Genomic DNA, 101,114 nt, shown 5'->3' with positions numbered 1-101,114 from the left:
ATGGTTTGGCACCTCGATGTCGGCTCGTCGCATCCTGGGGCTGGAGTAGGTCCCAAGGGTTGGGCTGTTCGCCCATTAAAGCGGTACGCGAGCTGGGTTTAGAACGTCGTGAGACAGTTCGGTCCCTATCCGCTGTGCGCGCAGGAGACTTGAGAAGGGCTGTCCCTAGTACGAGAGGACCGGGACGGACGAACCTCTGGTGTGCCAGTTGTTCCGCCAGGAGCACGGCTGGTTGGCTACGTTCGGAAGGGATAACCGCTGAAAGCATCTAAGCGGGAAGCTCGCTTCAAGATGAGGTCTCCCACAGGGTTAACCTGGTAAGGCCCCCAGCTAGACGACTGGGTTGATAGGCCGGATGTGGAAACGCGGTAACGCGTGGAGCTGACCGGTACTAATAGGCCGAGGACTTGACCACTCACTCTTCTTCTGGAGAGAAGTATTGCTACGCGTCCACTGTGCGGTTCCCGAGATACGGTCGGGGCGCGGTCGAAAGACCGCGAGGCTATATCTCAATAGAGTTTCGGCGGTCATGGCGAAGGGGAAACGCCCGGCTCCATTCCGAACCCGGAAGCTAAGCCCTTCAGCGCCGATGGTACTGCACTGGTTACGGTGTGGGAGAGTAGGACGCCGCCGGACATTCTTTCAATAAGGGCCACCCTCGGGTGGCCTTTATTGCGTTTGTGTCCTTCTCGTGGAGGTTCGGAATGGCTGATCCGCAGGGTCGTCGAGACGACCGGGGTGGAGACTCCCGCCGCTCCGAACAGAAATCGAATGGTGCGCGCGGCAACAACTCCGGGCGTCGCGATTCGACCCGTCGTACGGAAAAGCGTGCTGAGCGCCCTCGGTCGGATCGCGCGAATTCCGCGACGGCGCCGCGAAGCGGGGGCGAGCGGCGCTCTGTCCGGTCCGCGGATTTCGTGCCCCGCCCCGTGGGGCCGGCCATCGCGGTCGGCGTGACCGGTGCCGAATTGGACAAGTCGGTGTCCCGCGAACTCACCACATTGCGGGCCGAGGCCGCGGAGCAGGCGGCGAAACACCTGGTGATGGCCGCGCGACTGTTGGACGAGGACCCGGAGTTGGCCCACGCGCACGCCTTGGCCGCCCGTAAGTGTGGTCCGCGGGTCGCGGTCATCCGAGAGGCGGTCGGCCTGGCGGCCTACGCGGCCGGGCGTTGGGCAGAGGCGCTCGCGGAGTTGCGCGCCGCCCGTCGTATCTCCGGGGACGACGAACACTGGCCGGTGATGGCCGACTGCGAGCGGGCGCTCGGTCGCCCGGAGCGCACGCTGCAGATGGCGGCTGCGCCGGAGGTCGCCAAACTGAGCCGAGCCGCGGCCATCGAGATGCGTATGGTGGTTGCGGGCGCGCGCGCCGACCTCGATCAACTGGACGCCGCCGTAGTGACGTTGCAGACGCCGGATCTGCAGAACGCCGCCGCGCCGTGGGCGCCCCGACTTCGCTTCGCCTACGCCGCGGCGCTGCAAGCTGCGGGCCGCCACGACGAGGCCCGGCAGTGGTACGAGAGGGCAGCCGAGGTGGACCCGGAGGGCGAGACCGGCGCAGCGGAGCGACTGCTGGAACTCGACGGGGTGCGGTTCCTGGACGAGGACGAGGAGGCATGACCCCGCTCGCGGGCGGCTCGCCGCGACTGGCGGAGGCCTACGATGCCGCGCTGCTGGACCTGGACGGGGTGGTGTACCTCGGACCGACGGCCATCCCGCACGCGTCGGAGACGCTGGCGCAGGCGCGTCGGGCGGGCATGCGGCTGGCCTTCGTCACCAACAACGCCGCGCGCACCCCGGAGACGGTGGCCGCGCAGCTGACCGAACTCGGCGTGCCCGCGGACGTGGACGAGGTGGCCACCTCCGCGCAGGCTGCGGCCCGGGTGCTCACCGAGCTCGTCCCGGCCGGCTCCGCGGTGCTGGTGGTCGGCGGGGAGGGATTGGAGGCAGCGTTGCGCGCCCGCGGGCTACGTCCGGTGCGCTCGCTGGACGACGACCCGGCTGCCGTGGTGCAGGGCTTCCACCCCTCGGTCGGCTGGGAGCAGTTGGCCGAGGGCACCTTCGCGGTGCGTCGTGGACTGCCCTGGGTGGCCAGCAACACCGACCTGACCATCCCGACGCAGCGCGGCATCGGCCCCGGCAACGGCACCCTGGTCGAAGTGATTCGGTTGGCCACCGGGGCCACCCCGATCGTCGCGGGCAAGCCGGAACTGGCCCTGCACCGGGAGTCCGCCGAGCGCGTCGGCGCGCAACGCCCACTGGTGGTGGGCGACCGGTTGGACACCGACATCCTGGGCGCCACTCGTGCCGATACCGACAGCCTGCTGGTACTGACCGGTGTCACCGACCCCGCCCAGCTACTGTCCGCGCCGGCGCAGCGGCGGCCCACCTACCTGGCCGAGGACCTACGCGGGTTGCTTGTCGCCCATGAGCCCGTGCAGCTGGACGGGGAGATCGTGCGGTTGCGCGAATGGCGGGCCACGGTACGGGATCAGCGGCTGGAGCTGTCCGGCAGCGGCAGCCGGGTGGACGGACTGCGCGCGGCCTGCGTGGCCGCGTGGGGCGCAGCCGATGACGTCGACACCGGCGAGGCCGCACACCGGTTGGCGGTCATCGACTGAGCCGTCGCGCCGTGGGAGGGCCGGGGGACCGTTCAGAGCTTGAGGAAATTTAGCGCCGCCGCGTGCAGCAATCCGTTGGACGCCAGCGCACTACCCCCGGCCGGGCCCGCCCTGCCGGTCAGATCGGTGAACTGCCCGCCCGCCTCGGCGACGATCAGCGCCGGCGCGGCCAGGTCGTGCAACGCCACCGCGGGCTCGGCGGCCACGTCCACGGCGCCCTCGGCGAGCAGCATGTAGGACCAGAAGTCGCCGTAGGCGCGGGTGCGCCAGCAGGCCCGGGTCAAATCGAGGAAGCCGTCCAGCTTCCCGCGCTCCTCCCAGCCGGACAGGCTGGAGTAGGAGAACGAGGCGTCGGCCAACGAGCCCACCGCGGAGACCCGGCAGACGGTGTCCGCGGATCGTCCGGTGCCGGCATACGTCCCGCCGCCGACCCGGGCCCACCAGCGTCGGCCCAGCGCAGGCGCGGACACCACAGCGGCCACCGGGGCGTCGCCGTCCAGCAACGCGATCAGGCTGGCCCAGACCGGCACCCCACGGACGAAGTTCTTGGTGCCGTCGATCGGATCGATCACCCACCGACGGGGCCCGGCGCCGGTGTCCGCGAACTCCTCCCCGTGCACCGCGTCGCCGGGCCGACGGTCCGTCAGCATCCCGCGCAGGACCCGCTCGGCCTCCCGGTCCGCGTCGGTCACCGGGGTCAGGTCCGGCTTCGCCTCGACCCGCAGATCCGACGCGCGGAAGCGGGCCAGGGTGACCGCGTCGGCGGCGTCGGCCAGGTCATGGGCCAGGGTCAGATCCTCGTGCACGGCGGCGAGCCTAGCGGCGCAGCCACTGGGTAGGGCCGAGTAACCGGCTGGCATACTTGCCCGCGGCCGTAACCCTGCCCGGGGGCACAGCCAGCCGGTCCACGTCCCGAGATCGCTGACCTCTAGGGAGCCGACGTTGTTCGACACCTTCATGGGCCTGCCCGTGCACATTCTCATCCTGCACGCCACGGTGGTGCTGGTGCCGCTTGTCTCGGTCATCACGATAGCGGTGTTCCTGTGGCCGGCCTGGCGCACGAAGTTCGCCGGGCCGGTGGCGATCCTCAACGTGGTGATCCTCGCGACCACTTTCGCCACCGTGCGCTCCGGTCTGAAGTTCAAGGACCGGTTCCGGATCATGGGCGACCAGTCGACGCCGGAGTACTCACACGAGCGGTGGGGCAAGGATCTGCTCTGGTGGGTGCTGGCGCTGGCCATCGTGGCCGTGCTGGTCTACGCGGTGGGCCGGGTGCCGAACCTGCCGCCGTTCGTCGGCATGGGGCTGGGCGGCGTGGTCGCGGTTCTCGCGGTGGTCTCGATTGTGTTCACCGCGGTGGCCGGTCACACCGGCGCTGAGGCGAGCTACAAGGGAATCATCAAGAGCAGCGACAAGAAGATCGAAAAGCTGAAGGCGAGCGCGAAGCCGACGCCGCCGGCGGCACCGGCCGCACCGAAGTAACGTCAGCCGGTCGCGTCCTCCGCCGCGGTGCGGGCGCGCAGCAGTCGGCGTAGCGAGTCGAGCCGGGCCGCGGGAGCGTGGCCCGCGGCCACCCACGCGTCCAGCGCACATTCCGGTTCGTCGTGGCTGCATCCGCGCGGGCACTGCGCGGTGCCCGCGGCGAGGTCGGAGAAGGCGGCCACCACCGCGTCCGGGCTGACATGGGCCAGACCGAAGCTGCGCACGCCCGGGGTGTCGATGACCCAGCCGCCCTCGGGCAGTTCCAACGCCAGCGCCGAGCTCGAGGTGTGCCGACCGCGGCCGGTCACCGCGTTCACCGAGCCGATGGCCCGGTCGGTGCCCGGCACCAGGGCGTTCACCAATGTCGACTTGCCCACCCCGGAGTGCCCGACCAGCACGCTGGTCCGGCCGATCAGATAGGTCCTCAGGTCGGCCGGGTCCAGATCCCGACGCGACGTCACATAGGCCAATCCCAAGGGGATGTACCCCGCCAACAGGGTGGCCGGGTCGGCCAGGTCGGTCTTGGTCAGGCACAGCAACGGATCCAGGCCCGCGTCATAGGCAGCGACCAGGCAGCGGTCGATCAGCCCGGTGCGCGGCTCCGGGTCGGCCACCGCGGTGACGATCACCAGTTGATCGGCGTTGGCCACCAGCACCCGTTCCACCGGGTCGTCGTCATCCGCGGTGCGCCGCAGTACCGAGCGGCGTTCGGCGACTCGCACCACCCGGGCCAGGGTGTCCGGCGCCCCGCTGACATCACCCACCACGCCGACCCGGTCGCCGACCACCAGCCCGCGGCGGCCGAGTTCGCGGGCCTTCACCGCGATCACGTCATGCCCCGCCACCCGCACGGTGATCCGACCGCGGTCCACGGTGACCACGTGCCCGTCCACGGCGGCCTCGTGCGCCGGACGCAACCGGCTGCGCGGCCGCGTGCCACGCCCGGGTCTGACCCGCACGTCGTCCTCGTCGAGGTGCGCGGTCGGTCGGCGGCGGGGCCCGGTCAGTCGGCCCTCCCGAGAATGTCTCTGTCCAGCATGCGCAGCCAACTGCCGACGAAGTCCGGCAGCGTTTTGGCGGTGGTCGCCACGTTCTCCACCTCGATGCCCGGCACCACCAGGCCGAGCAACGCGGCGGTGGTGGCCATCCGGTGGTCGTCGTAGGTGTGGAACACCCCACCGTGCAACGGGCGCGGGCGGATGATCAACCCGTCCTCGGTCTCGGTGACGTCGCCGCCCAACGCGTTGAGTTCGGTGGCCAGCGCGGCGAGCCGGTCGGTCTCGTGTCCGCGCAGGTGTCCGATGCCGCGCAGGGTGCTCGGCGTCTCCGCGAACGCCGCCAGACCGGCGATGGTGGGGGTGAGCTCACCGACCGCGCCCAGATCCGCGTCCAGACCGAGCACCCGGCCGGTGCCGCGTACCTGCAGACCCTCCGCGGTCGCGGTGCACGCCCCACCCATCCCGGTCAGCAACCCACACACCCGGGCGACCGGCTGTACAGTGTCGCCGCCGGAAAGCCCCGGTACGGTCACCGCCCCGCCGGTGAGCAGTGCCGCGGCCAGGAACGGTGCGGCGTTGGACAGATCCGGTTCGACCCGCAGATCCCGCGCCCCGATCTGACCCGGGGTCAGCTGCCAACGGGCGGCGGTCCGGTCATCCACCTCGACGCCGGCCGACCGCAGCATCGCGATCGTCATCCCGATGTGCGGCAGTGAGGGCACCGGCGGGCCGACGTGCACCACGTCCACGCCCTTGTCGAAGCGAGCCGCCGCGAGCAGCAGCCCGCTGACGAACTGCGAGGACGACGACGCGTCCAACTGCACCCGGCCGCCGGGCAGGGCGCCGCGGCCGACCAGGGTGAACGGCAATCCGGTGATCGAGTCCAGGTCGGCGCCCAGATCACGCAGCGCGCCGAGCATCGGGCCCATCGGACGCTGCCGGGCCCGCGGGTCGCCGTCGAATCGCACCGGACCGTCGGCGAGCGCCGCGAGCGGGGGAACGAAGCGCATCACCGTGCCCGCCAGCCCACAATCGATCTCAGCCGGGCCCCGCAACGGCCGCGGGGTGACCCGCCAGTCGACACCATCGCGGCCGGGCACCTCGTCGATGCCGGTGCCCATCGCCCGCAGCGCGGACAGCATGAGCGCGGAGTCGCGCGAGCGCAGCGGCGCGGTGATCGTGCTCGGCCCATCGGCCAGGGCGGCGAGCAGCACCGCGCGATTGGTGATCGATTTGGAACCGGGCATCGCGACGAGCGCTCGCACCGCGCCGTCGGCCACCGGAGCGGCCCAACGCTCGCTCGCACTGTGCTTGTTGCTGAGCTCACTGCGTTCGCTCATCGTCACGACACACTACGCGGATGAGCACGCCGTACCGGTTCGAGTTCGCCACGCCCACCGGGCCCGCTCGGGCCGAGATCAACCCGGCGGGCGACAAGCCCACCGGGGTGCTGGTACTCGGCCATGGCGCCGGTGGCGGCATCGAGGCGCGCGATCTCCACGCGTTGGCGGTGGGCCTGCCCGACCGCGGCATCACGGTCATCCGGGTGGAACAGCCATGGCGGGCGGCCGGGCGCAAGGTGGCCGCGCCCCCCCGGCAACTGGACGTTGCCTGGATCGCGGTGCTCCAGGGGCTGCGCGCAGCGAACGAGCTCGAGGCGCCGTTGGTGGTCGGGGGACGCTCGGCCGGCGCCCGAGTGGCCTGCCGCACGGCGCGGGAACTCGGCGCCGTCGGTTGTTTGGCGCTGGCTTTTCCGTTGCACCCTCCGGGTCGGCCGGGGGCGAGCCGGGTCGAGGAATTGCTCGGCGCCGGGGTGGACACCCTGGTGGTCCAGGGCGAGCGGGACCCATTCGGGGGCCCGGCGGAGTTCCCCGCCGGTACGCAGCTGATCGCCGTTCCGGAGGCCGATCACGGCTTCAGGGTGCCCGCTCGGGCGGCGCTGGGACAGGCGCAGTCATTGACCCGGATGGTGGCCGCGGTGGGGGACTGGCTACCGGCGAATTAACCGCAAAGGGAATCGCCGCGGGTGTCAAACGGTTTAGTCCATCATGCTCACCCGTGCGGACGGATTCGACTTGGTGGCCCTGGCGGCGCCGCCGATACGTCCTGCATCCGTTCGTGGCCTAGGCTCTGCGACGATGGCCACCGCGGAGAGCACCGAGGCACGTGCGGCCCGGTTCGAGCAGGAAGCCCTGCCCTACCTGGATCAGTTGTACGCGGCTGCCATGCGCATGACGCGTAACCCGTCGGACGCCGAGGACCTGGTGCAGGAGACCTTCGCCAAGGCGTTCGGTGCGTTCCACCAGTTCCAGGAGGGCACCAACCTCAAGGCTTGGCTGTATCGCATCCTGACGAACACCTTCATCAACTCCTACCGCAAGAAGCAGCGCGAACCGCAGCAGAGCGGGTCGGAGGACATCGAGGATTGGCAGTTGGCCCGGGCGGAGTCCCACACCTCCACCGGGTTGAAGTCGGCCGAGGTCGAGGCGCTGGAGCACCTGCCGGACAGCGACGTGAAGTCCGCGCTGCAGGAACTGCCGGAGGACTTCCGAATTGCGGTGTACCTCGCCGATGTCGAGGGCTTCGCCTACAAGGAAATCGCGGAGATCATGGGCACCCCGCTGGGAACGGTCATGTCCCGGCTGCACCGCGGGCGGCGCCAGCTTCGCGACCTGTTGTCGGATTACGCGCGCGAACGCGGCCTGGTACGCACCGGTGCCGACAGCGCGGACATGAGGGACGAGGATTCATGACCTCCGGGTTGCCCTACTTCACCTCCTGCGCGGATGTACTTGCCCGTGTCTACGAGTTCATCGATCACGAACTCGCCGAGGCGGACTGCGCGCACATCCGGCAGCATCTCGATGAGTGCGGGCCGTGCCTGCGCGAGTTCGGCCTCGAGCAGATGGTGAAGGACGTGGTCAAGCGCGGCTGCGGTAGCGAAACCGTGCCCCAGGACCTTCGCTCCCGGGTTATGTACCGCATCCGTGAGGTCCAGGTGCAGGTGACGGTGGTGTCGGAGGACGGCCCGGCCACCATCTGAGTTCACCCGAATGCAGCAGGGCCCCGGGATCACTCCCGGGGCCCTGGCATGTTCTTAGAGCCGCGAGCGGTAGCGAGCGGCCCGTGTTGTTGTCAGGCGTTGGGACGCCGACCGTGATTCGCCTTCGAGTGCTTGCGTGCCTTGCGGCGACGCGCCCTGCGACCCATGAGACCTCCGTCTGTCCGATTCGACGCTCATCGTCCCACGCGGACGAGCCGGCCCTCAAATCGGCCACGACACGGTGTCACTGAGACGGAGTAGTTCTCTTGTGACTCATGTGGTCACAGGGATAACGTGACCCCAGCCATGGCACTCGCTGGGGGGTGATCGGCCATGCAGATCAACTCGAACTGGAAGTGGGCCTGAGTAAAGGTCCCCGACACGTCCGGTTCGGATCGCAGGTCCGAGCCGGACGCGTCGCTACTCTCGTCGGAGACGGTGTCGACGGGGGGTGACCGGGTGAACCCGTTGCCCCGGCCCGCCCGCGTCTATATCGCCGCAGTGCTCCTGGTCGCGGTAGCTGCCGCGGCCGGCGTGCTGCACACCCGCCCCGACCTCTCCACGCTGCTGCTGATCGGCGCGCTGTTCGCGGTGCTCGACCCGCTGTCCACGGTCTCGCTGGCTCGCGGGGTCACCCTGTCCGCCAGCTTCCCGGTCTCGTTGGCTTCGGCGATCCTGCTCGGTCCGTGCGGGGCGGCGCTGGTCGCCCTCGGCTCCCTGGCCTGGCAGCCGGCCCGCCCGCCGTGGCCCAAGCGGGTGTTCAACGCCGCCGAACTGGCCGTGGCCGCGGCCGCCGCCGGCGCGGTCTACCGCCTGTTGGGCGGGGACTCCGTGCTGACCGCCGACGACTTCCCCTGGGTGTTGCCGGTGGTGGCGCTGGCCGCGCTGGCGCACAGTGCGGTGAACGCCGGCCTGATGGCCGGCGTGCTGCGGCTCGCTGAGGGTGTGCCGCTGCGCCGCGGATTGCGCGCCACGTTGTCCAGTGGGTTGGCCGGGTACCTGCTCTACGGGTTGTTCGGGTTGCTGATGGCCGTGCTGTGGAGCTCCCCGGTCGGCGCGCTCGCCGCGCTGCTGGTGCTGCTGCCGCTGCTGGTGGCCCGCTGGGCGTTCGGCCAGTACGCCGCGGAGCGGGAGGCCTACGAACGCACGGTCCGCGCCCTGGTGGCCACGGTGGACGCCAAGGACCCCTACACCCGCGGCCACTCCGAGCGGGTCGCGCTGGGTGCGGAACTGATCGGTCGTCAGGTCGGCTTGCCCGAGCAGCGCACCGAACTGCTGCGCTTCGCGGGCATGCTGCACGACATGGGCAAGGTCGGGGTGCCCACGGCGCTGCTGCGCAAGGGTGGCGGACTGTCCGGCGCGGAGTTCGCGGAGATCGCCCGGCATCCCGCCCGTGGCGTGGAGATGGTACGCGACATCTCCTTCCTGCACGAGGCGCTGGCCGGTATCGCGCATCACCACGAGCGCCTGGACGGACAGGGTTATCCGGACGGCCTGGCCGGGGAGCGGATTCCGTACTTCGCCCGGGTGATCGCGGTGGCCGACGCGTTCGACGCGATGACCACCACGCGCGCCTACCGTCGGGCGCGCGGCACCTCCGACGCGATCGGCGAGTTGCGCCGCGGGGCCGGCACCCAGTTCGACCCGGCATTGGTCGAGGCCTTCGTGACGGCGGTCGAGACGCACGGCTGGGAGCCCGGCGAGGCCGTTGCGCAAATCCCGCTGGGGCCCGCGGTGTTCGACCACGACGACCCGGTGGGGGCGGGCGAGCGTGGTTGATCGACCCGCGGTGGCCGCGGCCTTTCTGGCGTTCATCGCGATCGGCGAACTCGTCCGCCTGCGGTTGCCCGGTGACCGGGAGGCGGCGCCGATCGGCGCCGCCGGGGCGCTGGCCTACTGTCTGCTGCCGCAGGTCGGCTCCGCACCGGCCCGACACAGCCCCGCCCAGGTCGTCGCGGTCACCGCGCTGGGCATGGTGCTGGGTGTGTTGCCGCACGTGTGGGTCGGCCGTGGGCCCGGCCTGCTCTACGTCGCGCGCCGGTTGGTGGTGATCGGGACCGCCGCTGTGGTGTTCCGACCGATGGCGGATTCGCACCTCGGCCCGTTGTTGGCCGCAGCCATGGTCGCGGTGGTCATCGGCGTTGCCGCGCTGGACGCGGCGCTCGCCGGATTGATGCGTGCCCGGCAGTTGCGCGCCCCGCTGCGGCCCGCGCTGCGCGACGAATTCGCGGGGGTGCTGGGCATCGGATCCGCGATCGGTGCCACCGGCATGCTGATTGCCCTCGCTGTCGGGGTGATGAATCTGTGGGCCATCCCGGTGTTCTGCGCCCCACTGCTGCTGACCCAGCTCTCCTTCCGTCGCATCACCGCGATCCGGGCCACCTACCGGCAAACCGTGCGCTCGCTGTCCCGGACCACGGAGCTGGGTGGCTATACCCCGGAGGGTCACGCCCGCCGGGTGAGCGATCTGGCCCTGGCGGTGGGCCGCGAACTGGGCCTGGGCGAGGCGGACCTGCTGGACCTGGAGTACGCCGCGCTCATGCATGACCTGGGCCAGCTCAGCCTGGACCTGCCCGTGCACGGCGGCGCGACCATCTATGTCGATCCCGGCGAGCAGCGCCGGTTGGCCGAGGAGGCCGCGAAGGTGGTGCGGGCCACCGGTGTGCCCGCCGAGGTCGCGGAGATCGTGGAGCGGCAGGCCGAGCCGTACCGGCGCCCACACGAGGCGATCGACCCGACGCTGCCGCTGGGTGCGCGCATCCTCAAGGTGGCCAATGCCTTCGACGACCTGGCCGGCGACGCGCCCGCCCGGGACACCGCGCTGTCCGCGCTGGAGCGGCTGCGGCACGGGATGGCCTACGACTACGACCCCCGAGTGGTCGAGGTGCTCTCCGGCGTGGTCGGGCGCGCGGGCTAACCTCGCGCGGGTGAGCGAGCCTCCACGTCCGCTGGGTACCGCCGGTCGGGTATGCCGACTCGGCGCGGTGGGCGCCGCGGCCGCGTTGCTGTTCTACGGCTCGGCGTGGGGGCAGGACGACAACTTCCCGTTCGGCCCGATGAACCAGTACTCGTTCCGCACCGACCCCAACGGCGAAATTCATGCCCTCTGGCTGGACGCGGACACCGCCGCGGGCACCCACGTCCGGCTGGACATCGCCTCCTCCGGCGACGTCGGCGTTGCCCGGGCGGAGATCGAGGGCCAACTTGACCGGATCATCGCCGACCCCTCGCGGCTGCAGGAGCTGGCCGAGGCCTGGGCCCGGCTGCACCCCGACCGGCCGGGCCTCACCCGTCTGACGGTGGGTCAGGACGTGACGTTGCTGCGTCATGGGCGGCCGAACGGACACCGCACCGACGTGTTCACGCACTGGGATGTGACGCCGTGAACCGGGTCACCGGCTGGTTCTTCCCGGCGCTACCGAAGGCGCGGATCGCGGTGCTGCGCGCGGCGATCTACTCCTTCGTCATCTTCGACATGCTCATGCTGGTCAACGACGTGGTGGACAAGTCCCGGTCACCTGCGGGCCTCTACCGGCCGCTGGCCCTGGAGCGAGCGTTCCATCTGCCCGCCCCGCAGGCCGGCTGGGTGCAGGCGTTGCGCGCCGTGGTGATCGTCGCCTGTCTGATCGCGGCCACCGGGCGGCTGCCGCGGTTGGCCGGTTGGATCGTCGCGGTGGGTTTTCTGGAGTGGGTCATGCTCGGCATGTCCTACGGCAAGGTCGACCACGACCACCTGGCGCTGCTCGCCGCGCTGTGCGTGCTACCCACCGCCGGTTCCGCCCGGCGCGACGACGAACGCCCGGACGAGCGCGCGGGCTGGGCGATTCGCTGCATCCAGCTCACCGTGGTGGCCACCTACGCGCTGTCGGTCTGGGCGAAGATCCGCCGCGGCGGCTGGGATTGGCCCACCGGGGCCACCTTCGTCTGGGCGGTTGAGCGGCGCGGCACCGTGTTCGGCCGCCCACTGCTGCATGTGCCGGAGGTGCTGATCCTCACTCAGTGGGTGGTGATGGCGTTGGAGGCACTGGCGCCGATCGTGTTCTTCCTGCGCGGGCGGGCGCTGGGCGCGGTGGCGTGCCTCTACCTCGGCTTCCACCTGGTCACCTACGCGACGATCTCCATCCACTTCGCGCCAGTGGTCATCTGTTGGCTCGCCTTCGCGCCGCTGGAGGTGGTGGCGCGGCGGGTTCAGTCGGGCGGTATTTTTTCGGTGCGGGGCGGGTCGGTGGCGCAGGTTGGCCCACCGCCGGGCATCCGGTCCCGGTTGTTCGCCACCAGGCGGTAGAGCCCGTGGGCGACCCAGCGCAGCGGCGGCACCCGGATCAGCCCGCCGAGCAGGGCCCAGATCCCACCGCAATCCAGCAGTAGCCGGGCGATGGCCTGCGCGCCGCCGTCCACCCGGCCGTCGGTGCCGACCCAGAGGACCTCGTGGCGGGCGCGGCTGCGCGGGATGCCGTAGGCGTCCAGATCCACCCGCTGCCAGGGCTTGAGCTCGGCGCGGCTGGGCATCCGGCGGGAGATGAACCGAACACAGCGGTTGCAGAACCCGCAGTCACCCTCGTAGATCAGCAGCGCGCGCCCACTCACCTCCTCATCATGCCCGCAGCAGGCGCAACGACAGGGTGGGGTCGAACATCCGGCGGCGGCGATAGGTCAGCTCGAAGGCGAACAACCCGGCACCGGCGGCCAGCGCCAGGTCACCCAGACTGTCGATCTCCCGGTGGCCGGGGATGGGCACCGCGATGCGGTCGCCGAGCATCCGCAGCTGCGTTTGGGCGCCCGCGACCTCATGCCGGGGCCCCCGCGCCAGGACCGGGTCGCTGAGACCGGCCCGGACGGCCGCGTGTTCCTCGACCGGCATGGCGCCGTTGCCGACCACGACCAGGGCGTTGAGCAGCAGGCCGAGGGCGGCCAGCGGGATGCCGGGCACCCGGCGGTTGCGCATGGTGAAGACGATGGCAAGGACCGCCGAGACCAGCATCGATATCGGGTAGGAGATCCGGTGGCCGGACAGCGGCTCGCCGAATTGGGCCGCGCAGGCCGCAACCAACAGCCGGCGAGACTCCAGCCGATGCCCGAGGAGGCGGCCACCGCGCCCCCCGAGCACAGCGCCGAGCAGCAGCGCCACAAGTACCACCAGCAACAACAGTCCCATGGGGCTAGTGTCGCAACAGATGTGCCGCGGTGGGGTTACGACGCGGCCGACCTACCGGGAGGCTCCGAAACCGTGACCTTGATGCGGGTATGCGCGGAGCTGGTCGGCACCGTGGCCGAGGTGCTGGTCGAGGAGGGCGAGGCGGTGCGGGTCGGCGCACCGTTGGTGGTGCTGGAGTCGATGAAGATGGAGATCCCGGTGCTGGCCCCGGTGGCCGGCACGGTGGCGTCCGTGGTGGTCGGAGTCGGCGATCTGGTGCAGGCCGAGGACCCGTTGGTGGTGCTTCAGCGGATCTCGCCGTGAACCGAGCACCGCGCGGTCCAGGTCCGCGGGGTGACCTGCACCTGCATGCGCCGGCGGCACTGCGGGCAATAGCGCGGCGGTTCGAGCTCGCGGGCCGCGCGGCACCCCGCGTGGTCGCCGTGCACGGTCTGCTCGCCGCAGCGATCGCAGTACAGCCGCGCGCCGTCGTTCACGGTCCGTAGGTTATGCGAGCGGCCCGGCCGCGGGCGCCGCGGCTACGGGACCTTGAGGGTCAGGGTGCCCGCGATCTTGCCGCCGGTCAGGCCGCACGCGAAGTAGGTGTAGCCGATCGTGTACTCGCCGGACTTCTTGTACTTCTTGTGCAGTTGGTAGCTGTCCTGCACCTGGTGCAGCACGTTCTGCTCGCCCGGGTTGGCGCACCGCTGCGGGCCGCCGGAGACCGTGTACTCGGTGCCATCGCCCCAGGTCAGCTGCTCGCCCATGCCGATGTTGCGGCCGGCCGGTGTCGGGTACGCGACCAGCGTGTTGTCGTTGAGCCCGTACGGGTTGTAGACGTAGCCGTCGAAGCTGATGGTGAGTAGCAGGTCCCGGTTTCGGCGCTGGTAGGCCAGCGCGATGCGCAACGTCGGGGTACCCGGGGTCGGTGCGGCGGACACGACCGGGGCTGCGCTGGGGTCGGCCGTCGGTCCGCTGCTGGGCACCGGTGTCGCGCCGTCCGGCCCCAACTCGTAGACCGCGTACGGGGCGCCGGGGTCGGCCGCGGCCATCGCACCGCCCGCACCCGTACCGGCCACACCGGCGGTCGCCAGCGCGGTCACCGCAACCACGGCCGCACCCAGCGCCATGGTGCGGCGCACATCACGGCGCTCGCTCTGCTTCGGTTTGGCGTGCTGACCCGACATGACGTCCCCCAGTGCGACGGTAGCTGGGCCGCCCCTCTAATGCCCGGCAGCCCCTTCTGTCACAGTTTTTCTAACATGCAACATGCTCACCACTGGGGATGCGCGCCGGGCGGCCGGCAATCAGATCCCAACCGGTGCCGGGCGATAGTCGGTGGCGGCCGTGGTGTCCGTGCCGGCCTTGGCGCGCAGCCCGCGCAGCACCGGGGTCAGCACGATCACCACCGCCAGGTTCACGGCGAGTGCGGCCAGGCCGGGGTAGACCGTGTCCTTGGTGTCGAAGCCGAGTTTGCTCAACTGGTAGAGCGAGCCGCCGAAGTGATGCTTGTGGTTCGCCGGGTTCGGCGTCACGTAGAGCATCGACAATCCGGCGATAAGGCCCGCGGCCCAGCCGATGAGCAACGCCCAACGGTGGAACCACCGCGTCCACAGGCCGAGCACCACCGCGGGCAGCGTCTGCAGGATGATCACCCCGCCGATCAGTTGCAGGTCAATGGAGAACTGCGGCTCCAACTGCAGGATCACCGCCACCGCGCCGGCCTTCACCGCGAGCGAGGCGATGCGGGCCACCCGCGCCTGCTCGGCGTGCGAGGCCCCCGGTCTGAGATAGGCCGTCCACACGTTGCGACTGAACAGGTTGGCCGCGGCGATCGACATGATCGCGGCGGGCACCAGGGCACCGATGGCGATCGCGGCGAAGGCCACTCCGGCGAACCATTGCGGGAACTGGGAGTCGTAGAGCAGCGGCACGATGGTGTTCGGGTCGGGCTTGCCGCCGGTCACGATCGGCTTCACCCCGGCCGCGATCGCCATGTAGCCGAGCAGCGCGAGCAGACCGAGCAGGAACGAGTACGCGGGCAGCGCGGTCATGTTGCGCTTGATCGTGCCGCGGCTGCGGGCGGCCAGCAGGCCGGTCACCGAGTGCGGATAGAGGAACAGCGCCATTGCTGAGCCGAGGGCCAATGTGGAGTAGCCGGTCAGATTGGCATGAGGCAACGTCAGACCATCGGTGGCGCTGGGCGTTGCCGCGAACTTGTCGTGCGCCGCGGCGAAGATGTGGCCGAAGCCGTGCAGCTTGATCGGGATCACGATGATCGCGGTGATGACCACGAGGTAGATCAGCAGATCCTTGACGATGGCTATCAATGCGGGCGCCCGCAGCCCGGCCCGGTAGGTGTACGCGGCCAGGATGGCGAAGGCGATGATCAGCGGCCAGTCGTCGGTGCCCAGGAAATGTTGGGTACCGATGCCCATGGTTTTGAGCACCGCCTCGATACCGATCAACTGCAATGCGATGTAGGGCATGGTGGCGACGATGCCGGTGAGCGCGATCGCCAGGCCGAGGCCCGGTGAGCCGTGCCGGGCGGTGACGAAGTCGGCCACGGTGACGTAGCCGTGGGCCTTGGCCACCGACCACAGGCGCAGCGCCACGAACAGCACCAACGGGTAGACCACGACGGTGTAGGGCACCGCAAAAAACCCCAGCGCCCCGGCGCCGTAGAGCAGCGCGGGCACCGCGACGAACGTATAAGCGGTGTAGAGGTCGCCGCCGATGAGGAACCAGGTGACCACCGGGCCGAAGTTGCGCCCGGCCAGGCCCCACTCGTCGAGGTGGTCGAGGGTGGCGGCGCGGCGCCACCGCGCGGCCAGAAAGCCCATGATGGTGACCGCACCGAAGATGATCAGGAACACCGTGAACTCGACGGTGTTGACGTCGCGGTGGGTGTTCATTCGTTCGAGCCCCCCACCACCAGCGCGGTGATCGTCACCCCGATGGGGACCCACATCAACTGGAACCAGTAGAAGAAGGGGATGTCGAACAACCGCGGATCGACGCGGTTATAGGTCCATGGCAGCAGGGCGCCCACGATGGGCACCAACAGCAGGAACTTCAGTGCACGACGCACAGTCACCCTCCGCCCGCTCGGCGAAATCTCCAGCCGCGTCAGATTGTGGCGGAGATGGCCTTGATCGGCATAGAGAGCTCGTCGAGCAACGCGAGGTCTTCGGCGGGGTCGCGGCCCAGGGTGGTCAGGTAGTTGCCGACGATCACCGCGTTGATGCCGCCCAGCAGTCCGTCGCGGGTGCCCAGGTCACCCAGGGTGATCTCCCGGCCGCCCGCGAAGCGCAGGATGGTGCGCGGCAGCGCCAGGCGGAATGCGGCGATGGTGCGCAGGGCGTCGATGGCGGGCATCTGCTCGACGTCACCGAACGGGGTGCCCGGTCGCGGGTTGAGGAAGTTCAGCGGCACCTCGTCGGGGGACAGCGCGGCCAGCTGCGCGGCGAACTCGGCGCGCTGTTCGACGGTCTCGCCCATGCCGACGATGCCGCCGCAGCACACCTCCATGCCGGCCGCCCGCACCATCGACAGCGTGTCCCAGCGCTCCTCCCAGGTGTGCGTGGTGACCACGTTGGTGAAGTAGGAGCGCGCGGTCTCCAGGTTGTGGTTGTAGCGGTGCACCCCCATCTCGGCCAACTCGTCGACCTGAGCCTGCGTCAACATTCCCAGCGAGGCGGCCACCTGGATGTCCACCGCCGCCTTGATGGCGGCCACGCCCTCGCGCATCTGCGTCATCAGCCGCGCATCCGGTCCCCGCACCGCGGCCACGATGCAGAACTCCGTCGCCCCGGTGGCCGCGGTCTGCTTCGCGGCCTGCACCAGCGACGGAATGTCCAACCACACCGAGCGCACCGGGGAGCTGAACTGTCCCGACTGCGAGCAGAAGTGGCAGTCCTCCGGGCAGCCGCCGGTCTTCAGCGAGACGATGCCCTCCACCTCGACCTCGGGTCCGCACCAGCGCATGCGCACCTCGTGGGCCAGCGCCAGGGCGTCGGGCACGAACTCGTCGGGCAGCGCCAGTACCGCCAGGGTGTCGGCTTGGTCCAGCCCGATGCCCTGTTCCAGCACCCGGGCCCGGGCCCGGACCAACACCTCGGGGAGCTTGCGGACCTCGCTCGGGGCCTCGACGACGGTGGTCACGAGCGTGCCTCCAGGGAACTAGCGATCCGGGGGATCTGGCCGGTGGTTGCGGACGAATTCTGACGCATCGAACGAGCCGCCCAAGTACGGGCCGAGGCCGGTCTTGGCCGCGGCGATGAACGCCCGCGGCATCAGGGCGCCCATGTTAGCAGTCATTAACCCAGACAGTGGACGGGCGGCGAGGGCGGTCAGGTCCAGCAGATTGCTGCGCGCGGCCAGGTCGGGCTGCGCGGGCCAGCTGCCCACCACCAACCCGGCGAGCTCAAGCCCGCGGTGGGCCAGGGCCTCCAGCGTGAGCGCGGTGTGGTTGAGCGTGCCCAGTCCCGCATCGACCACCACCAATACCGGGGCGCCGAGCATGCGCGCCACATCGGCCAGCGTGCGACCGTCGGAGTCGTAGCGCACCAACAGCCCACCCGCGCCCTCGACCAACACCAGTCGACGGATCGCGGCCAGTTCACCGATCTCGGCGACCGCCTTGTCCAGATCGACCTCGGGGCGCCCGGACAACCGCGCTGCGGCGGCCGGGGCCAGCGGGTCGGCAAAGCGGGCGAACTCGTGCAGGTCGTCGATTCCGGTCAGCCGGGAAATCTCCTGTAGGTCGCCGGGTTCATCGTCGCGGACCCCGGTCTGGGCGATCTTCACCACCGCCGTCGCCGCGCCGCGTTGGGCGGCCAATACCGCGATGGCCGCGGTGACGATGGTCTTGCCGACCGCCGTTCCGGTGCCCGTGACAACGAGGACACTCACCGGTTGATCACCTCGGCCGCGGCGGCCAGTCCGCTCGCGGCACGGTCCAGGTCTGCCGAGGTGAGGTCGGCGCGCGCGGTCATCCGCAGCCGGGAGATGCCGTCGGGTACCGACGGCGGGCGGAAACAGCCCACCCGCACCCCGGCGGCCAGGCACGCGGCGGCTGCCTCGACGGCGAGCTCCGGGCGCCCGACCAGCACGCCGGTCACCGCGCCGGTGGGTGCCGCGGCCTGCAGTCCTGCGGCCAGTGCGATGCGGTGCAGATCGCGCGCCCGTTCGCGCACCCGGCCGGCCCGCTCGGGCTCGGCCATCAGCAGACGCAACGCGGCCAGCCCGGCGCCGGCTGCGGCCGGCGCCAATCCGGTGTCGAAGATGAAGCTGCGGGCGCTGTCGATGAGGTGGTCGATCACCGCGCGCGGCCCGACCACCAACCCACCCTGGCTGCCCATCGACTTGGACAGCACTGCGGTGCACACCACGTCCGGGGCGCCGGCCAGGCCGGCCGCGTGCACGCTGCCCCGGCCCTGCTCCCCGATCACGCCGACCGCGTGCGCCTCATCCACGATCAGCCCGGCCCCGTGCCGACGGGCAGTGGCCGCCAAGGCGTCCACCGGGGCCACGTCGCCGTCCACCGAGAACACGCCGTCGGTGACCACCACGGCTCGCTGCTCGGCGCGCTCGGCCAGCGCTGCATCCACAGCGGCGACGTCGCGGTGCGGGGTGACCACCACCCGGGCGCGGGACAGTCGGCAGGCGTCGATCAACGAGGCGTGGTTGAGGGCGTCGGAGACGACCAGCGTGCCCGGCCCGGTCAGCGCGGTGACCGCGCCGACATTGGCCAAATAGCCGGAGGAGAACACCAACGCGGCCTCGGCGCCCAGCCATCCGGCGAAGGCGGTCTCCAACTCGGTGTGCAACAGGGTGGTGCCGGTAACCAGCCGGGAGCCGGTTGAGCCTGCTCCCCACTGTTTCGCGGCCAGCGTCGCGGCGTGCAGCACGTCGGGGTGCCGGGCCAGGCCCAGGTAGTCGTTGCCGGCCAGGTCGAGCACGTCCTCCTCGGCCGCGCGCGGACGCAACCGGCGGCGCAGGCCGGCGGCCTCGCGCTCCGCGGCGTGGGCGTGCACCCAGTCGAACGGCCCGGCTGCGCTCATTGCCCCACTGTGCCGGCCCGGCCGGCGTTGCTCACTGCGTGGTCCGGGCCGAGAACGGTCCACTGCTGCGCAGCGCCGCCTGCAGCAATCCGAGCAACTCGACCCGCGCCACGGGTGCGTCGGTGTAGGCGTAGACGGGTACCCCGTTGGGTGGGCGAATGCCGAGCAGCAATTGCAGGTGCAGCGCGCGAGCGTAGGCCACGGTGTTCACCAAGGACGCGGGCACCGGATCGCCGTGCCGGCCGGCCGGCGTCCAGACCGCCGCCAACCGCTCCACCCACGGCTCGAGCACGTCCAGTCCGACCATGTCGCGGTGCAACAGCGCCATGGTGGCCGCGGCCAGTCGGTCCTCCTCCCGGCCGGCGAACACCGCCGAAGCCGGGGTCAGCAGCCGATCGGCCACCGTGTCCAACAGCACCATCAGCCCGCCCTCACCCAGATGACGGGAGCGGGCCAGCGCGCCGATCACATCGGCACCGTGCGCCACCGCCTGCACCCGACCCGCGCCGGGGATGTGGCTGCGCAGGTCCCGCTCGGCGAGCAGCCAGGCCAACCCGCGATCACCCCAGGCCAGCACCGTCTCCGGGGCCACCCGCGGACGCACGTTGTCCCGCTCCACGACCGCGGCCAGCGCGGCGGCGGAGAACGAGCGGCGCAGCACCGACCACGTGCCCTCCTCACCGAGGCCGGCCCGCAATTGGTCGCTGAGCCCATCACCCAGGCCGGGCAGCAGATCGTCGTACACACTGCGGCGCACCCAGGTGGTCAGCACGTCCAGACCCAGGTCGTCGCGCAGATGGGGGTCGGTGGCGCCGAGCAGTTCGACCAGTTCCACCGCCAGATCCGCGGGTTTGCCGCCGACCGGCAGGGCGTAATCGGTGGCCACCACTCGATCCCAGAAGGCCGTGTCGACGGACGCCTCGGCCCGCGCCCGCGGGTCGACGTCGGTCACGGTTGCTGCCTCCCGGTTGCCTTGGCACGCACCTTTGCGAACCTACCCTGCCGCCGAGCTTCGGGTCGGCGTGTTTCGTGGTTGCTTAGGCTCCTCCTCCATGGCGTCGTTGCGTGAACTCCTCCGATCGGTGTGTGCCGCCGACGCCGAGGATCTGCAGTGGCTGCACCTGCTGGTCGCGGACTGGCAGTTGCTGGCCGACCTGTCCTTCTCCGACCTGGTGCTGTGGGTGCCGGCGGCGGACGGGTCCGGGTTTGTCGCGGTGGCCCAGCTGCGCCCAACCACCGGACCCACCGCCTACCAGGACGATGTCGTCGGTAGTCGGCTGGCCCGCGGCGTCAAGCCGATGTTGGACACCGCGCAGGACACCGGGCGGATCGTGCGTCAGGACCCGCAATGGTTGCCCGATGTGCCGGTGCGCGCCGAGGCGATTCCGGTGCGCCGCGGCGATCGGGTACTCGGCGTGATCGCGCGGACCACCAGCCTGGTCTCGGTACGCACGCCCAGCCGATTGGAGCTGACCTATCTGCAATGCGCGGGGGATCTGGCCCGGATGATCGCCGACGGGCGGTTCCCGCAGCCGGGCGCGGTGGACGCGAGCGACTCCTCCCCGCGGGTGGGCGACGGCTTGATCCGGTTGGACGCGACCGGCGTGGTCAGTTACGCCAGCCCGAATGCACTGTCCGCCTACCGCCGCTTGGGCCTGGCCACCGACCTGATCGGAAACCACCTCGGCTCGTTGACCGCGGAACTGGTGCACAGCACGGAACCGACCGACGAGGCGGTGAGCGTGGTGGCCTCCGGTCGGGTGGCCCGCGCGGTGTGGATCGAGAGCGACACGGCCGCGCTGCGAGTGCGGGCCATACCCCTGTGTGGCGGCCCGCCGGCCGGGGTTGCGGCGCACGTCGGCGCCCTGGTGCTGGTCCGCGACGTCACTGAGCTGCGCCGCCGGGAACGCGAGCTGATCACCAAGGACGCCACGATCCGGGAGACCCACCATCGGGTGAAGAACAGCCTGCAGGCGATTGCCGCGTTGCTGCGGATGCAGGCCCGCCGGGTGGACTCGGCTCCTGCTCGCGAGGCGCTGGCCGAGGCAGAGCGGCGGGTGGGGTCGATCGCGATCGTGCACGACACGCTGTCGCAGTCAGCCGATGAGACGGTGGACTTCGACGTCGTGGTCGACCGGGTGCTGGCCATGGTCACCGACGTGTCGGGATTCGCGGCGGTGGTTCGCCCGCAGCGCACCGGGGAGTTCGGTCGACTGCCCGGCCGGCTGGCCGCGCCGTTGTCGATGGTGCTCGCCGAGTTGGTGCAGAACGCACTGGAGCACGGGGTGGGGCCGGATTCGCAACTGCTCGCGGTGCGCGCGGAGCGCGAAGCGGATCTGCTGTGCGTCGAGGTGGTCGACGATGGCCGCGGGCTGCCTGCGGGGTTCGATCCGGTGAGCTCGGCGAATCTGGGCCTGCGCATCGTGCGCACGCTGGTCGCCGGCGAACTGCGGGGAGAGTTGGAGCTCGGCGAGCGTCCCGGTGGTGGCACCTCGGTGCGCCTGGCGATTCCGATGAGCCGACAGAAAGAACCCCGGGCTCCCTAGCGGGGAGCCCGGGGTCCGATCGAATCGGGGTGCAAGGGGTTAGCCCCTCTAAAGAACTCTCGCTCTGGCCCGCGCGGTGCGGCGCTTGAGCGCGCGACGCTCGTCCTCGGACAATCCGCCCCAGACACCGGCGTCCTGACCGGACTCCAGTGCCCATTGCAGGCATGTCTCGATGACGTCGCAGCGGCGGCACACGGCTCGGGCCTCTTCGATCTGCATAAGCGCAGGGCCGGTGTTCCCGATCGGGAAGAACAATTCGGGATCTTCGTCCCGGCAGACCGCGCGGTGGCGCCAGTCCATGGGTGTAGCTCCTCTTGACGGTTAATTGGGTGCGGGCTGACCGGTTACCGGCCGGTCACTACTAAGTGAACCCGTTCACGAGCTAAAACAGTTGCCACCGAGCCAGGAATTTTCTGTGATCTGTGGCACGGACTGCGGCGTAGGTTTCCGCGTCCGGGGTCCACCCTGAACCACCCGCTAGGCACGCGCAAGACTTCGTGGCGAAAATTACCCGGCGGTCGTTGGCCCGCGGCGCGCCCGGGTCGGTGTCCAGGAGTGCGGTGAGCGAGATCATCGGTGAATGGTGCCCGCCCGGCGGCCGATAAGGCCTCAATAGGCTCAGGAGTTGGTCAATGAAACGTAAAGCACGATGACGTCGAGCTCCCGTCGAGAGCCCGGCACGGTCGCCGCGCTGGTGGTGTTGGGGCAAGCGGTGACCGTGGTGGCGCTGGGACTGTGGGCCGTCGTGGAGGGCATCACCGGGAACGTCGACGACCGCGTGGCGGCCGAGCTGATGGCCGCGTTGGCGCTGCTCACCGGCATCGCGCTGGCCTTCGCCGCCCGCGGCTTGTTCTTTACCCGCCGGTGGGCGCGCGCTCCGGTGTTGGTGTGGGAATTGATCTTGTTGCCGGTGGGGCTGAGCCTGGCGCGGGCGATCCCGGCGGCCGGCGGCGTGGTGTTGGTCAGCGCGGCCGCAGTGCTGGTGGCGGTGTTCGCCGGGCGGCCCGTCGCCGGCTGAGCGTCCTCACTCACCGACCAAGAGGTTCTGGCGCAGTTGGGCCAGGGTGCGGGCGAGCAGCCGGGACACGTGCATCTGCGAAATTCCGATTTCCTCGGCGATCTGCGATTGCGTCATGTTGCCGAAAAACCGCAAAAGCAGAATCTTCTTCTCCCGCGGGGACAACTGTTCCAGAAGTGGCTTGAGTGATTCACGATATTCGACGTTCTCCAGCGCTTCGTCCTGCGCGCCGAGCTGTTCCACGACGGTCGGCCCCTCCTCGTCCCCGCCATCGCCCGCGTCCAGGGACAGCGTGCTGTAGGCGTTGGCCGACTCCAAACCCTCCAGGATCTCCTCCTCGGACAGCCCGAGGTGCAGGCCCAGCTCGCCCACCGTCGGCGCGCGGCCGTGCTTCTGGGAGAGCTCGGCGGTCGCGGTGGTCAACGCCAGCCGTAGCTCCTGCAGCCGGCGCGGCACCCGCACTGCCCAGCCGCGGTCCCGGAAGTGTCGTTTGATCTCCCCGACGATGGTCGGGGTGGCATAGGTGGAAAACTCCACGCCGCGCTCGGTGTCGAACCGGTCCACGGACTTGATCAGGCCGATGGTGGCCACTTGGACAAGGTCGTCGAACGGCTCGCCGCGGTTGCGGAAGCGGCGGGCCAGATGCTCGACCAACGGCAGATGCATCTCGACCAGTTGGTCACGCAGCTTCCCGCGCTCGGGGTCGTCCTCTTCCAGCGTGGCCAGCGCGACCAACATCGTCCGCGCCTCCTCCCGCGCAACCGCGAGATCGGAGCTGCGGTCAACCGGATCCGAAGGGACCCTGTCGGCATCCGTCACGCGGCTCCCCCGCTTCGCTCCTCCGCCGGGTGCCTGCGTGCTCTGCTCTTGGTTCGCTCGCTGCGCTCGCTCACGAGTTAGCCCCACCGATGGTGGTGCGTTCCTTCCGCATTCGAATGCTCAGGTGCTGGTCGGCGGAGATCGACGCATCCACGTCGCCCGCCAGCGCGGTGAGCACCATCCAGGCGAAGCTGTCCCGGGCAGGGGGTGTGCCGTCCCTGGTGGGCGCGGTGACACTGACCGTCATGGCCGCGGGATCGATGACGAACCGGCACAGCAGTTCGCCCTCGGGCACGGCTTTGACCAGAACCAACGCGCACGCCTCGTCCACGGCGATACGCAGGTCCTCGATCTCGTCGATGGTGAAGTTCAACCGCGCGGCCAGTGCGGCCGTAGCGGTACGCAGCACCGACAGGAAGGCCCCGTCGGCAGGTAGGCGGATCTCCACGAAGTCGGGAGCCGGGGAGTTAGCAGCCCCGTCCAGGGCGCCCAGTTGCGTCACCGCATTTCCTTCCTGCTGGGTATACCCGGGCAGTGGTCCTACCCATTGAACGCGGATGCACCGCCTCCGGAAGGCCGGCGGCGGTGCATCGGGCGTGGCGTTTTCAGGCCTTCTTGGTGGCCCAGAAAATCTCGGCGATCTCATCGATCTTGCCCAGCAGCTTGTCCGCGACCGCCTCGTCGGTGGAGCCCTTGGTGCCCCCGGCACCGGCCAGCTTGGTGGCCTCGTTGAACAGGCCGTGCAGCTGCGGGTAGGCCTCGAAGTGCGGCGGCTTGAAGTAGTCCGTCCACAGCACCCACAGGTGGTGCTTGACCAGATCGGAGCGATCCTCCTTGATGACCAGCGCACGCTCCTTGAAAGCCGGGTCGTCGCTGCCGTGGTACTTCTGGCAGATGGCCTTCACCGACTCCGCCTCGATGCGGGCCTGGGCCGGGTCGTAGACACCACACGGCAGATCGCAGTGCGCGTGCACCGTCTGGATACGCGGGAACCGCATTGCAGAGTCCCTTCGTCGCGGCGGCCCCATCCGCTCACGGGGCCGGGTTCATTCGCGACACTACCCGCATGATCGGCGCTACTCGTCGGGGCGTGCAATTGGTTCGCGTGGCAGGCGAATCCATGCTGCCGACGTTGCGTGACGGGGACTTATTGCTGGTGCGCAAGGGCGCGCCGGTGCCGGTCGGGCGTCTGGTGATCGTGCGATTGCCGGACGGGACGACCGCGGTGAAGCGCGCGGTGCACCGGGTGCCGGAGGGCTGGTGGGTGGAGCGCGACAACGCATCGGCCGGCGTGGATTCCTGGCAGGTGGGGGCGATAGCGCCGGTCGATGTGCTCGGGGTGGTGGTCGCCCGGATCTGGCCGTGGCGACGGCGTCTGTAGTGTCGGGAACATGTTTGCCGTCAGCGCAGTGCGCTTCTCCGATGACGACCCGCTGTCCTGCCTCGAGCTGGGCGAGCGCCCCGAGCCGATCGCCAAGGACGGTTGGGTGACCGTCGAGGTCAAGGCCGCCTCGCTCAACCACCACGACATCTGGACGCTGCGCGGGGTCGGGTTGAAGGAGTCGGCGCTGCCGATGATCCTCGGCACCGACGCGGCGGGCGTCGACCCGGACGGCAACGAGGTCATCGTGCACGCGCTGATCGGTGACCCGGACTACCGCGGCGACGAGACCTTCGACCCGCGCCGCACGCTGCTCTCGGAGAAGCACCCGGGCACGTTCGCCGAGCAGGTGGTGGTGCCGCGGCGCAACCTGGTACCCAAGCCGGCGCAGCTGTCCATGGCCGAGGCCGCATGCCTGCCGACCGCATACCTGACCGCCTATCGGATGCTGTTCACCCGCGGCGCGCTGTCACCCGGCGCCACCGTGCTGGTGCAGGGTGCCGGCGGTGGCGTGGCCACCGCGTGCATCCTGCTCGGCCACACGGCGGGCCTGCGGGTCTGGGTGACCAGTCGGGACGAGGCCAAGCGGGCCCGCGCCCTGGAACTGGGTGCGGACGCGGCGTTCGAGACCGGCGCGCGGTTGCCGGACAAGGTGGACGCGGTGATGGAAACCGTCGGCGAGGCCACCTGGGCGCACTCCATGCGCTCGCTGAAGCCGGGCGGCACGATCGTGATCTCCGGTGCCACCAGCGGGTTCGCCCCGCCCGCGGATCTGACCCGACTGTTCTTCCTGCAGATGAACGTGCTCGGCTCGACCATGGGCACCCGCGACGAGCTCGAGCAGCTCGCGCAGTTCCTGGCGAACACCGGGGTGAAGCCGTTGGTCGACAGCGAGTTCCCGTTGGCCGGGGCCAAGGACGGCTTCGCGCGCATGCACAGCGGCGAGGTGTTCGGGAAGGTTGTCTTCGTTCGCTGAGGCCGCGCTGCGCTGCCCGGTGTGCCGGGCGGGATTCGCGGCGACGGCGGCCGGGGTGCACTGCCCGTCCGGGCATTCCTTCGACCGGGCCCGGCAGGGTTATTTGAACCTGGCGGGCGGTCTGGGCCGCACTGCGCTCGGTGCGGACGACGCCGCGGCGGTGGACGCGCGCTCGCAATTTCTGACGACAGGTCATTTCGCGCCGGTGGTGGACGCGCTGATCGAGGTCGCGTCGGCCGCGTGGCCGGGTGGCCTGGTGCTGGACGCCGGCTCCGGTCCGGGCCACTACCTGGCCGCGGTGCTCGAGGCGCTGCCGGACGCCGAGGGATTGGCGGTCGACTCATCGGCGCCCGCGCTGCGTCGGGCGGCGCGCTGCCATCCGCGGGCGAGCGCGATCGGATGGGATCTGCGCGAGCCGCTGCCGCTGGCCGATGGTTGCGCCGGCTTGGTGCTCAACGTGTTTGCCCCCCGCAACGGCGCCGAGTACGCGCGGGTGCTGCGCGCGGACGGGGCATTGTCGGTGGTCACGCCGGGGCCCGGGCATCTGGCCGAGTTGATCGGGCCGCTCGGGTTGGTCTCGGTGGACCCGGACAAGCCGGCCCGGTTGGCCGCGTCCCTGGACCCGTGGTTCGCGTCGTCGACGACGCGGCAGGTGATGTCTTCGATGTGCTTGTCGCACGCCGCCGCCGGGGCGGTGGTGGGCATGGGTCCCAACGCGCACCACGTCCAGTCGGCGGAGTTGGCGGCGCGACTGGCGGCGCTGCCGGAGCCGATCGAGGTCACCCTCGAGGTCGACGTCGCGGTGTATGGCCCGCGGGGCTGATCAGTTGTGGGCACAGGCGTGTCGATGTGGCCGTTTGGTTGGTGTTTGCCCTAACTTCTCCGTAACTTCAGTCACATGCGTCACATTGTCTGTGTGCCGCTGTGTGCGGAGGGCGCTCGAGGGCGTGCTGAGGGGTCAGCTTCTTCGAGCGGACAGGCCCGTGTCAGCGCTGACATCCAGTCGGCGCCGTCACGGGCCTTTTGTCGTTCAGTCGTCCTCGTCGTCCAGCCGAGCCAGCCAGGTGGCCAGCCGCTCGATCGGGACCTCGAACTCCGGGTTGAGATCGACGAACTCGGCGAGCCGGGCGCCCAGCCAGGCCAGGTCCACGGTTTCCGCGCCGCGTCGTTCGATGAGTTCTTCAATGCCCCGGTCGGTGAAATACACGATTGAGCCGCCTGCTCTCAGCGCGCGAAGGCCTGCTCGACCACCTGTTGCTGCTCGTAGTCGTGCACCGAATGCGAGCCGACCGCGGGCGCGGAGGAGGCCTGGCGAGAAACCCGCTTGAGCGTGCGCCCGCCGAGGTGCTCGGGCAGGTGCAGGGCCATGAACGGCCAGCCGCCCTGATTGGCCGCCTCCTCCTGCACCCAGCGCACGTCGCTCGCGTTCGGGTACAGCGCGAGGGTGGCCTCCATTTCGGTAACCGGCAGCGGATAGAGCTGCTCCACCCGCACGACCGCGGTGTCCGGGTGCTCGTCATGGTGCGCGGCCAGGTCGTAGTAGACCTTCCCGGTGCACAGCAGCACCCGGCGTATCGCGTTCGGGTCGGTCACCTTCGGGTCGGCCAGCACCGGCTGGAAATGCCCGGAGGTGAACTCGGCCGGGTCGGATACCGCCGCGCGGTGACGCAGCAGCGACTTCGGCGTGAAGACCACCAACGGCCGGTGGTGCGGCGAGATCGCCTGCCAACGCAGCAGGTGGAAGTGATTGGCCGGGGTGGTCGGGATGGCCACGGTCATGTTGTCCTGCGCGCACAGCTGCAGGAAGCGCTCCGGGCGACCGGAGGAGTGGTCAGGGCCCTGGCCCTCCAGGCCGTGCGGCAGCAGCATGACCACGCCGGAACGCTGGCCCCACTTCTGCTCACCGGAGGAGATGAACTCGTCGATGATCGACTGCGCGCCGTTGACGAAGTCGCCGAACTGCGCCTCCCACAGCACCAGCGCGTCCGGGCGGGCCACCGAGTAGCCGTACTCGAAGCCGAGCGCGGCGTACTCCGAGAGCAGCGAGTCGTAGACGTAGAACGTGCCCTGGTCGGGGTCCAGGTTGGCCAGCGGGTTGTACTCCGCGCCGCTGGTGCGGTCCACCAGCACCGAGTGCCGCTGCACGAACGTTCCGCGACGGGAGTCCTGCCCGGCCAACCGGACCGGACGGCCCTCCAGCAGCAGCGAACCGAACGCGATCAGCTCACCGAAGCCCCAGTCGATGTTGCCGGTCTCGATCATCGCCGCTCGCTTCTGCAGCAGCGGCTGCACCCGCGGGTGCACGTTGAAGCCCGGCGGCAGCGCGATCTGCGACTCCACGATGCGCTTGAGCGTGTCGGTGCTGATCGCCGTGTTCAGCCCGACCGCCGGCGTCGCCACGTTGTAGGTGGCGGGCACCGTGGTCGGCGTGGTCTGCGCGCCGCGGGTATCCGCGAACACCTTCTCCAACTGGTCGCGGTAGTCCTTCAGCGCCGCCTCGGCCTCCTCCAGCGTGATGTCACCGCGGCCGATCAGGGACTCGGTGTACAGCTTGCGCACCGAGCGCTTGGCATCGATCAGGTCGTACATCAGCGGCTGGGTCATCGAGGGGTCGTCGCCCTCGTTGTGACCACGGCGCCGGTAGCAGATCATGTCGATGACGACGTCCTTCTTGAACGCCTGCCGGAAGTCGAAGGCGAGCCGCGCCACGCGCACGCAGCCCTCTGGGTCGTCACCGTTGACGTGGAAGATCGGTGCTTGCACGGTGCGCGCCACGTCGGTGGCGTACAGGCTGGATCGGCTCGCGGTCGGCGCGGTGGTGAAACCGACCTGGTTGTTCACCACGAGATGCACGGTGCCGCCGGTGCGGTAGCCGCGCAGCTGGGACAGTTCCAGGGTTTCCGCGACCACGCCCTGCCCGGCGAACGCGGCGTCGCCGTGCATGAGCAACGGCAACACGGTGAACCCGGTCATGCCGCGGTCCAGGATGTCCTGCTTGGCGCGCACGATGCCTTCCAGCACCGGGTTCACCGCCTCCAGGTGCGACGGGTTCGCGGCCAGACTCACCGCGATCTGGGTACCGTCGTGCGCGGTGTAGGTGCCCTCCTGGCCGAGGTGGTACTTCACGTCACCGGAGCCGTGCATCGACTTCGGGTCGAGGTTGCCCTCGAACTCCCGGAAGATCTGGCTGTAGGACTTGCCGACCACGTTGGCCAGCACGTTGAGCCGGCCGCGGTGCGGCATGCCGATGCCGACCTCGTCCAGGCCCTCCTGGGCGGCCGCGGTGAGCACCGCGTCCACCAGGGCGATGACGGACTCACCGCCCTCCAGGGAGAACCGCTTCTGCCCGACGTATTTGGTCTGCAGGAAGGTCTCGAAGGCCTCGGCCTCATTGAGCTTGCGCAGGATGCGCAACTGCTCCTCGCGGGGCAGCCGGTCCGGGGCGCGTTCCACCCGCTCCTGGATCCACAGCCGCTCGCGCGGGTTCTGCATGTGCATGTATTCGATGCCGACCGTGCGGCAGTAGGAGCTGCGCAGCACGCCCAGGATGTCGCGCAGTTTCATCAGCCCGGACAGCGCGAAGGTGGTGCCGGAGACGAACTCGCGGTCCAGGTCCCACAGCGTCAAGCCGTGGGTGACGATGTCCAGGTCCGGGTGCGAGCGCTGCTGGTACTCCAGCGGGTCGGTGTCGGCCATCAGGTGACCGCGGGTGCGGTAGGCGTGGATCAGTTCGTGCACCCGGGCCTGCTTGGACACCTGGTCCTCGTGCGAGGCCGAGATGTCGGTCTCCCAGCGGATCGGCTCGTAGGGGATGCGCAGCGCACGGAAGATGCCGTCGAAGAACTCGTCCTCGCCCAGCAGCAACTGGTGGATGCGGCGCAGGAAGTCCCCGGACTGGGCGCCCTGGATGATCCGGTGGTCGTAGGTGGAGGTCAGCGTCATGGTCTTGCTGATCGCCATGGTCGCCAGGGTCTCCGGCGAGGCGCCCTGGTACTCGGCCGGATATTCCATAGCGCCGACGCCGAGAATCGCGCCCTGACCCACCATCAGACGTGGCACCGAGTGCTGCGTGCCGATGGTGCCGGGGTTGGTGATGGAGATCGTGGTGCCGGCGAAGTCATCGACGGTGAGCTTGTTGTTCCGGGCCCGGCGCACGATGTCCTCATACGCCGCCCAGAACTGCGCGAAGTCCAACGTGTCCGCGGCCTTGATGGACGGCACCACCAGGGTGCGGGAACCGTCCGGCTTCTCCAGATCGATGGCCAGGCCGAGGTTGACGTGCGCCGGGTGCGACACCGCGGGCTTGCCGTCGACCTCGGTGTAGCCGGCGTTCATCACCGGCATGGCCGCAACTGCCTGCACCAGCGCGTAGCCGATCAGGTGGGTGAACGACACCTTGCCGCCGCGCGAGCGACGCAGGTGGTTGTTGATCACGATCCGGTTGTCGATCAACAGCTTCGCGGGCACCGAGCGCACCGAGGTGGCCGTGGGGACCGAGAGGCTGGCCTGCATGTTGGTCACCACGCGCGCGGCCGGGCCACGCAGCGCGGTGATCTCCGCGCTGCCGTCCAGTGCCGGGGCCGGGGCCCGGGCGGGAGTGGTGTCCTCGGGCGGGTCGGCGGGGATCGGTGTGACCCTGGTCCCGGACGGACCGGGTGTGCGGGTTCCCGCGGCCGGGTGCTCCGCGGGCGCGGGCACCGCCGGGGCGGCGGCGACCGTGGGGGAAAGTGGGCCGGCGGGGGCGGCGGCCGGCGCCGCGGAGGTCTCGGCCGTCGCGAGCGGTGACGCTACCGGCGGCGATGCCGCGGGCGGAGCCGGCTCCGGAGCGGGACTGCTCACCTGCCGGGTCGTCACGTCGGTGCCGGGTTGATAGTCGGCGAAGAACTCCCACCAGGCTCGGTCCACCGAGTTCGGGTCCGCCAGGTACTGCTGGTAGATCTCGTCAACCAGCCATTCGTTGGGACCGAAGCCGGCCATCGGATCGGACTGGGGGTTCGGTGACACGGATGGATCGACCTCTTCCGGCGGTGCGCTGCGTCAGTCGTTTGGGTTCTTCCCAGGGTAGTCGCCTGTTTTGTCCGAGCGGAGTTGCGGCCGGGTATCCCTCACCCGCCCGGAGCATGAATTCCGTTAACAGTTCGGTCTCGGGGCTAACAGCGCGTGCATCGGGAAAGCAGATCGAGGTCGGCCAGGATTCGCTGGGCCGCGTTGTGGCCGGCCGCGCCGATGACGGAGCCGGCCGGGTGACAACCGGCGGAGCCCGCGTAGAGGCCGTCGATGCCGGTGACGTACGGCATCCGCGCGTCGAACGCGATGGTGTTGTCGACGTGGTGGATATGGCCGCCGGTGATGCCGAAGTGCTCCTGGATGCCCGGCGGGGGGAGCGCGAAGGTGTCCACGACGGAGGCGCTGGTACCGGGCGCGAACCGGTCGCACACGGCCAACAAGTGCCCGACGTAGGGGCCCAGTTCGCTGTTCCAGTCCGAGCCCGCGGGCTGGTGCGGCACCGATTGCACGAACAGCGCCGAGGAGTGCCGACCGGCCGCATCCTGCAGGCTCGGATCGACCGTGGTGTGCAGGTACCACTCGATGGTGGGGAATTCGGGCAGCCGACCCGCGCACACGTCGTCCCACATCAGCTGCACCGCGTCGATCGGCCGATCCTCGCCGGGCAACAGATGCACAGTGGCTCCGCCGGTGCTGCGGCCGTGCAGGCCCGGAAACACGGGGGGCCGATCCAACGCGAGATTGAGCTTGAGGGTCACGCCGGGTCGGTACAGGGACTCCAGGCGCTGCGTCAGATCCGGCGGCAGATCCGCCAGGTCGGCCAACCGGAACGGGTCGCAGGCGGCCAAGACCACCGACGCCGCGATGGCCTGCTCGCCCAGCTCCACCCCGCTCACCCGGCCGCCGCTCACCGCAATCCGGTGCACCGGGCAGTCGACGAACAACCGGGCCCCGGCCGCGCGTGCGGCGTCGGCCAGCGCGGCACTGACCGTGCCCATGCCGCCGGCCACGATCATCCAGGTGCCGTCCGAGCCGGGCAGCCGGCCCATGTTGTGCGCCAGGAAGTTGTGTCCGGTGCCGGGGTCGTCCGGCCCGGCGGCCACTCCGGAGATGCCGTCGGTGACCGCGTACATGGCGGTCAACCGCTGCGCGGTGAAACCGAACCTGTCCAGGTACGCCAGCACCGAGCCGTGACACAGGTCGACGAACGTGCGCTGCAGCGCGGGTCGGATGTAGCGGTCGGCGGTCTGCTCGATGGAGCCCGGTTCGGCCAGCCAGGCCGGCGCCAGGTCCTTGCGCAGCGCGGCCAGCTCCGCATTCAGTGCCGCGTCCGCGGCGGCGTCGCGTGCAGAGAAGGCCGCGGTCAGCGCGGCCGTATTTGCTCCTGCATCCGACCCCAACAACAACGAGGGCAGCCCCGACCCGGCCGGCGCCGGCAGGGCGTAGTGCGGGTCGCGGCGTCGCAGAGGCAGGTCCAGACCGAGGGTCGCAAGAAGCTCCGGCGGCATCAGCCCGAGTAGATAAGCCCCGGTCGACTGCCGCAGCTCCGGCGCGGCCGGGAACGGGAATTCGGTGCGCGCGGCCCCGCCGAGCACCCCGGCGGCCTCGCAGACCACCACCGACAGCCCGGCCCGGGCCAGCAGGCAGGCCGCGACCAGTCCGTTGTGCCCGCCGCCGACCACCACCACGTCGGCGCGGGTCGGCACTCTCACTCCAGGCTCGAGCGCAGCACTCCGGCCAGCACCTTGCCCGCGGCGTTGCGCGGCAGTTCCTGGAGGAAGGTGACCTCGCGGGGCACCGCGTGGCGGGCCAGGCGGGTGCGCACCACCTGGCGCACGTCCTCGGCGGTGATCGGGGAGCCGGGCGCGATCACCACGAAGGCCGCCAGTCGCTGCCCGAAATCCGCGTCCGGCACGCCGACCACGGCGGCGTCCAGGACGCCGGGCACCGCGGCGATCACGTCGGCGACCTCGCGGCAAAAGATGTTTTCCCCGCCGCTGACCACCAGGTCGTCCTCCCGGCCGTCCACGAACAACCGGCCCTCGGCATCCAGGTGACCAAGATCGCCGGTGGCCATCAGGCCCTCGGTGGGCGCCCCGTCGGCATCCGGCGTCTCCAGATAGCCGCTGAACAACATGGCGTGCCCGACGAAGATCCGTCCCACCGCACCGGTCGCGCAGCCGGCGCCGGCATCGTCCAGGATGCGCAGCCGGGTGGCCAGCGGGGGACGGCCCGCGGTGCCGGGTTCGGCCGCGAGATCCTTCGGCCCCGCGATGCTGACCCAGGACACCTCGGTGGACCCGTAGAGGTTGTGCAACACCGGTCCGAACTGCTCGGCGACCTCGTGCACTGTCCGCGGGTGCAGCGCGGAGCCGCTACTCACGATCAACCGCACCGACGAGGTGTCATAGGCCTGGCGGGTCTCCTCGGGCAGCGCCAGCATCCGGTTGAGCATCACCGGCACCACGAACAGTTGGCGCACCCGGTGGGCCTCGATCGCGGCGAAGGTGGCCTCGGCATCGAAGTGGCGGGACAACAGCACCGGCGCCCGCCCGGCCAGGGCCAACTGCAACCCACCCAGTCCCCAGGCGTGGAACAGCGGCGCGGGGATGGCCGTCATCTCCTCGGCCCGCAACGGCACCCGACCGAGCAGCCCGGCGATCGCGATCAACCCGGCGGCGGCGGACGGCTCCGGGCGCGCCGCGCCCTTCGGTGTGCCGGTGGTACCGGAGGTCAGCACGATCAACCGACCGGCCCGATCGGGGCGGCGCACGTCGCGGTCACGGCGGACGCTCTTGATGAGGCTGCGCAGCGTCGGGCCGGCGATACTGGTCGACGGCCAGGCAGTGATCGTGCGCACCTCGGGCGGCAGGACGGGCAACTCCAGGTCCGCATCGGCGATCAACAGCCGGATCCGCTGCGCGGAGACCACCCGGGCGACCTGCTCGGGGCCGGCGCCGGTGTTCAGCAGCACCGCATCCGCGCCCAGTCGGGCCAGCGCGAGCAGCGCGAGCACGAAGCCGGCATGGTTGCGGCAGCCGATGCCCACCCGGTCGCCGGAGGAAACTCCCAGGTCGGACAGTGCCGCGGCGAGGCGGCGTGCGTCGTCGGTCAGTTCCCCGCGGCTGTACGTTCCCTCGTCGTCGATCACCGCGACCGCGGTCGGGTCCATGGCGACGGCGGCGGCCATCGCCCCGCTCAGCCCGAGACCGTCCCGGCGCAGCGCATCGAGCTGACGTAGCGTCAGGTCCGGGCGCAATGGCGGAACCACCCGGCTGCGCGCAGCGCCCAGGGCGGCGGCCAGGATCGGTCCCGGTTGGGCCAGGGTGAACCGCATCGCGCGGATCGTGTCCACCGGTAAGGACCGGGTCAGCTCTGCGGCGGCAACCGCCAGCCGTGCGGCGCCACCCATCCGGCGCGCGGCCGGCCGCAGAATCGCCGCCAATCCCATGGCCCCAGCTTAAGAGCACGGTTCCGGCCCGGCCGTGCCGCCGGCGGCAGACCGGGGGAGCAGGCCGGATTCGGCTCGCGGCAGCCCCACTAGGGTGTCGGTGTCCCGCCGGTCGTCCCGCATCCGCCCGGCTGCGTTCCCCCTCGCGGAGGGATGAACCGTCCCATGGCCGACGAGGCACTGCGCCCCACCTCGCGCGTCCGGCGCGCCGGTGGTTGGCGGCTGCCCGGGCCGGTGGATCGTTCGCTGGTCACCGTCGGGCAGCTCACCTCGCTGTCCGGGGAATCCTTGCGGTTTCTGGTCCGGGACCTGGCCCGCGGCCAGTTCCCGTGGGGCGAGTTCGTGCTGCAGGCCTGGTTCGTGGTCAGCGTCAGCCTGCTGCCCGCGCTCTTGGTCGCCATCCCGTTCGGCATCATCGTGGCGATCAACGTGGGCAGCCTGGCCGCACAGGTGGGCGCCACCTCGTTCGTCGGCGCCGTCAACGGCCTGGGCGTGATCCGCGAGGGTGCCCCGGTGGTCACCGCGCTGCTGTTGGCCGGTGCCGCCGGCTCGGCGATCTGCTCCGACCTCGGCGCGCGCAACATCCGTGAGGAACTCGACGCGATGCGGGTGATGGGCGTCTCGCCGATCCGGCGACTGGTGGTGCCGCGGGTGGCCGCCCTGGTCGTGATCGGGGTGCTGCTCTGCGCCCTGGTCGCCATGACCGGTGTGCTGGCCGGCTTCCTGTTCAACGTCTACGTGCAGCACGGCACGGCCGGCGCCTATCTATCGTCGCTGACCGCGTTCGCCACCCCCGGCGACTTCATCGTCGCCGAGCTGAAGGCCGCGATCTTCGGCTTCCTGGCCGCGATCGTGGCCGCGCACAAGGGCCTGAATGCCAAGGGCGGACCGAAGGGTGTGGCCGAAGCGGTCAACCAGTCCGTGGTGCTCACCTTCCTGCTGTTGTTCAGCATGAACATCGTGATGACCCAGGCCTACCTGTTGATCGCACCGCCGCAGGTGGTCTGAGTGGCCGCGGAACCGATGCCCCGTGCGCTGCTGCCGCTGCGCGGGCTGGTCGATGGCCTGGTCGCACTGGGCGAGCAGTTGACGTTCTTCGGCCGCGGCTTCGCCTACATCCCGTTCGCGGTCAAGCACTACCGCAAGGAGATCGGCCGGCTGCTCTCGGACATCTCCTGGGGCCGGGCCCTGTTGGTGGGCGGCGGGATCATGGGGGTGATGCTGCTGCTGTCGGCGTTCGTCGGCACCTCGGTGGGCATCGCCGGGTTCACCGGTCTGGACATCATCGGCCTGGCTCCGTTCGCGGGTTTCGTCTCCGCGTTGGCCAACACCCGCGAGTTCGCGCCACTGATAGCGGCCACCGCGTTCGCCGCGCAGGTGGGCTGTCGGTACACCGCACAACTGGGCGCGATGCGCATCGCCGAGGAGATCGACGCGCTCGAGGTGATGGCCGTGCGCCCGGTGCCCTACCTGGTGAGCACCCGGCTGGTGGCCTCGATGTTGGCGATCCTGCCGCTGTACGTGGTCGGGCTCTTCGGTTCGTACTTCGCCACCCGGTTGGTGGTCACCGTGTTCTTCGGTCAGTCGGTGGGCACCTACGAGCACTATTTCCTGGCGTTCCTCAACCCGTTCGACATCGTGCTGTCCACGCTGAAGGTGGCCATCTTCATCGTGCTGACCACCTTGATCCATTGCTATTACGGCTTCAGTGCCTCGGGTGGACCGGAAGGTGTGGGTCGGGCTACCGGCCGCGCCATCCGGGCCAGCCTGATCGTGATCATCGTGGTGGACATGTTCCTGACCCTGGCGTTCTGGGGTTACGACCCCGGCGTGCGGATCAGCGGGTGAGCGCGCCATGAGCCGGGGAGTGCACGGGCCGAGCCGCACCCGGTTGATGACCCGCGGGCTGATCTACCTGGGCGTGGTCGTGGCATTGATCGCCCTGGTGCTGGCCCAGTTCAGCGGCGCGATCGGCAAGCGGGTGGAGGCCAGTGCGCAGTTGTCCAACGCCGGCGATGCCCTGGTGACCGGCTCGGACGTGAAGATGCGCGGGGTAGTGGTCGGCCGGGTCGACTCCATTCACCGCGAGTTCGGCAAACCCGGCGCCCGGGTCAAGCTGCGGCTGAACCCGGCCAAGGCGCATTCGATACCTGCCGGGGTCACTGCGCGGTCGCTGCCCGCCAACGTGTTCGGCCAGGACTTCGTCGAGTTGTTGCCGCCGACCGCGCCGAGCCCGCAGTCCATCCGCAACGGCGCGGTGATTCCGCAGGACACCTCGGCGCAGACCCTCGAACTCTCCGACGTGTTCGGCAAGCTCTACCGGGTGCTCACCGCCGTGCAACCGGCGAAGCTGGCCGAGACCCTCGGCGCGCTGGCCCAGGCGTTGAACGGCCGCGGCTCGCAGATCAACTCCCTGATCGGTCGCACCGACGCCTACCTCAAACAGCTCCGCCCGCAGTTGCCGCTGTTGCAGCAGGACATCACCGGCGCCGCGGATCTGCTCGAGGTGTTCGCCACACAGACGCCGAAGCTGCTGGATTCCGTCGATGACGTGTTGGTGCTGCTGCGCGATCTGGTGGCCCGTCAGGCGAAGTTCGTGGAACTGCTCTCCGGCGGGCTGGGACTGGCGCGCAACGCCAAGGACCTGCTGTCCACCAACAGCGACAACCTGATCCAGGTCAGCCACCAGAGTGCGGGCATCATCGGGGCCTTCGGCAAGCACCCGAGGGCCTTCAGCGACGGGTTCGTGAACCTCGGGGATTTCCTTGGCGGATTGGCCATCCACCCCGGCGGCAAGATCGGCCTGGACGTGGAGATCGACCCCGCCCCACTGCATGTCTACGGGCCGGCCGATTGTCCGCGCTACCCCGGGTTGGACGGCCCGAACTGCGGCACGTCGGGAGCCGGGAAGCCGCAGTCGGCGATGCCCGGTCCGGCCCAGCTCGCCCCGGCGGTGACCTATGGCGGTATCGGCGCGGTGGGCAGCGTCAGTGACCGCGTTGCGCTGAGCCAGATCCTCGCGGTGCTCGGCGGCGGCGCCGATCGGGACTATGGCGACGTCGGTCTGCTGCTCGCCGGTTCGTTGCTGCGCGGGCTGACCGTGGTGCTGCCGGACGGTGCCGGATGAACGCGATGAAGGTCCGCGGGGCCCTGGTCCGGCTGGTGATCTTCGCGGTGGCGGCGGGCAGCATCGCGATGCTGCTGTTCAACACGTTGACGAATTCGTTGGGCCGCGACACGCATTCCTACACCGCGATGTTCGCCGACGCCTCCGGGCTGCACGGCGGGGACAACGTGCGGGTGGCCGGGGTCCGGGTCGGTCGGGTCGACGGCGTCTCGCTGTCCGGGAACGTGGCCAAGGTGAAGTTCAGCGTGCGCTCGGACCAGCCGGTGTTCACCAACACCCGGGTGGCCATTCGCTACCAGAACCTCATCGGGCAGCGGTTCCTGGCGCTGGAACCCGGATCGGGCGCCGGCACCCCGCTCAAGTCGGGTACCCAGATCCCGCCGGGCAGCACGGAGCGGGCGCTGGATCTCACCGTGGTGATCAACGGCTTCCAACCCCTGTTCCAGGTGATCTCACCGCAGGACATCAACCGGTTGTCGGTGGCCGTGGTCCAGGTGCTGCAGGGGCAGGGCGGCAGCCTGATCAACCTGCTGCGCACCACTGCGGAACTGTCCACCAACCTGGCCGACCGGGATGCCGTGATCGGTCGGGTGATCGACAACTTCGCGCAGGTGCTCACCGAGGTGGGGCAGAAGGACACCCAGGTCGACGACCTGATCGCGCAGCTGCGCCGGCTGGCCGCCGCCACCGCCGCGGACCGGGACAAGATCGGCGGCTCGATCGAGGCGCTCTCCGGGCTGACCGAAGCCACCACGGCGCTGTTGCGGGAGATCCGCCCGCAGCTGAAGACCGACCTGGACAAGCTGCTGCGGGTCTCAACGATCTACGCCGCGCAGAAGGACAACCTCGCCGGTGCGGTGCGCGGGCTGCCGGTCGCGCTGTCCGCGTTCGCCCGCACCATGCAGTACGGCTCGTGGGTCAACCTCTATCTCTGCAACCTGATCTACACCTCGGCCGACGGCAAGCAACAGAAGATCGCCAGCTCCGGTGCCAACTCGGCGGTGTGCGCATGAGAAGGAAAGCGCGCGGGCCGCGGTTCCTCGGCACGGTCACCGTCGCCGTGGTACTCGCGTTGCTCCTCGCGCTGTTCCTGCCCAACAACATCTCGCTGGGCAAGCGCACCTGGCACGCCCAGTTGGCCGAGGCCGGCGGGCTGAAGTCCGGCGATGAGGTGCGCGTGGCCGGCGTGCCGGTGGGCCATGTCACCTCGCTGCAGATCCGTGATGCCATGGTGCGGGCCACCTTGCAGATACGTCGGAGCATCGATCTGGGCCGGGATAGCCAGGCCAACGTGAAGGTGGCCACGCTGCTCGGCAACCACTTCCTGGAGGTGGTGCCCGGCGGCGGTGGGCCACTGCCCGACCGCACCATCCCGGTGGCCAACACGCTGGTGCCGTTCCAGGTCGAGGACATCGTCCAGGCCGGCGGGGCGGCGCTGGAGGAGCTCGACGGAGCGAAGATCCGCGGCGCGCTCAAGGTGCTCTCCGACGACTTCCGCGGCACCCCGGCGCTGACCCGCCAGGCACTGGACGGCATCTCCCGGCTGTCGGCCGTGGTGCTCACCCGACGGGCGCAGCTGAACACCTTGTTGCAGCAGGCGGACAACGTCACCGCAAACCTGGATGCCAATCGCGACTCCCTGGTGCAGTTGATGCAGCAGGCCTCGCTGGTACTCGCCGAGGTGACCCGGCGGCGCGACGCCATCGACAAGTTGCTGGTGGACGCCCAGGCGATCAGCGAACAGCTCACCGGCCTGGTCCGGGACAACCAGGCCACGATCACCCCGTTGCTGGCACATCTGGACGTGGTGCTCGCCACGCTGCGGGCCAACTCCGATGCGCTGGACCAGATCGGCATCCTGCTGGGGCCGGCCGCCCGCTACTTCGCGAACGTCGTCGGCAACGGCCCCTACATGGACATCAACGGCCCGGACGCGGTCTTCCCGGACTCCATGCTGTGCGCACCGCAGGGCAAGTGCACCCCGCCCACGGGTGGTGGCTGAGCCGATGATGCGTCAGATCGCGCGCCGATTCACCGCAGGGGTGGCTGTGGTGGCCGGCTTGCTGTGTGCCGGGTGCGTGCCGTTCGGCGCCGACCACATCACGATCAGCGCGGTGTTCGTCGAGTCCGTCGGTGTCTACCCCGGCAATACCGTGGACGTGCTCGGTGTGCCGGTGGGTCGGGTCACCAAGGTCACCGCGCAGGGCGCGCAGGTGCTGGTGCGGATGTCGGTGCGCAAGAGCCAACCGATCCCGGCCGACGCCGGCGCGCTGATCATTCCGCCCAGCGTGATCGCCGATCGTTACGTCGAGCTCAGCCCGGCCTGGAAGTCCGGGCCGAGCCTGGTCGACGGCGCCACCATTCCGCTGGCGCGCACCCACACCCCGGTGGAGTTCGACCGGATCGTGGCGGCCCTGGACAAACTGTCCACCAGCTTCACCGCCGACCAGCGGACGGTGGGCGTGATCCGGGACGCGCTGGGCGTGGCCGCGAGCAACCTCAAGGGCAACGGTCTGAAGATCCACCAGAGCATCCAGGGGCTGGCCGCGGCGATCGGCACGCTGGCCGACAACCGGGACGACATCAGTGGGCTGATCCGCAGCCTGGACGGGCTGGCCGGGGCGTTCGCCCGCAACGACGCCACCGTGCGGGCGTTCAGCAAGAACGTCACCACGGCCACCGCAGTGCTGGCCGACAACGGCGAGCAGTTGAACTCCACGCTGAACGCGCTGTCCACCGCGGTCACCGAGGTGGGCGCATTCGTGAAGAAGAACCAGGGCGCGGCGAAGAGCACCCTACAGGACCTCACCGCGGTGCTCCAGGTGATCAACGCGCACCGTCAGCAACTCACCGAGGCCCTCGACGTGCTGCCACTGACCTTTCAGAACCTGTACATGGCGGTGAACCCGAAGGACCAGCGCATCGTTGTGCACGCCTCGGCCGCGGCGAATCTGCTCAACCCGGTGGTCGCCCAGCAGTTCTGCGACGGCCTCGGCCCGTTCCTGTGCTCCAATGCGGGCAAGCCGATCGGGTCGATCTCCGATGCGTTTCCGCCGCGGGGTGCGCGATGAGACGGTGCCCATTAAGTGCGCGAGTCGTCGCCCTTGCGCTCACCGGGACGCTCACGCTGAGCGGATGCGGCCCGGCGCTCAGTGCTCTGCCGCGACCCGGCGGGTCGGTGTCCGGGCCGAGCTATGAGCTCACCGCGGAATTCGCCGATGCGCTGAACCTGCCGGACGGTGCGCACGTCCGGGTGGACGGCGTGGACGTGGGTCGGGTCGCTCACATCAGCACCACCAACTTCATCGCCCGGGTGCAGTTGCGGCTGCCGACCAAGGTGGTGCTCACTGATCAGGCCACCGCGGAACTGCGGTTGACCACCCCGCTGGGCGAGGGGTTTATCGCGATTGATCCCGGCCACGGTGCCCGCACGTTGCACGCGGGCGACGTGATTCCCGCGGCGGCCACGTCCACGGCGGCCAGCGTGGAGGACATGCTGGCCGCCGCCTCGGTGCTGATCACCGGCGGTGGTCTGGCCCAGTTGCGCACGATCGTGGTGGAGCTGAACAAGGTCATCTCCGGCCACGCCGGCGACACCCCCAGCCTGTTGCGTTCGCTGAACGACGCGCTCGGCGCGCTGAATGCCCGCACCGCGGATATCGACCGGGCATTGGGCGCCCTGGATTCGCTGTCCGCGACGTTGGCCAAACGCCGGGAGACGATTCGGGCCGCGTTGGCCGACACCGCGCCCGCCGCGAAACTGTTGGCCGATCAGACCGACAGGTTCGCTGACCTGCTCGCCCGGGTGGCGGCATTGGGCAAGGCCGGGGACAAGGTCGTGCGTGCCAGCCGCGCGGACCTGGTCAGCACACTGAAGTCGGCGGAACCCGTGCTGGACGCGTTGATCTCCATCCAGAACCAGGTCGGTCCCACGCTGCAACAGCTCATCCGGTTCGGCAAGTTCCTCGACGAGTCAGTCCCCGCCGATTACCTCACCGGCGACGCGCTGTTCAACAGCAGATCGATCGGGTTGGGCGTCAACCCCGATACCGCACCCGATCTGAGTCTACGTCAGGTATGGCAGGAGCGGCGCCGATGATAGCCCTGCTGCGCCGTCGCGGAACGCTGCTGGCCAACATCGCCGTGCTGCTGGTATTGGCGCTGGGTGTGTACCACGTGGCCTTCAATGTGCTGCGCCTGCAGATCGGCAAGCGGCCGTTCACCGTGCACCTGGAGCTGGCCTCCTCCGGCGGGCTCTACCCGCGCTCGGAGGTCGCCTATCGGGGCAAGATCGTCGGCCGGGTCGCCGATGTGCAGCTGCGCCCCGGCGGGGTGACGGCAGATCTGACCATCGACCGCGGTACGAAGGTCCCGATCGACACCGACGCAGCGGTCGCCGAGCTGTCGCCGGCCGGGGAGCAGTTCGTGGACCTGCGCCCGCGCACCGCGAACCCGCCCTACCTGGCCGAGGGCAGCGTGATCCCGGTGGCGCGCACCAGCGTGCCGTTGCCTATCGCGGTGGTGGTGCGCGACGTTGCCCAACTGCTCGACCAGATCGGCACCAAAGATCTGCGCACGGTGATCGACGAGTTGGCCGCGGCGTTCGTCGGCAGCGGTCCCGAGCTGGCGCAGCTGGTGGAGAACTCCGACAAGCTGCTCGCCTCGATGCAGCAGAGCCTGCCGGCCGCGGTCGATCTGCTGCGCAACGGCAAGACCGACCTGGACACGGCCAACGAGCTGTCCGGTGAGTTCAAGTCCTTCAACGCTTCGCTGCGCACGCTGACCAAGGCGCTGAAGCAGGGCAGCCCGACGGTGAGCAAGGTGCTGGACACCGGCCCGGCGGGCATCGGCAACCTCAACGACTTCATCACCACGCTGTCCAGCCCGGTCTCGGCGCTACTGGGCAATCTGGTGACGCCGGGTTCGCTGGTCGCCGCGCGGCTGCCCGCCCTCAACGCGCTGTTGATCGCCTTCCCGCAGGCCACCGCGGCGCTGAAGACCACCGCGCAGGGCGGTAACTTCCGCAACGAGTTGCACCTCACCGGCAATCCGGTGTGCAGCTACGGGGGGCCCCGACGCAACCCGATCGACCCGACCCGGGTGCCGCCGGACCTCAATCGCTACTGCAAGGACACCACCACGCCCGGCGTGGGTGCCCGGGGGGCGCAGAACGCCCCGCGACCCGAACCGTCGGGTCCGGGCGCGCCGCCGCCGGTGCGGGATTCGCAACCGATCACGCTCGGCGGGTACGACCCCGCCGATGGTCTGGTGCTCCTGCCCGACGGCACCCGGCTGCAGGTGCAACCACTGCGCGCGTTGGGCAGCGCGGCTTCCGTGATCGCCCTGCTGCTGGCGATGCTGCAGTCCTGATCGGCAGGTCACAATGGCCCGCACAACCCTTTCCCCGACCCGACCCCTGGAGCAGTTGGCTGTGACCGAGTCCGCGACGGCGCCGGAGACCGCACCCGCCGACCCCTCGCCCGGACGCCGGCGCGGCCGGAGCCGGGCCGGTGGCCCGCGCCGACCTGGCGCCGTGCTGGTGCTCGCGATGGCGTTGGTGCTCGCCCTGCTGTTGGCCGGGTGGCTGGGGCTGAAGGTGCGCCATCACCATCAGTTGGACTCTGCCCGGGATTCCGCGGTGGCCACCGCGCAGGGCTATGCCGTCGACCTCACCACCTACGACCACGACCACTTGGACGCCGACTTCAACAAGGTCCTGAGCAACTCCACCGGGACCTTCCGGGCGCAGTACACCGCGGCCAGCCAGCAGTTGCGTGACCTCATCGCGCAATTCCAGGCCAGGGCCACCGGGCAGGTGCTGGAGACCGCGGTGCTCTCCTCGGACACCAAGCACGCCACGCTGCTGCTGTTCGTCGATCAGACCGTCATCAACGCCAGCAGCAAGGCCCCGAAGATCGATCGCAGCCGGATGAAGATGAGCTTGGAGAAGCACGCCGGCAAGTGGCTGATCAGCTCACTGGACCTGCTGTGAGCGAGGGTGTTGGTGTGAATCAGTGGGAGATGTGCTGGGCGTAACTGGCCATCCAGACGCCGAAGCTCACCGTCGCCGAGGCGCTGATGACCGCCAACCCGAGCAGCACCGCGGAGCCGCGATTGACCCGCCGCACGGACGGGGCCGGGCTGTCGACGGCAAACATCGACGCGACGTCGGCGGGGTGCGTATTCCTCACGGGCATAGGGAAATCGTGCCGTGTTTCGGGGCACTTGCGCCGGCCCTGACGGCAGTCATATCCGAGGTTTTGGGCCGACATAAGACGTTCCGTCAGATCTGTCGCTCTATGTGTTCGAGCGCCCACAGGGTGCATCGAAACAGCCCTCGTCCATGGTCATTTATGGGGCTGCGGCACACCATGGTGATCGGCTTCACCAGGTTCTTGGTGACAACACTACCTACGGTTGCGTAACCTGATGAGTGGGTACCTACGGTTGCGTAACCTTAAATCTGTACCTGCTGCCGCACGGGAGAATTGTGACGACTACCGCTGAACCGATCGGTCAAGCCGAGATCCTGCTCGAACTCGAGTCGGTGGTGGAGGCCGAACTCAACCGTCACCTGCTGCATGCCAAGGAATGGATGCCGCACGAGTACGTGCCGTGGAGTCAGGGCCGTACCTATGACGGGCCCCTCGGCGGCGAGGCGTGGGCACGCGAGCAGTCCTCGGTGCCGTCCTCGGTGGCCACCGCGTTGGCCGTCAACCTGCTCACCGAGGACAACCTGCCCAGCTATCACTTCGAGATCGCCGTGCTGTTCGGCCGCGAACGCGCGTGGGGCGAGTGGGTGCACCGGTGGACCGCGGAGGAGGGCCGGCACGGCCAGGCCATCCGTGACTACCTGCTGGTCACCCGGGCCTGCGACCCGGTCGCGCTGGAGCGCGAGCGGATGGTGCACATGTCGCAGGGCTTCGCCAACGACAACCCCGGCGACGCCATCGCCTCGATCGCCTACGTGTCCTTCCAGGAGCTGGCCACCCGGGTCTCGCACCGCAACGTCGGCAAGGCGACCGGCGACCCGGTCGGGGAGGCGTTGTTCTCCCGCATCGCCACCGACGAGAACCTGCACATGGTCTTCTACCGGCGGCTGCTGGAGGCCTCACTGGAGATCGCGCCGGACCGGACCATGCGCGCCATCACCGACGTGGTGAAGAAATTCCAGATGCCGGGCTACGACCTGCCGGGCTTCCAGCGCAAAGCGCTGGAGATCGCCATGGCCGGTATCTACGACATCCGCCAACATCGCGACGCCGTGGTGCTGCCGGTGCTGAAGTTCTGGAACGTCTGGGAGCGCGAGTTCGGCGCCGAAGGGGAGAAGGCCCGCCTCGAGCTGGACGCGACGCTGGAGGAACTGGACTCCGCCGCCTCCCGGTTCACCGAGCGCCGGGACGCCAAGCTGGCTCGCGACGCGGCTCGGGACGTTGCTCGGAGTTAAATCCGACCTCGGGTCGGGTTTTTACCGTCGAGGCTATTGACCTTCATTACCCGCGGTAAGAAGCTGTCCGGTATGGGGACGAACCGGATATTCCGTCAGGGTCTGGCCCTGGCGATGATCACCGCTCTACTGGCGTTCCTGGCCCCGGCGGGGGTGGCCAGGGCCGCTGGCCAAAAGGAATGGGCAGAGCCCGACGGGAGCAGCTACCCGCAGCCGCCCAGCGCGGACAGTTTCTACACCCCGCCCAACCCGATCCCGAACGTGCCGCCGGGCACCATCCTGCGCTCGCGTCCGGTGACCGTGCGTGGGCTGGGCCTGCCCATGCCGGTGCGCACCTACCAGGTGCTCTACCGATCCACCGACACCCAAGGCCGGCCCAATGCGGTCAGCGGCACCGTCGGGGTGTCGGACGACGGCAAGCCCGACTCCGGTCGGCCGCTGGTGGCCTACAACATCGGCACCCACGGCATGGGCCCGTTGTGCGCCCCGTCCTATTTGCTGCGCCTGGGTTTCGACCCGGAGGAGGCCCTGATGGCGTCGGTGATCGCCCGCGGCTGGGCGGTCGTGATCACCGACTATGAGGGCCTGGGCACCCCCGGCCCGCACACCTACGCCTCCGGCCCGGCCACCGGGCACGCGGTGCTGGACGGCGCCCGCGCGGCACTGCACCTGCCCGAGCTTGGGCTGAACCCGGCCACCCCGACCGCAATCTGGGGCTACTCCGAGGGCGGGCTGGCCTCGACCTGGGCGGCTGAACTGGCCGCGTCCTACGCGCCGGATCTTCACCTGGTGGGTATCGCCGCGGGCGGCATCCCGGTCAACCTCGAACACGTCGCCCGGGGCCTTGACGGCGGGCCCGGGTCCGGGCTCCTGCTCGCCGCCGCGGTGGGCCTGAACCGCGCCTATCCGCAGCTCAGGCTGGATCAGATCCTCAATGCCCGGGGCAAGGAGGCCGCCGCCGAGGTGGCGAGTGAGTGCGTCGGGCAGATCGCCTCGACCTACGCCTTCAAGCGCCTCGCCGACTACAGCCGGGTGCCCGACCCCTTGGGCCTGCCCGCCGTCCGCGCCGTGTTGGCCGCCAACCTGTTGGGCCGGCGGACCCCCACGGCGCCCATGCACATCTACGAGGCGACCAATGACGAGTTGATCCCGCTCAAGGATGTGCAGGCGCTGGTCGCGAACTATTGCCGGCACGGCCTTGCGGTGGACTACCGCGAGTACACCTCCGGCGAACACGTATTCGTGGCCGGGTCGGGTGCCTTCGCGGCGCTGGACTGGATCGCCGCCCGCTTCGCCGGCACGGCCGCACCCTCCACCTGCTGACGAGGGGGTCCGCTCCGCTCATTCATGAGCGCAGCGAGCACTCTCATACGCGCAGCGTCGTTTTGGGGCTCGAATTGGGCCTGCAGATGACGCCCCGGGTATGACAGTGGGTCGAGCGCGTCCCGCCCGCGGCTGACGGGACGTCGCATCAGACCTGTTGCCAGCGGGGCTTGCGCTTCTCCAGGAAGGCAGTCATGCCCTCCTTGGCCTCCTCGGAGGCGAACAGGTTCGCGGAGAGCCGGGCGATGTCCTCGCCGTCGCGGTCGAGCAGGCCGACGATCTCCTGCCCGAGCAACTTCTTGGTCTCGGCCAGACCCTGCGGGGAGGCGAGGAGCAGTTCGGCGAGCACGGCCTGCACGGCGGCGTCGAGGTCGGCGGCGGGCACGGCCTGGCTGATCAGCCCGGCGTCCGCAGCGGCGGTGGCGTCGAAGGTCTCGCCGGACAGCATCCACCGGTGGGCCTTGCGCGGTTCCATGCGCGGCAGCACGGTCAGGGAGATGATCGCCGGCGCCACCCCGATGCGGGCCTCGGTGAACGCGAAGGTGATGTCGTCGGCGGCGATGACCACATCGGCCGCCCCGACGATGCCCAGGCCGCCGGCGCGCACCGGGCCGGCCAGCCGGATCACCACCGGCTTGGACAGCGCGGCAATGCGCCGCAGCATGCCCAACATGATTCCGGAGACCTTCTCCAGGCCGACGACGACGGATTCCTTCAGGTCCATGCCGGCGCTGAATACCGGGCCGTTGTGGGTGAGCACGACCACCCGGGCGGAGGCATCGGCCTCGGCGGCGTCCAGCGCATCGGTCAGCGCGGTGAGCATCGCGGTGGACAGGGCGTTGCGGTTGGCCGGCGAGTTCAACGTCAGGGTGGCCACGCCACCGGTCGTGGTCGACAGAACCAGTGCGTCGCCGCTCACGGCATCCTCCATCAGGCGGCGCGTCCGAAGAACCGTGAGCCATAGCTCACGCTTCTTCGGACGCCCGGGTAGAAGCGGTCGTCCGGGGCTCAGCCGAGCAGGACTTTGCCCTCCTTGGCCGCGGCGACCAACGAGGCCGGCGGGGTGAAGCGGTCGCCGTACTTGTCGGCCAGTTCCCGGGCCCGGTCCACGAAGCCCTGCGGCCCGTCGGCGTACTGCGCGATGTACTGCACCACGCCGCCGGTCCACGGCGGGAAGCCGATGCCCATGATCGCGCCGATGTTGGCCTCCTCGACCGAGCGCAGCACGCCCTCGTCGAAGCAGCGGATGGTCTCGATCGACTCGATGAACAGCATCCGCTCCTGCAACTCGATCAGGCCCGCCGTGCCCAGTGCCGGGTTGGCCTCGTCGTTGCCGAAGTGCTCACGGATGCCCGGCCACAGTCCGGCCTTCTGGCCGTTGACGTAGTTGTAGAAGCCCACGCCGTCCTTGCGGCCCGGACGGTTGAATTCGTCGAGCATGCGGTCCACCACGGCGTCGGCCGGGTGGTTCGCCCAGCCCGCGTCGCCGACGTTGCGCCTGGTTTCTGCGCGGATCTTGCGCATCAGTGACATGTTCAGCTCGTCGATCAGCGCCAGCGCACCCACCGGGTACCCGGCCTGGGTGCAGGCCTGCTCGATGGACTGCGGGTCCACGCCCTCGCCCACCATGGCCAGGCACTCGTTGATGAAGGTGCCGATCACCCGGCTGGTGAAGAAGCCGGGGGAGTCGTTGACCAGGATCGGGGTCTTGCGGATCTGCTGGGCCAGGTCGAAGGCCTTGGCCAGGGTGGCGTCGCTGGTGCGCTTGCCGGCGATGATCTCCAGCAGCGGCATCTTGTCCACCGGGGAGAAGAAGTGCAGGCCGATGAAGTCCTCGGCGCGCTGCACACCCTCGGCCAGGCCGGTGATGGGCAGGCTGGAGGTGTTCGAGCCGAGTACCGCGTCGGCGTTGACCACGTGTTCGATCTCGCCGAACACCTTGTGCTTGAGCTCGGTGTTCTCGAACACCGCCTCGATCACCAGGTCCGCGCCTGCCAAATCCTCGGCCTTGTCGGTCGCGGTGATCAGCGCGAGCAGGCCGTCGGCGGCCTCCTGCGTCATCTTCTTGCGGCCCACGGCCTTGGCCACCAGGCCCTCGGAGTAGGCCTTGCCCTGCTGTGCCGCCTCCAGGCTGACGTCCTTGAGCACGACCTCGATGCCGACCTTGGCGCAGACATACGCGATGCCCGCGCCCATCATCCCGGCGCCGAGCACGGCGACCCTCTTGGCCTTGTAGACGTCATAGCCCTGCGGCCGCGAGCCGCCGGAGTTGACGAACTGCATGTCGAAGAAGAAGGCCTTGATCATGTTCTTGGAGACCTGACCGATAATCAGATCCACCAGATAGCGCGTCTCGATGAGCAGCGCGGAGTCGAAGTCGACCTGCGCGCCCTCCACGGCCGCGGCCATGATGTTCAGCGGCGCGGGCATCGGCGCGCCCTTGATCTGCTTGCGCAGGTTGGCCGGGAATGCGGGCAGGTTCGCCGCGAAGGCCGGGGTGGTGGGGGTGCCGCCGGGAATCTTGTAGCCCTTGGAGTCCCAGGGCTGCACCGCCTTCGGGTTGGCCTTGATCCAGGCCTTGGCATCGGCGAGCAGCGCCTCGGGGCTGTCCACGAGCGCGTGCACCAAACCCTTGCTCAGCGCGTCGGAGGGGGCGTAGCGCTGGCCCTGCAGCAGCACGTTCATCAGCGCGTCCTGGATGCCCAGCAAGCGCACCGTGCGGACCACGCCACCGGCGCCCGGCAGCAGGCCGAGGCTTACCTCGGGCAGGCCGATCTGGCTGCCCTTGGCGTCCAGCGCGATGCGGTGGTGGCAGGCCAGAGCGATCTCGTAGCCGCCACCGAGTGCGGCACCGTTGATGGCCGCGACCACCGGGCGACCCAGGGTCTCCAGCCGGCGCAGTTGCTTCTTGATCAGATTGACGTTGTCCGTGCACGCCGCCGCATCCTCCGGACGGGTGGCGATGATCTCGTTGAGGTTGCCGCCCGCGAAGAACGTCTTCTTGGCCGAGGTGATCACCACGCCGGTGATGGTGGCCTTCTCCGCCTCCAGGCGGTCGTTCACCTTGGCGATCGACTCCACCCAGGCGGCGTTCATGGTGTTGGCCGAACCGGCCGGGTCGTCCATGGTGAGCACGACGATCCCATCGGGATCGACCTCCCACCGGAAGGTGCCGATCATCTCCGAAGCCGTCACCGGTTCTCCTCTACAACTGACGGTGCATCACAAGACTGGTGCCAGGGGAATTACAGGGTGCTGGATCAGACGCGCTCGACGACGGTCGCGATGCCCATGCCACCACCGACGCACATGGTGACCAAGCCATAGCGCGCGTCGCGGCGGTGCAGCTCGTCGACGATGGTGCCGATCAGCATGGCGCCGGTAGCGCCCAGCGGGTGGCCCAGCGCGATCGCGCCGCCGTTGACGTTGACCTTCTCCTCGATCTCCGTCTGGGACAGGCCCATGTCCTTGCAGAAGCGCAACACGACCGACGCGAAGGCCTCGTTCATCTCGAACAGGTCGATGTCGTCCACGTCCAGACCGGCCTTGAGCAGCGCCTTGCGGGTGGCCGGCGCCGGGCCGGTGAGCATGATCGCCGCGTCGGCGCCGCTGACCGCGGTGGACACGATGCGGGCCCGCGGGATCAGGCCCAGTTCATTGCCGATGGCCTCGGTGCCGACAGCTACCAGGGCGGCGCCGTCGACGATGCCGGAGGAGTTACCGGCGTGGTGCACGTGGTTGACTTTCTCGACCCAGTGGTACTTCTGCAGGATCACCGAGTCGAAGCCGCCGAGTTCGCCGATCATCTCGAAGGAGGCGGGCAGCGTGCCCAGGCCCTCCAGCGTGCTGTCCGCGCGCACGTGCTCGTCGTGATCGAGCAGCACCACGCCGTTGCGGTCGCGAACCGGGATCAGCGAGTTCACGAAGTGCCCGCCCGCTTGCGCCTTGGCGGCCCGCTCCTGGGAGAGCAGCGCATAACGGTCCACGTCCTCGCGAGTCCAGCCCTCGAGGGTGGCGATCAGGTCGGCGCCGATGCCCTGCGGGGTGAAGTACGTCTCGTAGGCAGTCTCCGGGTCCATCGCCCAAGCGCCGCCGTCGGAGCCCATGGAAACCCGGGACATCGACTCGACGCCGCCGGCCAGCACCAGGTCCTCCATGCCGGAGCGCACCTTCTGGGCGGCCAGGTTCACCGCGTCCAGGCCGGAGGCGCAGAACCGGTTGATCTGCACGCCGGCCACGGTCTCCGGCAGGCCTGCGGCGATCGCCGCGGTCTTGGCGATATCGGCGCCCTGGTCGCCCACCGGGGAGACCACGCCGAGCACCAGATCGTCGATGCGATCGGTGTCCAGGCCGGGGTTGCGCCGGCGTAACTCATCGATCAGGCCGGTGACCAGCGTGATCGGCTTGACGGTGTGCAGCGACCCGGTCTTCTTGCCGCGTCCACGGGGGGTGCGGATCGCCTCGTACACGAAAGCTTCGGTGCTCACGGCTGGCCTCCCTGCGAAGTGACTCGCCAGTAGCTTAGCGCTCGCTCGGGCCTGCTGCGCACCGGCCCCGGCGCACAGATGCAACGTTCGCCGGCCCCCGCGAGCATCCCGGGAATTGACATGTCGGCCCAGCTTATTGAACATGATTACCGTGTTCTCCAGGCCCCGGCGGGTTCTTGCGGCAGCGCTCGCGCTGCCCGCATTGCTCGCGGGCTGCGGACCGGTGCAGATGGTGGCCAACGCGCACGGCCGTCCGGTGGTGCTGGGCGCGTTCTACCCCTATTACTGGGCCGCCGGCCGGTTGGCCGGCGACGACCTCGCGGTCGGCCTGGTCACCGCGGCCGGCGCCGAACCCCACGACCTGGAGCTGTCCCCACGTCAGGTGGCCGCCATCGGCCGGGCGGATCTGGTCATCTACCAACGCCGATTCCAACCCGCGTTGGACGATGCGGTGCGCATCGCACCGCCGCACGACGCACTCGACGTGCGCGCAGTGCTCGACGACCCGACCGATGCCACCGACCCACACGTGTGGCTGGACCCGGTGGCCATGCAACGCATCGTCGCCGCGGTCGGCGACACCCTGGCCCAATTGGACCCGGACCACGCCGCGAGCATCCGGACCCGGCAGACCGACACCATCGCCGACCTGCAGGCGCTGGACCGTGACTATGCCAACGGACTGCGTGGGTGCACCTCCACCCGGATCGTGACCAACCACCAGGCATTCGGGCACCTGGCCCGCCGCTACGGCCTGACCCAGATTGGGGTCACCGGTTTGGACCCCGAGGCGGAACCCTCGCCGCGGCACATGGCCGATCTGGTGTCGCTGATCCGCCGGGACCATGTCAGCACCGTGTTCACCGAGACGCTGGCCAGTCCGCGGGTGGCCGACACCCTGGCCCGGGAGGCCGGTGTCAGCACCGCCACCCTCGACCCGCTGGAAGGTCTGGCGCCGGGTACGCCCGGCGATTACCTGAGCATCATGCGAAGGAATCTCACCGCGTTGCAGCGTGGTCTGAATTGTCCGATTTGACCGGCTTTCGGCCATCCGGGTGTGGGTTGCCGGATATTAGGTGACCGTTATGCGCGCGCCAAAGACGGACAATGGCACTCGAATGGCGCAGGTATCCGTCATGCCGGTCACCTAACATTCGTCACGGCGGGAGGATTTTCTCGCCCACCCTGCAATGAGGGTGTTCGTTGGGGAGTGGGGTCGGGTATGCGGGTGATCCGTCGCGGTGCTGTGCTGCGCTCAGGTGTGGCTGTCGGCGTGTTCGGGTTGTTGGCCGCCGCCGGCGCGACCATCCCGAGCAATCACGCCTTCGCGGCCGCGCCGCCTGATTTCACGAGCGCGCCGGCGAGCAACCAGCAGTGGGTATCGCTGGGTGGCGACATGGCCACCCTGTCGCCCGCGGCACAGTACGTGCTCTCCCCGCAACTGGCCGCCATGCTCGGTACCCCCACGATCACCTTGTCCCAGTTGGCGAAACTGCGCGACGCGGCTCGCCCGATGCTGCCCGGTGAGTCGACTCCGGCGGTGGGGACACAGCTGTTCTGGCCGGCCATCGACGCCACCCATGACGGCGTCACCGGTATCTACCTCAAGCAGTACACGCTGCGCGCGGTCGGTCAGCACATCGAGGTGTGGGTGGCCTCCGGCAACGACGGCGTGTCCAACGGCACGGCGTTCCCGACCGGTGACTGCCGCAACAACACCCCGCACAGCACCGACGTGACCGATGCGCAGGTGAAGTCGCTGGTCAGCGAGTTCGACAACAATATGTATCCGAAGGAGACCAAGACCTTCTCGGTCCCGAAGGACCGCTCGGGTTCCTCGACCATCCCCGGTATTGCCGCGGCGGGCATCGACTTCGCCGGTGACGCCGGTCACACGGTCACCTTGGTGGACAACGTCCGCGACCCGAACTTCTACGACTTCCCGAAGAACAAGACCTACATCGCGGGTTTCTACGCGCCGATTTTCAACCAGCTCACCGACCGCAACGTGATGACCATCGACGCGTTCGACTGGATCCACCGCACCGGCGCCGACCCGGCCAACGACCCCAGCGCAGACCTGTGCAAGTCCCGCCCGGCCCGCCCCCGTGCCTACGAGGGCGTGTTCGCCCACGAGTGGCAACACCTCCTGCAGCAGTACCAGGACCCGCAGGAGGTCACCTGGATCAACGAGGGTCTCTCGGACTTCGCGATCGGCCTCGTCGGCTACGGGGACACCCGGCGCAACGTGCACCAGACGCACGCGGAGAGCCACATCTTCTGCTTCCACGGCTACGGCACGGTCAAGGGCCCGTCCAACCCCAACCCCAACCCGTGCGGTGGCGCGGAGAACTCGCTGACCATGTGGCAGGACGAGGGCACCGGCTCGGAGGTGCTCGCGGACTACGGCAACGCCTGGTCGTTCATGCAGTTCCTCGACGATCGCTACGGTCGGGACTTCATGAGTGCCCTGCACCAGGACGGGGCCGACCAGGGCCTGAAGGGTGTGCAGACCCAGCTGGACAAGTTCGCCAAGGGCACGACCGTCGCGCAGGTACTGCACGACTACCAGTTGATGAACCTGCTCGACCACTACGCAAGCCAGAAGGGCGCGCAGGTGAAGGGCATCAAGGCGAGCCGCATCACCACGAAGAGCCTGGACTCGACCATCAACCTGTCGAACGCGACCTCCTACCAGATGCCGGGTGTCGGACCCAACGGTGCGGACTACATCCTGCTCAAGGACGGCGACAAGAACCTGCCCGGCAAGGCGCTGCGAAAATTCGACTTCCTCGGTGACGCCACCGTGACCGGTGGTGCTACCGACCCCGGCACCATCACCATCCCGCCGAGCACCGACCCCTCGGCCGGCGGGGCCAAGGTCGACAACTGGTACGTGAGCCTGGTCGGCCTGGACCCGAAGACCAACCGCATCCTGGTCAAGAGCTTCAACGGCTTCGACGCCTCGATGGACGCCAAGGCGCTCAAGGCCTTCGCCGGCTACCCGCAGGTCATCGCGGTGGTCGCACATGACGACAACGACGATGTGAACTCCGGTGCCGAGACGTACGCCGGGTACAAGCTCACGGTCAACGGGAAGGACGAGGCGGACGGCGGCGCGTAGCCCACTAGATTGGCTTGGTGCACGATGCCAAAGAGCTGATCTCCCTCGGCGACGAGGCCGTCCGCCGGTTCGCCCGGCGTGGCTACCGGTTGGACCCGGCACCACTGGCCGATCTGTTGGCCGCACGCAACGCGGCGATCCGCACCGGCGATGAACTGCGGGCCGAGTCCAAGCGGATCGCCGCCGAGGTCGCAGCCGCGGCCAGGTCCGGTGGCGACGTCGAAGGGCTGAAGGAGTCCGCTCGGCAGCTCAAGGACGGCATTCGCTCGGCCGAGGAGGACGCCGACCGGTTCGGCGCGCAATTGCACGAGGCGCTGCTGGGCATCCCGAACTTCCCGTCCGAGGCCGCCCCGGACGGCAACAGCGAGGACGACGCGGTGGAGGTGCGCCGCTGGGGTACCCCGCCCTCGTTCGACTTCACCCCGGCCGACCACGTCGACCTGGGTGAGTCGTTGGGCATTCTGGACTTTGCCCGCGCCACCAAGCTGTCCGGGCCGCGGTTCGCGGTTGCCGTCGGTGCGGGGGCCGCGCTGGAGCGGGCCCTCGCCACCTTCTTCCTCGACCTGCACACCCGTCGGCACGGCTACACGGAGTATTCGCTCCCCACGCTGGTCACCCGGGCCACCATGACCGGCACCGGTCAACTGCCCAAATTCGAGGCGGACCTGTTCGCCACCTCCGCAGGTGGCCGCGAGCTGTTCCTGATCCCCACCGCCGAGGTGCCGCTGACCAACCTGCACGCGGACGAGATTCTCGACGAGGCCGCCCTACCGTTCGCCTACACCGCGCACACCCCGTGCTACCGCTCCGAGGCCGGCTCCTACGGCCGGGACACCCGCGGCATTCTGAGGCTGCATCAGTTCTCCAAGGTGGAGCTGGTGCGTATCTGTGTGGCGCAGCACTCCGCGGCCGAACTCGAGTTGATGGTGACCCACGCGGAGCGTTGCCTGACCGAGCTCAACCTGGCGCACCGGGTGATCAAGCTGGCCGCCGGTGACATGAGCTTCTCCGCGCAGCTGAGCTACGACATCGAGGTGTGGCTGCCCAGCCAGGACCGCTACCGGGAGATCTCCTCCTGCTCGGACTGCGGGCAGTTCCAGGCCCGCCGGGCGGGTATCCGGGTGCGCACCGCGGACGGCAGTCGGGTGCCGGCGGCCACGCTGAATGGTTCCGGGCTGCCCATCGGACGCACCATGGCCGCGATCCTGGAGCAGTACCAGCAATCCGACGGTTCGGTGGCGATGCCGGAAGTTCTGGTGCCCTATCTGGGTTTCAAGTCGTTGGGTCCCGACGGCGTTCGGGATTGACCACTACCCGGGAGGACACCGTGCAGACCGCCGGACACGCCGTGACAATCGAGGCCGCTCCTGCTGGGCAGGAGGTCCGCGTGGAGCTGGCCGGGGTAGTGCTGGCCCGCACGTTCGGCGCGATGATCCTGCACGAGACCGGGCTTCCGGACCGCTGGTACATCCCGGCGGTGGACGTGGACGCGAGCCTGCTGCGGCCCTCGGACCTGCACACCACGTGTCCGTTCAAGGGCGAGGCCGGCTACTGGTCCGCCGAGGTGGGCGGCAAGGTCTACTCCGACCTCATCTGGACGTATCCAACGCCGATCCCGCAGTGCACCGCGATCGCCGGGATGATGAGCTTCTACCCGGACCGCACGCAGCTGTTCGTGGACGGCAAGCCGGTTTAGTCCGGCGGAATAGGGGCGTCGTTGCCGGAGTACGCACCCGAGCTCATCGAGGGCGCGTTCGCGATCGAGATCGCCGACGCCGAGTTGCTGCACCACCCGCTGGACTATGCGGACATCGCGCACGTCCTGGTGCTGCGCGAGCGCGGCGTCGGCCCGGATGGCGCCACCGCGCGGTTGCTCGGTGCACTGCTGGAGGCACACGCCACGCCGGTGGCGCAGTTCGGCTACGACCCGGCGCGCGGGGAGCTCTACAACTGCCGCGAGGACTGGCTGGCCGCGCGCATCGGGAATGACGCGGGTTGGTTGCACGCGGGCCGCCCGCGTCGCGAGGCGGTGCGCATCGCGTTGCGGCTGCGCTTGCGCCGCGACGTGTTGGACCTGGTGGAGGCCGCGGCGGCGCTGCTGGTCGCGATCGGCGAGCAGGCCGAGGCGCACGCGGAGACCTATCTGGCCGAACAGACCTACCTGCAACACGCGCAGCCCTCCACCTTTGGGCATTTCCTGCTCACCTCGGCCTACGCGGCGCAGCGCGATCTGGGTCGGTTGCAGGACGCCTACGCGTGGCTGAACCAGAGTCCCGGCGGCGCGGGCGGAGTGAACGGCAGCGCGCTGACCGGCGACCGGGAGACGGTGGCCGACCTGCTCGCCTTCGACGGCATCATCGAGCACACCCGCGACGCCATGTGGCAGACCGACGGCTACATCGCGCTGCTGTCCGCGGTGACGAGTCTGGCCACCACGTCGGCCAAGTTGGCCGAGGACCTGGAGATCTGGGCCAGCAACGAGTTCGACTACGTGCGGTTGGCCGACGGCCACTCGCGCACCAGCGTGCTGATGCCGAACAAACGCAACCCTTACGCGCTGACCATGATCCGCGGTGAGTGCGGGGTGTTGATCGGCCGATTGACCGGGATGCTCGCGGTCACCAAGAGCCCGTCGGCACGCAGTGACAACCTGATCTTCGCCTATGGCGAGGTACCCCGGGCAATGGACCTGGCGGTGCGTCAGACGCGGTTGATGACGGGCGTGATCGCCGGGCTGACCGTCAACGCCGAGCGCATGTACGCCTCGCTGGAGAACGGTTATGCGGTCGCTGCCGACCTGGCCGAGCACCTGATGCTGACCGTCGGCATCGACTACCGCACCGCGTATTGCGTCGTGGGCGCAGCGGTGCGTGCCGCGGCCGCGGCGGGCATCCGGGGCGTGGACATGACCGGCGATCTGCTGGCCAAGAGCGCGATCGAGGTGGCCGGGCAGGACTTCGGCTTGGCCGCGCTGGATCTGCGTGCCGCGCTGGATCCGCGGGCGATCGTGGGGTCCCGGGTCACCCGGGGCGGTGCCGAGCCCGGGGTGGTGCGGGGAATGGCGGCCGAGGTGATGCAGGCCGGACGGGCGGCCGCGGCCCGGGCGGTCGAGCGGCGGGAGAAATTGGACGCCGCGGAGGGCGCGCTACTGGCACATGCCCGCCGCATCGGCGGCTGAGCACGATCAGCCCGCGACATTCTCCGAGGCGCGCCGCGCGCTGGGGATCCGGGCCCCGCGGCGGGCGAAGTTGGCTTCCTGCTGCGCGCGGTGCTCGGTGCAGAACCAGACGGTGGCGCGGTACAGCGTGGTGGTGACGGTCACCTGATGGGTGGCCGGTGCACCGCAGTGCGGCTCTTCGTTCGAGACGAACCAGGAGCAGGTGTGCATGACGTTCGGTCTCCTCTCGACCCGACTGGCGGGTCGGGGCGGATGGTGCGGCGGGCTGTGCGTTTCTTCCCCAGGTAGACGCACGCCGGCAGACCGCCGGTTTCACCGCGCTTGGAAATGGCCCGATCGGTTACTTCGCGATCATCCGATCGGGTGGGTTTCACCCATTTGGCGTAGTCACGCAGGAGTGAACAGGGTGGGCGCACCGCCGGTGACCAGGAAAATCACCGGACCGGTCACCTGACCTGCGGCGGTGGCGGCCAGCAACCCGGCCATCCCCTTGGCGGCGAAGACGGGGTCCAGGAACACGCCCTCGGTGCGGGCCACCAGTTCCGCGGCGGTGTCCGCGGCCGCGGACCGTTTGCCGTACTCGGTGTCCCCGGTGTCCGGGTGCACGATCGGTGGCTGGTCCCACGGTGGCACTTCGAGCAGTCCGCAGGCCTCCGCGGCGATGTTCCACACGCGCTGCACGCATTCGGACACCGGGCGACTGACGGTTACCCCGTGCACGGCCCAGTTCGGTTGCTGCCAGGCCTGCCAGGCCTGCCCGGCCACCAGTCCGGCCTGGGTGCCGCACGAGCCGGTGGCCAACCACAACTGATGTGCGGTCAGATTTTGCTCGCGAGTCTGGGTGACCAGTTCCAGGGTGGCCGCTGCGTAACCCAGCGCACCCACCGCGCTCGCGCCACCGCGGCCCAGCAGGTACGGGTTGCGGCCCTGCGCGCGCAGTTGTGCGCCGAGTGCGTCGATGCCACGTTCCACCGACGCGCGGTCCTGCTCACCGGTGAACACGATCTCCGCGCCGGCCAGTTCGGCCAGGGCCAGGTTGCCGACCAATGGCACGGGCTCGCCGTAAATGACCAGGATCGGTTGTAGCCCGCGGGTGCGGGCGGCCAGCGCGGCCAGCATCACCCAGTTCGACGACGGCCCGCCGCCGGTTATCAACGTGTCCGCGCCGCGCTGCAGGGCGTCGCCGAGCACGAACTCCAGCACGCGGACCTTGTTACCGCCCAGGCCCAAGCCGGTCAGGTCGTCACGTTTGAGCCAGATCTCCACGCCGACCGCTTCGGACAACCGTGGCGCCGGGTGCAGCGGCGTGGGCAGGGTACCCAGCCGCACTCGCGGCCGGCGTACGAAAGCGGCCCAACTGGCGCGCGCCGCAGCCGTGGTCATGCGCCTCCTCGGGCGAGCACTCGATCGACGAACGTGGTGGCCGCGCCCAGCGCCGCGTGCGGGTCGGTGGCGGCCGCAAGCTGATCTGCCGTCAGCAATCCGCGCGCGGCCACCGCGGCGGGCAGGTCGACACCCTCGGCGAGAGCGGCCATCGCGGTTTCGTACATGGCCTCGTGCGCGGCATGTTGGCCGATGCGGTCACTCAGCGCGCGCATCATCGGCTCGGAGAGCAGGAAGCCGCGCCGGGCGTCCAGATTCGCCCGCATGCGTTCCGCGTCCACGTTCAGTCCCTCCAACAGCCGCGCGGCGAAGCTGAGCGCGGCCCCGGACAATTGGCTCGCCTCGGGGACGGCCAGCCATTCCGCCTTCCAACTGCGACCGTCGCGTTCGTGCAGAGCGATCTGACCCTCCAGACAGGACGCGGCATCCAGACGAACCCGCCGGGCCAGCGTGTCCAGGTGCTCGGCGATTTCCGGATTCCGTTTGTGCGGCATCGTGATGCTGCCCACCGTGCCCTCGGTGAACGGTTCGGAAACCTCCGCGATCTCCGGGCGGGAGAGCTCGAAGATCTCGTTGCCGATCTTGGCCAACGTACCTGTGATCATGGCCAGCAGGGTGGCGAATTCCGCGACTCGGTCGCGGGCGGTGAGCCAGGGCACGTCCGGGGTGGTCAGGCCGGTGCGGCGGGCGAAGGCGTCCAGCAATTGCGGCGCGGCCGGCCCCCAGAACTCCATGGTGCCCAGGGCCCCGCCCAACTGCACCACGCCGATGCGGGGGCGGGCCTGCGCCAGCCGCTCGGCGTGCCGTCCCAGTTCGTCTGCCCACACCGCGGTCTTGAACCCGAAGGTGATCGGCAGGCCCGGCTGGCCATGGGTACGACCGCACATCACCGTGTCCCGGTGGGTACGCGCGAGCACCAGCGCGGCCCGGCGGCAGCGGGTGAGGTCACGCTCCAGTTGGTTGAGCACGGCGAGCATGGTGCGTGCGGTCCAGGTATCGGTGACGTCCTGCACGGTGGCGCCGTAGTAGACCCACTCCCGCGCCGATTCGGGCAGCACCGTGCGCAGCTGGAGGATCAGACCGAGGGTGGAATGACCGGTGGCCCGCGTCTGGGCGGCCACCGCCGCCAGGTCCAACCGATCCACCCTGGCGTGCTCGCGGATCGCCGCGGCGGCCCCCTCGGGCAGCAGACCGACCTCGTGCTGGGCCTCGGCGAGGGCCACCAGCACGTCCAGCCAGCCCTGGGTACGCCCGGCGTCGTCGAACAGCGCGTGCAACGTCGGTGTGGTCCACAGGTGGCCGTAGATCTGTGAATCGGCGAGGTGCGAGCTCATGATCGAAAGGTTCCCGGGGGACTCAGGCCCCGTCGGCTCCGGGTAGCAGCAGGTGCCGCAGACCCTGGCGGATCTCGTCCAGGTTTGCCCCCCACGGCACCACCGCGGAGCGCTCGTCGACCTCCAGGCCGCGCTCGATCAGGCAGCACTTGATCAGCGCGCGCTCGTCGCCGGCGTGGAACGCGGCGTCCGCGGCGAGTCGGGCGCGCGGGCACAGGTCCACCTGGCGGGGCTCGTCGCCGTAGAAATGCCGATGCAGCTGCATGGACCGCTCGCAGCCGATCAGCAACCAGTCCTGCCGGGTGGCCGGGCGGGTGTCCAGGAACGCCACATCGGAGCCGGGGATGCCGGCCCCGGATCCGCGGCAGGGCAGCAGGTAGTGGTCGGCGGGGTTGGCCACGGCCAGGTCTTCGACGCGCACCGCGTCCAGCACCAATTCGATGGGTGGCAGGTCCTCATCGAAGTCGACGACCTGTTGGGCCTGGGTGAGCAGTTTGGGCGGCCACGGCGGGACGACCTCGGTGACCCGCACCGTGATTGGCTGCGGTCGGTAGATGAAGTTGACGTGGGAGAACATGCCGAGCACGACGGTGGCCGGCTTGCTCCGGTCGGCGGCCCGGGCCAGTGCGCTGGCGTTGCCCACGTCGACGCTTTGGTCCTCGACATAGGCGACCTCGTCGGGGCCGGCCAGCACGATCGCGTCGGTGACCGGGGAGAACAGCGGCTCGGTGCTCGCCTTCTCCACCATCACCAACGCGGTGTTGTCCCGGTGTCGCAGCGCCAGGAAATCCGTGCGCCGGTAGACCTCGCGGCCGTCCAGATACTCCAGGATCGCCGGGGTGGTCAGCCGGAAGTCGACCTCCTGCATGGACAGCCCACGGTACGGATGGGACCAGGTGTTCGGGCCCGGCCGCTGCATCCGTCTCATCAGCACGTCCGTGACGGTACCGCTGCGCCCTCGCCGACCCGAGCCAGCATGCGGCGCGCGCGGTCCACCACCGGCTTGTCGATCATCTTTCCGTCCAGGGTGCTGATCCCCGCGTTGGAGAAGGCCTCGACCACGTGGCGGGCCCAGCGCAGCTCGTCGTCGGAGGGGCGGAAGGCCTCGTGCACGACGGCCAGCTGGCGCGGGTGGATGCACAGTTTCCCGGTGAAGCCGAGCGCGGCGCCGTGCCGGGCGTCCGCGGCCAGCCGCGTCTCATCGGTGACGTCGGTGGTGACGCCGTCCACCGGCCCGGCCACCCCGGCGGCGGCCGAGGCCAGCACCAACCGCGAGCGGGCGAACAGCAGCGCCGTGCGGTCCTCCGGATCCACGCCCAGGCCGACGGACAAATCGATGGAGCCGAACGCGGCGCGCACCACTCCGGTCGCGGCGAGGATCTGCGCGGCGGCCAGAATGCCCGCGGCGGTCTCGATGAGCGGCAGCACGGCGGGATCCCGGCCGAGTGCGGCGGCCACCTCGGCGACCTGGTTTGCGGTCTCCGCCTTGGGCAGCATCACCGGGTGGCCGGCCACGGCCTTGAGGTCCTCGGCGTACCAGGAAGTGCCCGGCGCGTTGATCCGCACGATGCCGCGGCCGTCGTCGGCCAGCCAGGCGGCGACGTGCTCGCGGGCGGCGTCCTTGTCCTCCGGCGCGACGGCGTCCTCCAGATCGAGGATGATCGCGCCCGCACCGGCGTCGGCCGCTTTGGCGAAGCGGTCCGGGCGGTGACCGGGGACGAACAGCAGGCTGGTGACGGTGGCCAGGCCGGCGGTGGACATGCGGCGATTATCGTGGGCAATCGCCGATCGGAGGTGTGGCCAATGCCCCAACCACAGGGTGACGAACTCAAAGCCATCCGGGCCCATCGCAAGGAACTGCGCGCGAAGTACCTGCACAGCCCGGCCGGCAGCCCGCCGACCCGTGGCGTGCATCACCTGGCGCTGATCTGCTCCGACGTCGAGGAGACCATCGAGTTCTACCAGGAATTCCTCGGCTTCCCGCTGGTCGAGTTGGTGGAGAACCGCGACTACAAGGGCTCCGCGCACTTCTTCTTCGACATCGGCAACCGCAACATGCTCGGCTTCTTCGACTTCCCCGGTCACGACCACCCGGCGTTCTCCGAGACCATCGGCGCCGTGCAGCACCTGGCGCTGTCCGTGGACGCCGAGCACTTCGACCAGATCAAGGCCAAGCTGGACGGGGCCGGCATCGACTACCTGGGCCCGGACCGCGGCGTCGAGGACAGCATGTACTTCCGCGACCCCAACGGCGTCGGCCTGGAGGTCTACCGCGAGGCGCTCGGCGAGTTCGAGGGCCTCACGCTGATCCCGCGGTCGTGAGGTAGCAGGTCAACCGGTGCAACATCTGCATGACCGAGAGCCAGGTGATCAGCTCGACGACCGCGGGCGCCGGCAGGCAGGCAGCCTGGCATGCGGCCAGGGTCGAGGCATCGATGCGGGCAGGGCTGTAGGCGGCGGCCCGCGCCAACGTGAGCATCGCTGACGTCGACGGGTCGTCCGGCAGGGCCGCCGACTGGGTACCCCCGGCGAAATCCACTGCCGCCTGCAAGCAGGCGTCCTCGACGCCGGTGTGCCGCGCCAGGGCCCGGATGTCGTCGAGCAGTCGCCCGTTCTCGACGACCGTCGCGAAGACGGCGCCCGCCGTCACCTTCTGCTCGATGCCGATGACCGAGGATTCCGGATCGAGGTTCTCCCGCAGCATGGACGCGATGCTGCGACGGGCACGGGACGAGTGCAGCTTCGCCAGCACCGGGAAGTTGTGACCGGTGCGCTCGGCCAAATAGTGGCCCACTTCCGGCCACCGTTTCGGTGTGCCCTGCTGGGCCTGACGGTCAAAACGGATCGCGGCCGGAAGCAGCGGCAACACACTCAGCTTGGTGCGCAGCCCGTCGGCCGGCGGCGCGGGCTTGGCGGGTGAACCCGGGTCGAGGCCGACGCCGGCTTTGCCCGCCGACCAGTCAGCTCCCATGGTGCCCGCCACTTCGGCTGCTGTCGGCTGCTCGAGCTCGACGCCGATGGCGTCCATGAACTTGTTCAGAAACCCCATCATGACCGCGGCCAGCGCGATCCATTCGGCGTTCCGCTCGCCGTAGACCGCGACCAGCTCGTCGCGCTCGGCCGTGGCCAGTTCGCAGGGCATGGATCCCAGCGATCGGGCCACCGCGACGGTCGCCAGCTCTCCCCGGGAGAACGAACTCTGCTCCGGGACAAGCGCAGCCGCGACCTTCGCCGGTGTTGCGCCGCGGCGAAGGGCGAACGAACAGGAGTGCGCCGAACAGTAGGCGCAACCGGCGGTGCGACTCGATACGTACATGGCGAGGCCGACAACTGCAGCGGGTGGGCCGCCGACGCCGAACACCGGGACGGGGAGATTCAACAGGTTCGGAACCATGATGTTGTACGTCCGGAATGCGGGCGGCCAGATCTCCAGATACCGGTCGCAGTTGGGCACCACTCCGATCAACGTGTCGACCAGTCGCAGCAACCCGGAATAGCGCTGCGCAAGCACGTCCCACTCGACCATGGAGTCCCGTAGCAGCGGCGTCAGCGCCGTGGATTCGTGCGCGTCTGGCGCAGTCATTGAGTGTCCCGCCGTCCTGCCGGCCCGTCGTGGAGCCGATCTGATGCAGCGACAGTACTTGTCAGTCGGACGGGTCCGGCGTACGGAGAATGACGAGTTCCCGGGTCGCGCGGGTCAGCGCGACGTAGCGGTCCACCGCGCCCTCGATGCCGGTGCCGAACAATTCCGGGTCGATGAGCACGACCAGGTCGAACTCCAGACCCTTGGCCAGCTCCGGGGTCAGCGAGCGGATGCGGCGGGTGGGCTGGACGCGCGGATCGCCTATGACACAAGCGATTCCCTCGATGTTGTCCGCCAGCCACGCGTCGAGAATCGACGGCAGTTCGGCCACCGATCCGTGTCGGACGGGGATGCCGCTGCTGCGGATCGACGTCGGCACGTTGGCATCCGGGAGCACCGCGCGGATGACCGGCTCGGCCTCGGCCATGATTTCCGCCGGGGTGCGGTAGTTGATGCTCAGCGTGGCCAGGTTCAGGTGGTCGAAGCCGACCCGCTTGAGCCGCTCGTGCCAGGACTCGGTGAACCCGTGGCGGGCCTGGGCGCGGTCGCCGACCACGGTGAAGCTGCGCGACGGGCAGCGGGAGAGCAGCATCTGCCACTCCGCGTCGGTCAGTTCCTGCGCCTCGTCAACCACGATGTGCGCGAACGGGCCGGCCAGCGCGTCCACGATGAGCACGGACAGTACGGACTCGTCGGCCAGCGCGGCCACCAGGTCCTCGCCGCGCAGCATGGTCACCGCGGCCTCGCCGTCGTGGTCGGCCTCGATGATGGTCTCCACGACCCGCTGCATCTCCTCGGCGGCGGCCGCGGCCTGCGCGGTGCGCCGCCGTTTGGTCTGCGCCATCGCGGGGTCGCCGATCCGCTGCCGGGCGGCGTCCAGTAGCGGCAGGTCGGACACCGTCCAGGCCGCCGCGTCGGGGCGCTGCAGTCGGCGCACGTCGTCAACCGCCAGGTGCGGCGCGCACTTGTGCAGGTAGGCGGGCACGGACCACAGGTCGCCGACGATGTCGGGCGGTTCGAGCAGTGGCCAGGCTCGGTTGAACGCCTCGCGCAGGTCGCTGTGCTCGTTGAGCACCCGACGTACCTGGTTCGCCGGCACCTCGGCGTCATGTTTCTCGATGAGGAGCCGGAGGAGTTCGGCCCAGATGACCTCGCGGGCGTCGTTGTGCGCGATGCCGGACTCGGCGGCCCCGAACGCCTCCGCCCAGTCACCGACGGTGAGCTGGACCTCGGCCCACTGGGTGTCGATGGCCATGGCCTTGGTGGGCGGCTCCTCGTACATCGCCACCGCTGCCTCGAGCACCGCCGGCGGGTCCAGGTCGGCCTTCAGCCGCGCGACCGCGGGATCGTCCTCGATCGGGGCCGTGGCGCCCTCGGGCACCAGGTCGCGCAGCGTGCAGGTGCGCACGCCCTCCTCGCCGAGGCTGGGCAGCACGTCGGCGACGTAGGTCAGGTACGGCCGGCTCGGGCCGACCACCAGCACCCCGCCGCGGCGCTGCTGTTGCAGGCGCGGGTCGGCGTGCAGCAGGTACGCGGCGCGGTGCAGCGCGACCACGGTCTTGCCGGTGCCGGGACCCCCGTCCACGATCAGCGCGCCCTTGGCGCTCGCCCGGATGATGGCGTCCTGGTCGGCGGCGATGGTGGCCAGGACGTCACGCATCCGGTCGCTGCGGGTGCTGCCCAGGCTGGCGATGAACGCGGACTGGTCGTCCAGCGCGGCGTGTCCGTCCAGCCCGTCGGGAGTGAAGACCTCGTCCCAGTAGTCACTGATCCTGCCCTTGGTCCAGCGGTAGCGGCGCCGGCTGGCCAGGCCCATCGGGGTGGCGTGGGTGGCGCCGAAGAACGGCTCGGCGGCCGGGGAGCGCCAGTCGACGAGCAGTCGGTCCCCGGTGGGGTCGGTGAGTCCGAGCCGGCCGATGTAGACGGGCGCGGAGCCGTCGGCGGGCACCATCCGGCCCAGGCACAGGTCCAGGCCGTAGCGGCGCAGCGCGTTCAGCCGGGAGGTCAGCCGGTGCACCTCCAGGTCCCGCTCCATCACCGCCTGGCCCCGAGCGCCGGGCGCCCGCAGCTGGTCGGCCAGGCGCTGCGAGAGGTCGGCGATGGACTCCGCGAGCGCGGCGCCGATCGCCGCGAAGTGCCGTTCGTCGTCACCGATCAGCGTCGGATCCGCTTTGGCGGACAGGTGTTCGGGAAGCTCGAATGCGCTGCTGGTCAGGTTGTCCACGTCCCCCCGGTTCATGGCTCAGCTCCGCGATTGTGCGGCCCGACCGGGGCCTTGCCGCAAGCCCCCGGTTCGGCTATACCTTGAAAGTGAGGGAGGAGCTGCGGCTCCGCCCCTTTTTTGTTGCCCGGGTCCGGCTCCACCCTTGCGCATGTCATGGGCAGAACGGTCTTGTCAGGCGTCCAGACGGATGACAAGACCCATTGGCGCATGACATGCGCAAGCGATCGGGGCATTGCGATCATCCGAACGTGTGTTCGATGATGGGGTGTGCCCGCCGACGTCGCCGAACTTCTTGCCCGGCTGCCGGACGGTGCCGTGCGGCGGGCGTCTGCGGTCGCGCCGGTGGCGCCCGTGTTGCCGGTGGTGGCGGCGTTGCGGCCGTTGCTGATGGGTGGCGGGTTGCGCAAGGGGAGCACGGTCGAGGTCGGGCTGACCGGGCCGGTCTCGCTCGGGCACTCCCGGCGGGACGGGGACGTCGACGGCGCGGGCTACCACGAGCGGGTGGCGGCCGGGGGGAGCACGCTCGCGCTGCTGCTGCTCGCCGAGGCCTCGGCGACGGGCTCCTGGTGCGCGCTGGTCGGGGCGCCGGGCGTCGGATTGGCGGCGGCGGCGGAGACGGGGGTGGAGCTGGCCCGACTGGCGTTGATCCCCGCGCCCGGCCGGGCCTGGTCCCGCGTGGTGGGGGCGTTGTTCGACGGTTTCGACCTGGTCGCCGTGCGCCCACCGGAGGGCTTCACCCCCGGTGACGCCCGGGCGCTGGCCGGTCGGGCCCGGCACCACGGCAGCGTGCTGGTCTCGCTGGGCCCCTGGCCGGGGGCGGACCTGCGGCTGTCCTGCGACGAGCTGGCCTGGGATGGCCTGGGCGCGGGGCACGGTCGGCTGCGCTCCCGGCGGTTGCGGGTGTCCGCGCGCGGCCGCGGCGTGCCCGGTGCGGAACGCAGCGTGCACCTGCACCTGTCCGACGTCGGGCCCCCCTCGCTTGCGGCCGAAGGAACGGTCGCTATAGCGCGCGGTTCTTCGGACGTAAGGGGGTGGGTAGGGCGGCGACGGGCTGAGTAAAGGCCCTCCACGACACGCCAATCTGTATTGACGTTCGAACAATTGTTCGAGCACAGTGGCCGACATGGCCCCCTCCTCGACGGTTCGCTCGGCCCCCCCGAGCGACGCCGCCGAGGAGCGCCCGGCCGGGCGCACGATCGCGGTTTGGTCACCGGACTGGCCGGTGCTGGCCGCGGCCGCCGCGGCGGGCCTGCCCCCCGGCGACCCGGCCGCGGTGTTTCACACCGGCGTGGTGCTGTCCTGCACCGCTGCCGCCCGGGCCGTCGGGGTGCGCCGCGGGCTGCGACGTCGCGAGGCGCAGTACCGCTGCCCGACGTTGGCCACCCTGGAGCGCGACCCGGCCGAGGAGGCGCGCGCGTTCGAACCCGTGGTGGTCGCCGTCGAGGTGCTGGCTCCCGGTGTGCAGATCGTCCGGCCCGGCCTGTGCACGGTCTCCGCCCGCGGTCCGGCGCGCTACTTCGGCGGGGACGCGCCGGCCGCGGCGAGGCTGGCCGAGGAGGCCTCCGCGGCCGGCCCCGGAGACCGCTGCCGGGCCGGGGTCGCCGAGGGCGCCTTCGCCGCCGAATTGGCTGCCCGGTCGGGCACCGTGGTGCCGCCCGGCGTCACCCCACAGTTCCTCGCGCCGCATCCCCTCGACGTCCTGGAGCGCCCGGAACTGGCCGACCTGCTGCGCCGGTTGGGGCTGCGCACGCTGGGGGAGTTCGGGGCGTTGCCCGCCGCCGATGTCATCGCCCGGTTCGGCGCCGACGGGGCGCTGGCCCACCGGCTGGCCCGCGGTTTGGATCCACGTCCGCCCTCGGCCCGTCGCCCACCGCCGGACCTGGTGGTGACCTCCGCCCTCGATCCGCCCGCGGAGTCGGTGGAGCGCGCCTCGTTCGCCGCCCGCCCACTGGCCGACGCGCTGCACGAACGGCTGGCCGCGCTCGGCCTGGGCTGCACCCGGCTGCGCATCGAGGCGGAGACCGAGCACGGCGAACGGCACGAACGCGTGTGGCGGCACGAGGGCGTGCTCAGCCCGGCCGCGGTCGCCGACCGGGTGCGCTGGCAGCTCGACGGGTGGCTGACCACCGGCCGCCCGCGGTCGGGGATCAGCGTGCTGCGGCTGGTCCCGGACGAGGTGATTCCGCATGCCGGCGACCAACTCGGCCTGTGGTCCGCCGGTGGCGACGCCGAGGGAGCCGAACGGGCCGGGCGTGCGCTGTCCCGGGTGCAGGGCATGCTCGGCCAACCCGCCGTGCTCACCGCGGTGCTCGGCGGCGGCCGCGGCCCGGCCGACCGGGTCCGCTACGTGCCCTGGGGCGACCCGCGGGAGGACGGGAAGGGTGACGGGCCCTGGCCCGGCCGGGTGCCCGCGCCCAGCCCCGCGTTGGTGCCGCCCACCCCGGTGCAGGCCCGGGTGCTCGACGACGGCGGCCACCCGGTCACCGTCACCACCCGCTACGCGGTCTCCGCGCCGCCCGTCCGGTTGCTCATCGGCCGCGACCCGCCCCGCCCAGTGCTGTCCTGGGCCGGGCCGTGGCCGGCCGAGGAACGCTGGTGGGACGCGCGCACCGCGCGGGTCCGGGTCCGCTTTCAGGTGGCCACCGCCGACGGCACCGGTTGGCTGCTGGTGTTCGAGGACGGCGCCTGGTCGGTGGAGGCCGTCTACGACTAGCCGTTGCGTCCGAAGAACAGTGTCCGGGTACCCCCACTTCTTCGGACGCAACGGGGGTGAGACGCAACGGGGGTGAAGGGAGGTGAAGCGATGGGGTGGGGGAACCCGCCGATGCCGTGGCGGGAGCTGGAACGTCGGCTGTCCGGCAAGTTCAACCCACGGGGGGAGAACCGACCGCCCAAGCTCGCCTTCGGCGAGGAACCGGAACGGCCGGGCAGCCACCACCGCGCGCCCTACAAACCCCGCGCCATCGAACCGGTCACCGACACCGTCCCGTACGCGGAACTGCACGCGCACACCAACTTCAGCTTCCTGGACGGCGCCGGGCACCCCGAGGAGATGGTCGAGGAAGCGGTGCGGCTCGGGCTGTCCGCGTTGGCCATCACCGACCACGACGGTTTCTACGGGGTCGTCAGATTCGCCGAGGCGGCCGCCCGCTACCGGCTGCCCACGGTGTTCGGTGCGGAGCTCAGTCTCGGTCTGACGCAGCCTCAGAACGGAATCTGCGATCCGGAGGGCAACCACCTGTTGGTGCTGGCCCGCGACCCGGACGGCTACGCCCGGCTGTCCACCGCGATCAGCGACGGGCACGCCGCGGGCGGGGAGAAGGGCCGCCCGGTGCATGATCTGGAGGCTCTCGGTGCCGCCGCGGACGGGCACTGGTTGGTGCTCACCGGGTGCCGCAAGGGCGCCGTGCCCGCCGCGCTCGCCGGCGGTGACGCGGCTGCCGCGGCCCGCGAGCTGGACCGGCTGATTGCGCTGTTCGGCAAGGAAAACATCGCCGTCGAGCTCACCGACCACGGGCATCCCACCGACTCCGAACGCATCGACGCGTTGGTCGAGTTGGCCGCCCGGTCCCGGGTGCCCACCGTGGTCACCGGCAACGTGCACTACGCCGCACCGAACCGGCGTCGACTGGCCACCGCATTGGCCGCGGTGCGCTCCGGGCGCAGCCTGGACGAGCTGGCGGGCTGGTTGCCCGCCGCCGGTACCGCGCACCTGCATACGGGTGCGGAGATGAGGGGGCGCTTCGCCCGATACCCCGACGCGGTCGCCCGGGCCGCGCAGTTCGGCGCGCAGTGCGCGTTCGACCTGGCGCTGATCCGCCCGCGGCTGCCGGACTTCCCGGTCCCGCCGGGCCACACCGCGATGAGTTGGCTGCGTGAGCTCACCGAGCGCGGCGCCGCGGAGCGCTACGGCCCACGCGGCGCGGAACGCCAACCCGGGGCGTACGCGCAGATCGACCACGAGCTGGCGATGATCGAGCAGCTGGACTTTCCCGGCTACTTCCTCATCGTGCACGAGATCGTCGAATTCGCCCGCGCGCAGCACATCCTCTGCCAGGGCCGCGGCTCGGCGGCCAACTCCGCGGTCTGTTACGCGCTGGGCATCACCGCGGTGGACGCCGTCTATTACGACCTGCTGTTCGAACGTTTCCTGTCTCCGGAGCGCGGCGAGCCACCGGACATCGACATTGACATCGAGTCCGAGCGTCGCGAAGAAGTGATCCAGCACGTTTACACCCGCTACGGCCGCCGGCATGCCGCCCAGGTGGCCAACGTGATCTCCTACCGGCCGCGTTCGGCGGTGCGGGACATGGCCAAGGCGCTGGGCTACTCCCTGGGCGCGCAGGACGCCTTCGCCCGCGAGGCACATAGGTACGACGCCACCCCGACCAACCACGACGACATTCCCGACGAGGTGCTGGAGCTGGCCACGCAGGTGGCCCGGTTCCCGCGGCATCTGGGCATCCACTCCGGCGGCATGGTGATCTGCGACCGGCCGGTGGTCGAGGTGGTGCCGGTCGAGCACGCGCGCATGGAGAACCGCACGGTCATCCAGTGGGACAAGGACGACTGCGCCTCCCCGTTGGTGAACCTGGTCAAGTTCGACCTGCTCGGGCTGGGCATGCTCGCCGCGTTGCACGGCTGCTTCGACATGGTCAAGGACTTCCACGGCACCGAGTGGACGTTGGCGACGCTGCCCAAGGAGGAGCCCGAGGTCTACGACATGTTGTGCCGGGCCGATTCGGTCGGGGTGTTCCAGGTGGAGTCCCGCGCGCAGATGGCCACCTTGCCCCGGCTCAAACCGCGCTGCTTCTACGACCTGGTGCTGGAGATCGCGCTGATCCGTCCCGGCCCCATCCAGGGCGGCTCGGTGCACCCGTTCATCCGTCGGCGTGCGGGCAAGGAGCCGATCACCTATCCGCACCCGTCGTTGGAGAACTGCCTGCGCCGCACCCTCGGCGTGCCGATGTTCCAGGAACAGCTCATGCAGATGGTCGTCGACGCGGCCGGCTGCACGCCCACCCAGGCAGACCGGGTGCGCCGCGCGGTCGGCTCCAAACGCTCCGCCGAACAGATCGCCGCGTTGCGCGCCGAGCTGTACGAGGGGATGGCCCGCACCCACGGCATTACCGGGGCCACCGCGGACGAGATCTTCAACCTGATCGCCGCGTTTGCCAACTTCGGTTTCGCGGAGAGCCACTCGATCAGCTTCGCGTTGCTGGTTTACGCCAGCTCCTGGCTCAAACTGCGTTACCCGGCGGCGTTCTGCGCCGCGCTGCTCAACGCCCAACCGATGGGCTTCTACTCCCCGCAGTCGCTGGTCGCCGATGCCCGCCGGCACGGCGTCGAGGTGCGCCGCCCGGAGGTCAACGTCTCCGCGGCGTCGGCCGGACTGGAACCGCACGGTCCCGACGACGCCGAGCCGGGCACCGTGCTTGGCCGGGCCGCGGTGCGGCTGGGCATCGATTCGGTGCGCGGCATCGGCAGCGAGTTGGCCGAACGCATCGCCGCCGGTCGCCCGTATGCCGACCTGGCCGACTTCGCGTTGCGCACCGGCGCGGGGGCGGCGCACATCGAGGCGTTGGCCACCGCCGGCGCCTTCGACGGTCTGGGTGTGGCCCGGCGGGAGGCACTGTGGGCGGCCGGTGCGGTGGCCGAGAACCGGCCGGACCGGTTGGCGGGCACCGTGCTCGGCGGGCGGGCGCCCCAGTTGCCCGCCATGACCGTCGTCGAGCAGACCATGGCCGACCTGTGGGCCACCGGCATCACCCCGGACGGGCATCCGATGGAACACGTGCGGGGACAGCTGCCTGACGGGGTGCTGTCGGTGGCCGGGCTGGGGGAGCGGCGGAATCGGGACCGGGTGAGCGTGGCCGGGGTGGTCACGCACCGTCAGCAGCCGCAGACGGCGTCCGGGACCATCTTCCTCAACCTCGAGGACGAGACCGGCATGCTCAACGTGATCTGCTCACCCGGTGCCTGGGCCCGGCATCGCCGGATCGCCCGGGACAGTGCGGCGCTGATCGTCCGTGGCCGGCTGGAACGCACTGATGAGGTGATCAGCCTGGTTGCCGAGGCGTTCACGCCCCTGCAGGTGGCCACCGGCGGTCGATCGCGCGACTTCCGCTGACCCGCCTGTCGATCGTCACTGAGCCACCGGCCCCCCGACGTGGCAAAATCGTCACGCGGCCCACCTAGTTAATGATCGTAAACACGGCCGGGGCACCCGACGCCGACCGAGGAGGTGGGCATGCTCACGATCTACGCGACCCACCTGCCGCTGCCCCCCGAACTCGGCCCCAGGGCTCTCGACCAGGCCGTCGCGGCCGTGGTCAGCTGGCTGCAGGACCGGTTCGCGATCACCCCGACCCCACTGTCCGGCGGCTCTCACCGAACCGATGACCTGGTCATCGAGTGGGAGACCCTGTTCGGCGAGGCAGGTGGCTTGGTCGGTTTCGAGGTCGACCAAGCCGATTCGGAAGACCCGACCTGGCGCTGGTGTACGCACATCGACATCGGCGTGGAGTCCGGCCAGGCCTGGCTGCGGGTGCGGCTGGCGCTGTTCACCCCGCAGGAGGGTCTGGTCACCCGACCGAAGGTCGCCCCGCACCGTCCTCCGGTGGTGCGCCGCGTGGTGGACCGCATCGACGTGCGCGTCGACGGACGCCGGGTCGGCGAACCATGGGTGCTCACCGTTGCGCAGGTGCCCGGCTACGTGAAGTTCCTGACCAGCCGGGACCGGCGGCTGCCGGTGTTGGCCATCGCGCACGACGCCGAGGGCGAGCCGTTCCTGGACCGCGCCCGTGCTGCTGATCGGTTGCTCGGCCTGGCCCACGTCGTGGAAATCGACCTGCCGTCCAGTTATGCGGTCACCGATGCCATCGGTAAGACGTTGTCCTGTTACTCCGGCGCGGTGCGCATGTACTGGCCGGGTTTCGCGGTCGGCGACGACCCGTACTTCCACCGCGCCTTCGTCGGCGGCAGCCTGGCCTACCTGGGTCGGGAGGGCATGGGTACGGAGTTGTTCGACACCCTGGGACGGCTGTCCGCGCTGTCCATCGCCGAGCCGAACCTGCGCCGCCGACTGCGTCGCGAGCAGTACCTGCAGGACACCGCGGCGCTCCACGCGGCACCCGTCGAGCCCGCCGGCCTGGTCAACGTGGACCACGATGCGTGGGCGGCGCTGTCCGCGGACCACGAACGTCAACAGCGGCGCATCGCGCTGTTGGAGGACGAGCTGGTGGAGGCCCGAGCGCAGGCCGAGGCGTTGCGCGGCGAGTTGGATCCCGAGGGCGGGGTGCGGTCGGCCGACCTGGCCACGGTGCTCGCCCCGGACCGCCCACTGACCCCGACGGCGGTCCAGGCCCCGGCGGAGGAGTTGACCCCGGGCTCGGTGCTGGACGCGGTACGCATGGCTCGGCAGCGCTGCCCGCACCTGGTGATTCTGGAGGAGGTCTTCGCCTCCGCCGCGGTCAGCAAGTACGAGGACCCCGAGCGCGTGCTGGCCAACCTCCTGCTGATCGAGCAGATCGGCGATGACTGGATCTCCGGTGAGCTGCCCGACGGCCCGCACGAGGCGTTCGTGCAGCGGTGCAGCGGTTACCACGCCGACCTGCACACTGCGCAGCTTCCTTACGTCGCGGCCTACCGTCGGTCGTTCGAGGGCCAGGAGATCACCCTGGGCCCGCACATCGCCCGCGGGCACGGGACGGAGACCGGGGTGCTGCGCATCTACTGGTGGTTCGACGCTGCCGCCCGACGCATTGTGGTCGGTCACGTGGGTGGACATCTGCGCCACCACGAAGAGACCGGCGCAGGCGCGTGAGCACGCCGGCGGGAACGGCCGGCCGAAGCTGGCTGACCCGCAATCTGCGGGTGCTGTCCGGGGTCAGCCTGCTGCAGGACGCCGCCAGCGAAATGCTGTACCCGGTCCTGCCGATCTTCCTGACCGTCACCCTCGGCGCACCCGCCGCGGTGGTGGGGCTGGTGGAAGGGCTCGCCGAGGGGCTCGCCTCGATCCTCAAGATGTACAGCGGATGGCTGGCCGACCGCCGGGCGCGCCGGCCGCTGATCGCGGTGGGCTACGGGCTGGCCGGGGTCGGCAAGTTGTTGGTCGCCCTCGCCGCGGTGTGGCCGGTGGTGCTGGCCGGGCGAGCGGTGGACCGCATCGGCAAGGGCATCCGCGGTGCCCCGCGCGACGCGCTGCTCATGGTGGACGCGGACCCCGCCGCCCGCGGACACATCTTCGGGTTCCACCGCGCGGCGGACACCGCCGGTGCCGTGCTCGGTCCGGCCGTTGGGCTGGGGCTCTATGAGGCGTTCGGCCACCACATCCGACCGCTGCTGTGGGTGGCGTTGGTGCCCGCCGTGGGCTCGGTGCTGCTGGTCCGCTGGGTGCACGAGCCCCCGCGGGCGGCCGCGGCCGGAACGGTCGCGCGACCGGTGGTGTCGGCCAAGGGCCTGCCGCCGCAGTTGCGGTCGCTGCTGATCGTGCTCGGGGTGTTCTCGCTGGTGAACTTCCCGGACGCGCTGTTGCTGCTGCGCGCGCACAACCTGGGGGTGTCCACCGCCGGGGTGATCGGGGTGTACATCCTCTACAACGCCGTCTACGCGTTGGCCGCCTATCCCGCCGGGGCGCTGTCCGATCGGCTGCCGCGGCACCTGGTGTTCGCGATCGGGTTGGCCTGCTTTGCCGTCGGCTACGTGGGTCTCGGGTTGGTGCACGAGAAGGCCTGGATATTCCTGCTGCTGCCGATCTACGGGCTGTTCGCCGCGTGCACCGACGGGGTGGGCAAGGCCTGGGTGGCCGCGCTCGCGCCGCCGGACCGGCAGGGCGCGGCGCAGGGCCTTTACCAGGCGGTGACCGGCGCCGGCGTGTTGATCGCCGGGGTGGTCGCGGGACTGGCCTGGCATCACAACGGGCGCGGGCCGTTGGTGTTCTCCGGCGTGGTGGCCGCCGTCGCGGCCATCGTGCTGGCGACGAACGGGGCGCGCTGGGAGCGCTCGGCGATCGCTGCTTAGGCTGGGCCGCGTGAGCAACACCAAGGCCGACCCGTTCGTGGACGGCGACGCCTGCCCCGTCGCGGGACCATGCGTGCTGACGCCACGTCAGGTGCCGTTGGGCGGCCCCCGGGCGATGACCGTGCGGCGCACCCTGCCGCAACGCGAGAAGTCGCTGATCGGGGCCTGGTGCTTCCTCGATCACTACGGCCCGGATCGGGTCGCGGACAGTGGCGGCATGCAGGTACCGGGTCACCCGCACACCGGGTTGTCCACCGTCTCCTGGTTGTTCGATGGCACCGTGGAGCACCGGGACACCACCGGGGTGCACGCGCTGGTGCGACCGGGGGAGTTGAACCTGATGACCGCCGGGCGCGGCATCGCGCACTCGGAGTTCTCCACCCCGGACACCGAGGTGCTGCACGGTGCCCAGTTGTGGCTGGCGCTACCGGAAGCGGATCGCTTCGTCGAACCGGGCTTCGTGCACCACGCACCGGACCCGGTCGACCTCGACGGTGCGCGCACGCTGGTGTTCCTCGGGGAGCTGGGCGGAACGGTCTCCCCGGTCCAGGCACATTCTCCGCTGCTGGGCGCGGAACTGACGCTGCGTCAGGGCCACGTGCTGGAGCTCGCGGTGCCCGCGGAGTTCGAGCACGGCGTGCTGGTGGACGCCGGCGCGGTGACCGTGAACGGGCAATCCGCGAAGTCCGAGGACCTGGTTTACTGCCCGCCCGGCGCGCGCCGGGTGCGGTTGGCCGCCGACGAGCCGACCCGGATCCTGCTGCTGGGTGGCGAACCGTTGGGCGAGCAGGTCGTGATGTGGTGGAACTTCCTCGGCCGCAGCCACTCCGAGATCGTCGAGTTCCGCGCCGACTGGGAACGCGAACGCGCGGCGGGCGGCGGCCGGCGTTTCGGGACCCTGCCGGAGGCCTGGTCGTTCACCCTCGGCGCGCCGCCGATGCCGAACGTTCGGTTGCGCCCGCGGGGGTAGCCCGGGCGTGCTCCCAGCCCAGCCGCAGGCCGTGCAGCACGGTCTCGACGGTGTCCGCGCCGGGCAGCACGTAGTGACCGGCGAAGACGTGGAACGGCACCCCCTGCACACCGCGGGCGTGCGCGGCAGAGTCGTCGTCGTCCACCGCCGACCGGTAGCGCCGCTCGGCCAGCGCCGTGCGCAACTCCGCGGGGTCCAGCCCGATGTCCACCCCCAGCGGGATCAGGCTGTCGATGTCGTAGATGGACCGGGCCTCGCCGAAGTACGCCCGATACATCCGGGCCCAGGCCGCGGGACCCAGTCCGCGGGCGGTCGCGAACGCGCACAGCTCGTGGGCCAGCCCGCTGTTGCCCCGCAGGTTGTCGCGTAGCCGGTAGGGCACCAGGCCGTCGGCGGCCGCTGTCCGCTCGATCCGGTCCAGCATGACGTCCACGGCCGCGTCGTCCAGCCCGTACTTGCCCTTCAGATGGTCCCGAACCCGCTTGGTCTCCGCCGGGGCGTGCTTGTCCAGCTGGAAGGAGCGGTAGCGCACCTCGACCTCATCCGCGTGCTCAAAGCGGTCGAGCGCCTGGTGCAGGCGGTGGTGGCCGATGCCGCACCATGGGCAGACGATGTCGGCCCAGACCTCAACCCGCACCAGCACACCTCCGAGATGCAACTGCGGTCCATACTGCCTGCGTGCGCACCCGCGGGATCAATGGTTCCGTCATCATGGGCGTCGCCGCCCTACTCGCGCTGGGTGGGTGCCACGGTTCCGCACCCGCCACCTCGGTGGTGACCACGATCAGTACTGCGACGCCCGCAGCCGCGCCGACAGCCGAGCCGAGCGCGGAGGCGACCGGGGCGCCGAGCACGGAGCCCACCGCCGCGGCCGAAACGGGCACACCCAAGCCGGGCACACCCAGGCCAAGCAAGTCACCGAGGCCCAGCAGGTCACCCGAGCCGACCACCGAGCCCACCCCTCGGCCGAGCACCACGCCCCAGCCGTCCGAAAGTGGTGGTTGTGACATCCAGGGCAAGCACATTCAGGAAGGGGAGACGGCGCCCATGGACGGCGATCAGGTGGCCGGCGGGCAGGATTTCAACTATGTCGTCCAGTGCGACCAGAACGGCAACTCTCATGTGGTCAAGCGCTACGAGAAGCCGACCAACCCGTATTACGCCATGTGCTGGGGACCGAAGGCTGACCCGGAGTACGCCAAGAGCCACCACAACCTCTGTGGCGACGGTCCTGCGCAGTAGCTGGGGCGGCGCCCCCGGCAGGATTCGAACCTGCGCTTCCGCCTCCGGAGGGCGACGCTCTATCCCCTGAGCTACGGGGGCTCGGGGCGACGCTGACCTTACCAAGGCCCGCAGACTCGCCGCAGTTGGGCAAAGTGCCGCAAATCGGGCGATCCGCCCGGCTAGCCTCCGGTCATGTCGCAGGGTGCCCGGGTGCTGGTGGTCGACGACGACCCATCGGTGCGTCGGTTGATCGCGTTGAACCTGGAGCTGGACGGGTTTGTGGTGCGCACGGCGTGCGACGGTTGGGCGGCGCTGGCCGATGTGCTGGCCGACCCGCCGGACGTGATCACGCTGGATCTGGCCATGCCGGTGTTGGACGGATTGGCGGCTGCCGCGCAGTTGCGCGCCACCGACGGCCTGGACGCGTTGCCGGTGGTGCTGATCAGCGCGGTGCTCACCGCCGAGGACCGGGAGTTGGCCGAGAAGATCGGGGTGAGCGCGGTGCTCAACAAGCCGTTCGAGCCCGCGGAACTGGTGGCCGTGGTGCGGGGAGCTCTGCGCGCGGGCCCCCCGTAATGAGCGTCGGGTGCGGTGCGCGCGCGCACTAGTCTTGCCCGCGTGACGCCCGCCGAACTCGCCGATGCTGTCCAGATCGCCGTCTACACCGCGGTCCAGGCCGGCGAACTCGACGTCGACGTGCCCCGGGAGATCCACCTGGAACGTTCCAAGCGACGCGACCACGGCGACTACGCGAGCAACGTGGCCATGCAGCTGGCGAAGGCGGCCGGTATGCCGCCCCGGGAGCTGGCCGAGATCGTGGCCCGGCATCTGCGGGCCGCGGGCGGCGTGCGCGCGGTGGAGGTGGCCGGTCCGGGCTTCCTTAACATCTCCCTGGACTCCGAGACCGCCGGTCGACTGGCGCTGACGATCGTGGCCGGCGGCCCGGCCTACGGCCGTAGCGAATCGCTGCGCAAGCAGCGGATCAACCTGGAATACGTCTCGGCCAACCCGACCGGCCCGGTGCACCTGGGGCACACCCGGTGGGCCGCCGTCGGTGACAGCCTGCGCCGGGTCCTGGAGGCGGCGGGCGCGGACGTGGTCAGCGAGTACTACATCAACGACGCCGGCGTGCAGATGCAGAAGTTCGCCCAGTCGCTGTACGCGGCCGCTCGCGGGTTGCCCGCGCCGGAGGACGGCTACGGCGGGGACTACATCGCCGAGGTCACCGCGCGCATCCTGCAGGCTGCTCCGCAGCTGGCCGAGATGGCGGAGGCCGACGCGCTGCCCGAACTGTTGGAGCGCGGCTACCGGTTGATGCTCGCCGATATCGCGGCCAGCCTGGAGCGCTTCCGGGTGTACTTCGACGTGTGGTTCTCCGAGCGTGGCCTGCACAACAGCGGGCGGGTGGACGAGGCCATCGCAACGTTGCGTGAACAGGGCCACGTGTTCGACTCCGAGGGTGCGGTGTGGTTGCGCACCACCGATTTCGGCGACGACAAGGACCGGGTGCTGGTCAAGGCCGACGGGGAGAAGACGTACTTCGCCGCCGACGCCGCGTACTACCTGGACAAGCGTTCCCGGGGGTTCGACACCTGCGTGTATCTGCTCGGTGCCGACCATCACGGCTACATCGGCCGGTTGCGGGCACTGGCGGCCTGCGCGGGTGACGACCCGGACCGTTCCGTGCAGGTGCTGATCGGTCAGCTGGTCAAGCTGATGCGCGGCGGCGAGGAACTCAAGATGTCCAAGCGCGCCGGCACCGTGGTCACCCTCGACGAACTGGTCGACCTGGTGGGCGTGGACGCGGCGCGGTACAGCCTGGCCCGGGCGTCGACCGACTCGCAGTTGGTGCTCGACGTCGAGGAGATCACCCGCGCCGCACCGGAGAACCCGGTGTACTACGTGCAGTACGTGGCCGCGCGCACCGCCTCGTTGGCCCGCAACGCCCGCGAACTCGGGTTGACCTGGTCGGCGCCGGAGTCCTTCCGCCCACACCTGCTCATCGACGATCGGGAGGCGCTGCTGCTGGGCGCGTTGGGGGAGTTCCCGCGGGTGGTGGCCGCCGCCGCCGAGCTGCGCGAACCGCACCGCATCGCCCGGTATTTGGAGGACCTGGCGGGCACCTACCACCGCTTCTACGACGGCTGCCGCATCCTGCCCCGCGGGGACGAGGAGGTCGCCGACCTGCACCTGGCCCGGCTCTGGCTGAACGACGCCACCCGCACGGTGATCTCCAACGGCCTGGCCATGCTCGGCGTCTCCGCCCCGGAGCGGATGTGAACACCCTTACGTCCGAAGAACTGTGGGTGCGCGGACACTCTTCTTCGGACGCAACGGGGGAGGGGCGACCCGGTGAGTAGGTCGGCTCACCCGGCCGGGCCGCGGCATGCCGAGGTCCTCGGCCATGACGGCGTGGGCGCCCCCCCGGCTGATCTCAACGCGCTGGACCCGCAGGTGTGGCCGCGAAATCTGACGCGGGATCAGAACGGCGTGGTTTCCCTGGCCGGTTTGGATATTCGCGACCTCGCCGCGCAGTACGGCACCCCGGTGTTCCTGCTCGACGAGGCCGATTTCCGGGCCCGTGCGCAGGCCTACGCGACCGCGTTCGCGGGGGCCGATGTCTTCTACGCGGGCAAGGCCTTCCTGTGCGGCGCGGTGGCCCGCTGGGTGGATGAGGAGGGCCTCAATTTGGACGTGTGCAGCGCCGGTGAACTCGCCGTGGCGCTGCGCGCGGGCTTCCCGCCGGCCCGGATCGCCATGCACGGCAACAACAAGTCCGTCGCCGAACTGGAAGCGGCGGTGGCGGCCGGGGTCGGACGCATCGTGCTCGACTCCTTCGCCGAGATCGCGCGGCTGGCCGATGCGGCCACCCGTCGCGACGTGCGCGCCAAGGTGCTCATCCGGGTCACCGTGGGCGTGGAGGCGCACACCCATGAGTTCATCGCCACCGCGCACGAGGACCAGAAGTTCGGTTTCTCGCTGGCCGGCGGGGACGCCGCGGAAGCGGTGCGCCGGGTGCTGGGCCTGCCGTCGCTGGAACTGGTCGGTCTGCACTCGCACATCGGCTCCCAGATCTTCGACACCTCCGGATTCGAGGTGGCCGCGCACCGGTTGGTGGGCCTGGCCGCCGCGGTGCGCGACGAGCACGGCGTGCAATTGCCGGAGTTGGACCTCGGCGGCGGGCTGGGCATCGCCTACACCTGCGATGACGACCCGGCCGACGTCGCGGCCACCGCGATCGCGCTGCGCAAGATCGTCGAGCGGGAGTGCCAGACGGCCGGGCTGGACCTGCCGCGACTGGCCGTCGAACCCGGTCGGGCGATCGCCGGGCCGGGCACCATCACCCTCTACGAGGTGGGCACGGTAAAGACCGTGGGCACCGGGGAGCGGGGCGCCGGGCGGGTGTACGTGTCGGTGGACGGCGGGATGAGCGACAACATCCGCACCGCGCTCTACGACGCGCAGTACACCGCCGCGCTGGTCTCCCGGGCCTCCGACGCCCCGCCCGCGCTGTCCCGACTGGTGGGCAAGCACTGTGAGAGTGGCGACATCGTGGTGCGCGACCTGTGGCTGCCCGCGGACATTGCCGCCGGCGACCTGGTCGCGGTGGCCGCCACCGGTGCCTACTGCCGATCCATGGCTTCTAACTACAACCTGATCGGCCGCCCACCGGTGGTCGCGGTGCGCGACGGAGGGGCCCGACTCATCGTTCGGCGGGAAACCGACGACGACCTGGCGCGTCTCGAGGTCGGGTAACAGGCACGGTCGGTGAAAGAATGACGCCACCGACGACGATCTGAGGAGCACGATGGCACCGGTGCGAGTGGGCCTACTCGGCTGCGGTGTGGTCGGCACCGAAGTGGTCCGGCAACTGCAGTTGCACGCCGGTGACCTGGCCCAACGCGTCGGCGCGGAGATCGAGCTGGTCGGCATCGCGGTGCGCCGCGCCAACCGGGCCCGCGACACCGACGTCGACCCCGCGTTGTTCACCACCGACGCCACCGAGCTGGTCACCCGCGACCTGGACGTGGTCATCGAGGTGATCGGCGGCATCGAGCCCGCCCGCACGCTGATCCTGTCCGCGATGGAGCACGGCGCCTCGGTGGTCAGCGCGAACAAGGCGCTGCTCGCCGAGGACGGCGCCACGCTGTACGCGGCCGCCGACAAGCACGGCGTGGACCTGTACTACGAGGCCGCGGTGGCCGGCGCCATCCCGTTGCTGCGCCCGCTGCGCGAGTCATTGGTGGGCGACAAGGTGCGCCGGGTGTTGGGCATCGTGAACGGCACCACCAACTTCATCCTGTCCCGGATGGACGTCTCCGGCGCCTCGTTCACTGACGCGCTGGAGGAAGCCACCGCGTTGGGCTACGCCGAGGCCGACCCGAGTGCGGACGTGGAGGGATTCGACGCCGCGGCCAAGGCCGCGATCCTCGCCTCGCTGGCCTTCCACAGCCGGGTCACCGCGGCCGATGTGCATCGCGAGGGCATCACCGACGTGAGTGCCGCGGACGTGGCCCGGGCCCGCGACATGGACAGCGTGATCAAGTTGCTGGCCATCTGTGAATTGTCCGAGGACGAGTCGCGGATCGGCGTGCGGGTGCACCCGGCGATGATCCCGCGCAGCCACCCGTTGGCCGGCGTGGGCGATGCGTTCAACGCGGTGTTCGTGGAGGCCGACGCGGCCGGCCCGGTGATGTTCTACGGCCGTGGTGCCGGTGGTGCGCCGACCGCCAGTGCGGTGCTCGGCGACCTGGTTGCGGTGGCCCGGCACCGGGTGGTCGGTGGGCGCGGGCCGGGGGAGTCGGCCTATGCGCAACTGCCGGTGCGGCCGATGGGGGACAACCTCACCCGCTACCACATCAGTCTCGACGTGGCCGAGAAGCCCGGTGTGCTCGCGGGCGTGGCCACCGTGTTCGCCGAGCACGGCGTGTCGATCCAGACGGTCCGTCAGGAGGGCCACGCGGACGACGCCACGCTGGTCATCGTCACCCACCGGGCCAGTGACGCCGCGCTGGCATCGACCGTGGAAGAACTGCGCCGCACCGACGTGGTGCGCAGCGTTGGCAGTGTCATGCGGGTCGAGGGAGCGGAGCAGTCCAGATGAGGACCGTGACGCCGCGCGTGGGCACACACCAATGGCGCGGGGTGATCGAGGAGTACCGCGATCGGCTCCCGGTGGACGCGACCACCCCGGTGGTGACGCTGCGCGAGGGCGGCACGCCGTTGGTGCCCGCACCGGTGATCTCGGAGATGACCGGGTGCGAGGTGTGGCTGAAGGTCGAGGGTGCCAACCCCACCGGGTCGTTCAAGGACCGCGGCATGACCATGGCGATCTCCCGCGCCGCGCAGGAGGGTGCGCGCGCGGTGATCTGCGCCTCCACCGGCAACACCTCGGCATCCGCGGCGGCCTACGCAGTGCGCGCCGGCATGGTCTGCGCGGTGCTGGTGCCGCAGGGCAAGATCGCGCTGGGCAAGATGAGCCAGGCCCTGGTGCACGGCTCGCGCATCCTGCAGGTGGACGGCAACTTCGACGACTGCCTGGAGTTGGCCCGCGGGCTGTCCGAGGCCTATCCGGTGGCGTTGGTGAACTCGGTGAACCCGTATCGGATCGAGGGGCAGAAGACCGCGGCGTTCGAAATCGTCGACGCGCTCGGCGATGCCCCACTGGTGCACTGCCTGCCGGTGGGCAACGCGGGCAACATCACCGCCTACTGGAAGGGCTACACCGAGTACCACGCGGACGGTCCGGCCACCCGATGTCCGCGCATGTTCGGCTTCCAGGCCGCCGGGGCCGCGCCCATCGTGAATGGCGCGCCGGTGAAAAGCCCGCAAACGATTGCCACCGCAATCCGTATCGGCAACCCTGCGTCCTGGGACCAGGCGGTGGCCGCGCGGGAGGAGTCCGGCGGTCGCATCGAAGCTGTGACTGACCGTCAGATTCTTGCGGCGTATCGATTGTTGGCCGGCAAGGAGGGCGTGTTCGTGGAGCCATCCTCGGCCTCCAGCGTGGCCGGTCTGCTGCTCGCCCGGGAGAACGACTGGCTGTCCGCGGGGCTGCAGGTGGTGTGCACCGTGACCGGGAACGGCCTGAAGGACCCGGAATGGGCCATCGCCGGAGCGCCCAAGCCGGTCACCGTTCCGATCGACGCGGCCGTCGCCGCCGCTCAGCTCGGCCTGGCCTGACTTGTCGACAAACCTGCGTGCGGGCGCGGTGTCGGTGCGGGTGCCCGCCACCAGCGCGAACCTCGGTCCGGGCTTCGACTCCTTTGGGTTGGCGCTGGGCCTCTACGACGACGTCACCGTGCGCACCATGGAGTTCGGCGTCGCCATCGAGATCACCGGCGAGGGTGCGGACACCCTGCCGCGCGACGAGTCGCACCTGCTGGTGCGCTCGGCCCGCGCCTGCCTGGACCGGCTCGGCGTGGGCCACGTCGGGCTGCAGGTTTCGTGCACGAATCGCATTCCGCACCGGCGCGGGCTGGGTTCGTCCTCGGCGGCCATCGTGGCGGGCATCAGCGCCGCGCGTGGGTTGGTGGACGGCGCCGAGAAACTGCTCGACGAGGACGGGCTGCTGGGGTTGGCCTGCGAATTGGAGGGCCATCCGGACAACGTTGCCGCCTGTCTGCGCGGCGGTTTCACGGTGGCCTGGACAGCGGCCGACGGCCCGCGGGTGATCAGCCGTACGCCGGACGAGCGGATTCTGCCGGTGGTGTTCATCCCGTCCACCGAACTGGCCACCGTGCGCGCCCGCGGCCTGCTGCCGGCGACGGTGCCGCACGCCGACGCCGCCGCGAATGCCGCGCGCGCGGGGTTGTTGGTGGCTGCGATGACCTCCGATCCCTCGCTGCTGCTCGCCGCCACCGAGGACCGGCTGCATCAGCAATATCGGCGCCCGGCCATGCCGCTGAGCCTGCAGTTGATGGAGTCGCTGCGGGCACAGGGGGTGGCCGCGACCATCTCCGGCGCCGGGCCGACGGTGCTCGCGCTGGCCGGTAAGGCCGATCTCTACCGGGTAGGTGCCGCTGCGGGCCCCGGTTGGCGGGTGGAACGCCTGGCGGTGGACCCCGTCGGCGCCACCGTGCGCGTCACGTCTTGAAGTCGGCACTGTCTGACGACACGCAGCGTCCCGATGTGGGTGCCGCGGGAGGGGTGTTATCGTGATAGCGCACCGGGCGCGCCGTCCCTAGGCGCTTGCCGTGCAATCTCCTCTGGAACTGCCCTTCGTATGGGCGTTTTCCCACCGGCTGCGTCCGAATTTCTCCGGAGCGGTCGCGAAAGGACACACACCACGTGAGTAACACCTCCGAACTGGTCGAGGCTCGCTCCGACTCCGCCGGCTCGTCCGCCGACCCCGAAGCGGGTGCGGACAGCGGCGGGTCGACCCGGCGACGCAAGGCCGACGGATTGCAGGGCATGATGCTCGCCGATTTGCAGTCGATGGCCTCCGGCCTCGGCATCACCGGCACCGGGCGCATGCGCAAGGCCCAACTCGTCGAGGCCATCAAGGACAAGCAATCAACTCCTGCGGCGCCGGCCGAACGGCCCGCCGCGTCCCGGTCGCAGCGCGCGCCGACCCGCGCCGAACCCGCCAAGAGCCGAACCGAATCCGCGCCGCCCGTCGCTGCTGACAACGACCAACCGGCCACCGAGCCGGCCCCGCGTTCGGCTCCCGCCGGTGAACCCGGCGAGGCGGGTACCGGCGAGCAGCGTGATCGCGGCGAGCGCCGGGAGCGGCAGCGGGATCGCCAGCGCCCCGATCGCCCCGACCGCCCTGACCGCCCTGATCGCGGCGACCGCCTCGACCGCCCTGATCGCGGTGACCGCCTCGACCGCCCCGATCGCAGTGACCGCTCCCGTCCGGACAACCGCCAGCACGACAACCGGCCGGCCGCCGACACCGGGCCGCGCGGTGTCGACGATGACGATGACGACGGTTCCGGTCGGCGACGCCGCCGCGGTCGCTATCGCGACCGCAACCGCAACCGGCCGGGCAGCCGCGGCCCCGGCGGATACGACACCGGCGAGCCGGAGATCTCCGAGGACGACGTGCTCATCCCGGTCGCCGGGATCCTCGACATCCTCGAGAATTACGCCTTCGTGCGGACCAGCGGCTACCTGCCCGGGCCCAACGACGTGTATGTGTCGTTGGCCCAGGTCCGCAAGTCCGCGTTGCGCAAGGGCGACGCGATCACCGGGGCGATCCGCGCCCCCCGCGAGGGGGAGCGGCGGGAGAAGTTCAATGCGCTGGTCCGGCTGGATTCGGTCAACGGCATGGAGCCGGACAAGACCCGCGATCGCGTGGAGTTCGGCAAGCTGACGCCGCTCTATCCGCAGGAGCGACTGCGCCTGGAGCACGATGCAAGCTCACTGACCACCCGGCTCATCGACCTGGTCTGTCCCATCGGCAAGGGCCAGCGTGGGCTGATCGTTTCTCCGCCCAAGGCCGGCAAGACCATGGTGCTGCAGGCGATCGCCAACGCGATCACCCGGAACAACCCCGAGGCGCACCTCATGGTCGTGCTCGTCGACGAGCGCCCCGAAGAGGTCACCGACATGCAGCGCTCGGTGAAGGGCGAGGTCATTGCCTCCACCTTCGACCGGCCCGCCGAGGACCACACCACGGTCGCCGAGCTGTCCATCGAACGCGCCAAGCGCTTGGTGGAACTCGGCCACGACGTGGTCGTCCTGCTGGACTCGATCACCCGACTGGGCCGCGCGTACAACCTGGCCGCCCCGGCGTCCGGTCGCATCCTGTCCGGTGGTGTGGATTCCACCGCGCTCTACCCGCCCAAGCGCTTCTTCGGCGCCGCCCGCAACATCGAGGGCGGCGGTTCGCTGACCATCCTGGCCACCGCGCTGGTCGAGACCGGCTCGCGGATGGACGAGGTGATCTTCGAGGAGTTCAAGGGCACCGGCAACATGGAGCTCAAGCTCGATCGCAAGCTCGCCGACAAGCGGATCTTCCCCGCGGTGGACGTGGACGCGTCCGGCACCCGCAAGGAGGAGATCCTCATGTCCCGCGAGGAGTTGGCCATCGTCTGGAAGTTGCGTCGGGTGATGGCCGCCCTGGACGACCAGCAGGCCCTCGAGCTGTTGTTGGACCGGCTGCGCAAGTCAAAGTCCAACATCGAGTTCCTGATGCAGGTGCAGAAGACCACGCCGGGGGCCGAGGGGCTCGCGGCCGACGAGTAGTGCGTCGGCTCAGTTGATCCGGCGCACCTCGATCATGTCGAGAAACGCGCCCAGCCCGTGGTCGGTGTCGGCCGCGGAGTCGGTGAAGGTCAACCGCGTGGTCGGCCCCTCCGCGGTGATCTCCAGCACGGTGGTCTTCCAGTCCACGTCGGACGAGGCGGCGGGCGCGACCGACATGGTGTTCTGCCCGAAGGTCACGTCGAACGGGTTCACGCTCGCCGCGGTGTTGGGGTGCGGGCTGTAGCGGAAGGTCAGCCGGTAGTGCACGCCGGGCTGGGTGGGCACGTCCTGATAGAAGCTCGACGGACCGTCCGAGGCCATCTCCGCGTACTGCGAACCGCCGTTGGGCGGCGGCGGGAACAGTCGGTTCTGGATCTCGATGCCGCGGCCGGTGGTCTCCGTCCAGCCGGGAATCGACGCGAACGTGCCGACGAACCCGGAGCGGGGGGAGTTGGGGTCCTCGAAGCTGCCGTTGCGCACCAGGTTGGGCAGCATCTCCTCGGGCGCCGGTAGTTGCGCGATCATCACTGCCTGACCGGAGTCCACCGAGTCCGGTGCCGCCGCGTCCGCAGGCTGCGCCGCCGGTTGCGCGGGCTTCACCGGGGCAGCGGCAACGGGCTTTCGGGGGCCGCGTACCGAGGGGTCGTTGCCGTCGGCCATCGCGGGGCCGACCGTGATCGTGGGCAGCAGGACGCTGAGTGCAATGACGACGCCAGTCCTGCGGCCGCGGTGACGAATCCCGAGCGGTATCGAGGGATTAATCGATGTCCGTCCGCCGCGCATCGTGCGTCCTTCCCCGTTTCCACTGGTGCTGGAGTGGCTAAAAAGTAGCGGTGAAGCTACCGAAACGGGCGAAGAATGGTCCGATCGGGCTAATGGGACGATTCGGGCACGGCGGAATGCCCGTGTTCGGTCCGGCGTTTTCCCTGGTGTTGCAGTCCCTGGCAGACTGTGCCGGTCCCGGTTCACGTCGAGTGCACCCGCCACGACGACCCGGGACAACGAATTCCGAGGAGCACGCCGTGAAGCCCGACATCCACCCGAACTATCAGGTCACCGAGGTCACCTGTACCTGCGGTTCGACCTTCACCACGCGCAGCACCGCGAAGAACGGCGTGATCCACGCTGACGTCTGCTCGCAGTGCCACCCCTTCTACACCGGTAAGCAGAAGATTCTGGACACCGGTGGTCGGGTGGCCCGCTTCGAGAAGCGGTTCGGCAAGAAGACCAAGTAGGTCCTCCGCCGCCGGCGCCTCGCTCTGCGGGGGCGCCGGCGTTGTGTTTGCTGCCGAACCGGAACGAGGGGCGCGAGATGTTCGAGGCGGTCACCGAGCTACTGAACGAGCATGCCGAGCTCGAGAAGAAGATGGCCGACCCGGCGGTGCACGCCGACCCGGCGGTCGCCAAGAAATACGGCCGGCGCTACGCCGAACTCTCGCCGATCGTGGCCACCTACACCGCCTGGTCACACGCTGACGACGACGTGGCTGCGGCCACTGAACTCGGCGATGAGGACCACTCCTTCCGTGCGGAGATCCCGGCCCTGGAGGTCGCCCGCGACGAACTTGCCCAGAAATTGCGCCATCTGCTGATCCCGCGCGACCCCCTGGACGACAAGGACGTGATCGTCGAGATCAAGGCGGGGGAGGGCGGGCAGGAATCCGCCCTGTTCGCGGGCGACCTGCTGCGGATGTACCTGCGCTACGCGGAGCGGCAGGGTTGGAAGACCGAGGTGCTCGAATCCCAGGAATCCGACCTCGGCGGATACAAGGATGTCTCGATCGCGGTGAAGGCCCGCCATGCCGAACCCGGCGCTGGGGTCTGGGCGCGGTTGAAGTACGAGGGCGGGGTGCACCGTGTGCAGCGGGTGCCGGTCACCGAGTCGCAGGGGCGCATCCACACCTCGGCCGCCGGGGTGCTGGTGCTACCCGAGGCCGAGGATGTCGAAATCGACCTCAACCCGAACGACATCCGGGTCGATGTGTTCCGCTCGTCGGGTCCCGGCGGGCAGTCGGTGAACACCACCGACTCCGCGGTGCGGCTGACCCACGTGCCCACGGGCATCGTGGTGTCCTGCCAGAACGAGAAAAGCCAACTGCAGAACAAGGATTCGGCGATGCGCATCCTGCGCGCGCGGTTACTCGCGGTGGCTCAAGAGGAAGCCGACAAGGATGCCGCCGATGCCCGCCGTTCCCAGGTGCGCACCGTGGACCGCTCCGAGCGCATCCGCACCTACAACTTCCCGGAGAACCGGATCTCCGACCACCGGGTGAACTTCAAGGCGTACAACCTCGACCAGGTCCTCGACGGTGACCTGGACGCGATCATCGGAGCCTGCGTGGACTCCGACCAGGCCGCGGCGTTGTCCGCGGGGGACGATGACTGAGGATCTGCGCGCGGCGGTCGACGCAGCGACGGCCAGATTGGCCGCGGCGGGGGTGGGTTCGCCGCGGTTCGACGCGGAGGAGTTGGCCGCGCACCTGCTCGGCGTGGACCGGACCGAACTCCTGCGCCATGACCAGCTCGACGCGGCGGCCTACGAGACGTTGATTACGGCCCGGGAACAACGACGACCGCTGCAGCACCTGACCGGCCTGGCGCACTTTCGTTATCTGTCCCTCGCGGTCGGGCCCGGCGTCTTCGTGCCCCGGCCCGAGACAGAAATGATGGTGGATCAGGTTATAGATCACCTCCGGGGCGGTCCGGAGAAACCACTGGTGGTGGATTTGTGCACCGGGTCGGGGGCGATCGCCCTGTCGATTGCCACCGAGGTGCCCGGGGCGCGGGTGCACGCGGTCGAGGCGGACCCCGTGGCGCACGACTGGGCGGTTCGTAATCTAGCCGGCTCCGGCGTCTTGTTGCACCTGGCCGACGCGCGCACCGCACTGGAGGAACTGGCCGGCACGGTGGACGCGGTAATCAGCAACCCGCCATATATTCCCCTGCAGGCGTGGGAATCCGTGGCCGTCGAGGTGCGCGACCACGATCCGGCGTCGGCTCTGTGGGGCGGCGGCGAGGACGGCCTGGACATGATCCGCGCCGTCGAGGCGCGGGCCGGGGTGTTGCTGCGACCCGGCGGACTGGTGGCCGTCGAACACGCCGATGTGCAGGGCAGCAGCGCACCCGGCGTGTTCCGCGCATCGGGTCGTTGGCGGGCCGTGGCCGATCACCCGGACCTGGCCGGACGGGATCGATACCTCACCGCCCTGCGGATCTGAACACCGACCGGATTGGCCCCGCATCACCGATTGGCCGTAGGGTTTTCCCCACTCGCCGGCACGCATCGAAAGGTCACTGCATGTCGCGATCGTTTGACTGTGCGGACCCGGAGGCACGGGTCGAGGGCATCACGGCCGCCGCGGCCGCGGTTGCCCAGGGCGACCTGGTGGTGCTGCCCACCGACACCGTCTACGGGCTCGGTGCGGACGCCTTCTCCGCCGAGGCGGTGGCCCGTCTGTTGCTGGCCAAGGGCCGTGGGCGGGACATGCCCGTACCGGTACTGATCGGCTCGGTGCGCACCCTGGACGGCATCGCGGCGAACATCCCGGACATCGCCCGGGACCTGGTGGCCGCGTTCTGGCCGGGCCCGTTGACAGTGATCTGCCACCAGCAGCCCACCTTGATGTGGGATCTCGGCGAGACCCGCGGCACGGTCGCGGTGCGGATGCCGCTGCACGCGGTGGCCCTGGAACTGCTGCGTGCCACCGGTCCGCTGGCGGTGAGCAGCGCGAATCTGTCCGGACAGGACGCCGCCACCACCGCGGAGGAGGCGGAGGACCAGTTGGGGGACTGGGTCGAGGTGTACCTGGACGGGGGGCCCACCAGCGACTCCCAGCCCTCCTCGATCATCGACGTCACCAGTGGGCGCCCTCGCTTGTTGCGGGTGGGCGCGGTGTCCGCCGAGGAATTGCGTTCGGTTGCCGCGGACCTGGAAGTTCTCGGATGACGGGTCGGTTCGAAGTCCTGTTCGTCTCCACCGGCAACGTATGCCGCTCCCCGCTCGCCGAACGTATCGCCGAGCACGACCTCGACGTGGCGCTGGGCGACGCGGCCGGGGCGTTCCGGATGTCCAGTGCCGGCACTTGGGGCCACGACGGCGCGTCCATGGAGCCGCACGCCCGCCAGATGTTGATGGAGCGCGGGATACGCCACACCGCGTTCGTGGCCCGCGAACTGCTGCCCGAACACCTGGCGGTGGCCGACCTGGTGCTCACCGGTTCGGCCGAGCAGCGCCACCAGGTCACCCTGCTCGATCCGCATGCCGTGGGCCGGGCCTTCACCCTGCGCGAGTTCGCCCGGCTCGCCGCGGGCCTGGACACCAGCGATCTGCCGGACGCGGCACCGGCCCGGGCCCGGGCGTTGGTGGCCCGCATCGCGGCGCGCCGCGAGCACGTGGCCACCCTGCCGGTGGACGACGACATCGCCGACCCCTACGGCGCGCCGTTGCACGTGTTCCGGCTGTGCGTCGAGGAGATCAGCGAATGCCTCAGTGCCTTCGTCGGTCTGCTGGCCGCCGACCGGGTCGGGCGACTCGGCGCCGTCGGCTGAGCCTGCGCTCACCTTCTTAATGGGATAACTGACAGGTGCGTGAGTACCTGTTGGTCCTGTTGGTCGCCGCGGCGGCGACCTATCTGACCACCGGGCTCATCCGCCGCGCCGGTCACGCCGTGGGTGCGATGACCGAGGTCCGCGACCGGGACGTGCACGCCGCGCCGACCCCGCGGCTGGGCGGCATCGCGATGCTCATCGGGTTGATCGCCGCGGTCGCGGTGGCCTCCCAGCTGCCGTTCCTGTCCAGCGAGCTGTTCGCGAACTCCCGCGACCCCTGGGCGCTGCTGGCCGGCGGCTCGCTGATCTGCCTGCTCGGCGCGGTCGACGACCGGTGGGGACTGGACGCGCTGACCAAGTTCGCCGGGCAGGTGCTGGCCGCGGGCGTGATGGTGGTGATGGGCATTCAGATGACCTACCTGCCCGTCCCCGGCACGACGATCGTGCTGGACTCCACCACCGGCACGCTGCTCTCGGTGCTGATCGTGGTGGCCACCGTCAACGCGGTGAACTTCGTGGACGGCCTGGACGGTCTGCTCGCCGGCATCGCGCTGACCGCAGCTTCGGCGTTCTTCACCTACACCTACGTGTTGGCCGTGCACCAGGGTTTCGACCGGGCGATCTCACCCTCGCTGTTCTCCGCGCTGCTGGCCGGCATCTGCCTGGGCTTCCTGCCGCACAACTTCTTCCCGGCCCGGATCTTCATGGGCGACTCCGGCTCCATGCTGATCGGGCTGATCCTGGCCGCGTCCACGGTCAGCTTCGCCGGTCAGATCGATTTCGGGGCGGTGGATACGGAGAACCTGTCCCCGGCGTTGCTGCCGTTGTTGCTGCCGCTGGCCGCGGTCGCCGCGCCGTTCCTGGACATGGTGTTGGCGGTGATCCGTCGCGCCCGGTCCGGTCGTTCCGTGTTCGCCCCGGACAAGCAGCACCTGCACCACCGCCTGTTGCAGATCGGCCATTCGCACCGCCGGGCGGTGCTGATCATGTACTTCTGGTCGGCGTTGATCGCCTGGGGCGTGCTCGGCCTGTCCCTGCTGGGCGTCGCGCTGTGGGCCTTGTTGGCGATGGTGGCTCTGGTCGTGGTGGGCCTGTTGTTACTGCGCGGTCCACTGCGCCCCGAGTCCGCGGACGCACCCCCGCCGACCCCCCTGTCGGGGCACGCCCAGATGTGATCCGGGCCTCCCACCCCGCGGCAAAACACCCCGTTAACGGATGGTAGTTTCCCACCTCGTAAGCGTGGCCCGTTGCCGGCCGCGCAATTCTGGCACCGGTGCCGCCTTCCTGAAAGGGTTTGGCTTGACTTCCGACGTGGCGATGGACGCTGACGCGCCGACAGACGCGCACGCGCCCCTCGTCAGCCGCAGGGCGGTGTTGTGGGGAAACCTGGACCTGCTGCTGGTGGCGGTCGCAGTGGTGCCGGCGCTGGTGCTGGACGCACCCGAGCCCGGCTTCGTGCTCGGCGCCGGCGGGTGGATCCTGCAGCGGTTGGTCGCGGTGTTCGACCGGCGCTTGATCCGCAGGGCGAAGGACCCGATCAAGCAGTTGGCCGCGAACCTGTTCGAGGCCTTCGGGCGGATCTGGTTGCTGGCAGGCGTGATCGTCCTCTCGGCTGTCGTCGGTGGACGCTCCGACGGGCTTACCGCATCGGTCGTGATCCTCGCCGCGTACTCCGTCGCGTTTATCGTCCGGCTGCTGTCCGGACCGCCCGCTCGACGTAAGGCTGCCGCATGACGCTTCAGTCCGAGATGCCCACCGAGACGCGGCCGAGCCCCGAGCCCGAGCCCGAGCAGAGCTCGAAGGCCGGGATGAGCACCGTGAAGAAGGTCGGCCTGCTGGCCGTGGGCGTGTACATCCTCGGCTTCGTGCTGATCATCGCCACCTGGGGCCTGAGCGGCACGAAGAACGAAGAGTTCAACATCGTTCAGCCGTTCCACCTCGACCGGTGGTTCAAGATCGTCGGGCCCGTCGAGTTCAACAAGGGCGTCCTCTACCTGCTGCTCACCACGGCCGTCACACTCGGCATCCTGCTGTGGGTCGCCAAGAAGATGACGATGCGGCCCAACCGGGTGCAAACGGCGGTCGAGGCGTTCTATGACCTGATCCGCAGCATGACCCGCGACAACATGGACGAGCGCCTGGCCAAGAAGTGGTTCCCCCTGGTCGGGACCCTGTTCGTGTTCATCCTGGTCACCAACCTGCTCGGGTACATCCCGCTGCCCGTCAATTCGGCGGAGAAGATCTTCGGCGGGAAGTTCCCGTCCTTCCAGCTCTACGCCGCGGACACCAACGTGGCCGTGCCGCTCATCCTGGCGCTCGGGGTCTGGCTCGTTTTCAACTACGAGGGCGTGAAGGCGCACGGCCCGATCGGCTACATCAAGAGCCTCGTGCCCTCCGGTGTCAGCAAGGGCATGTTGTTCATGCTCTACCCCCTGGAGATGCTCTCCAACTTCCTGCGGCTGCTCTCGCTGACCGTCCGGTTGTGGGCCAACCTGCTCGCCGGCCACCTCCTGATCGACTTCATGGGGGGCAACATGGCGGTGCTGCTCGGACGGCCCTACCTGGGGTGGCTCACCCTGCCCCTCGGTATCGCGATCTATCTGTTCGAGGCCGTCTTGATCGCCGGCCTGCAGGCCTTCATCTTCGCCATCCTCACCGCCATGTACATCGGCAGTGCGACCCACAGCCACTAGCCCAGAAGGAAATCCATGTCGCAGATTCTGCAAGCCCTCAACGTCGCCGCCGAGGTAACCGGCGGTGACAACACCACGATCGGGCAGAAGGCCGGTCGGGCCATCGCGCTCGGTGTTGGCGCGGGCGGTGGCGCGGCCGGAGCCGGTGCCGGTATCGGTTCGCTGTTCGGCTCGGTCGTCGAGGCCACGGCTCGCCAGCCCGAGATGCGCAACGAGATTGCCTCCACCCAGTGGTTGGGCTTCGCCCTGACCGAGGCCTGCTTCTTCTACGGCCTCGTCGGCGGCTTCATCGCCTTCTTCCTCTAAATCAGCTAGGAGTTGGCCGACGTGTTGCTCGCGAAGAGTGCTGACACCCTCCAGGCGGAGGGGAGCACCTGGCTGATCACCCCCAACGTGGGGATGACGATCTGGACGTTGGTCGTCTTCTCGGTGAGCCTGGTCGTGCTGACCAAGGCGGTCTTCCCGCAGATCCGGGCGGCCCTCGACCGGCGTCAGGCCGCCATCGAGGAGGAGATCGACGCGGCCGCCCGGACGCGTCAGGAGGCGGAGGCACTCCTCGTCGAGTACCGCGAGCGTCTGGCGGAGGCCCGCCAGCAGGCCGACGACATCGTCGAGCGCGCCCGGCAGGCGGCGGCCACGGTCGAGGCGGAGGCCCGTACCTCGGCCCAAACCCGGGGCGAGCAGATGCTGGAGCAGACGCGCCGGGACATCGAGGCGGAGAGCCGTCGCATGCTCGACGAGATTATGCGCGACGTCGCGGAGCTCACCGTGCTGGCCACCGAGCGGGTCACCCGCAAGACCCTCACCGAGGCGGACCAGCGCCAGCTGGTCCAGGACGCGCTGTCCGACCTCGACTTCTCCGCCCTGGCGGGCGGGCGGGCCCACGAGAACTGATGGCACAGGTCGCACAGGTCTACGCGCGGGCGCTGTTCGAGGCCGCGTCCGAGTCGGATGTCCTCGACGTGATCAAGGAACAGCTGGCCCAGTTCGACACGGCGCTCACCAGCAACTGGGAGTTCCAGCTCTTCTTCTTCTCGCCGAACTTCTCCACCGCGGAAAAGATCAACGGCGCCAAGCGCGCGGTGGTCGACGCGGACCCCACATTCATGAACTTCCTCGAGGCGCTGATCGAGCGGCACCGGATGCCGGAACTCTCCCGGATCCGGGAGCGGTTCGACCAGCTCTGGGACGTCGAGATGAAGGTGCTCCCGGTGGAGGTCACCACCGCGGTGCCGCTGGACGAGGCGACGGTGGCCAGCATTGGCGAACGCATCGGCCGGGAAACCGGTAACCGGATCCAGCTGACCACGGTGGTCGACCCGGAGGTCGTCGGCGGGATGGTGCTCCGCGTGGGCAACCTCGTCATGGACGCGTCGATCAAGAGCAGTCTCAACCAACTTCGCAAGCAGGTCTCCAAGGCGCGCATCGGATCGCCCTTGGCGTCGTCGGTCAAGGAGTAATCCAGTGAAGATCAACGCGGACGAGATCACCTCAATTCTGAAGAACCGCATTCAAGGCCTCGACGCCGCGAGCGCGGACTTTGCCGAGGTGGGCACCGTCCTGTCCGTCGCCGACGGCATTTGCCGCATCCATGGGCTCGAGAACTGCATGTCCTTCGAGATGCTCGAGTTCCCGCACGACGTCACCGGCCTGGCGCTGAACCTCGAGTCCGACAACGTCGGTGCCGTGCTGTTCGGCGACTGGAAGAAGATCGTTGAGGGCGACACCGTCAAGCGCACCAAGCGCCTGCTCGAGATTCCCGTGGGGGAGGAGCTGCTCGGTCGGATCGTGGATCCGCTGGGCAACCCGCTCGACGGAAAGGGCGAGATCCGCGCGGCGGAGATGCGGCCGGTCGAGTTCAAGGCACCGGGCGTCGTCTACCGCCAGCCGGTCCGCGAACCGATGCTCACCGGTCTGAAGGCCGTTGACTCGATGATTCCCATCGGCCGTGGTCAGCGTGAGCTCATCATCGGCGACCGCGGCACGGGCAAGACCGCCATCGCGGTCGACACGATCATCAACAACAAGGACCGCGACCTGATCTCGGTCTACGTCGCCATCGGTCAGCGCAAGGCCACCGTCGCCGGTTTGGCCCGGGTGCTGGAAGAGGCCGGTGCGCTGAAGAACACGATCATCGTGATGGCCGCGGCCGACGAGGCCGCGCCGATCAAGTTCCTCGCGCCCTACGCCGGCTGCGCGATGGGGGAGTACTTCCTCTACAAGGGCCAGGCCGCGCTCGCGATCTACGACGACCTCACCAAGCACGCCTACGCGTACCGGCAGATGTCGTTGCTGCTGCGCCGCCCGCCGGGCCGCGAGGCGTACCCCGGCGACGTGTTCTACCTGCACTCCCGGCTACTGGAGCGGTCGGTCAAGCTGGCCGACGAGGTGAAGGATCCGCGGACCGGAGAGAAGATTCCCGGCGGCGGATCGCTGACCGCGCTGCCGATCATCGAGACGCAGGCAGGTGACGTCTCGGCCTACATCCCGACCAACGTCATCTCCATCACCGACGGTCAGATCTTCCTCGAGCCGCGGCTGTTCTACTCGGGTGTGCGGCCCGCCATCAACGTCGGTATCTCCGTCTCTCGGGTGGGCGGTAGTGCGCAGATCACGCCGATGCGGAAGGTCGCCGGTCGGCTGAAGGGCGAGCTGTCCCAGTACCGCGAGCTGCAGGCCTTCGCCCAGTTCGGCTCCGACCTCGACGCCGACACCAAGCGCACGCTGGCCCGTGGTGAGCGTCTGGTGAAGACCCTGAACCAGGCCGAGCGCGCCCCGATGCCGGTCGAGGAGCAGGTTGTCCAGATCTACGCGGCCACCAACGGCTTCCTGGACCGCATCCTGGTCGAGAAGGTGGAGAAGTTCCTGCAGGAACTGCAGGAGCGCGTGCGGGGCGGCCAATCCGATCTGCTCAAGCAGATCGCGGACGGGCAGTGGAACGAAGACGTCGAGTCCCGCATCAAGGCTGCGGTGAAGCAGTTCGCCGATGACTTCGGTTACGACCTCGACGAAGAGGGCCTGCCCATCGCGGACAACGTTCCCGTTGCCTCCCGGGCCGGCTGAGCATGCCGGCGTCACAGCGGGACGTGCGTAACCGGGTCGCCTCGGTCAAGAACATCGAGACGATCACCAGCGCGATGGCGATGGTCGCCGCCGCGCGGTTGCGTCGCGCCGAGATGCGCATCGAGGCGCTGCGGCCGTACGCGAGCGGGATCCGGTTGATGACCCGTCGTGCCGCGGAGGTTGCAGGGTCCGTGCAGGGCGTGCCGCTGCTCTCCGAGCACGCGGAGGTGCGCACGGTCGGCATCCTGCTGGTGGCGGGGGACCGCGGCCTGGCCGGCGCGTTCAACTCCAACATCGTGCGGGCGGGCATCGCGGCGGGTAAGGAGCACCAGGCCGCCGGCCGCCAGGTCGTCTACTTCGCCTCGGGCCGGCGCGTAGCCTCGTCGCTGACGTTCCGCGGCCTGCCGTTGGTGGAGAGCTTCACCGGCTTCACCGACCGCCCCGCCTACGACGACGCCCGCCGCATCGGCCGCCGTGTGGTCGCCGCCTTCCTGGACGACGAGGTCGACCAGGTCGAGGTCTTCTACAACGGGTACCGCTCGGCGATCGTCCAGTTGGTGCAGCGGGAGACGTTGCTCCCGTTGGCGAAGGCCACCGTCAGCGCGGGCGGCGACGCTGCCGAGGAGAACTCCGACGAGCAGGCGGGCCTGCGGGCGCGTCCCGAGTACGAGCCCGGCGCGATCGACGTGCTCAAGCGGCTCGTCCCGGACTACGTCGAGATCTCGATCTATCGGGCGTTGTTGGAGTCCACCGCGTCTGAGCACGGCTCGCGGATGACCGCCATGCGCAACGCCTCGGACAACGCCAAAGAACTGATCCAGGACCTGACGCTGCAGATGAACCGGGCGCGGCAGGCCGCGATCACCCAGGAGATCATGGAAGTGGTCGCCGGGGCCGAGGGTGTTTCATGACCGCAGTTACGACAAGGAGCACACCGGTGACCACCACCACCACCGAGAACATCGGACGGATCGAAGCCATCCAGGGCGTTGTGATCGACGCGGTGTTCCCTGATGCACTCCCCGAGATCAACCACGCGATCAACGTCCGGCGCCCGGAGGGCTCCGTCGAGGGCGAGTTCCTGGTCTGCGAGGTCCAGCAGCACCTCGGTGACGACCGCGTCCGCGCCGTCGCGCTGGACACCACCGACGGTCTGGCGCGCGGCGCCGAGATCATCGACACCAAGGCCCCGATCACCGTGCCGGTCGGTCGGGCGACGCTGGGCCGCATCTTCAACCTGCTGGGTGAACCGCTCGACGAGGGCGTGGAGATCCCGGCGGACATCGAGCGCTGGCCGATCCACCGTGCCGCCCCGACCATCGAGGCGGTCACCCCGACCACCGAGATGTTCGAGACCGGCATCAAGGTCATCGACCTGCTGGCCCCGTACGCCAAGGGCGGCAAGGTCGGCCTGTTCGGCGGCGCCGGTGTCGGCAAGACCGTCATCATCCAGGAGCTCATCAACAACCTGGCGCAGCAGCACGGTGGTCTGTCCGCGTTCTGCGGCGTGGGCGAGCGCTCCCGTGAGGGCAACGACCTGTGGCTGGAAATGAAGGAATCCGGCGTCATCGACAAGACCATGTTGGTCTTCGGTCAGATGAACGAGCCGCCCGGCGCCCGTATGCGCGTGGCGCTGACCGGTCTGACGATGGCGGAATACTTCCGTGACCAAGAGGGCCAGGACGTGCTCCTCTTCATCGACAACATCTTCCGGTTCGTCCAGGCCGGTTCCGAGGTCTCCGCGCTGCTCGGCCGGATGCCCTCCCAGGTGGGTTACCAGCCCACGCTGGAATCCGAGATGGGCGAGTTGCAGGAGCGGATCACCTCCACCCGCAAGGGTTCGGTTACCTCCGTCCAGGCGATCTACGTTCCCGCCGACGACCTCACCGACCCCGCGCCGGCCTCGGCCTTCGCCCACCTCAACGCGACCACCGTGCTTTCCCGGTCCATCGCCGAGAAGGGCATCTACCCGGCCGTCGACCCGCTGGACTCGACCTCGACGATCCTGAAGGCGGACATCCTCGGCGCCGAGCATTTCCAGGTGGCCAACGAGGTCAAGCAGGTGCTCCAGCGCTACAAGGAACTCCAGGACATCATCGCCATCCTCGGCATCGACGAACTCTCCGACGAGGACAAGATCGTCGTTACCCGGGCGCGCAAGCTCGAGCGATTCCTCTCCCAGCCGTTCCACGTGGCCGAGCAGTTCACCGGAACGCCGGGCGTGTTCGTCCCGATCGCCGAGACGATCCGCGGCTTCAAGGAGATCCTCGCCGGCACCCACGACGACCTGCCGGAGCGGGCCTTCTACATGAAGGGCACCATCGACCAGGTGGTCAAAGACGCTCGCGGCGAATCCTGATGGCGCACGCCAAGTTCCCGACGAGGATCCTCACCCCGGAGGGTGAAGTTTTCAACGGCGAGCTGGAGATGGTGTCCACCCGGACCACGGTCGGCCTGATCGGTGTGATGGCTCGGCACGCGCCGCTATTGGCCACCCTCGAGCCGACCGAGCTGCGCCTGCACTCCGGCGAGGGCGAGGTGGAGCGGTTCGCCCAGTCCGAGGGTTACCTGCAGGTGGGCGACAACCAGGCGTTGCTGTTGGTCGAAGAGGTGACCCCGGTGGCCAAGCTGGACGCCGAAGCGTTGCGGGAGCGGCTTCGGGCCGCCGAGCAGGAGATCGAGGCGGCCGGCGACAACACCGAGCGGCGCCGCGGAGCGCTGCGTGACAAGAAGCGCTGGGAAACGTTCCTGAGTCTCGCCAAATAGGCGCATGGACGACGAGGGCCGGCGGGCAACACCCGTCGGCCCTCGTTAGTTGGGGCCCGGTCAGCGGTTGGCGCCGGGCACCCAGAGCACGTCGCCGTCCGGGTTGGCCACCCGGCCGAGGATGAACAGCAGGTCCGACAGCCGGTTGAGGTACTTCGCGGGCAGCGCGCTGGTGCTGTCCGGATGGGCCTGCTTGGCCGCCCAGGCGGCGCGTTCGGCGCGGCGAGTGACGGTGCGGGCCACGTGCAGTAGCGCCGCGCCTGGGGTACCGCCGGGCAGGATGAAGCTCTTCAGCTTCGGTAGCGCGTCGTTGTAGGAGTCGCAGGCCGTCTCGAGCCGTTCGATGTCGGCCTCGGCGATGCGCAGTGGGGGATAGGCGGGGTTCTCGCTGATCGGGTTGCACAGGTCGGCGCCCACGTCGAACAGGTCGTTCTGAATGCGGGTCAGCAGCGTGACCAGGTCCGGGGGCAGGTCGCCCAGTGCGATGGCCACGCCGATCGCGCTGTTCGCCTCGTCCACGTCGGCATAGGCCACCAGGCGCGGGTCGTTCTTGTCGGTGCGGGAGAAGTCGCCCAGCGCCGTGCTGCCGTCGTCGCCGGTCTTGGTGTAGATCCGCGTCAGATTGACCATGTGTTGAGCCTAGGACCGGCCGGCCCGGGAGAACGGCCGGCCGGCCTTCATCTGGAATCGACCGTCCGGTCGAGCGGACATTGACCGGTAGTACGCGTCGATTGCGCAGGCCTAGGCGTCTGAGTGGGTGTTGAGGCAACTGCCGGGACACACACTATTTCGGGGGAATCACTAATGAAGGTTCGTCGTCCTGTCCTGACCGTCGGCGCGATTGCTGCCGTGGTCGCGTTGGGCACTGCCGGGACCGCGGGCGCACACGCGTTCATCACCGGCTCGGACATCAAGAACGGCTCGGTCACCGGCGCGGACATCGAGAACGGCTCGCTGCACGGCGTGGACATCGAAAACGGCTCGCTCACCGGCAAGGACATCGAGAACCACACCATCACGCACAACGACCTGACCTACGGTGCGCAGAACCTGCTCAAGGGCCAGACCGGCGCGGCCGGCGCCGCCGGTGCCAACGGCACCAACGGCACCACCGGTGCGACCGGCGCCGCCGGCACCAACGGCACCACCGGCGCGACCGGTGCGACCGGTGCGACCGGTGCGGCCGGCGCGGACGGCAAGGACGCCACCTACGTGGGCCCGAACTGGGGCGAGATCGACCGCAACACCACGCCGGGTGGCTCGGCCACGCTGCGCTCGGGTCCGTTCGAGTCCGCGTTCGGCAACAACCTGAAGCCGGTTGACGGTGATGGCAGCCTGCAGATCTCCACCGAGGCCAACACCAAGGTCGACTTCGGCAACGAGGTGGACTTCGTCGGCCAGAACGTGGCCGACCTGACCGACCTCTCCTACTACGCCTACCAGACCCAGGAGAACATCGACGCCGCTCACGGCGACGTCGGCAACCTGCCGTTGCTCCGCCTCGAGGTCGTTCCCGGTGCGCTGACGGCGGGTGGGACCAAGACCTACGCCTCGCTCGTGTTCATCCCGAACGGCGCCGGGGTCGCCGTGGGCAAGTTCTCGAAGATCGACGCCACCGACGATGCGGAAGGCCGCTGGTACTTCACCGGCAGCACCGGCACGGCGACCGGCTGCACCCTGGGCACGCCATGCACGCTGGCCCAGATCAACGCCGCCGCGCCGCACGCGACGATCTCGACGCTGTCGGTCGGCAAGGGTTCTGACTACTCCTACGTGGGTGCGGTCGACGACCTTCAGGTCAACGGCAAGGTGTACGACTTCGAGCCGTTCGGCGTGTACGAGCGCAACGCCTGAAACATCGCGGGGCAACCCGTTCGGTCCAATCCG

The 101,114-nt window shown here is 69.7% G+C and carries 98 protein-coding genes, 1 tRNA gene and 2 rRNA genes; 65 read left to right on the top strand and 36 right to left on the bottom strand.

The genetic code is table 11. The features are described 5' to 3' along the window. From VGJ14_02495 to VGJ14_02480, 4 genes are all read left to right on the top strand, one after another. Nucleotides 1-415, top strand: a 23S ribosomal RNA gene (locus VGJ14_02495); the annotation flags it as partial. 104 nt (nucleotides 416-519) lie between these two features. Beyond that, nucleotides 520-636, top strand: a 5S ribosomal RNA gene (gene rrf, locus VGJ14_02490). A 281-nt stretch (nucleotides 637-917) separates the two neighbouring features. After that, nucleotides 918-1,619, top strand: a complete 702-nt coding sequence (locus VGJ14_02485; GenBank protein ID HEY2831267.1) for a hypothetical protein — start codon at nucleotides 918-920, stop codon at nucleotides 1,617-1,619. Beyond that, entirely contained in the window at nucleotides 1,616-2,620 is a 1,005-nt protein-coding gene (locus tag VGJ14_02480; GenBank protein HEY2831266.1) for an HAD-IIA family hydrolase, read from the top strand. The genes VGJ14_02485 and VGJ14_02480 overlap by 4 nt, the downstream gene beginning before the upstream one ends. Before the next feature lie 32 nt (nucleotides 2,621-2,652). On the opposite strand, the gene VGJ14_02475 is transcribed toward VGJ14_02480, so the two are convergent. Further along, on the bottom strand, nucleotides 2,653-3,426 hold the full coding sequence (locus VGJ14_02475; protein ID HEY2831265.1) for an inositol monophosphatase family protein: 774 nt from the start codon (nucleotides 3,424-3,426) through the stop codon (nucleotides 2,653-2,655). Nucleotides 3,427-3,562: 136 nt separating this feature from the next. Between VGJ14_02475 and VGJ14_02470 the strand changes: the two genes are divergently transcribed. Further along, complete coding sequence (locus VGJ14_02470; protein ID HEY2831264.1) at nucleotides 3,563-4,102, top strand: DUF2231 domain-containing protein; 540 nt, start codon at nucleotides 3,563-3,565, stop codon at nucleotides 4,100-4,102. Nucleotides 4,103-4,104: 2 nt separating this feature from the next. On the opposite strand, the gene rsgA is transcribed toward VGJ14_02470, so the two are convergent. Both rsgA and aroA read right to left on the bottom strand, forming a co-directional pair. Continuing rightward, a complete protein-coding gene (rsgA, locus tag VGJ14_02465; GenBank protein HEY2831263.1) occupies nucleotides 4,105-5,061 on the bottom strand; it encodes a ribosome small subunit-dependent GTPase A in 957 nt (318 codons plus the stop codon). Nucleotides 5,062-5,105: 44 nt separating this feature from the next. Beyond that, the gene (gene aroA / locus VGJ14_02460; GenBank protein HEY2831262.1) at nucleotides 5,106-6,440 is read right to left on the bottom strand and encodes a 3-phosphoshikimate 1-carboxyvinyltransferase; all 1,335 of its coding nucleotides are present in this window, start codon (nucleotides 6,438-6,440) and stop codon (nucleotides 5,106-5,108) included. Between the two features lie 20 nt (nucleotides 6,441-6,460). Here aroA and VGJ14_02455 point away from each other — a divergent pair, with 20 nt between their 5' ends. The 7 genes from VGJ14_02455 (at nucleotide 6,461) to VGJ14_02425 (ending at nucleotide 12,428) form a co-directional block, all read left to right on the top strand. Further along, the gene (locus VGJ14_02455; protein HEY2831261.1) at nucleotides 6,461-7,105 is read left to right on the top strand and encodes an alpha/beta family hydrolase; all 645 of its coding nucleotides are present in this window, start codon (nucleotides 6,461-6,463) and stop codon (nucleotides 7,103-7,105) included. A gap of 133 nt (nucleotides 7,106-7,238) precedes the next feature. Then, nucleotides 7,239-7,853, top strand: coding sequence for a sigma-70 family RNA polymerase sigma factor (locus VGJ14_02450; GenBank protein HEY2831260.1), 615 nt, complete (start codon nucleotides 7,239-7,241; stop codon nucleotides 7,851-7,853). After that, a complete protein-coding gene (gene rsrA, locus VGJ14_02445) occupies nucleotides 7,850-8,143 on the top strand; it encodes a mycothiol system anti-sigma-R factor (GenBank protein HEY2831259.1) in 294 nt (97 codons plus the stop codon). Before VGJ14_02450 ends, rsrA begins: the two co-directional genes overlap by 4 nt. 459 nt (nucleotides 8,144-8,602) lie before the next feature. Then, entirely contained in the window at nucleotides 8,603-9,922 is a 1,320-nt protein-coding gene (locus VGJ14_02440) for an HD-GYP domain-containing protein (protein HEY2831258.1), read from the top strand. Continuing rightward, on the top strand, nucleotides 9,915-11,060 hold the full coding sequence (locus VGJ14_02435; protein HEY2831257.1) for an HD domain-containing phosphohydrolase: 1,146 nt from the start codon (nucleotides 9,915-9,917) through the stop codon (nucleotides 11,058-11,060). The genes VGJ14_02440 and VGJ14_02435 overlap by 8 nt, the downstream gene beginning before the upstream one ends. Before the next feature lie 10 nt (nucleotides 11,061-11,070). Then, nucleotides 11,071-11,529 carry a hypothetical protein gene (locus tag VGJ14_02430; GenBank protein HEY2831256.1) on the top strand — a complete coding sequence of 153 codons (459 nt, stop codon included), beginning with the start codon at nucleotides 11,071-11,073 and terminating at the stop codon, nucleotides 11,527-11,529. Beyond that, entirely contained in the window at nucleotides 11,526-12,428 is a 903-nt protein-coding gene (locus VGJ14_02425) for a hypothetical protein (GenBank protein HEY2831255.1), read from the top strand. Before VGJ14_02430 ends, VGJ14_02425 begins: the two co-directional genes overlap by 4 nt. Here the strand turns inward: VGJ14_02425 and VGJ14_02420 are convergent. Both VGJ14_02420 and VGJ14_02415 read right to left on the bottom strand, forming a co-directional pair. Beyond that, the gene (locus tag VGJ14_02420; GenBank protein HEY2831254.1) at nucleotides 12,332-12,730 is read right to left on the bottom strand and encodes a DUF393 domain-containing protein; all 399 of its coding nucleotides are present in this window, start codon (nucleotides 12,728-12,730) and stop codon (nucleotides 12,332-12,334) included. The two genes, VGJ14_02425 and VGJ14_02420, sit on opposite strands and share 97 nt — an antisense overlap. Before the next feature lie 7 nt (nucleotides 12,731-12,737). Then, a complete protein-coding gene (locus tag VGJ14_02415) occupies nucleotides 12,738-13,298 on the bottom strand; it encodes a DUF5317 family protein (GenBank protein HEY2831253.1) in 561 nt (186 codons plus the stop codon). 81 nt (nucleotides 13,299-13,379) lie between these two features. Between VGJ14_02415 and VGJ14_02410 the strand changes: the two genes are divergently transcribed. Then, nucleotides 13,380-13,601, top strand: a complete 222-nt coding sequence (locus tag VGJ14_02410; GenBank protein ID HEY2831252.1) for a biotin/lipoyl-binding carrier protein — start codon at nucleotides 13,380-13,382, stop codon at nucleotides 13,599-13,601. Here the strand turns inward: VGJ14_02410 and VGJ14_02405 are convergent. The 8 genes from VGJ14_02405 to VGJ14_02370 form a co-directional block, all read right to left on the bottom strand. After that, entirely contained in the window at nucleotides 13,583-13,774 is a 192-nt protein-coding gene (locus VGJ14_02405) for a hypothetical protein (protein HEY2831251.1), read from the bottom strand. The genes VGJ14_02410 and VGJ14_02405 overlap by 19 nt on opposite strands. A gap of 42 nt (nucleotides 13,775-13,816) precedes the next feature. Beyond that, the gene (locus VGJ14_02400; GenBank protein ID HEY2831250.1) at nucleotides 13,817-14,464 is read right to left on the bottom strand and encodes a hypothetical protein; all 648 of its coding nucleotides are present in this window, start codon (nucleotides 14,462-14,464) and stop codon (nucleotides 13,817-13,819) included. 120 nt (nucleotides 14,465-14,584) lie between these two features. Next, the gene (locus VGJ14_02395) at nucleotides 14,585-16,192 is read right to left on the bottom strand and encodes a sodium:solute symporter (GenBank protein HEY2831249.1); all 1,608 of its coding nucleotides are present in this window, start codon (nucleotides 16,190-16,192) and stop codon (nucleotides 14,585-14,587) included. After that, nucleotides 16,189-16,368, bottom strand: coding sequence for a DUF3311 domain-containing protein (locus tag VGJ14_02390; GenBank protein HEY2831248.1), 180 nt, complete (start codon nucleotides 16,366-16,368; stop codon nucleotides 16,189-16,191). The genes VGJ14_02395 and VGJ14_02390 overlap by 4 nt, the downstream gene beginning before the upstream one ends. A 38-nt stretch (nucleotides 16,369-16,406) precedes the next feature. Continuing rightward, nucleotides 16,407-17,441, bottom strand: coding sequence for a biotin synthase BioB (gene bioB, locus VGJ14_02385; GenBank protein HEY2831247.1), 1,035 nt, complete (start codon nucleotides 17,439-17,441; stop codon nucleotides 16,407-16,409). Nucleotides 17,442-17,459: 18 nt separating this feature from the next. Continuing rightward, the gene (gene bioD / locus VGJ14_02380) at nucleotides 17,460-18,191 is read right to left on the bottom strand and encodes a dethiobiotin synthase (protein ID HEY2831246.1); all 732 of its coding nucleotides are present in this window, start codon (nucleotides 18,189-18,191) and stop codon (nucleotides 17,460-17,462) included. Further along, nucleotides 18,188-19,342 carry an 8-amino-7-oxononanoate synthase gene (locus tag VGJ14_02375; GenBank protein ID HEY2831245.1) on the bottom strand — a complete coding sequence of 385 codons (1,155 nt, stop codon included), beginning with the start codon at nucleotides 19,340-19,342 and terminating at the stop codon, nucleotides 18,188-18,190. The genes bioD and VGJ14_02375 overlap by 4 nt, the downstream gene beginning before the upstream one ends. A gap of 31 nt (nucleotides 19,343-19,373) precedes the next feature. Further along, nucleotides 19,374-20,294 (bottom strand): DUF2785 domain-containing protein, encoded by a 921-nt coding sequence (locus VGJ14_02370; protein HEY2831244.1) that lies wholly within the window; start codon nucleotides 20,292-20,294, stop codon nucleotides 19,374-19,376. Nucleotides 20,295-20,394: 100 nt separating this feature from the next. On the opposite strand from VGJ14_02370, the gene VGJ14_02365 reads away from it, so the two are divergent. Further along, complete coding sequence (locus VGJ14_02365; protein ID HEY2831243.1) at nucleotides 20,395-21,888, top strand: sensor histidine kinase; 1,494 nt, start codon at nucleotides 20,395-20,397, stop codon at nucleotides 21,886-21,888. Nucleotides 21,889-21,936: 48 nt separating this feature from the next. On the opposite strand, the gene VGJ14_02360 is transcribed toward VGJ14_02365, so the two are convergent. Next, nucleotides 21,937-22,188: a WhiB family transcriptional regulator gene (locus tag VGJ14_02360; GenBank protein HEY2831242.1), complete on the bottom strand. Its 252-nt coding sequence runs from the start codon at nucleotides 22,186-22,188 to the stop codon at nucleotides 21,937-21,939. 349 nt (nucleotides 22,189-22,537) lie between these two features. Here VGJ14_02360 and VGJ14_02355 point away from each other — a divergent pair, with 349 nt between their 5' ends. Continuing rightward, complete coding sequence (locus tag VGJ14_02355; protein ID HEY2831241.1) at nucleotides 22,538-22,906, top strand: hypothetical protein; 369 nt, start codon at nucleotides 22,538-22,540, stop codon at nucleotides 22,904-22,906. A gap of 6 nt (nucleotides 22,907-22,912) precedes the next feature. Here the strand turns inward: VGJ14_02355 and VGJ14_02350 are convergent, their stop codons facing one another. The 3 genes from VGJ14_02350 to sodN all read right to left on the bottom strand — a co-directional run bounded on the left by VGJ14_02350 (nucleotide 22,913) and on the right by sodN (nucleotide 24,723). Beyond that, a complete protein-coding gene (locus tag VGJ14_02350) occupies nucleotides 22,913-23,644 on the bottom strand; it encodes an RNA polymerase sigma factor SigF (GenBank protein HEY2831240.1) in 732 nt (243 codons plus the stop codon). A gap of 151 nt (nucleotides 23,645-23,795) precedes the next feature. Next, entirely contained in the window at nucleotides 23,796-24,218 is a 423-nt protein-coding gene (locus VGJ14_02345) for an anti-sigma factor (GenBank protein HEY2831239.1), read from the bottom strand. A 112-nt stretch (nucleotides 24,219-24,330) separates the two neighbouring features. Further along, nucleotides 24,331-24,723 (bottom strand): superoxide dismutase, Ni, encoded by a 393-nt coding sequence (sodN, locus tag VGJ14_02340; GenBank protein ID HEY2831238.1) that lies wholly within the window; start codon nucleotides 24,721-24,723, stop codon nucleotides 24,331-24,333. Between the two features lie 68 nt (nucleotides 24,724-24,791). Between sodN and VGJ14_02335 the strand changes: the two genes are divergently transcribed. The 3 genes from VGJ14_02335 to VGJ14_02325 are packed head-to-tail and all read left to right on the top strand — an operon-like array spanning nucleotide 24,792 to nucleotide 26,905. Next, on the top strand, nucleotides 24,792-25,106 hold the full coding sequence (locus VGJ14_02335; GenBank protein ID HEY2831237.1) for a S24 family peptidase: 315 nt from the start codon (nucleotides 24,792-24,794) through the stop codon (nucleotides 25,104-25,106). Nucleotides 25,107-25,116: 10 nt separating this feature from the next. Next, entirely contained in the window at nucleotides 25,117-26,082 is a 966-nt protein-coding gene (locus VGJ14_02330) for a zinc-binding dehydrogenase (protein HEY2831236.1), read from the top strand. Continuing rightward, nucleotides 26,066-26,905, top strand: a complete 840-nt coding sequence (locus VGJ14_02325; GenBank protein HEY2831235.1) for an rRNA (guanine-N1)-methyltransferase — start codon at nucleotides 26,066-26,068, stop codon at nucleotides 26,903-26,905. The genes VGJ14_02330 and VGJ14_02325 overlap by 17 nt, the downstream gene beginning before the upstream one ends. Before the next feature lie 207 nt (nucleotides 26,906-27,112). On the opposite strand, the gene VGJ14_02320 is transcribed toward VGJ14_02325, so the two are convergent. From VGJ14_02320 to VGJ14_02305, 4 genes are all read right to left on the bottom strand, one after another. Further along, complete coding sequence (locus VGJ14_02320) at nucleotides 27,113-27,289, bottom strand: DUF6104 family protein (GenBank protein HEY2831234.1); 177 nt, start codon at nucleotides 27,287-27,289, stop codon at nucleotides 27,113-27,115. A gap of 17 nt (nucleotides 27,290-27,306) precedes the next feature. Further along, a complete protein-coding gene (locus VGJ14_02315) occupies nucleotides 27,307-31,059 on the bottom strand; it encodes a multifunctional oxoglutarate decarboxylase/oxoglutarate dehydrogenase thiamine pyrophosphate-binding subunit/dihydrolipoyllysine-residue succinyltransferase subunit (protein HEY2831233.1) in 3,753 nt (1,250 codons plus the stop codon). 173 nt (nucleotides 31,060-31,232) lie between these two features. Further along, nucleotides 31,233-32,795, bottom strand: a complete 1,563-nt coding sequence (locus VGJ14_02310) for an NAD(P)/FAD-dependent oxidoreductase (GenBank protein HEY2831232.1) — start codon at nucleotides 32,793-32,795, stop codon at nucleotides 31,233-31,235. A gap of 2 nt (nucleotides 32,796-32,797) precedes the next feature. After that, nucleotides 32,798-34,540: an AMP-binding protein gene (locus tag VGJ14_02305; protein ID HEY2831231.1), complete on the bottom strand. Its 1,743-nt coding sequence runs from the start codon at nucleotides 34,538-34,540 to the stop codon at nucleotides 32,798-32,800. A gap of 165 nt (nucleotides 34,541-34,705) precedes the next feature. On the opposite strand from VGJ14_02305, the gene VGJ14_02300 reads away from it, so the two are divergent. The 9 genes from VGJ14_02300 (at nucleotide 34,706) to VGJ14_02260 (ending at nucleotide 43,659) form a co-directional block, all read left to right on the top strand. Then, nucleotides 34,706-35,548 carry an ABC transporter permease gene (locus tag VGJ14_02300; protein ID HEY2831230.1) on the top strand — a complete coding sequence of 281 codons (843 nt, stop codon included), beginning with the start codon at nucleotides 34,706-34,708 and terminating at the stop codon, nucleotides 35,546-35,548. Further along, entirely contained in the window at nucleotides 35,549-36,388 is an 840-nt protein-coding gene (locus VGJ14_02295; GenBank protein HEY2831229.1) for an ABC transporter permease, read from the top strand. A 7-nt stretch (nucleotides 36,389-36,395) separates the two neighbouring features. Then, a complete protein-coding gene (locus VGJ14_02290; protein ID HEY2831228.1) occupies nucleotides 36,396-37,667 on the top strand; it encodes an MCE family protein in 1,272 nt (423 codons plus the stop codon). Then, complete coding sequence (locus VGJ14_02285; GenBank protein ID HEY2831227.1) at nucleotides 37,664-38,680, top strand: MlaD family protein; 1,017 nt, start codon at nucleotides 37,664-37,666, stop codon at nucleotides 38,678-38,680. Before VGJ14_02290 ends, VGJ14_02285 begins: the two co-directional genes overlap by 4 nt. Further along, nucleotides 38,677-39,669: an MCE family protein gene (locus tag VGJ14_02280; GenBank protein HEY2831226.1), complete on the top strand. Its 993-nt coding sequence runs from the start codon at nucleotides 38,677-38,679 to the stop codon at nucleotides 39,667-39,669. Before VGJ14_02285 ends, VGJ14_02280 begins: the two co-directional genes overlap by 4 nt. A gap of 4 nt (nucleotides 39,670-39,673) precedes the next feature. After that, a complete protein-coding gene (locus tag VGJ14_02275) occupies nucleotides 39,674-40,738 on the top strand; it encodes an MlaD family protein (protein ID HEY2831225.1) in 1,065 nt (354 codons plus the stop codon). Beyond that, nucleotides 40,735-41,766, top strand: coding sequence for an MCE family protein (locus tag VGJ14_02270; protein HEY2831224.1), 1,032 nt, complete (start codon nucleotides 40,735-40,737; stop codon nucleotides 41,764-41,766). Before VGJ14_02275 ends, VGJ14_02270 begins: the two co-directional genes overlap by 4 nt. Next, the gene (locus VGJ14_02265; protein HEY2831223.1) at nucleotides 41,763-43,037 is read left to right on the top strand and encodes an MlaD family protein; all 1,275 of its coding nucleotides are present in this window, start codon (nucleotides 41,763-41,765) and stop codon (nucleotides 43,035-43,037) included. Before VGJ14_02270 ends, VGJ14_02265 begins: the two co-directional genes overlap by 4 nt. Before the next feature lie 61 nt (nucleotides 43,038-43,098). Beyond that, entirely contained in the window at nucleotides 43,099-43,659 is a 561-nt protein-coding gene (locus VGJ14_02260; protein ID HEY2831222.1) for a hypothetical protein, read from the top strand. Between the two features lie 19 nt (nucleotides 43,660-43,678). On the opposite strand, the gene VGJ14_02255 is transcribed toward VGJ14_02260, so the two are convergent. Then, complete coding sequence (locus VGJ14_02255) at nucleotides 43,679-43,864, bottom strand: hypothetical protein (GenBank protein ID HEY2831221.1); 186 nt, start codon at nucleotides 43,862-43,864, stop codon at nucleotides 43,679-43,681. 293 nt (nucleotides 43,865-44,157) lie between these two features. On the opposite strand from VGJ14_02255, the gene VGJ14_02250 reads away from it, so the two are divergent. Next, complete coding sequence (locus VGJ14_02250) at nucleotides 44,158-45,114, top strand: acyl-ACP desaturase (protein ID HEY2831220.1); 957 nt, start codon at nucleotides 44,158-44,160, stop codon at nucleotides 45,112-45,114. Nucleotides 45,115-45,150: 36 nt separating this feature from the next. After that, the gene (locus VGJ14_02245; GenBank protein ID HEY2831219.1) at nucleotides 45,151-46,437 is read left to right on the top strand and encodes a lipase family protein; all 1,287 of its coding nucleotides are present in this window, start codon (nucleotides 45,151-45,153) and stop codon (nucleotides 46,435-46,437) included. Nucleotides 46,438-46,585: 148 nt separating this feature from the next. Here VGJ14_02245 and VGJ14_02240 read toward each other — a convergent pair whose 3' ends face one another. The 3 genes from VGJ14_02240 to VGJ14_02230 all read right to left on the bottom strand — a co-directional run bounded on the left by VGJ14_02240 (nucleotide 46,586) and on the right by VGJ14_02230 (nucleotide 50,924). After that, entirely contained in the window at nucleotides 46,586-47,356 is a 771-nt protein-coding gene (locus tag VGJ14_02240; GenBank protein ID HEY2831218.1) for an enoyl-CoA hydratase family protein, read from the bottom strand. A gap of 89 nt (nucleotides 47,357-47,445) precedes the next feature. Then, nucleotides 47,446-49,632, bottom strand: a complete 2,187-nt coding sequence (locus VGJ14_02235; protein HEY2831217.1) for a 3-hydroxyacyl-CoA dehydrogenase NAD-binding domain-containing protein — start codon at nucleotides 49,630-49,632, stop codon at nucleotides 47,446-47,448. 65 nt (nucleotides 49,633-49,697) lie between these two features. After that, complete coding sequence (locus VGJ14_02230) at nucleotides 49,698-50,924, bottom strand: acetyl-CoA C-acetyltransferase (protein ID HEY2831216.1); 1,227 nt, start codon at nucleotides 50,922-50,924, stop codon at nucleotides 49,698-49,700. Between the two features lie 151 nt (nucleotides 50,925-51,075). Between VGJ14_02230 and VGJ14_02225 the strand changes: the two genes are divergently transcribed. From VGJ14_02225 to VGJ14_02205, 5 genes are all read left to right on the top strand, one after another. Next, nucleotides 51,076-51,960 carry a metal ABC transporter substrate-binding protein gene (locus VGJ14_02225; protein HEY2831215.1) on the top strand — a complete coding sequence of 295 codons (885 nt, stop codon included), beginning with the start codon at nucleotides 51,076-51,078 and terminating at the stop codon, nucleotides 51,958-51,960. A 186-nt stretch (nucleotides 51,961-52,146) separates the two neighbouring features. Beyond that, a complete protein-coding gene (locus VGJ14_02220; GenBank protein HEY2831214.1) occupies nucleotides 52,147-54,048 on the top strand; it encodes a hypothetical protein in 1,902 nt (633 codons plus the stop codon). A 17-nt stretch (nucleotides 54,049-54,065) separates the two neighbouring features. Further along, nucleotides 54,066-55,355: a serine--tRNA ligase gene (gene serS, locus VGJ14_02215; GenBank protein HEY2831213.1), complete on the top strand. Its 1,290-nt coding sequence runs from the start codon at nucleotides 54,066-54,068 to the stop codon at nucleotides 55,353-55,355. Then, nucleotides 55,352-55,744 carry a DUF427 domain-containing protein gene (locus VGJ14_02210; protein ID HEY2831212.1) on the top strand — a complete coding sequence of 131 codons (393 nt, stop codon included), beginning with the start codon at nucleotides 55,352-55,354 and terminating at the stop codon, nucleotides 55,742-55,744. Before serS ends, VGJ14_02210 begins: the two co-directional genes overlap by 4 nt. Nucleotides 55,745-55,765: 21 nt before the next feature. Continuing rightward, nucleotides 55,766-57,226 (top strand): lyase family protein, encoded by a 1,461-nt coding sequence (locus tag VGJ14_02205; GenBank protein ID HEY2831211.1) that lies wholly within the window; start codon nucleotides 55,766-55,768, stop codon nucleotides 57,224-57,226. A gap of 6 nt (nucleotides 57,227-57,232) precedes the next feature. On the opposite strand, the gene VGJ14_02200 is transcribed toward VGJ14_02205, so the two are convergent. From VGJ14_02200 to VGJ14_02180, 5 genes are all read right to left on the bottom strand, one after another. Further along, nucleotides 57,233-57,436, bottom strand: a complete 204-nt coding sequence (locus VGJ14_02200; protein HEY2831210.1) for a hypothetical protein — start codon at nucleotides 57,434-57,436, stop codon at nucleotides 57,233-57,235. A 177-nt stretch (nucleotides 57,437-57,613) separates the two neighbouring features. Next, nucleotides 57,614-58,609 carry a pyridoxal-phosphate dependent enzyme gene (locus VGJ14_02195; GenBank protein ID HEY2831209.1) on the bottom strand — a complete coding sequence of 332 codons (996 nt, stop codon included), beginning with the start codon at nucleotides 58,607-58,609 and terminating at the stop codon, nucleotides 57,614-57,616. Then, on the bottom strand, nucleotides 58,606-59,943 hold the full coding sequence (locus tag VGJ14_02190) for an adenylosuccinate lyase family protein (protein ID HEY2831208.1): 1,338 nt from the start codon (nucleotides 59,941-59,943) through the stop codon (nucleotides 58,606-58,608). The genes VGJ14_02195 and VGJ14_02190 overlap by 4 nt, the downstream gene beginning before the upstream one ends. A 22-nt stretch (nucleotides 59,944-59,965) precedes the next feature. Then, entirely contained in the window at nucleotides 59,966-60,871 is a 906-nt protein-coding gene (locus VGJ14_02185) for a hypothetical protein (protein ID HEY2831207.1), read from the bottom strand. Further along, nucleotides 60,871-61,704 (bottom strand): CoA ester lyase, encoded by an 834-nt coding sequence (locus VGJ14_02180; protein HEY2831206.1) that lies wholly within the window; start codon nucleotides 61,702-61,704, stop codon nucleotides 60,871-60,873. Before VGJ14_02180 ends, VGJ14_02185 begins: the two co-directional genes overlap by 1 nt. 42 nt (nucleotides 61,705-61,746) lie before the next feature. Between VGJ14_02180 and VGJ14_02175 the strand changes: the two genes are divergently transcribed. After that, nucleotides 61,747-62,265 (top strand): VOC family protein, encoded by a 519-nt coding sequence (locus VGJ14_02175; protein ID HEY2831205.1) that lies wholly within the window; start codon nucleotides 61,747-61,749, stop codon nucleotides 62,263-62,265. On the opposite strand, the gene VGJ14_02170 is transcribed toward VGJ14_02175, so the two are convergent. Beyond that, nucleotides 62,243-63,526: a hypothetical protein gene (locus VGJ14_02170; GenBank protein ID HEY2831204.1), complete on the bottom strand. Its 1,284-nt coding sequence runs from the start codon at nucleotides 63,524-63,526 to the stop codon at nucleotides 62,243-62,245. The genes VGJ14_02175 and VGJ14_02170 overlap by 23 nt on opposite strands. Before the next feature lie 61 nt (nucleotides 63,527-63,587). Beyond that, nucleotides 63,588-65,765, bottom strand: a complete 2,178-nt coding sequence (gene helR, locus VGJ14_02165; GenBank protein ID HEY2831203.1) for an RNA polymerase recycling motor ATPase HelR — start codon at nucleotides 65,763-65,765, stop codon at nucleotides 63,588-63,590. 252 nt (nucleotides 65,766-66,017) lie between these two features. On the opposite strand from helR, the gene VGJ14_02160 reads away from it, so the two are divergent. From VGJ14_02160 to VGJ14_02135, 6 genes are all read left to right on the top strand, one after another. Then, a complete protein-coding gene (locus VGJ14_02160; protein ID HEY2831202.1) occupies nucleotides 66,018-66,809 on the top strand; it encodes a hypothetical protein in 792 nt (263 codons plus the stop codon). Between the two features lie 64 nt (nucleotides 66,810-66,873). Further along, complete coding sequence (locus VGJ14_02155; protein HEY2831201.1) at nucleotides 66,874-68,463, top strand: DNA polymerase Y family protein; 1,590 nt, start codon at nucleotides 66,874-66,876, stop codon at nucleotides 68,461-68,463. Between the two features lie 90 nt (nucleotides 68,464-68,553). Further along, the gene (locus VGJ14_02150; protein ID HEY2831200.1) at nucleotides 68,554-71,880 is read left to right on the top strand and encodes an error-prone DNA polymerase; all 3,327 of its coding nucleotides are present in this window, start codon (nucleotides 68,554-68,556) and stop codon (nucleotides 71,878-71,880) included. Nucleotides 71,881-72,000: 120 nt separating this feature from the next. Continuing rightward, a complete protein-coding gene (locus VGJ14_02145) occupies nucleotides 72,001-73,575 on the top strand; it encodes a hypothetical protein (protein ID HEY2831199.1) in 1,575 nt (524 codons plus the stop codon). Beyond that, nucleotides 73,572-74,771: an MFS transporter gene (locus VGJ14_02140; GenBank protein ID HEY2831198.1), complete on the top strand. Its 1,200-nt coding sequence runs from the start codon at nucleotides 73,572-73,574 to the stop codon at nucleotides 74,769-74,771. The genes VGJ14_02145 and VGJ14_02140 overlap by 4 nt, the downstream gene beginning before the upstream one ends. A 10-nt stretch (nucleotides 74,772-74,781) precedes the next feature. Next, nucleotides 74,782-75,741: a pirin family protein gene (locus VGJ14_02135; protein ID HEY2831197.1), complete on the top strand. Its 960-nt coding sequence runs from the start codon at nucleotides 74,782-74,784 to the stop codon at nucleotides 75,739-75,741. Here VGJ14_02135 and VGJ14_02130 read toward each other — a convergent pair. After that, complete coding sequence (locus VGJ14_02130; GenBank protein HEY2831196.1) at nucleotides 75,689-76,378, bottom strand: DsbA family oxidoreductase; 690 nt, start codon at nucleotides 76,376-76,378, stop codon at nucleotides 75,689-75,691. The two genes, VGJ14_02135 and VGJ14_02130, sit on opposite strands and share 53 nt — an antisense overlap. A 41-nt stretch (nucleotides 76,379-76,419) precedes the next feature. Here VGJ14_02130 and VGJ14_02125 point away from each other — a divergent pair, with 41 nt between their 5' ends. Continuing rightward, a complete protein-coding gene (locus tag VGJ14_02125) occupies nucleotides 76,420-76,983 on the top strand; it encodes a hypothetical protein (protein ID HEY2831195.1) in 564 nt (187 codons plus the stop codon). Between the two features lie 9 nt (nucleotides 76,984-76,992). Here VGJ14_02125 and VGJ14_02120 read toward each other — a convergent pair. Beyond that, nucleotides 76,993-77,064: transfer RNA gene (locus VGJ14_02120), tRNA-Arg, on the bottom strand. A 93-nt stretch (nucleotides 77,065-77,157) separates the two neighbouring features. Here VGJ14_02120 and VGJ14_02115 point away from each other — a divergent pair. The 7 genes from VGJ14_02115 (at nucleotide 77,158) to rho (ending at nucleotide 86,157) form a co-directional block, all read left to right on the top strand. Beyond that, nucleotides 77,158-77,541, top strand: a complete 384-nt coding sequence (locus tag VGJ14_02115; protein ID HEY2831194.1) for a response regulator — start codon at nucleotides 77,158-77,160, stop codon at nucleotides 77,539-77,541. A 42-nt stretch (nucleotides 77,542-77,583) separates the two neighbouring features. After that, entirely contained in the window at nucleotides 77,584-79,245 is a 1,662-nt protein-coding gene (gene argS / locus VGJ14_02110; GenBank protein ID HEY2831193.1) for an arginine--tRNA ligase, read from the top strand. A gap of 72 nt (nucleotides 79,246-79,317) precedes the next feature. Next, nucleotides 79,318-80,721, top strand: a complete 1,404-nt coding sequence (gene lysA, locus VGJ14_02105; protein HEY2831192.1) for a diaminopimelate decarboxylase — start codon at nucleotides 79,318-79,320, stop codon at nucleotides 80,719-80,721. Between the two features lie 52 nt (nucleotides 80,722-80,773). Further along, nucleotides 80,774-82,069: a homoserine dehydrogenase gene (locus VGJ14_02100; GenBank protein ID HEY2831191.1), complete on the top strand. Its 1,296-nt coding sequence runs from the start codon at nucleotides 80,774-80,776 to the stop codon at nucleotides 82,067-82,069. Then, nucleotides 82,066-83,148 (top strand): threonine synthase, encoded by a 1,083-nt coding sequence (gene thrC, locus VGJ14_02095; GenBank protein ID HEY2831190.1) that lies wholly within the window; start codon nucleotides 82,066-82,068, stop codon nucleotides 83,146-83,148. The genes VGJ14_02100 and thrC overlap by 4 nt, the downstream gene beginning before the upstream one ends. A gap of 40 nt (nucleotides 83,149-83,188) precedes the next feature. Then, on the top strand, nucleotides 83,189-84,061 hold the full coding sequence (thrB, locus tag VGJ14_02090) for a homoserine kinase (GenBank protein HEY2831189.1): 873 nt from the start codon (nucleotides 83,189-83,191) through the stop codon (nucleotides 84,059-84,061). A gap of 194 nt (nucleotides 84,062-84,255) precedes the next feature. After that, the gene (rho, locus tag VGJ14_02085) at nucleotides 84,256-86,157 is read left to right on the top strand and encodes a transcription termination factor Rho (GenBank protein HEY2831188.1); all 1,902 of its coding nucleotides are present in this window, start codon (nucleotides 84,256-84,258) and stop codon (nucleotides 86,155-86,157) included. Nucleotides 86,158-86,166: 9 nt separating this feature from the next. Here the strand turns inward: rho and VGJ14_02080 are convergent, their stop codons facing one another. Continuing rightward, entirely contained in the window at nucleotides 86,167-86,817 is a 651-nt protein-coding gene (locus VGJ14_02080) for a DUF642 domain-containing protein (protein HEY2831187.1), read from the bottom strand. A 362-nt stretch (nucleotides 86,818-87,179) separates the two neighbouring features. Between VGJ14_02080 and rpmE the strand changes: the two genes are divergently transcribed. The 15 genes from rpmE to atpC all read left to right on the top strand — a co-directional run bounded on the left by rpmE (nucleotide 87,180) and on the right by atpC (nucleotide 99,227). Continuing rightward, a complete protein-coding gene (rpmE, locus tag VGJ14_02075; GenBank protein ID HEY2831186.1) occupies nucleotides 87,180-87,392 on the top strand; it encodes a 50S ribosomal protein L31 in 213 nt (70 codons plus the stop codon). A gap of 77 nt (nucleotides 87,393-87,469) precedes the next feature. After that, nucleotides 87,470-88,543 carry a peptide chain release factor 1 gene (gene prfA / locus VGJ14_02070; GenBank protein ID HEY2831185.1) on the top strand — a complete coding sequence of 358 codons (1,074 nt, stop codon included), beginning with the start codon at nucleotides 87,470-87,472 and terminating at the stop codon, nucleotides 88,541-88,543. Further along, nucleotides 88,536-89,375 carry a peptide chain release factor N(5)-glutamine methyltransferase gene (gene prmC / locus VGJ14_02065; protein HEY2831184.1) on the top strand — a complete coding sequence of 280 codons (840 nt, stop codon included), beginning with the start codon at nucleotides 88,536-88,538 and terminating at the stop codon, nucleotides 89,373-89,375. The genes prfA and prmC overlap by 8 nt, the downstream gene beginning before the upstream one ends. Before the next feature lie 80 nt (nucleotides 89,376-89,455). Then, a complete protein-coding gene (locus VGJ14_02060; protein ID HEY2831183.1) occupies nucleotides 89,456-90,103 on the top strand; it encodes an L-threonylcarbamoyladenylate synthase in 648 nt (215 codons plus the stop codon). Beyond that, nucleotides 90,100-90,705 (top strand): hypothetical protein, encoded by a 606-nt coding sequence (locus VGJ14_02055; protein HEY2831182.1) that lies wholly within the window; start codon nucleotides 90,100-90,102, stop codon nucleotides 90,703-90,705. The genes VGJ14_02060 and VGJ14_02055 overlap by 4 nt, the downstream gene beginning before the upstream one ends. Before the next feature lie 35 nt (nucleotides 90,706-90,740). Next, the gene (locus VGJ14_02050; GenBank protein HEY2831181.1) at nucleotides 90,741-91,880 is read left to right on the top strand and encodes an MraY family glycosyltransferase; all 1,140 of its coding nucleotides are present in this window, start codon (nucleotides 90,741-90,743) and stop codon (nucleotides 91,878-91,880) included. Between the two features lie 136 nt (nucleotides 91,881-92,016). Next, nucleotides 92,017-92,439 carry a hypothetical protein gene (locus VGJ14_02045; GenBank protein HEY2831180.1) on the top strand — a complete coding sequence of 141 codons (423 nt, stop codon included), beginning with the start codon at nucleotides 92,017-92,019 and terminating at the stop codon, nucleotides 92,437-92,439. Further along, nucleotides 92,436-93,398, top strand: coding sequence for a F0F1 ATP synthase subunit A (atpB, locus tag VGJ14_02040; protein HEY2831179.1), 963 nt, complete (start codon nucleotides 92,436-92,438; stop codon nucleotides 93,396-93,398). Before VGJ14_02045 ends, atpB begins: the two co-directional genes overlap by 4 nt. Nucleotides 93,399-93,413: 15 nt before the next feature. Beyond that, on the top strand, nucleotides 93,414-93,704 hold the full coding sequence (locus VGJ14_02035; protein HEY2831178.1) for an ATP synthase F0 subunit C: 291 nt from the start codon (nucleotides 93,414-93,416) through the stop codon (nucleotides 93,702-93,704). Between the two features lie 21 nt (nucleotides 93,705-93,725). Then, nucleotides 93,726-94,292, top strand: coding sequence for a F0F1 ATP synthase subunit B (gene atpF, locus VGJ14_02030; GenBank protein HEY2831177.1), 567 nt, complete (start codon nucleotides 93,726-93,728; stop codon nucleotides 94,290-94,292). Further along, nucleotides 94,292-94,858 (top strand): ATP synthase F1 subunit delta, encoded by a 567-nt coding sequence (gene atpH, locus VGJ14_02025; protein HEY2831176.1) that lies wholly within the window; start codon nucleotides 94,292-94,294, stop codon nucleotides 94,856-94,858. The genes atpF and atpH overlap by 1 nt, the downstream gene beginning before the upstream one ends. Before the next feature lie 4 nt (nucleotides 94,859-94,862). After that, nucleotides 94,863-96,461 carry a F0F1 ATP synthase subunit alpha gene (atpA, locus tag VGJ14_02020; protein HEY2831175.1) on the top strand — a complete coding sequence of 533 codons (1,599 nt, stop codon included), beginning with the start codon at nucleotides 94,863-94,865 and terminating at the stop codon, nucleotides 96,459-96,461. 2 nt (nucleotides 96,462-96,463) lie between these two features. After that, nucleotides 96,464-97,372 carry an ATP synthase F1 subunit gamma gene (gene atpG / locus VGJ14_02015; GenBank protein ID HEY2831174.1) on the top strand — a complete coding sequence of 303 codons (909 nt, stop codon included), beginning with the start codon at nucleotides 96,464-96,466 and terminating at the stop codon, nucleotides 97,370-97,372. Nucleotides 97,373-97,398: 26 nt separating this feature from the next. Continuing rightward, the gene (gene atpD / locus VGJ14_02010) at nucleotides 97,399-98,820 is read left to right on the top strand and encodes a F0F1 ATP synthase subunit beta (GenBank protein HEY2831173.1); all 1,422 of its coding nucleotides are present in this window, start codon (nucleotides 97,399-97,401) and stop codon (nucleotides 98,818-98,820) included. Continuing rightward, a complete protein-coding gene (gene atpC, locus VGJ14_02005) occupies nucleotides 98,820-99,227 on the top strand; it encodes an ATP synthase F1 subunit epsilon (GenBank protein ID HEY2831172.1) in 408 nt (135 codons plus the stop codon). Before atpD ends, atpC begins: the two co-directional genes overlap by 1 nt. 60 nt (nucleotides 99,228-99,287) lie before the next feature. Here atpC and VGJ14_02000 read toward each other — a convergent pair whose 3' ends face one another. Then, nucleotides 99,288-99,857 carry a cob(I)yrinic acid a,c-diamide adenosyltransferase gene (locus tag VGJ14_02000; protein HEY2831171.1) on the bottom strand — a complete coding sequence of 190 codons (570 nt, stop codon included), beginning with the start codon at nucleotides 99,855-99,857 and terminating at the stop codon, nucleotides 99,288-99,290. Nucleotides 99,858-100,031: 174 nt separating this feature from the next. On the opposite strand from VGJ14_02000, the gene VGJ14_01995 reads away from it, so the two are divergent. Next, the gene (locus tag VGJ14_01995; protein HEY2831170.1) at nucleotides 100,032-101,081 is read left to right on the top strand and encodes a hypothetical protein; all 1,050 of its coding nucleotides are present in this window, start codon (nucleotides 100,032-100,034) and stop codon (nucleotides 101,079-101,081) included. The last annotated feature ends 33 nt before the right edge of the window (nucleotides 101,082-101,114 follow it).

The organism is Sporichthyaceae bacterium, from assembly GCA_036493475.1.
GTDB lineage: Bacteria > Actinomycetota > Actinomycetes > Sporichthyales > Sporichthyaceae > DASQPJ01.
Note: the sequence above shows the minus strand (reverse complement) of the source record. Positions and strands in the feature narration are given on the sequence as shown.

Coding starts and splice junctions, on each gene's coding strand:
- VGJ14_02270 (HEY2831224.1), top strand. CDS start 40,735: ATGAGACGGTGCCCATTAAGTGCGCGAGTCGTCGCCCTTGCGCTCACC.
- atpH (HEY2831176.1), top strand. CDS start 94,292: ATGGCACAGGTCGCACAGGTCTACGCGCGGGCGCTGTTCGAGGCCGCG.
- VGJ14_02035 (HEY2831178.1), top strand. CDS start 93,414: ATGTCGCAGATTCTGCAAGCCCTCAACGTCGCCGCCGAGGTAACCGGC.
- prfA (HEY2831185.1), top strand. CDS start 87,470: ATGTTCGAGGCGGTCACCGAGCTACTGAACGAGCATGCCGAGCTCGAG.
- VGJ14_02265 (HEY2831223.1), top strand. CDS start 41,763: ATGATAGCCCTGCTGCGCCGTCGCGGAACGCTGCTGGCCAACATCGCC.
- VGJ14_02480 (HEY2831266.1), top strand. CDS start 1,616: ATGACCCCGCTCGCGGGCGGCTCGCCGCGACTGGCGGAGGCCTACGAT.
- VGJ14_02275 (HEY2831225.1), top strand. CDS start 39,674: ATGATGCGTCAGATCGCGCGCCGATTCACCGCAGGGGTGGCTGTGGTG.
- VGJ14_02410 (HEY2831252.1), top strand. CDS start 13,380: ATGCGGGTATGCGCGGAGCTGGTCGGCACCGTGGCCGAGGTGCTGGTC.
- VGJ14_02000 (HEY2831171.1), bottom strand. CDS start 99,857: ATGGTCAATCTGACGCGGATCTACACCAAGACCGGCGACGACGGCAGC.
- VGJ14_02335 (HEY2831237.1), top strand. CDS start 24,792: ATGATCGGCGCTACTCGTCGGGGCGTGCAATTGGTTCGCGTGGCAGGC.
- VGJ14_01995 (HEY2831170.1), top strand. CDS start 100,032: ATGAAGGTTCGTCGTCCTGTCCTGACCGTCGGCGCGATTGCTGCCGTG.
- VGJ14_02300 (HEY2831230.1), top strand. CDS start 34,706: ATGGCCGACGAGGCACTGCGCCCCACCTCGCGCGTCCGGCGCGCCGGT.
- aroA (HEY2831262.1), bottom strand. CDS start 6,440: ATGAGCGAACGCAGTGAGCTCAGCAACAAGCACAGTGCGAGCGAGCGT.
- VGJ14_02455 (HEY2831261.1), top strand. CDS start 6,461: ATGAGCACGCCGTACCGGTTCGAGTTCGCCACGCCCACCGGGCCCGCT.
- VGJ14_02400 (HEY2831250.1), bottom strand. CDS start 14,464: ATGTCGGGTCAGCACGCCAAACCGAAGCAGAGCGAGCGCCGTGATGTG.
- VGJ14_02175 (HEY2831205.1), top strand. CDS start 61,747: ATGCCCCAACCACAGGGTGACGAACTCAAAGCCATCCGGGCCCATCGC.
- sodN (HEY2831238.1), bottom strand. CDS start 24,723: ATGCGGTTCCCGCGTATCCAGACGGTGCACGCGCACTGCGATCTGCCG.
- thrC (HEY2831190.1), top strand. CDS start 82,066: ATGAGGACCGTGACGCCGCGCGTGGGCACACACCAATGGCGCGGGGTG.
- VGJ14_02100 (HEY2831191.1), top strand. CDS start 80,774: ATGGCACCGGTGCGAGTGGGCCTACTCGGCTGCGGTGTGGTCGGCACC.
- VGJ14_02170 (HEY2831204.1), bottom strand. CDS start 63,526: ATGACTGCGCCAGACGCGCACGAATCCACGGCGCTGACGCCGCTGCTA.
- VGJ14_02330 (HEY2831236.1), top strand. CDS start 25,117: ATGTTTGCCGTCAGCGCAGTGCGCTTCTCCGATGACGACCCGCTGTCC.
- VGJ14_02180 (HEY2831206.1), bottom strand. CDS start 61,704: ATGTCCACCGCCGGCCTGGCCACCGTCACCAGCCTGCTGTTCGTCCCC.
- atpG (HEY2831174.1), top strand. CDS start 96,464: ATGCCGGCGTCACAGCGGGACGTGCGTAACCGGGTCGCCTCGGTCAAG.
- VGJ14_02055 (HEY2831182.1), top strand. CDS start 90,100: ATGACGGGTCGGTTCGAAGTCCTGTTCGTCTCCACCGGCAACGTATGC.
- VGJ14_02115 (HEY2831194.1), top strand. CDS start 77,158: ATGTCGCAGGGTGCCCGGGTGCTGGTGGTCGACGACGACCCATCGGTG.
- VGJ14_02255 (HEY2831221.1), bottom strand. CDS start 43,864: ATGCCCGTGAGGAATACGCACCCCGCCGACGTCGCGTCGATGTTTGCC.
- VGJ14_02350 (HEY2831240.1), bottom strand. CDS start 23,644: ATGTTGGTCGCGCTGGCCACGCTGGAAGAGGACGACCCCGAGCGCGGG.
- rsrA (HEY2831259.1), top strand. CDS start 7,850: ATGACCTCCGGGTTGCCCTACTTCACCTCCTGCGCGGATGTACTTGCC.
- VGJ14_02185 (HEY2831207.1), bottom strand. CDS start 60,871: ATGAGACGGATGCAGCGGCCGGGCCCGAACACCTGGTCCCATCCGTAC.
- VGJ14_02195 (HEY2831209.1), bottom strand. CDS start 58,609: ATGACCACGGCTGCGGCGCGCGCCAGTTGGGCCGCTTTCGTACGCCGG.
- VGJ14_02365 (HEY2831243.1), top strand. CDS start 20,395: ATGGCGTCGTTGCGTGAACTCCTCCGATCGGTGTGTGCCGCCGACGCC.
- VGJ14_02360 (HEY2831242.1), bottom strand. CDS start 22,188: ATGGACTGGCGCCACCGCGCGGTCTGCCGGGACGAAGATCCCGAATTG.
- VGJ14_02155 (HEY2831201.1), top strand. CDS start 66,874: ATGGCCCCCTCCTCGACGGTTCGCTCGGCCCCCCCGAGCGACGCCGCC.
- VGJ14_02415 (HEY2831253.1), bottom strand. CDS start 13,298: ATGGGACTGTTGTTGCTGGTGGTACTTGTGGCGCTGCTGCTCGGCGCT.
- VGJ14_02150 (HEY2831200.1), top strand. CDS start 68,554: ATGGGGTGGGGGAACCCGCCGATGCCGTGGCGGGAGCTGGAACGTCGG.
- VGJ14_02190 (HEY2831208.1), bottom strand. CDS start 59,943: ATGAGCTCGCACCTCGCCGATTCACAGATCTACGGCCACCTGTGGACC.
- VGJ14_02080 (HEY2831187.1), bottom strand. CDS start 86,817: ATGGCCGACGGCAACGACCCCTCGGTACGCGGCCCCCGAAAGCCCGTT.
- VGJ14_02315 (HEY2831233.1), bottom strand. CDS start 31,059: ATGGCCGGCTTCGGTCCCAACGAATGGCTGGTTGACGAGATCTACCAG.
- prmC (HEY2831184.1), top strand. CDS start 88,536: ATGACTGAGGATCTGCGCGCGGCGGTCGACGCAGCGACGGCCAGATTG.
- VGJ14_02290 (HEY2831228.1), top strand. CDS start 36,396: ATGAGCCGGGGAGTGCACGGGCCGAGCCGCACCCGGTTGATGACCCGC.
- VGJ14_02355 (HEY2831241.1), top strand. CDS start 22,538: ATGACGTCGAGCTCCCGTCGAGAGCCCGGCACGGTCGCCGCGCTGGTG.
- VGJ14_02305 (HEY2831231.1), bottom strand. CDS start 34,540: ATGGGATTGGCGGCGATTCTGCGGCCGGCCGCGCGCCGGATGGGTGGC.
- atpC (HEY2831172.1), top strand. CDS start 98,820: ATGGCGCACGCCAAGTTCCCGACGAGGATCCTCACCCCGGAGGGTGAA.
- VGJ14_02200 (HEY2831210.1), bottom strand. CDS start 57,436: ATGCACACCTGCTCCTGGTTCGTCTCGAACGAAGAGCCGCACTGCGGT.
- VGJ14_02280 (HEY2831226.1), top strand. CDS start 38,677: ATGAGAAGGAAAGCGCGCGGGCCGCGGTTCCTCGGCACGGTCACCGTC.
- VGJ14_02450 (HEY2831260.1), top strand. CDS start 7,239: ATGGCCACCGCGGAGAGCACCGAGGCACGTGCGGCCCGGTTCGAGCAG.
- VGJ14_02375 (HEY2831245.1), bottom strand. CDS start 19,342: ATGAGCGCAGCCGGGCCGTTCGACTGGGTGCACGCCCACGCCGCGGAG.
- VGJ14_02285 (HEY2831227.1), top strand. CDS start 37,664: ATGAACGCGATGAAGGTCCGCGGGGCCCTGGTCCGGCTGGTGATCTTC.
- VGJ14_02145 (HEY2831199.1), top strand. CDS start 72,001: ATGCTCACGATCTACGCGACCCACCTGCCGCTGCCCCCCGAACTCGGC.
- helR (HEY2831203.1), bottom strand. CDS start 65,765: ATGAACCGGGGGGACGTGGACAACCTGACCAGCAGCGCATTCGAGCTT.
- VGJ14_02395 (HEY2831249.1), bottom strand. CDS start 16,192: ATGAACACCCACCGCGACGTCAACACCGTCGAGTTCACGGTGTTCCTG.
- atpB (HEY2831179.1), top strand. CDS start 92,436: ATGACGCTTCAGTCCGAGATGCCCACCGAGACGCGGCCGAGCCCCGAG.
- VGJ14_02060 (HEY2831183.1), top strand. CDS start 89,456: ATGTCGCGATCGTTTGACTGTGCGGACCCGGAGGCACGGGTCGAGGGC.
- VGJ14_02220 (HEY2831214.1), top strand. CDS start 52,147: ATGCGGGTGATCCGTCGCGGTGCTGTGCTGCGCTCAGGTGTGGCTGTC.